92 protein-coding genes are annotated in these 108,418 nt (G+C 45.0%); 45 read left to right on the top strand and 47 right to left on the bottom strand.

The features are described from left to right. Positions 1-170: 170 nt before the first annotated feature. The 3 genes from QT998_RS15815 to QT998_RS15805 form a co-directional block, all read right to left on the bottom strand. Entirely contained in the window at positions 171-1,505 is a 1,335-nt protein-coding gene (locus tag QT998_RS15815) for a serine hydrolase (RefSeq protein WP_333090781.1), read from the bottom strand. A 204-nt stretch (positions 1,506-1,709) separates the two neighbouring features. After that, on the bottom strand, positions 1,710-2,090 hold the full coding sequence (locus QT998_RS15810) for a hypothetical protein (RefSeq protein WP_333116565.1): 381 nt from the start codon (positions 2,088-2,090) through the stop codon (positions 1,710-1,712). Between the two features lie 31 nt (positions 2,091-2,121). Beyond that, complete coding sequence (locus tag QT998_RS15805; protein WP_194008214.1) at positions 2,122-2,295, bottom strand: hypothetical protein; 174 nt, start codon at positions 2,293-2,295, stop codon at positions 2,122-2,124. Between the two features lie 361 nt (positions 2,296-2,656). On the opposite strand from QT998_RS15805, the gene QT998_RS15800 reads away from it, so the two are divergent. Beyond that, entirely contained in the window at positions 2,657-4,516 is a 1,860-nt protein-coding gene (locus QT998_RS15800; RefSeq protein ID WP_333116562.1) for an AAA-like domain-containing protein, read from the top strand. 266 nt (positions 4,517-4,782) lie between these two features. Here QT998_RS15800 and QT998_RS15795 read toward each other — a convergent pair whose 3' ends face one another. Further along, entirely contained in the window at positions 4,783-5,556 is a 774-nt protein-coding gene (locus QT998_RS15795) for a 5-formyltetrahydrofolate cyclo-ligase (RefSeq protein WP_333116560.1), read from the bottom strand. Between the two features lie 136 nt (positions 5,557-5,692). Here QT998_RS15795 and QT998_RS15790 point away from each other — a divergent pair, with 136 nt between their 5' ends. Continuing rightward, positions 5,693-8,452, top strand: a complete 2,760-nt coding sequence (locus QT998_RS15790; RefSeq protein ID WP_333116558.1) for an AAA-like domain-containing protein — start codon at positions 5,693-5,695, stop codon at positions 8,450-8,452. 508 nt (positions 8,453-8,960) lie between these two features. Here the strand turns inward: QT998_RS15790 and QT998_RS15785 are convergent. Further along, entirely contained in the window at positions 8,961-9,425 is a 465-nt protein-coding gene (locus QT998_RS15785) for a COP23 domain-containing protein (RefSeq protein ID WP_333090773.1), read from the bottom strand. 366 nt (positions 9,426-9,791) lie between these two features. Here QT998_RS15785 and QT998_RS15780 point away from each other — a divergent pair, with 366 nt between their 5' ends. The 5 genes from QT998_RS15780 to sixA all read left to right on the top strand — a co-directional run bounded on the left by QT998_RS15780 (position 9,792) and on the right by sixA (position 17,362). Beyond that, positions 9,792-10,289, top strand: a complete 498-nt coding sequence (locus tag QT998_RS15780; RefSeq protein WP_194008207.1) for an HNH endonuclease — start codon at positions 9,792-9,794, stop codon at positions 10,287-10,289. Between the two features lie 590 nt (positions 10,290-10,879). After that, the gene (locus QT998_RS15775) at positions 10,880-12,154 is read left to right on the top strand and encodes a DHH family phosphoesterase (protein WP_333090772.1); all 1,275 of its coding nucleotides are present in this window, start codon (positions 10,880-10,882) and stop codon (positions 12,152-12,154) included. Positions 12,155-12,614: 460 nt separating this feature from the next. Further along, on the top strand, positions 12,615-12,782 hold the full coding sequence (locus QT998_RS15770) for a hypothetical protein (protein ID WP_333090770.1): 168 nt from the start codon (positions 12,615-12,617) through the stop codon (positions 12,780-12,782). A 387-nt stretch (positions 12,783-13,169) separates the two neighbouring features. Next, on the top strand, positions 13,170-16,778 hold the full coding sequence (locus QT998_RS15765; RefSeq protein WP_333116555.1) for a diguanylate cyclase domain-containing protein: 3,609 nt from the start codon (positions 13,170-13,172) through the stop codon (positions 16,776-16,778). A gap of 89 nt (positions 16,779-16,867) precedes the next feature. Next, the gene (gene sixA / locus QT998_RS15760) at positions 16,868-17,362 is read left to right on the top strand and encodes a phosphohistidine phosphatase SixA (protein WP_194008204.1); all 495 of its coding nucleotides are present in this window, start codon (positions 16,868-16,870) and stop codon (positions 17,360-17,362) included. Positions 17,363-17,384: 22 nt separating this feature from the next. On the opposite strand, the gene QT998_RS15755 is transcribed toward sixA, so the two are convergent. Beyond that, on the bottom strand, positions 17,385-17,522 hold the full coding sequence (locus QT998_RS15755; protein WP_333116552.1) for a hypothetical protein: 138 nt from the start codon (positions 17,520-17,522) through the stop codon (positions 17,385-17,387). Between the two features lie 89 nt (positions 17,523-17,611). On the opposite strand from QT998_RS15755, the gene QT998_RS15750 reads away from it, so the two are divergent. After that, positions 17,612-18,784: a citrate synthase gene (locus QT998_RS15750; RefSeq protein ID WP_194008203.1), complete on the top strand. Its 1,173-nt coding sequence runs from the start codon at positions 17,612-17,614 to the stop codon at positions 18,782-18,784. 436 nt (positions 18,785-19,220) lie between these two features. Continuing rightward, on the top strand, positions 19,221-19,667 hold the full coding sequence (gene arr, locus QT998_RS15745) for an NAD(+)--rifampin ADP-ribosyltransferase (protein WP_333116548.1): 447 nt from the start codon (positions 19,221-19,223) through the stop codon (positions 19,665-19,667). A 43-nt stretch (positions 19,668-19,710) separates the two neighbouring features. On the opposite strand, the gene QT998_RS15740 is transcribed toward arr, so the two are convergent. Continuing rightward, positions 19,711-19,842 (bottom strand): hypothetical protein, encoded by a 132-nt coding sequence (locus QT998_RS15740; protein WP_333116545.1) that lies wholly within the window; start codon positions 19,840-19,842, stop codon positions 19,711-19,713. 488 nt (positions 19,843-20,330) lie between these two features. Between QT998_RS15740 and QT998_RS15735 the strand changes: the two genes are divergently transcribed. Then, the gene (locus QT998_RS15735; RefSeq protein WP_333090762.1) at positions 20,331-20,564 is read left to right on the top strand and encodes a hypothetical protein; all 234 of its coding nucleotides are present in this window, start codon (positions 20,331-20,333) and stop codon (positions 20,562-20,564) included. Here the strand turns inward: QT998_RS15735 and QT998_RS15730 are convergent, their stop codons facing one another. The 6 genes from QT998_RS15730 to QT998_RS15705 all read right to left on the bottom strand — a co-directional run bounded on the left by QT998_RS15730 (position 20,565) and on the right by QT998_RS15705 (position 23,919). Beyond that, on the bottom strand, positions 20,565-21,542 hold the full coding sequence (locus tag QT998_RS15730; protein ID WP_333116540.1) for a glycoside hydrolase family 24 protein: 978 nt from the start codon (positions 21,540-21,542) through the stop codon (positions 20,565-20,567). It abuts the gene before it with no gap. Positions 21,543-21,693: 151 nt separating this feature from the next. Further along, positions 21,694-21,831: a hypothetical protein gene (locus QT998_RS15725; RefSeq protein ID WP_333116538.1), complete on the bottom strand. Its 138-nt coding sequence runs from the start codon at positions 21,829-21,831 to the stop codon at positions 21,694-21,696. 11 nt (positions 21,832-21,842) lie between these two features. Then, positions 21,843-22,028: a hypothetical protein gene (locus tag QT998_RS15720; protein ID WP_333116536.1), complete on the bottom strand. Its 186-nt coding sequence runs from the start codon at positions 22,026-22,028 to the stop codon at positions 21,843-21,845. A gap of 15 nt (positions 22,029-22,043) precedes the next feature. Further along, positions 22,044-22,172: a hypothetical protein gene (locus QT998_RS15715; protein ID WP_255515881.1), complete on the bottom strand. Its 129-nt coding sequence runs from the start codon at positions 22,170-22,172 to the stop codon at positions 22,044-22,046. Between the two features lie 401 nt (positions 22,173-22,573). After that, positions 22,574-22,843, bottom strand: a complete 270-nt coding sequence (locus QT998_RS15710; RefSeq protein ID WP_333116533.1) for a hypothetical protein — start codon at positions 22,841-22,843, stop codon at positions 22,574-22,576. A 188-nt stretch (positions 22,844-23,031) separates the two neighbouring features. After that, entirely contained in the window at positions 23,032-23,919 is an 888-nt protein-coding gene (locus QT998_RS15705) for a YihY/virulence factor BrkB family protein (protein WP_333116531.1), read from the bottom strand. Positions 23,920-24,033: 114 nt separating this feature from the next. On the opposite strand from QT998_RS15705, the gene QT998_RS15700 reads away from it, so the two are divergent. Next, positions 24,034-25,122 carry a hypothetical protein gene (locus tag QT998_RS15700; RefSeq protein WP_194067915.1) on the top strand — a complete coding sequence of 363 codons (1,089 nt, stop codon included), beginning with the start codon at positions 24,034-24,036 and terminating at the stop codon, positions 25,120-25,122. Positions 25,123-25,353: 231 nt separating this feature from the next. After that, positions 25,354-26,247 carry a CNNM domain-containing protein gene (locus QT998_RS15695; RefSeq protein ID WP_228050037.1) on the top strand — a complete coding sequence of 298 codons (894 nt, stop codon included), beginning with the start codon at positions 25,354-25,356 and terminating at the stop codon, positions 26,245-26,247. A 146-nt stretch (positions 26,248-26,393) separates the two neighbouring features. Here QT998_RS15695 and QT998_RS15690 read toward each other — a convergent pair whose 3' ends face one another. From QT998_RS15690 to QT998_RS15680, 3 genes are all read right to left on the bottom strand, one after another. Next, entirely contained in the window at positions 26,394-33,095 is a 6,702-nt protein-coding gene (locus QT998_RS15690) for a glycosyltransferase (protein WP_333116528.1), read from the bottom strand. A gap of 151 nt (positions 33,096-33,246) precedes the next feature. Beyond that, positions 33,247-33,879, bottom strand: coding sequence for a class I SAM-dependent methyltransferase (locus QT998_RS15685; protein WP_333116525.1), 633 nt, complete (start codon positions 33,877-33,879; stop codon positions 33,247-33,249). Positions 33,880-33,913: 34 nt separating this feature from the next. Further along, positions 33,914-34,864, bottom strand: a complete 951-nt coding sequence (locus tag QT998_RS15680) for a cephalosporin hydroxylase family protein (protein ID WP_333092212.1) — start codon at positions 34,862-34,864, stop codon at positions 33,914-33,916. A 443-nt stretch (positions 34,865-35,307) separates the two neighbouring features. On the opposite strand from QT998_RS15680, the gene ftsH3 reads away from it, so the two are divergent. Beyond that, on the top strand, positions 35,308-37,146 hold the full coding sequence (gene ftsH3 / locus QT998_RS15675) for an ATP-dependent zinc metalloprotease FtsH3 (protein WP_333092211.1): 1,839 nt from the start codon (positions 35,308-35,310) through the stop codon (positions 37,144-37,146). Positions 37,147-37,320: 174 nt separating this feature from the next. Here ftsH3 and QT998_RS15670 read toward each other — a convergent pair whose 3' ends face one another. Both QT998_RS15670 and QT998_RS15665 read right to left on the bottom strand, forming a co-directional pair. Beyond that, positions 37,321-37,962 (bottom strand): hypothetical protein, encoded by a 642-nt coding sequence (locus tag QT998_RS15670; protein WP_333092210.1) that lies wholly within the window; start codon positions 37,960-37,962, stop codon positions 37,321-37,323. A gap of 179 nt (positions 37,963-38,141) precedes the next feature. Beyond that, positions 38,142-38,333, bottom strand: a complete 192-nt coding sequence (locus tag QT998_RS15665) for a hypothetical protein (RefSeq protein WP_333092209.1) — start codon at positions 38,331-38,333, stop codon at positions 38,142-38,144. A 144-nt stretch (positions 38,334-38,477) separates the two neighbouring features. On the opposite strand from QT998_RS15665, the gene QT998_RS15660 reads away from it, so the two are divergent. Then, complete coding sequence (locus QT998_RS15660; protein WP_333116522.1) at positions 38,478-39,116, top strand: bifunctional 4-hydroxy-2-oxoglutarate aldolase/2-dehydro-3-deoxy-phosphogluconate aldolase; 639 nt, start codon at positions 38,478-38,480, stop codon at positions 39,114-39,116. 101 nt (positions 39,117-39,217) lie between these two features. Beyond that, positions 39,218-39,739 carry a L,D-transpeptidase gene (locus tag QT998_RS15655; protein ID WP_333116520.1) on the top strand — a complete coding sequence of 174 codons (522 nt, stop codon included), beginning with the start codon at positions 39,218-39,220 and terminating at the stop codon, positions 39,737-39,739. A gap of 131 nt (positions 39,740-39,870) precedes the next feature. On the opposite strand, the gene QT998_RS15650 is transcribed toward QT998_RS15655, so the two are convergent. Both QT998_RS15650 and QT998_RS15645 read right to left on the bottom strand, forming a co-directional pair. Continuing rightward, entirely contained in the window at positions 39,871-40,698 is an 828-nt protein-coding gene (locus QT998_RS15650; RefSeq protein ID WP_333116518.1) for a YwqG family protein, read from the bottom strand. 129 nt (positions 40,699-40,827) lie between these two features. After that, positions 40,828-42,417: an Hsp70 family protein gene (locus QT998_RS15645; protein WP_333116568.1), complete on the bottom strand. Its 1,590-nt coding sequence runs from the start codon at positions 42,415-42,417 to the stop codon at positions 40,828-40,830. A gap of 210 nt (positions 42,418-42,627) precedes the next feature. On the opposite strand from QT998_RS15645, the gene QT998_RS15640 reads away from it, so the two are divergent. From QT998_RS15640 to QT998_RS15615, 5 genes are all read left to right on the top strand, one after another. Continuing rightward, entirely contained in the window at positions 42,628-43,314 is a 687-nt protein-coding gene (locus tag QT998_RS15640; protein ID WP_333092203.1) for a CPBP family intramembrane glutamic endopeptidase, read from the top strand. Positions 43,315-43,710: 396 nt separating this feature from the next. Further along, positions 43,711-43,995: a glycosyltransferase gene (locus QT998_RS27535; protein WP_442921571.1), complete on the top strand. Its 285-nt coding sequence runs from the start codon at positions 43,711-43,713 to the stop codon at positions 43,993-43,995. A 240-nt stretch (positions 43,996-44,235) separates the two neighbouring features. Next, entirely contained in the window at positions 44,236-45,606 is a 1,371-nt protein-coding gene (locus tag QT998_RS15625; RefSeq protein ID WP_333116514.1) for an O-antigen ligase domain-containing protein, read from the top strand. 411 nt (positions 45,607-46,017) lie between these two features. Beyond that, positions 46,018-46,776, top strand: a complete 759-nt coding sequence (locus QT998_RS15620) for a WecB/TagA/CpsF family glycosyltransferase (RefSeq protein WP_333092200.1) — start codon at positions 46,018-46,020, stop codon at positions 46,774-46,776. Positions 46,777-47,108: 332 nt separating this feature from the next. Next, on the top strand, positions 47,109-47,552 hold the full coding sequence (locus tag QT998_RS15615) for a DUF4079 domain-containing protein (RefSeq protein WP_194008195.1): 444 nt from the start codon (positions 47,109-47,111) through the stop codon (positions 47,550-47,552). Between the two features lie 57 nt (positions 47,553-47,609). Here QT998_RS15615 and QT998_RS15610 read toward each other — a convergent pair whose 3' ends face one another. Beyond that, positions 47,610-48,506, bottom strand: a complete 897-nt coding sequence (locus QT998_RS15610) for an alpha/beta fold hydrolase (RefSeq protein ID WP_333116512.1) — start codon at positions 48,504-48,506, stop codon at positions 47,610-47,612. Between the two features lie 593 nt (positions 48,507-49,099). On the opposite strand from QT998_RS15610, the gene QT998_RS15605 reads away from it, so the two are divergent. The 4 genes from QT998_RS15605 to QT998_RS15590 all read left to right on the top strand — a co-directional run bounded on the left by QT998_RS15605 (position 49,100) and on the right by QT998_RS15590 (position 52,834). Continuing rightward, entirely contained in the window at positions 49,100-49,468 is a 369-nt protein-coding gene (locus QT998_RS15605) for a FeoA family protein (RefSeq protein WP_333116509.1), read from the top strand. Positions 49,469-49,630: 162 nt separating this feature from the next. After that, positions 49,631-49,873 carry a FeoA family protein gene (locus tag QT998_RS15600; protein WP_194067931.1) on the top strand — a complete coding sequence of 81 codons (243 nt, stop codon included), beginning with the start codon at positions 49,631-49,633 and terminating at the stop codon, positions 49,871-49,873. Then, positions 49,873-52,215 (top strand): Fe(2+) transporter permease subunit FeoB, encoded by a 2,343-nt coding sequence (gene feoB, locus QT998_RS15595; RefSeq protein WP_333116506.1) that lies wholly within the window; start codon positions 49,873-49,875, stop codon positions 52,213-52,215. The genes QT998_RS15600 and feoB overlap by 1 nt, the downstream gene beginning before the upstream one ends. A 352-nt stretch (positions 52,216-52,567) precedes the next feature. Next, positions 52,568-52,834 carry a FeoC-like transcriptional regulator gene (locus QT998_RS15590; RefSeq protein WP_333116504.1) on the top strand — a complete coding sequence of 89 codons (267 nt, stop codon included), beginning with the start codon at positions 52,568-52,570 and terminating at the stop codon, positions 52,832-52,834. Between the two features lie 57 nt (positions 52,835-52,891). On the opposite strand, the gene QT998_RS15585 is transcribed toward QT998_RS15590, so the two are convergent. The 5 genes from QT998_RS15585 to ubiG all read right to left on the bottom strand — a co-directional run bounded on the left by QT998_RS15585 (position 52,892) and on the right by ubiG (position 56,607). Next, positions 52,892-53,086, bottom strand: coding sequence for a hypothetical protein (locus tag QT998_RS15585; RefSeq protein ID WP_333092195.1), 195 nt, complete (start codon positions 53,084-53,086; stop codon positions 52,892-52,894). Positions 53,087-53,409: 323 nt separating this feature from the next. Continuing rightward, positions 53,410-54,147 (bottom strand): alpha/beta fold hydrolase, encoded by a 738-nt coding sequence (locus QT998_RS15580; RefSeq protein ID WP_333116503.1) that lies wholly within the window; start codon positions 54,145-54,147, stop codon positions 53,410-53,412. A 223-nt stretch (positions 54,148-54,370) separates the two neighbouring features. Further along, on the bottom strand, positions 54,371-54,883 hold the full coding sequence (gene fldA / locus QT998_RS15575; protein ID WP_333092191.1) for a flavodoxin FldA: 513 nt from the start codon (positions 54,881-54,883) through the stop codon (positions 54,371-54,373). A 162-nt stretch (positions 54,884-55,045) separates the two neighbouring features. Further along, the gene (locus tag QT998_RS15570; RefSeq protein ID WP_194008199.1) at positions 55,046-55,372 is read right to left on the bottom strand and encodes a cupin domain-containing protein; all 327 of its coding nucleotides are present in this window, start codon (positions 55,370-55,372) and stop codon (positions 55,046-55,048) included. Positions 55,373-55,755: 383 nt separating this feature from the next. Further along, complete coding sequence (ubiG, locus tag QT998_RS15565) at positions 55,756-56,607, bottom strand: bifunctional 2-polyprenyl-6-hydroxyphenol methylase/3-demethylubiquinol 3-O-methyltransferase UbiG (RefSeq protein ID WP_333116501.1); 852 nt, start codon at positions 56,605-56,607, stop codon at positions 55,756-55,758. Between the two features lie 247 nt (positions 56,608-56,854). On the opposite strand from ubiG, the gene QT998_RS15560 reads away from it, so the two are divergent. Continuing rightward, the gene (locus tag QT998_RS15560) at positions 56,855-57,586 is read left to right on the top strand and encodes a TIGR04283 family arsenosugar biosynthesis glycosyltransferase (protein WP_194067938.1); all 732 of its coding nucleotides are present in this window, start codon (positions 56,855-56,857) and stop codon (positions 57,584-57,586) included. Between the two features lie 32 nt (positions 57,587-57,618). Here the strand turns inward: QT998_RS15560 and QT998_RS15555 are convergent, their stop codons facing one another. From QT998_RS15555 to QT998_RS15530, 6 genes are all read right to left on the bottom strand, one after another. Next, the gene (locus tag QT998_RS15555; RefSeq protein WP_333116499.1) at positions 57,619-57,939 is read right to left on the bottom strand and encodes a glutathione S-transferase family protein; all 321 of its coding nucleotides are present in this window, start codon (positions 57,937-57,939) and stop codon (positions 57,619-57,621) included. Between the two features lie 318 nt (positions 57,940-58,257). After that, a complete protein-coding gene (locus tag QT998_RS15550) occupies positions 58,258-59,040 on the bottom strand; it encodes a hypothetical protein (RefSeq protein WP_333116497.1) in 783 nt (260 codons plus the stop codon). A gap of 2 nt (positions 59,041-59,042) precedes the next feature. Next, the gene (locus QT998_RS15545) at positions 59,043-60,173 is read right to left on the bottom strand and encodes a hypothetical protein (protein ID WP_333218071.1); all 1,131 of its coding nucleotides are present in this window, start codon (positions 60,171-60,173) and stop codon (positions 59,043-59,045) included. 330 nt (positions 60,174-60,503) lie between these two features. Further along, positions 60,504-62,144: a chaperonin GroEL gene (gene groL / locus QT998_RS15540; protein ID WP_194067944.1), complete on the bottom strand. Its 1,641-nt coding sequence runs from the start codon at positions 62,142-62,144 to the stop codon at positions 60,504-60,506. Positions 62,145-62,280: 136 nt separating this feature from the next. Next, positions 62,281-62,592 (bottom strand): co-chaperone GroES, encoded by a 312-nt coding sequence (groES, locus tag QT998_RS15535; protein ID WP_194008182.1) that lies wholly within the window; start codon positions 62,590-62,592, stop codon positions 62,281-62,283. An 86-nt stretch (positions 62,593-62,678) separates the two neighbouring features. After that, positions 62,679-62,900 (bottom strand): hypothetical protein, encoded by a 222-nt coding sequence (locus QT998_RS15530; protein ID WP_333092180.1) that lies wholly within the window; start codon positions 62,898-62,900, stop codon positions 62,679-62,681. Between QT998_RS15530 and QT998_RS15525 the strand changes: the two genes are divergently transcribed. Both QT998_RS15525 and QT998_RS15520 read left to right on the top strand, forming a co-directional pair. After that, positions 62,894-63,319 carry a (2Fe-2S) ferredoxin domain-containing protein gene (locus QT998_RS15525; protein ID WP_333092179.1) on the top strand — a complete coding sequence of 142 codons (426 nt, stop codon included), beginning with the start codon at positions 62,894-62,896 and terminating at the stop codon, positions 63,317-63,319. The genes QT998_RS15530 and QT998_RS15525 overlap by 7 nt on opposite strands. A gap of 58 nt (positions 63,320-63,377) precedes the next feature. Continuing rightward, on the top strand, positions 63,378-63,617 hold the full coding sequence (locus QT998_RS15520) for a hypothetical protein (RefSeq protein WP_333116492.1): 240 nt from the start codon (positions 63,378-63,380) through the stop codon (positions 63,615-63,617). An 86-nt stretch (positions 63,618-63,703) separates the two neighbouring features. On the opposite strand, the gene QT998_RS15515 is transcribed toward QT998_RS15520, so the two are convergent. Beyond that, on the bottom strand, positions 63,704-63,910 hold the full coding sequence (locus QT998_RS15515) for a hypothetical protein (protein WP_333092177.1): 207 nt from the start codon (positions 63,908-63,910) through the stop codon (positions 63,704-63,706). Positions 63,911-64,018: 108 nt separating this feature from the next. Here QT998_RS15515 and QT998_RS15510 point away from each other — a divergent pair, with 108 nt between their 5' ends. The 6 genes from QT998_RS15510 to QT998_RS15485 all read left to right on the top strand — a co-directional run bounded on the left by QT998_RS15510 (position 64,019) and on the right by QT998_RS15485 (position 69,300). Then, a complete protein-coding gene (locus QT998_RS15510; protein ID WP_194011504.1) occupies positions 64,019-64,663 on the top strand; it encodes a response regulator transcription factor in 645 nt (214 codons plus the stop codon). A gap of 334 nt (positions 64,664-64,997) precedes the next feature. Further along, a complete protein-coding gene (locus QT998_RS15505; RefSeq protein ID WP_006633075.1) occupies positions 64,998-65,519 on the top strand; it encodes a LabA-like NYN domain-containing protein in 522 nt (173 codons plus the stop codon). A gap of 278 nt (positions 65,520-65,797) precedes the next feature. Beyond that, entirely contained in the window at positions 65,798-67,432 is a 1,635-nt protein-coding gene (locus tag QT998_RS15500; protein WP_333092176.1) for a 2-isopropylmalate synthase, read from the top strand. A 144-nt stretch (positions 67,433-67,576) separates the two neighbouring features. Then, a complete protein-coding gene (locus QT998_RS15495) occupies positions 67,577-68,377 on the top strand; it encodes a class I SAM-dependent methyltransferase (RefSeq protein WP_333116486.1) in 801 nt (266 codons plus the stop codon). 150 nt (positions 68,378-68,527) lie between these two features. Then, positions 68,528-68,824 carry an antitoxin family protein gene (locus tag QT998_RS15490; RefSeq protein ID WP_333092175.1) on the top strand — a complete coding sequence of 99 codons (297 nt, stop codon included), beginning with the start codon at positions 68,528-68,530 and terminating at the stop codon, positions 68,822-68,824. After that, entirely contained in the window at positions 68,818-69,300 is a 483-nt protein-coding gene (locus tag QT998_RS15485; RefSeq protein WP_333092174.1) for a type II toxin-antitoxin system VapC family toxin, read from the top strand. The genes QT998_RS15490 and QT998_RS15485 overlap by 7 nt, the downstream gene beginning before the upstream one ends. Before the next feature lie 71 nt (positions 69,301-69,371). On the opposite strand, the gene hisC is transcribed toward QT998_RS15485, so the two are convergent. From hisC to QT998_RS15470, 3 genes are read right to left on the bottom strand one after another with little or no spacing between them, the layout of a single operon-like run. Next, on the bottom strand, positions 69,372-70,418 hold the full coding sequence (hisC, locus tag QT998_RS15480) for a histidinol-phosphate transaminase (RefSeq protein WP_333116483.1): 1,047 nt from the start codon (positions 70,416-70,418) through the stop codon (positions 69,372-69,374). Between the two features lie 44 nt (positions 70,419-70,462). Then, a complete protein-coding gene (locus QT998_RS15475; protein ID WP_333092171.1) occupies positions 70,463-71,176 on the bottom strand; it encodes a glycerophosphodiester phosphodiesterase in 714 nt (237 codons plus the stop codon). Beyond that, positions 71,176-72,039 (bottom strand): alpha/beta fold hydrolase, encoded by an 864-nt coding sequence (locus tag QT998_RS15470; protein WP_333116480.1) that lies wholly within the window; start codon positions 72,037-72,039, stop codon positions 71,176-71,178. The genes QT998_RS15475 and QT998_RS15470 overlap by 1 nt, the downstream gene beginning before the upstream one ends. Before the next feature lie 371 nt (positions 72,040-72,410). Here QT998_RS15470 and QT998_RS15465 point away from each other — a divergent pair, with 371 nt between their 5' ends. Continuing rightward, positions 72,411-72,629: a hypothetical protein gene (locus QT998_RS15465; RefSeq protein ID WP_333092169.1), complete on the top strand. Its 219-nt coding sequence runs from the start codon at positions 72,411-72,413 to the stop codon at positions 72,627-72,629. A gap of 62 nt (positions 72,630-72,691) precedes the next feature. On the opposite strand, the gene QT998_RS15460 is transcribed toward QT998_RS15465, so the two are convergent. From QT998_RS15460 to psaK, 4 genes are all read right to left on the bottom strand, one after another. Beyond that, on the bottom strand, positions 72,692-73,501 hold the full coding sequence (locus QT998_RS15460) for a DUF928 domain-containing protein (RefSeq protein WP_333092168.1): 810 nt from the start codon (positions 73,499-73,501) through the stop codon (positions 72,692-72,694). A 38-nt stretch (positions 73,502-73,539) separates the two neighbouring features. After that, positions 73,540-75,504 (bottom strand): CHASE2 domain-containing protein, encoded by a 1,965-nt coding sequence (locus QT998_RS15455; RefSeq protein ID WP_333092166.1) that lies wholly within the window; start codon positions 75,502-75,504, stop codon positions 73,540-73,542. A gap of 180 nt (positions 75,505-75,684) precedes the next feature. Then, complete coding sequence (locus QT998_RS15450) at positions 75,685-76,881, bottom strand: site-2 protease family protein (RefSeq protein ID WP_333092164.1); 1,197 nt, start codon at positions 76,879-76,881, stop codon at positions 75,685-75,687. Positions 76,882-76,962: 81 nt separating this feature from the next. Next, a complete protein-coding gene (gene psaK, locus QT998_RS15445; protein WP_194069813.1) occupies positions 76,963-77,247 on the bottom strand; it encodes a photosystem I reaction center subunit PsaK in 285 nt (94 codons plus the stop codon). Positions 77,248-77,383: 136 nt separating this feature from the next. Here psaK and QT998_RS15440 point away from each other — a divergent pair, with 136 nt between their 5' ends. The 3 genes from QT998_RS15440 to QT998_RS15430 all read left to right on the top strand — a co-directional run bounded on the left by QT998_RS15440 (position 77,384) and on the right by QT998_RS15430 (position 80,344). Further along, positions 77,384-78,031, top strand: a complete 648-nt coding sequence (locus QT998_RS15440) for a phosphoribosylanthranilate isomerase (protein ID WP_333092162.1) — start codon at positions 77,384-77,386, stop codon at positions 78,029-78,031. Positions 78,032-78,448: 417 nt separating this feature from the next. Next, entirely contained in the window at positions 78,449-79,000 is a 552-nt protein-coding gene (locus QT998_RS15435; RefSeq protein WP_333092160.1) for a CPBP family glutamic-type intramembrane protease, read from the top strand. A gap of 45 nt (positions 79,001-79,045) precedes the next feature. Continuing rightward, on the top strand, positions 79,046-80,344 hold the full coding sequence (locus tag QT998_RS15430) for a HEAT repeat domain-containing protein (RefSeq protein ID WP_333116478.1): 1,299 nt from the start codon (positions 79,046-79,048) through the stop codon (positions 80,342-80,344). A gap of 169 nt (positions 80,345-80,513) precedes the next feature. On the opposite strand, the gene QT998_RS15425 is transcribed toward QT998_RS15430, so the two are convergent. From QT998_RS15425 to QT998_RS15415, 3 genes are all read right to left on the bottom strand, one after another. Continuing rightward, complete coding sequence (locus QT998_RS15425) at positions 80,514-82,187, bottom strand: BamA/TamA family outer membrane protein (protein WP_333116476.1); 1,674 nt, start codon at positions 82,185-82,187, stop codon at positions 80,514-80,516. 321 nt (positions 82,188-82,508) lie between these two features. Further along, complete coding sequence (locus tag QT998_RS15420; protein ID WP_194069799.1) at positions 82,509-82,709, bottom strand: hypothetical protein; 201 nt, start codon at positions 82,707-82,709, stop codon at positions 82,509-82,511. 225 nt (positions 82,710-82,934) lie between these two features. Next, the gene (locus tag QT998_RS15415) at positions 82,935-83,192 is read right to left on the bottom strand and encodes a hypothetical protein (RefSeq protein ID WP_333092155.1); all 258 of its coding nucleotides are present in this window, start codon (positions 83,190-83,192) and stop codon (positions 82,935-82,937) included. On the opposite strand from QT998_RS15415, the gene QT998_RS15410 reads away from it, so the two are divergent. From QT998_RS15410 to QT998_RS15395, 4 genes are all read left to right on the top strand, one after another. Next, the gene (locus QT998_RS15410; RefSeq protein ID WP_333092154.1) at positions 83,167-83,994 is read left to right on the top strand and encodes an alpha/beta fold hydrolase; all 828 of its coding nucleotides are present in this window, start codon (positions 83,167-83,169) and stop codon (positions 83,992-83,994) included. The genes QT998_RS15415 and QT998_RS15410 overlap by 26 nt on opposite strands. A 125-nt stretch (positions 83,995-84,119) precedes the next feature. Continuing rightward, positions 84,120-85,598, top strand: a complete 1,479-nt coding sequence (locus tag QT998_RS15405; RefSeq protein WP_333092152.1) for an ATP-binding protein — start codon at positions 84,120-84,122, stop codon at positions 85,596-85,598. A gap of 489 nt (positions 85,599-86,087) precedes the next feature. After that, positions 86,088-86,447: a VOC family protein gene (locus tag QT998_RS15400; protein ID WP_194069792.1), complete on the top strand. Its 360-nt coding sequence runs from the start codon at positions 86,088-86,090 to the stop codon at positions 86,445-86,447. Between the two features lie 3 nt (positions 86,448-86,450). Further along, positions 86,451-87,731 (top strand): recombinase family protein, encoded by a 1,281-nt coding sequence (locus QT998_RS15395; RefSeq protein WP_333092150.1) that lies wholly within the window; start codon positions 86,451-86,453, stop codon positions 87,729-87,731. Between the two features lie 605 nt (positions 87,732-88,336). Here the strand turns inward: QT998_RS15395 and QT998_RS15390 are convergent. From QT998_RS15390 to QT998_RS15380, 3 genes are all read right to left on the bottom strand, one after another. Next, complete coding sequence (locus QT998_RS15390; protein WP_333092148.1) at positions 88,337-89,470, bottom strand: adenylate/guanylate cyclase domain-containing protein; 1,134 nt, start codon at positions 89,468-89,470, stop codon at positions 88,337-88,339. 36 nt (positions 89,471-89,506) lie between these two features. Beyond that, positions 89,507-92,578 (bottom strand): ATP-binding protein, encoded by a 3,072-nt coding sequence (locus QT998_RS15385; RefSeq protein ID WP_333092146.1) that lies wholly within the window; start codon positions 92,576-92,578, stop codon positions 89,507-89,509. A 145-nt stretch (positions 92,579-92,723) separates the two neighbouring features. Then, positions 92,724-94,253, bottom strand: a complete 1,530-nt coding sequence (locus tag QT998_RS15380; RefSeq protein ID WP_333092145.1) for a sensor histidine kinase — start codon at positions 94,251-94,253, stop codon at positions 92,724-92,726. A gap of 579 nt (positions 94,254-94,832) precedes the next feature. Here QT998_RS15380 and QT998_RS15375 point away from each other — a divergent pair. The 4 genes from QT998_RS15375 to QT998_RS15355 all read left to right on the top strand — a co-directional run bounded on the left by QT998_RS15375 (position 94,833) and on the right by QT998_RS15355 (position 107,098). Next, entirely contained in the window at positions 94,833-96,155 is a 1,323-nt protein-coding gene (locus tag QT998_RS15375) for an AAA-like domain-containing protein (protein ID WP_333092144.1), read from the top strand. 200 nt (positions 96,156-96,355) lie between these two features. After that, positions 96,356-99,895, top strand: a complete 3,540-nt coding sequence (locus QT998_RS15365) for an AAA-like domain-containing protein (RefSeq protein ID WP_333116473.1) — start codon at positions 96,356-96,358, stop codon at positions 99,893-99,895. A gap of 27 nt (positions 99,896-99,922) precedes the next feature. After that, positions 99,923-103,489, top strand: a complete 3,567-nt coding sequence (locus QT998_RS15360; RefSeq protein ID WP_333116471.1) for an AAA-like domain-containing protein — start codon at positions 99,923-99,925, stop codon at positions 103,487-103,489. A 24-nt stretch (positions 103,490-103,513) separates the two neighbouring features. Further along, positions 103,514-107,098 carry an AAA-like domain-containing protein gene (locus QT998_RS15355; RefSeq protein ID WP_333116467.1) on the top strand — a complete coding sequence of 1,195 codons (3,585 nt, stop codon included), beginning with the start codon at positions 103,514-103,516 and terminating at the stop codon, positions 107,096-107,098. 123 nt (positions 107,099-107,221) lie between these two features. On the opposite strand, the gene QT998_RS15350 is transcribed toward QT998_RS15355, so the two are convergent. Next, on the bottom strand, positions 107,222-108,418 hold a 1,197-nt coding region (locus tag QT998_RS15350), incomplete at its 5' end, for a calcium-binding protein (RefSeq protein WP_333116465.1).

Genomic DNA, 108,418 nt, shown 5'->3' with positions numbered 1-108,418 from the left:
AATGGTTATTAAATGGGATCGAAAAATCAAAAATAAAGGCAATGCTATTTTATCCGGTTTAGCTGCGTAGCAGCTTACCCGGATTTGGTATTTGTGATTAAAAATCTTCTGTTAAAGTCCGCCTTCGCGGACTTTGTTTGTTTCGTAGCGATTTGCATCGCCCAATTACCCTATCGAGGCAAATTATCGGGTAATTTCGCCGCAGGCTGGTCTAAATAATTGTAGACAATCCGCGAAATTCGACGCACAAAATCTCTGACAATTGGGTCATTGTAAGGACGTTTCACAAAAATTGCTGCTAAATAACGCTTGCCATTCGGCATATCAATAATCCCCGCATCGCCCACCACAAAACCGATATCTCCAGTTTTGTCAGCAATTACTGCTCCCGCCCCCAAACCCGAAGGCAACAGCGTTCTAGTTGTAGTACGCCGCAATAATTCTAAAGCCTGTTCTCTACTCGATTCCGAAACTAATTTCTCGCGAGACAGCATTGCTAGCAACTTTACCATATCCACAGAACTTGTGGTATTTGTTCCTTGGAAATCGCCTAACCAGTTGCGAATTCTCGTATCAGTTAATCCCCAACTGCGAAAACGTTCGTTGAGTTTAGCGATTCCTCCCAAACGTTCGATAATCATGTTGGTGGCTGTATTATCGCTGATCGTAATCATTTTATCTACGGTTTCTCTGATGCTAAACCGAGTGTTATTTGGTTCGTCCTGCATGGTTCCAGAACCGCTGGCCACTAAGTCCGACTTCATAATTAATGTTTCGTCCAGGCTAACTTTGCCCGCGTCTACATCTTGATAAAATGCAATTAGAATTGGCAATTTAATTGTACTCGCCGCCGGAAATACTCGATCGCCTTTGATATCCAAATATTCTCCTGTATCTAAATCCAGAAAAAACATTCCGGCACTCAGGGATCTGTATTGGGCGATCGCACTTTCAATCTGAGGCTTAATTGCGCTCATTTCCAAACCCGTTCGCATCTCCAAATCAGCGGCATAGTTTCTCTCAATTCCTGAAGCAACAGTAGGCGAAACTTGACGTGGTTTTTGTTCTACCTGGGTAATAGCTGTTGGTGGAAAAGACTCGTTGCCGGAGATTTGCTCTGGATTCGGCAACTGAAACGACCAGCGGGTTGCAGATTCTCTAATAACTCGGACTTTTTGCGGATCTAACTGATAACCGGGAGTTAATTGTATCACTAATCTGGTAGTTTCGCTATCAAATTGCCCGATTCTAATTTGTTGAATAGCTGAGTTGTAGCTTTGAGGACTTTCGGGATATTCCAAGACAATTCCCGGTAAATCAATTACTAAACGGGTGGGATTGGCAATAAGTTGAACTTGGGGTTGAACGCCTGAATCCGTAGTTAAGTTTAGTTGATTTTGGCTGGCATCGAAGTGCCATGATGTTAGTGTATCAGCTTTGACAGGCAGGGCGATCGACAAAACACTAATTAAAGAAGGCAACAGCCATCGCAGTTTTGGAGTCATATTTAAAGAGAAAGAGTTGAACGGCTGCAACGAAACAACGGCCAGAACAGCGTTCTCAACCGCTTTCGACGCAAACCACCTAGCATCATACAGTCAACTCTTGCCCGCAACCGTAAAGTTTATTATTTTGTTTTAGAATATTCCGTTGCCCGAACTGAAGAGACATTTTGACAAAAATCGAAAACAATCGAGAAATTATCTGCGTTAAGAAAGCCTCGATCTGCGTCGATCTGCGGTTTCGGCAATTACCAAATCTAAAATCGATTGGTTTCTAGCATCTTCGATCGAGTCGATCGCAGCTTTGAGAAAAACTTTGCCTTTAGCAACCTTGCGGCGATCGCTCAAATGATCGTAAGCTTCCCAATTACCGCTAACTTCGCGATCGTGCCACAGAAACCAGCCGCGATAGATTTCCCCGCTATCTATATCATCGCACAGAACCAGCCAATCATCCCCGGTGAGAGTGCTGTCATCTAACGCTATCAATTCAATCCACGCTAAGGCCGTGCAGGCATCGATCGCCTCAGCATCAACCAAGTTAGATGGTGTAGCGGTAGGTTTTGGCGAACAAAGTGTAGACTTCATAATTTCTCCTTAATCAAATTAATGAATGTTTTTATTTGTGGAACAGAGGGGGGACAGCAAGTGGAAAAACGTTGTTTTGATGAACTTCTGGTTGGTCGAATTTACCAGCGGCGGATACTTCTGTTAAATTATTAAGTGTATTAATTGTGAAAATTGCAGCGGTTCCTAAAGCTGCCATTGCCAGTCTGTGTAAGATTTTAGTCATTTTGATGCTCCTTTTTAGCTGGTATCGATTTTGCCAGTGTAGGGTGTGTCACCGAAGATATTTGACGCGAATCAGACAGTTTGTTTCTGCGGCACCCTTGGGTTTTGATGTATCTACTCTAAAAAATGCAGTGATTCCGGGCGGGGGAGATTGGGGAGTTAAGAAAAGTTTCTGGTTTTCAAATACATTCAAAGGTTGAAGCCGTTATCAGGATGGAGTTTGAAGAATCGATCGCCCAAAAAACCTCCCGCACTAAAATTCCTTAAATTCCGGCTAGCTGACTATCTGGCTCAAAATCGGCTAAAATAGGAACTTAAGACGTTAAACTTTTTAAATTTGTTCCCTTTTCAGTGCAAGCGAAGTGCTCAAGTCAAAACGATCTCGCGGCCGCATTCTCACAGCGTCGGGCTTAAAAAAGCTTAACGAGACGCTCCAAGAATGGTCTGACCGATATAACATTAGAGGTACTCTGACAGAAATCGAGGCTGAATCTGGCGTCGGTATCGATACAGTCAGCAAAATTAAGCAGGGTAGAGAAGGTGCGGATTTAAGTAAAATTCGTCAGTTGTTCGCCGCTTTCGATCTGACTCTGGCGAATGACGACCACCGATCGGCTAAACTAGACGATGCCGAAGGTGTCGGGGAGTCGGACAATTTAGCTGCGGCGGGGGAAACCGCCAGCAGTGTTAAAGTATTTGTCAGCTATCGCAGCGCCGAACCCGATCGCGAGTTGGGAAAACAGTTGGAAACTGCCCTAAGTGCGATCGGTCATACAGTTTTCACAGCCGAAAATAACATTAGATTGGGAGATAATTGGTTCGATCGCATTAACTTCTTCCTCAAAGAATGCGATTACTTGGTGTTGCTACTGCCACCAACAGTCAGCCAAAGCGAAATACTAACATATCAAGTTCAGCAAGCAAAAGAACTGCAAGATGCCCGCCCTGACAAAAAACCGATAATTCTCCCCATCCGCGTCGGTTTCCCGCTAAACGCGCCTTTAAACCACGACTTGCGGGGCTATCTGTACCGCATCAAACAAAGGGAATGGAAAACCACCGCTGACACACCAATTATTATCGAAGAAGTGCTAAATTTGCTAGCAGAAACTCCCGCACCAGTCCCAGAAGAACCGGAAGATTTAACGCAAAACCAAGTATTAGAAATTAGCAGCGACGAAATACCTCAACCAGTCGCCGAACCGGAATTACCGGGAGGACAAGTAGATGTCGCCTCTCAATTTTATGTAGAACGCCAGCCCATCGAAGAACGCTGCTATCAAACTATTGTACAGCCCAGCGCGTTAATTAGAATCAAAGCACCCAGACAAATGGGAAAAACTTCCTTGATGGCAAAAATTTTGCATCACGGAAGCCTTCAAGGTTATTGCACTGTCCCGCTAACTTTTCAGTTAGTAGATAAAGCCGTATTCGCCGATTTAGATCAATTCTTAAAATGGTTTTGCGCCTACGTCGGGCGCGAGTTGCACTTAGCAAATCAATTAGACGATTATTGGGACGAGATTTTTGGCAGCAAAGTCAACTGCAAAGATTACTTTGAAAAATATATTTTGCCCCAAATCGACAGTCCTTTAATTTTAGGATTAGACGAGATCGATCGCGTTTTCCAATATCCAGATATTGCCGAAGACTTTTTAGGACTGTTGCGGGCGTGGCACGAAGAATCAAAACGGCGCGACATCTGGAAAAAACTGCGATTAATTGTAGTTCATTCCACCGAAGTTTACATCCCGATGAACATCAATCAATCGCCTTTCAACGTGGGACTGCCCGTAGATTTACCGGAATTCAACCACCTGCAAATCCAAGATTTAGCCGCCCGTCACAATTTAAATTGGTCGGATGCAGAAATTGAGCAACTGACAGCAATAATCGGCGGTCATCCGTATTTAGTGCGAGTTGCATTATATCACATTTCGCAATCGGATTTGACCCTTGATGAATTACAAGAAACTGCTACCAGCGATGCGGGAATTTATAGCGACCATTTGCGCCGCCAATTGTGGAATTTGGAAGAATATCCAGAGTTAGCGGAGGGAATGAGAGAGATTGCAGCGGCGGACATTCCTGTTCAATTAAAGTCGATGCAGGCGTTTAAATTGGATAGTTTGGGGTTGGTGAAGTTGCAGGGTAACGAGTGCGTGCCGAGGAATGAACTGTACCGCCAATATTTTCGATCGCACTTAAGCGCGATCGGGTAATATTAAATCTGGGTTAAAAATATCCGATCGAAATCGGCGGTTGAAACCGCTCCTTGTCAAACAAAGTCCGCCTGCGCGGACTAAAGAATAATCAGGTGAACACTGCCCGTGAACGATATTTTTTTGATAACTTCCGATAATTGGCTAGATTGGATAACCGTGTTTGGTTATCTAGCTTTTACAGCTTTCATTGCATGGCGCGTCATCACCACAAAGTAGATGTATTATGAAATTATCTTCTTCTTCTTCTTTCTTACTTCGCGTCCTTAGCGCCTTCGCGGTTCGTTTAACTTTCGCAAAATCGGAATTTGTGCCAACTGTTCCGGCCGTATACTATCCCAGTTTAACCCTGTCGGACGCGGATAACTTGTATTAGTTTCAATTACCTCCTGGGCAGTAACAATCCAATTCAGCGGCCAATCGTGAGGCTGCATTGGCAAGCGCGAATCTGCCACAATTTGCAAAGGATGCACTGTTGTTACAATTGGGGTATCGATTTGTACTAATCCGAATTCTGTCAACATCGCCAATTCTAAATCGGCAAATCCTGCACCTTTTCCGGTTCTTCCACCGCTGCGCCCCGCCGCTACACAGCCGACTATTACTAAATCAATTGGTTCCATTTCTGTAAAACTTACCAATTTGCCGCAAGCGAGTGCTTTGCGGGCGATCCTCTTCGAGGGCTTCGCTAACGCACTTTCGGCAATAGATACATTTTGTCGCTGCAAATCCGCAGCAGTCAACTCAACAAAACAGCGATCGTCTGTCAAGCGCGGTACTGCCATATACAGCAATTTTCCGTCTTGCAAAGCGCGCATTCGCACCGGAATTTGTGCCGCATCTGGATTGCACTTAATTGTTTTTGCTTGTTGCCAAATTGGTAAATTTGCCAATTTTTCTGCCGCCATGTCGGCACCAACAAAGTTGGGAATATGACCAAAGCAATCGCCAATAGATGCAGATTGCTGCTTTAGAAAAGACCAAATTTCTGTTCTTAATTGGTCTTTGTCCTGGTGATATCCAATCCAATCAGTTTTCATGCTGTATTGTGGTACAATATATTATACAAAATTAAACTTTAATACCGCCTCATTTCTTCAGTCCGCGCAGGCGGACTTCGTTTGACTAGGAGCGGTTTCAACCGCCGAATAATCGAAGCCGTAATTTTGTTATCTTATGGATTTTACCACAAAGCCCAGTTACTATCAAGTCGGCGGCAGTCTCGGCACTAATGCTCCCAATTACGTCAAGCGCCAAGCAGATGACGACTTCTACAACGGATTGAAAGCGGGGGAATTTTGCTATGTTTTGAATTCGCGACAAATGGGAAAATCTAGCTTGCAAGTGCGGACAATTCAGCGGCTGAGAGATGAAGGAATTGCTTGTGCTGCGATCGACATTTCGGAAATTGGCAACCGCAGCGTGACTCCCGAACAGTGGTATGCTGGGTTACTCCGCATTCTGGAAAATAACTTTAATCTGTCGGATGTTGTCAACGTGCGGACTTGGTGGCGCGATCGCAATTTTTTAAGTCCGGTTCAAAGATTGAGCGAATTCATCGAAACTGTACTGCTAGCCAACATTTCCAGCAATATTGTCATTTTTATTGACGAAATCGACAGCATTCTCGCCTTGGATTTTCCCGCCGATGATTTTTTGGCGTTAATTCGATCGTGCTACAACAAGCGCGCCAACAATCCAGAATTCGATCGCCTGACGTGGGCACTTTTAGGAGTAGCATCGCCAGCGGATTTGTGCCGCGACAAGAATCTCAGCAGCAGCACCCCTTTTAATATCGGTAGGGCGATCGAACTAACGGGTTTTGACGAAACAGAAGCGCAACCGCTAGCAGCGGGGTTGGCCGAGCTTACAGACCAATCTGGGGAAGTTTTGAAAGAAGTATTGTATTGGACTGGCGGGCAACCTTTCCTCACTCAAAAGCTGTGCAAACTTCTGTTTGAAAATGCCGAATTAATCCCGGATTTACCCCAGGGCAGGCACGGGGGCACCGCCCCTACATTCGGGGATCGAGAGGGAGTCAATAATCCTCAACAGTGGGTTGAGGAAGTGGTGCGCTTGAAAATCGTGGATAATTGGGAATCTCAGGATGTACCCGAACATTTGTCCACAATTCGTGATCGGCTTTTCAAAGAAAACCAACGCATTATCAGAAGACTCGGATTGTACCAACAAATTTTGCAGCAAGTTGACATTGTTCCCGATCGCAGTGCCGAACAAATGGAATTGCGCTTAACCGGATTAATCGTCAAGCGTCGGGAAAAATTAACAATTTCCAATCCAATTTATCAAGCTGTATTTAACAAAAACTTAATCGCCCAAAAGTTAGAAAAACTATCGCCTTATTCCGAAGCTATCAAAGTCTGGCTGAATTCAAACTGCGAGGATAATTCCCAACTGTTGCGCGGTGATAATTTACAGTCAGCATTAGTTTGGGCCGCCGACAAAAGCTTGAGAAACGAAGATTTTAAGTTTTTGACAGCCAGCCAAAAAATGATTTTCAGCGACCAAAATCAACTGCTGCAAGCAGCTACACTAGAAACCAAAAAAGCAGCGCGCGATGCCGAAACAGCTTTGATAGAAGCTGATGCAGCCAAGCACAAAGCGCAACAGTGGATCGGCATCGGTTCAGCGGTACTCGCAGCCTCGTTAATTGGGGCGATCGGCTTTTCAACTCTCGCTTACCAGCGTTTTAAACTCGCACAAGCAAGTATTGAAATCGAACAAAATGGCAGCGATGCTTTGCTATTAGCGGTATCTCAAAAGACAGATAACAGCCAAGCTTTATCAGAAGCGTTACTCAGGGCGATCGCCTCTGGAGAAAAATTAAAAACCCTGGTTAATAATAAACCAAATTTAGAACAATATCCAGCCACAAGGCCGCTGCTAGCATTACAAATAATTCTCGATAAAATCAGTAAAAAACAGCAAATAAAAGCATCATCACTTCCGCACTTGGTGAAGTGGCAAGCTCATGCAGGTGCAGTTACCAGCGTCAGTTTTAGCCCTGACAGACAAATTTTAGCAACCGCAGGTATAGACGATAAAGTTCGGATTTGGAACTTTTCCGGGTCTAAAATTGCTGAATGGAAAGCTTTGCAGCAGTCAGTTAATATGGTAAGCTTTAGCCCGGATGGCAAGTTTTTAGCAACGGCAGGAAAGGACGGCACAGTTGAATTTTGGAACTTATCAGGCAAAAATATTTCGAGTTTTCAAGCAATTAAAGGCTCAGTTGCCAGCATCAGTTTTAGTTCCGATTCAAAGTTTTTAGCTGCGGCAGGAATCGACAGCAATGCGGCAATTTTGCCCTTATCCAAACAGCCTAAACTAATATCATTTATTGTCAAACTTCCCGGTCATAACGGCTTAGTCAGAAGCGTAAATTTTAGCCCTAAAGGAGATTTTGTCACGACTTTAGACGGCAAATCTACAGTGCGAATTTGGAATTTATCAGGACAATTGGAAAAAATACTGCCGGTGCAGGCAATTGGTATCAGCTTCAGTCCGGCTAAACAGCAGTATCGCTTTGCTACAGTAACATTTAACGGCAAAGTCGGGCTGTGGAATTTGTCAGAAAAAGAATTAATGAATGAATTTCAAACCTTGCATTTTGATGCTAAATCAATCAGTTTTAGTCCAGACGGAGAAAGGCTGGCTACTGTGGGAATTGACAAGACGGTGCGGCTGTGGAATTTAGCGGGGCGACAGGTTGCTCAATTTGAGTTTGAGGAGAATGTTGTTAGTGTTGGTTGGAGTCGAGACGGCAAGCAAATTGCTGTAGCTGGAAGCAACGGCACTGTCTGGCTGAGACAGGTTGAAGGGTTGGCAGAATTGCTGAAGCAAAGTTGCAATTTTCTTGGTAGTAAACCGGAGTATTTCAGAAGGGTTTCAACTATCTGCAAGCAATCAAATTATTAAGAATACAGACACGGCAATATCGATATATATATAGCCTTTCTCAGAAAGATGAGGTACTATCTGGGATAGGGCATTGGGAATTGGCCAAACAGGGAATTGGCCAAACAGGGCATTGGCCAAACAGGGCATTGGGCATATCTCACTTTTTTGATAACCGCTATATCGTAATAAGTAAGGTTCGTAGTGCGGACTAAAGTGCACTCTTAATTTTCGGACTGAAGTCCGCACTACAAACCCATATTATTAAGGAGGCAGAGCCTCCGGATCTGCATTACCAGGCAGAGCCTGGTAACGAGCAAATGGCTAATGACTAATGACTAATGACTGTTAGTTGTTATTTGTTAGTTGTTAGTTGTTATTGGGAATTGAGAATTGGAAATTGGAAATTCGCCGCCAATAACCAATAACCAATAACCAATAGCCAATAACCAACAACTAATGACTAATGACTAAGGACTAATGACTAATGACTAAGGACTAATGACTAATGACTAATGACTAATGACTATCAATTTACCTTGACAGGCGAAACACTTACATTCGGATTTTTAACTCTTCTTAAAAGTTCTTGTCGGGCTTGTTCGGAATTCTGCCCTTTTGGCACTTGATATAATAATCTACAGGAACCGTCTTGAGGATTAGCTGCACAAATAATTAGTTGACCGCTAGGAGATGCACCTGCTGTGACAAGATTGTCCCAGTTTCCTTGGGGTTGCGAGTTGTTGAGAATTCCCGAGACTCTGGTGCAGCGAGTAATTGCGTCTTCTCCTGATTCATTGAAATAGTTATCGGCTACCCACAGAATAACGGGAATATTTTTGCCTTGTTGCACAGCAATTGTGGCCGGGCGCCCGCCCGCAGCGCCGCAGAAAAATGAGGGGGTTTGGGCAAATGCTGGACAGTTTCCTAACATCGGAACTGCTAGGGCAATAATTGACGTGCTAAAAGCTGACTTTAAAAGCCGAAATTTCATGGGCGGTAATAAGCTTTTTCATTTATGGTTACTAATACTCTAAAAAATTAGACTGCTTCTTGCCGGGAAGATTAGGCATTTAGGGAAAAAAATAAAAATTATTCTGTAAAGTTTGCCCGTTAGCGAAGCCCTCGGAGAGGATCGCCCATACTGGTGTCATCAGGGTCAAAATTCACCGAAAAATGCTCGCCGACAGACATCGAGGGCAGAAAAGAAGTGCAGCCACAAAGGGCGCAGGTGCGAAGCTATAGGGTAAAGGTGCGGTTTTTCAGCGTTTTTTGTTAAGCCTTGCCCCGATCGCTCTCGCCCCCCCTAATCTGCAACCTGTGTTAGCATCAGTAAAAATATTCTCTTTAATAATCAACAATGGGCAATGTTCTAGTGCTCAACGCATCCTACGAACCGCTCAACATCACCAATTGGCGAAGGGCGGTAATTTTGTTGTTGAAAGGAAAAGCAGAACAGGTAGAACATAACGGGAAATTTATTGCACCAAACTTCCCGCTACCAACTGTGATCCGACTGAGGCATTACGTCCGAGTTCCCTATAAGGAAATTCCGCTTACCCGCCGGAACATCTTGCACCGGGACGCGCACTCTTGTCAATACTGCGGTTATACCGGAGACGGTTTGACGCTGGATCATGTGATTCCTCGATCGCGCGGAGGAGGCGACAGTTGGGAAAACCTCGTCACGGCTTGTATGCGCTGCAACGTGAATAAAGGCAGTCGCACCCCGAAAGAATCGGGAATGCTGCTGCGCTATCCACCGAGGAAACCTCACAGCGGTCTTTATTTTGAAGTGACGAAACAAGTTAAGAGTGGTATGCACAAAGAATGGCAAAAATATGTAATTGGCCTTTAACACCCCTGTCAGCGAAAGCGCGGGGGTTTTTTGCAGAAGTTTTGAGTTGTAGGGATGCGCCGGTCAGCGCGCGCGCCCGATCGTTTAAAGTTAAAAGTTAAATAATAGAGAACTTACGCTTTTAAATCGGGTTTTTCATCAGAAATATTGGCTTTGATAACGAAGCACCTACAAAAAAACCAGGTTTAAGGGCTTTTGGCGCGCAAGTTCTGAGAGAATTACAGTCCGGGACGCACGCGGTGTCAAAAACTTGGTTTTTGCATCAAGTATCTCTCGGCTCGATCGACAATTTTTCTGAGAAACCGGGTTTTTTTGCTTAACTCCTATCCAAGAAACCGCGTTTTTGCCTCATCTATGGGGAGCATCTCAGTTTTGCAAAAAGTATTTTTTTTCTTATAGTGCGAGCACATCAAGAGCTCGCGAGTTGTACAATACGCGAGCGGGGACGCTCGCACTATAATGCAAAACTGAAATGCTCCCAATCTAGGGACTATAGCGCATACTTTTTTCCAACATAATTTTCTCCAAAAACCCGGTTTTTGGCCGCTCCTCCGTAAGTCCTAAATTAATTAAATGGTTAAACTTTAACAATGAAAGACCGCCCGCCTACTAATTCAGATGAAACATCTAGCAACCGCGAAGGTGAGGTTGACCCCATCGGCGAGGCTGTACGTGCAGCGAATGAACTCCAGAAACGGCGCAGCAAAGCTGAAGTTGCTTCCGAAGAAAATCGCGCCAGTCTCCGCGAGGAATTGCACGCTCGTAAAGTCGAGCAATTGCGCCAAATGTTCGATCGCAACAAAGGCAGTCGCCAGTTAATTTTGCTGCAAGATTTTCCAGACCCCGACGCGCTTTCAAGTGCTTGGACTTACAAATTAATCGCCGAAAAATACGATATCCAATGCGAGATTATCTACGCCGGCACTCTCAGCCACCAAGAAAATATTGCCTTAGTCAAATTAACAGGGTTGCCGTTGCAGCGGTGGACGTTGGAAACGGCAAAAACTAAGAATTTATCGGCTTATAAGGGGTGCGTTTTTATCGATAACCAAGGCACTACTTGTAACTTAACTGAGTTTATTTTAGGGGCGGGAATTCCGATCGCAGCAGTTATCGACCACCACAGTTTGCAGGGGGAAATGAACGCAGAATTTACGGATTTGCGCCCGGAAATCCGCGCTACAGCCACGATTTTTACGGAGTATTTGCAGGCGGGAATGTTAGCTTTTGACAGCAGTATCAGCCAGCACGTCAAGTGCGCTACGGCTTTGATGCACGGTTTGCGATCGGATACGAATGCCCTCAGACAAGCTCAGGAGGAAGAGTTTTTAGCTGCTGCTTATTTGAGCCGTTTTTATGACTCGCAGTTGTTGAATGCGGTGTTGCAGTCGTCTCGTTCTAAATGGGTGATGGATGCGATCGAGCGATCGCTCAAACACCGCATCGTCCAGAACAATTTTTCCATCGCCGGCATCGGCTACCTCCGCTATGACGATCGGGATTCTATTCCCCAAGCAGCGGACTTTTTAATGACCGAAGAGAACGTGCACACAGCCGTTGTCTATGCAATTGTTCACGATAAAGACGAAGAAATTGAAGTAGTAATTGGCTCGCTGCGAACGAATAAACTGACTCTCGATCCCGACGAATTTATTAAAGAAGCCTTCGGGAAAAATGCTGAAGGACGCTTTTTTGGCGGTGGTAGAAGTCAAGCTGGAGGCTTTGAAATTCCGGTGGGATTTCTTTCTGGCGGAAATGAAGATAGCGATTATGCAAGGATGAAATGGGAAGTATTTGATGCTCAGATCAAGCAAAATTTGCTAGATTTAGTTAGTCCTAAAGAGAATCCGATTTACGATCATTAACTTTGGAGTTTCTAGGCGCGGCCTTGATTCCAGCAATAGCCTGGGAATGCGATGCGGGGTTCGACCTCCGGTTGCTACCAGGTTTTGCCATATTTTTTCTACCGAAGCGCAAACTCTCAACTTAATCGTCAGTCCTCCCCGCATTTCAACTCTCCTCAACCGGGTTTTTTCACTCTTATTGAGGGTTGGAAATCAAATCCAGCACACCTCTGTCAGTTTGAACGAAGTAATATCGGCGTTGCTGATTTACGGTACGATCTCAATTCCGGTTGCACTCCTCATGATGTTAACTGTTAACAGTCAACAGTCAACAGTCAACAGTCAACAGTCAACAGTGAATTTACTATTCCGATGAAGACAGGATTTGATATGAGGTAATGGACGGTAGCATCGGAATAATCTATTTGGACGATCGCACTCATAATTCCGATACTACCGGATTTGAGATGAAATCCTAAATATGCCAGTCATAGAAACCAGTATCGACAAAGCTGGAGGATTTTCAACTGATTTTTTTCATACCCTGATTAAGCAACGCCATAGATTTTATCCCATTTCCCAAAAATACACACCAAACAAACCGGGTATTTTAACTATTGTCAAAGGATGCAACAAAGTATTTTCGTGAAAAACCAGGAGTTGGGAAAAATTTAGTTGGCTCTAGCTTACTAAAATTCACGATATGATTCTTCAATCATAACACTTCTACAGGGTTAACTTTTTTCAATTTGCTGATAAATTCACTAAGTTAATCATAATTCGTTATATTTGGCGCAGAAAAATTCCGCTCGGAATTAGAAAATAAACGCCGTAAAAAAGCAAAATAAATCTAGAAAAATTTAGATGATTTGCTAAGTTTAAAAAACTAAGATTTGTAGTGTTCTCGCTTTCAAAATACAAATTAAGTATTTTTTTTGATAATCCTAACAACAGATTATGAGAATTTAAAAAAATATTATATTTATTTGTTGCGGGGTAGAATAGTAATAAATAGCTAAAAAAAAGGAACACGGAGATGTCTACAAAACAGACTTTCTCTTGGTCGTTAGAGAAAATCCTAGAAAAACTTTCAGAAATTGTAATTCAAATCAACGAGTTCGGGGATCGGGAGAGCATTTTGCAATGTGCGGTAGCAGAAACTAGGGTGCTGCTGCAAACCGATCGCGTAATTATTTATCGCTTCCTACCGCATGGAGATAGTGCAGTATTGGCTGAATCCGTTGGTGGCGAGTGGCCGCCCATGCTGGGACAACTGATTGATGACCCTTGCTTTGAAACAACCTGGCTAAAGGGTTACAGCCAGGGACAAACCAGCAGCATTGCTGATATTAACAGCGGTCATATTCCAGCTTGTCATGTCGAATTGCTCGATCGCCTCCAAGTGCAGGCAAATTTAGTTGTACCAATTTTGCTAGATGGCAAACAGCAGCAATCTCCGAAGCTGTGGGGACTGTTGATTGCTCATCAATGCCGAAGTCCGCGTCAGTGGGAACCTCTCGACATTCAGATCCTGCAACACGTTGCAGTGCAGCTCAGCTTGAGGATGCGGCAACTGGAATCTCACCACCCGGTGCTGCCAAATCAACCGCCACAACTCGAAACAGCACCGGCTCAAACTGTCACCAATATAGAAAGAGTCAACCGTCAAAATAGCCTGGAACCAGACAGTGCCTGTTCCCTGAGCGGCGATATTATCCACCTCAGAGCCTTTGACTTGTTGCAAAACCCGATCTGGATATTTGATATTGAGCATTGGCAAATGCGGTGGGCAAACCAAGCATCCTTGTACCTGTGGAATGCTGCGACGCGGCAAGAACTCACGAGCCGCAACTTTAGCGATGTGTCAGAGTCTACTCGGATTCGCTTGCAGAGCTATCTGCAGCAGTTTGAGCAAGGCCAAACCTTGTCCGAGCGGTGGACGTTTAACCCCGCCGGTGAGCCTGTTTCTGTCGGCTGTCGGTGCTCTGGCATCAGGATTGACGGCGGGCGTTTGGCAATGCTGGTGCAGGGTACGATCGAAACCGTCGATCGAATTGAGCCGGAAACTCTGCGATCGATCGAAGCACTCCGCCACACCACGCTGATGGTTTCCCTGTACAGCCTAGAAGGCTTGCTGCTGCTGCAAAACCAGGCGGCCTTGCGCTGTTATGGAAACACAGACAATGCTTTTGTGAGCCGCTTTGTTGACGATCGGGTAGGAGAGCGAGCAATGGCAGTTCTCAAGTCCGGTGAGGTCTTTAGTGCTGAGGCTCAAGTGATTACTCTGGCGGGAATTCGGTGGCACGAGATGGACGTGCGATGTAGCAACGACCCGGTAACAGGCAACCCGATGTTGCTCGTAAACGAAAAGGACATTACCGACCGCCAGCAGACGGAAACAGCCCTGCAACAGAGTGAAGCCCGGTTGTCAGAAGCCCAGCGGGTTGCCCAGATCGGTAACTGGGAATGGGACGTAATTACGAGTAAAATTACCTGGTCTCCCCAACTATTCGAGATTGTGGGACGCAACAGGGCCCTGGGGGAACCTACCTATGAAGAAAACCTACAGCTTTACCATCCCGAAAGCGCCGAACAGCTACACCAGCTAGTTCTACGATCCCTCAGTCACGGAGAACCCTATCGATTGCGGCTCAGAGTCTTGGGTGTCAATGGTTCGATCCGCTATATCGAAGGCAGGGGACAAGTCCAACTAAATGCAGAGGGACAAGTCATTCGGTTGTTTGGCACATCCCAAGACATTACGGATCTGGTATTGGCCGAAACAGAACTCAGAGAAATGAGTACAGCCCTTGCTAATGCCGTGGAAGGCATCTCGCGGCTGGATCAACACGGAACGTATATCAGTGTTAATCAAGCCTATGCCAATATAGTGGGTTATCAGCCTGAAGAAATGGTTGGTATGAATTGGCAGAAAACGGTTGTTCCAGAAGATCTGGAAATGATGCTAGTGGCTTATCAAAAAATGCTAGCCGGAGGCCGAGTGGAAGTTGAGGCTAGGGGTATTAGGAAAGATGGCTCGATCTTTTACAAGCAGGTGGTCATGGTGACAGCCTGCGACGATCGCGATCGACCGATCGGGCATCACTGTTTTATGAAGGATATCACCGATCGCAAACAAGCAGAAGCAGCATTGCAACAAGAGTTCGAGCGTCAGGCTGTGGTGATTGCCACCCAACAGGAAATCGCCATCCGCAATCCCAATCTCGATGCAGTAATGGCGGTGATTGCAGAGAGGACTCAAGATTTGACCCGCGCCGATGGAGCAGTGATTGAAATCGTGGAAGGGGATGAAATGGTGTATCGGGCAGCCAGCGGTATCGCCACCAGCTATCTTGGATTACGGCTCAAAGTAGGGACAAGTTTATCGGGAAAATGTATTGCGACCGGCCAAATCATGATTTGCGAGGATTCAGAAACCGATGCACGGGTGGATCTGGCTGCCTGTCAGCGCATTGGTCTCCGGTCAATGGTGGTTGTTCCCTTGTTCTATCAGGGCGATCGGGTTGGCGTCTTAAAAGTCGTTTCAGCTATACCCTCTGCCTTTACAGAGTCAGATATCCAAACTTTACAACTAATGGCGGGGTTTATGGCCGGGAGCCTGCATCTGGCTTCGGAGTTTGATGCTAAAAACAGTCTCCTGAGTCAATTGCAGGAAAGCGAGGAACGGTATCGTTCTGTGATTACTACCATGACCGAAGGTGTCGTACTTCAGCTAGCAGACGGACAAATTACTGCCTGTAATGCTAGTGCTGAAAGGATTATGGGGCTCACAGCAGACCAAATGATGGGGCGTACATCCGTAGATTTAGACTGGCGAACCGTTGGCGAGGATGGCTCCCCGTTCCCGGGGGAACAGCATCCGGCAACGATCACCCTACGCACGGGAGAAGCGCGATCGAATGTGGTGATGGGCATTCACAAATCGGATCAAACCCTGACTTGGATTTCGATTAATTCTCAACCGCTGTTCCATCTCAATCAATCTCAACCCTATGGAGTAGTGACCACTTTCGCTGATATTACAGAACGCCAGGAGGCCGAGGAGATTCTGAAAAACCGGGCGGAACAAGAAAGATTAATGGCTATGACAGATGGGTTAACCCAAGTAGCAAACCGCCGCTGTTTTGATGAGCGATTGGAGTCGGAATGGCACCGACTGATGGAGGGCAAACAACAGTTGTCATTGATTATGTTGGATGTGGATTATTTTAAGCGATATAACGATTGCTACGGACATCAAGCTGGGGATATTTGTTTGGTGAAAGTGGCGAAAGCTGCGGCGGCTGCGGTTAAACGTTCGACGGATTTGTTTGTGCGCTATGGGGGCGAAGAATTTGCTGCTATTCTGCCAAATACGGATGCTGCAGGGGCGATCGCAGTTGCTGAGTCGATGCGAGATGCGATCGGAGATTTGGCCATCCCTCACGAGCAATCTGAGGTGAGTGCGATCGTGACTGTGAGTATGGGAATTGCTAGCATAGTTCCCTGCTGTGGCGAATCGCCGGATGAATTGATCGCCACAGCCGATCGAGCATTGTATGATGCGAAACGACAAGGGCGCGATCGCTACGCCTGTGGCGCATACCAGATGACAGTGCCAGATGTCAATCCAGTTGTAGAATAGGTAAAATATGTCGATCGCGCCAAACTTCATCCCTAAGTGCGTGTAAGCCGGGGCGTAGCCATCGCACAATTATCACAAGGACAGCCACAGTGCATCTCTACCTAGTCCGTCACGGCATCGCAGCGGAACCCGAAGAATACGATACAGACTCAGAAAGGCCCCTGACTAAACAGGGCGATCGTAAAACCCACAAAATCGCCCAGCGACTGTACGATCTCGAAATTCAGTTCGATCTGATTCTCACCAGTCCTCTACTGCGCGCCACGCAAACCGCCCAAATTCTGCTGTCAGCAGGCCTGAGTTCCCAAATAGAAGAATCCGCCGCCCTCGCACCTTCAGGAGACATCGGGGACTGGCTGAGGTGGTACAAGCAGTGGCAGGAAAGTGGCAGCCGCAGCTTAGTTTTGGTAGGCCACCAACCAGATTTGGGCAATTGGGCAGAAACTTTGCTTTGGGGGCGATCGCAAGATGCCCTGATCCTCAAAAAAGCAGGTATCATCGGCTTAATCCTCCCCGAAACAGGCTCCCCAGTCGGCCGCAGCCAAATGTTCTGGCTCACAGGGCCCAAGTTTTTGCTTTGCTAGAAACAGTGAATCGGCACCACAATCACAGGGCGCGCCAGCCCTCTTTGACCGGCATTCTCCGACTCCGCAACCGGGCGTGAGGAGATAAAATATCTAACGGTGCGATCGCAAACTCTATGGAAAAATCTCGTTTCTGAGCATCCTTGCGCCTCGGTAGCACCTAAATGATTATTTGTCAAGACGGTGACACTATCTTGCTTTCTGGTAATGTAATTTGATTAGATTCAACTCACACAATACGGTATCGCAATGGTCGTCGGCGAATTCAAACCAGGTTTAGAAGGTGTTCCCGCCACCTTGTCCAGTATTAGTTATGTAGATGGACAAAAAGGGGTGCTAGAATATCGCGGGATTAGCATTGAGGAACTAGCTCTCAAAAGTTCCTTTGTGGAAACTGCATATTTATTAATCTGGGGCGTACTTCCGACACAGGAAGAACTAGAAGCTTTCGAGCATGAAATTCGCTATCACCGCCGGATCAAATATCGCATCCGGGATATGATGAAATGCTTTCCCGAAAGAGGACATCCAATGGACGCGCTGCAAGCTTCAGCAGCGGCCTTGGGCTTATTCTACTCGCGCCGAGCTTTGGCTAACCCAGCATACATTCGAGAAGCTGTAGTGCGGCTGCTAGCCAAAATTCCCACAATGGTGGCGGCGTTCCAGCAAATGCGACGGGGTAATGACCCGCTGTTGCCGAGGGACGACTTAAACTACTCGGCTAACTTTCTTTATATGCTCAACGAGCGAGAACCAGATCCGCTGTTGGCTAATATTTTTGATGCTTGTCTGACTCTCCACGCCGAGCATACAATCAATGCTTCTACATTTTCGGCAATGGTAACAGCTTCGACACTAACAGACCCTTACGGGGTGATTGCTTCAGCAGTTGGCACTTTGGCCGGGCCGCTGCACGGAGGAGCAAATGAAGAAGTGATTGATATGTTGCACCAAATTGGTTCGATAGAAAACGTGCGGCCTTTTGTCGAGAAGTGCATTGAAAATAAGGAAAAAATCATGGGCTTCGGCCACCGAGTTTACAAGGTGAAAGATCCCAGAGCAACTATTCTTCAAGGGTTAGCCGAAAAGTTGTTTGAAAATTTTGGACATGACGATTATTACGACATTGCTATCGAGTTGGAAGCAGTGGTTGAGGAAAAAATGAGTCATAAAGGAATTTACGCAAATGTAGATTTCTATTCGGGTCTGGTTTATCGGAAAATGGAAATTCCGACCGACTTATTTACGCCTGTTTTTGCGATCGCCCGCGTTGCCGGCTGGCTGGCCCACTGGAAGGAACAGCTAGAAGCAAATCGCATTTACCGGCCTACTCAAATCTATACAGGGACTCACGGCGAACCTTATATTGCGATCGGGGACAGGCCCGCATCCTCAAGCATAGCGATCGACCCAGACCGGTAAATGGCGATCGGACTTGTTTTTCAAACTGAAGTAGTCGTAGGGTGCGTCGCCCTGCAAAAATCTGTCAATAAAAATCGACTTTTCGAGTAGCGACGCACCTTACCAAAATTTTGGTTTTTTTCCTCATCTCTGGAAAAAAACAGGTGCGTCACCATGAAATTGTCGCTGTTGATGAAGGATTGTCGATGGCGACACACCCTACGGATAAAATTTGCGCTTAAGCGATCGCCTTTAGCAAACTTGAGAAGATGATTGTTGAGGCGATCGCAAAAGTTAAGAATTAAGAAGCGATCGGGGCATAACAAATCATTGGAGCGGACAAATTATGATATTCTGGTTTTGGGCATAAGTTTTTCTGCCACTCAATTCAACCGTTAGCGGTAATTGTAATGAACAATTTCAGCAATCAAGAAAATATCAATGATAGGTTACATCAATGGAAAATAGTGAAAGCAATAAAAAATTAAACGAACCTAACCCAACACCGTTTTCTCAGACGTTCTTTCATGGAACAAAGGTTGCCCTAAAGATTGGAGATTTTATTGAAGCTGGTTTCAACTCAAATTTTGGACAAAGAAAAAAAGCTAAGTATGTCTTCGTGACAGCAACCTTAGATGCCGCTATTTGGGGGGCTGAACTTGCTTTGGGGGAAGGGTGTGAAAGAATATATTTAGTAGAATCAACAGGGCCCATTGAAGATGATCCTGATTTAACTGATAGAAAATTCCCTGGTAATCCAACAATGTCTTATCGTTCATCATATCCGTTTAAGGTTGTTGGTGAAGTTGCAATTTGGCAAGGACATTCACTAGAGCAAGTTAAAGCGATGAAAGATGGATTAGCTAGACTTAAAGAGCAAGGAATTGAGTCGTTGAATGACTAGCAAAACCTATTTTATAAAAATTTACAACTTAGGCAATCTGGTTCTATTCGAGATTGGACAAGCAAAAATAGTTGACTTTGTTGTTGAGTTCTGAGAGATTATTGGCGATCGCAAAAGTTACGAATTGAGAAGCGATCGCACCTGTGAAATTAAATAAAATTTTGGCGATCGTCAAATACTTTCCCTTGACAAAATTATGCGGTAATATATTTTCATTTATTTAGTTAAACTGCAATTGTGGGATAATTAAAACTTAGGTAAATAGGATGAGTCTCAGTAATACAGCAAAGGAAATGCTCTGGATTGGCTCCTGGAATGACCTAGACGAAATACTCAGTGCTAACAATGGTCTTATGTTAGTCGCTCCTGACTGGAGTGAAATGTCTCTCGATGATGCACAAGAAATGATCCAAGACCACGCATACGAGTCTCAGAAAGTACAGTTTGATCGCACTTACTACCGTGGAAAACCCGCACTTCGTCTCACATTCTTTGGTAGAGATTAGGTAAACAAAAATGGTTGGCTTCGTTGCTAAGTCCACAGAAATTATTGGCGATCACCCTCCAAAACAAATCAAATCATTCGAGGATGTTTGTTGTTGGGTGAAATAGCGATCGCCCCATATAAACTTGAGAAGATGATTGTTGGGGCGATCGCCCGTTGTGCAAGATCACCTAAATTTTCTCGAAGAATTAGCAGCCGAGTACAGCAACACACCGTTAAACGCAGCAGACAAAAACTGTGCAATCGAGGTAATCAGCCGCCTAGAATCTCAACAGTCATTAGAAGGCCGCACAGTTAAAAACCCAGCGATTCTTACTGCTAACATCACACTTGCTCCCGCCTGTCAAGTTCTCATCCCCGACGCACCTTGGCGCAAAGATTACATCGACTGACTAATTGCTAACAACCAATCCGGGGCGGTAAATCCCTAAATTTTGCAAATACATTTGTTCTAGTTTGGGCATCGACGATTCCACGGAACCGCCAAAACGCCGAAAAGAAGGCCAGATGTAAGCGAGTTTTCTCACTGCTGACTCCAATCTACCCGCTTCTATATCTTCTAAGGCACCTTTTTCTCGGATTAACTCTACAGCTACCAGGTCTTGATTTTGGGGACTGAAATCGGTGAGGCTAAATTTTTTGGCGAATCTGTCCCAAGTTGTGCTCAGAAACTGATACCGCCCGGCCGCGTCGGAACACAGCTTTTTGCCGTAGCGCTGGCCGCATCTCATTTCTCTGGGATGGTCGCTGAAACTGACAAATGTGGTGCCTGTGTACTGGGTGCGGTAGCCGTCGGGGCTAGCGGTACCTTCGGCGGCGGCGATGGTGTCGAGAAAGGCTTTGACTCGATCGCGCTCAATGTTATTCTCTCTTCCGTCTGGTGAGTTGATAGCCCCAACTAACGGCGTGCGTTTAGGAGGCTCCGAGATTTCTGGCGAGATAGTTTGTCCCCACAACTTCGGGGTCATCCTACCCAAAAAAAACGACAAACAGATGCACAAACTCCACGAGACTTTAAAACGGAGGCGTTTTGACGGCTTGCTGCGCTGTCGCACCGGCCACTCCTGCAGGGGAATGGTTGCGGGTAAGATTCTTGTTTGCTGGCCGAAGGCGAACAAGGATTTGAGTGCTAGTAAAGTTTGCTTGTAGAAACGGGATCCAGCTTGGCGGGCCCTGATGGCTGCAGCGAAAGTCTGGACATCTGTCAGAGTTACTTCTGCCAGCGGTTTTGCTACAAACATCCGAAAACTATTGGCCGCCTGCCAGCTAAAGCGCTTGCTGCGGCTGGATTGGCGCTCCACCCACAGGCGAATTAGCTGGATGTCGTTCATGGGTTGCAGATGGCTTCCCAGATTTTCTGGTGCGTACAAGATTACCTCCTGATATCGCTTTTAGTTGAAGGTTCCCAGTTAGAATGGTTGAAATCCACAGGGATCAATGGAAACTCGCTTCAACCATACTAAGTGATACTATTAAGCGCTCACGGGGTCAAGTTTAACGGCCGATTGTTGTTCGAGGAGTTCAGCAAACCCGACTTAGTTGGGACGGTATCGCCTCCCAACTGAAATAGGCTTGGACGCGCCTGCGGCCTGCTTGTCCGAGTTGCTGGCGCCATACTTCATTTTTTGGCGGCGCGAGCAAACCGGTTTCTCGCGGCACTACCGTATATTTCAATCCTCCCACGAGGCGACGACGGGCGTGCCGCAGGCCATCGCTTCAACGGCCACTAAATCGTCGGCGGGGAGAATCTCTCGGCTCAAGCTGCCGGGAAAACTGGTAATGTCGCTTAAGCCTAATTGTTCCACGATGCTGCCGATCGCATCGCGCTCTTGTCGCTTTCCCCACGCGCCAGCCACCGCCGACGATCAGTTTTAAATCGGCCTTGCGTAGCGCTGACGCAGGTAAACATTTTGTCCCCCCGCTTCTTCTTTGCCAATTTCCACAGCGGGCTCGCCCTGTACAAAGCTGGGGGCGATAGTTTTTTTTGCTAATGAAATCATGATTTTTACCAAAATTTAAAAAAATGCAGCAGGTGAAAAGTATAATTTTGGCGACTGCGGGGGGAATAAAGGTTAACTGCTAATTTTTATTAAAGTCAAAGCGCGCGATCGATAAATCAGCCTTCAGGGATAAATTGGCAGATAAATTTGAAATACGAGTTCCTTCTGCTGGCAGAGACCAGCCGCAGCTAAAACTCTGGATAATCTAAATGGCAATAAACGAGGGTGAAGGAAATTGCCCGGATTTGGGCTGGCATCTAACTCGAACCTGCTTTCAGCTTGTGGTTGGAGATGTTCCCCTCAGTCGGAGGCAGGATTTTTAACCCTTGCGATAAATAGGTATAAATTTGGAGAAACCAGAAGTAAATCGTCCCGAATAAATTCTGTATTCGGGACGCATCCTATTTCAAAAGCCAGATTTGTTCATCTGACTTTCTCGAAGAACAGCCACGATTTTTAAAGAAATCAGGTTTTTTTGACCTCAATCCTAAGAATGTGAAAAGGCGATCCTCTCCGAGGGCTGCGCTAACGAAAAAAGCAAAATTATTGCCTTCAAACTTTGTTATTTTTTCCGCATTTTGCCTTCTTGTTTTAACTAGAATTTTTGTATCAAAATTCGGTCTTTTAACCGCAAATTTACAGCGGATAAACACAGATAAACGCAGATCCATTCGATGGAGTCTGCGATTGAGTTCAAGAGTTCTACTAACCTCTGTTAAATTAGTTAAATCTGCTCAATTATGTACACCGCAACGGCAGCAAAACTTCCTGATTCTGTCAAACCAGGAGTTGTACCTTAACCTCAAATTTCCCGTTGGTCTAATCTTAGGAATTGTTCCGATGTTTGGGTACAAAGGATTCATTCCCCGTTTTCGATGTTGAGAATCTTGTTTCGCGAACTTCGCATTTTGGAACCGTATCGGTTAGCCCAAACTTGGGTAAACTCGGCACCCAAAAACAGAATTTGAGCGGAATAATTAATCCAAAGCAGGATAATCACGAAGGAACCTGCTGCACCGTAGGTAGAGGCAATACCGCTGCTTCCGAGGTATGCTCCAATTAGGGATTTGCCAATCGTAAACAGCAGAGAGGTAATTGCTGCACCAATCCAAACATCATTCCAGGCAAGCTCGACATCGGGCAATAGTTTGTAAATTAAGGCAAAAAGCATCGTGACTACCCCAAAGGAAAGAGCAAAATCTACAATTTGCCAAAGGCCGACTGGTAAATGCAGCAAACCGTTCAACCACGAGCTGATGGCTGCTAAAACAGCGCTAATTACTAAAGATACTAGCAAGAGAAACCCTATACCTAAAATCATCGCAAAAGACAATACGCGGTCTTGCAGAAATCCCCAAATGCCACGTCCGGGAGGCGGTGAGACATTCCAAATAGTATTGAGGGCATCTTTGAGATTAGTAAATACGTTGGAAGCGCCCCACAAAAGTGTAGCGAGACCGACTAAAGTAGCGATCATGCCTGACTTGGGTTCGGAGGCTTTGAGGATGAGTTCTTGGACGGTTTGAGCGCCATCTTTGCCGATTAAACTTTGGAGTTGGCCGACGATTTGACCTCGGGCTGCGTCTTCACCAAAGACTAAGCCGACGATCGCAATTACGATAATTAGCAGCGGGGCGAGGGAGAAGACTGTGTAATAGGCTAGGGCGGCGGCTAGGGTTGGGGCTTTATCTTTTTGCCATTGAGTAAAAGTTTCTTTGAGCAGCGATATGCCTGTTTTTAAGTTCACGGTTTTGGGTTTCCTCATACTTAGTGTTTACCAAGGGATTATAATAGATTAGGGTCTTTTTAGCGTCTCCCACAAGTTAGATCGAGCGATTAGCAAATTCGGAAAATTACTTTTATGTCAGATTCCCACACAACTGTTAACAACACTGATATCAAATCTCCCAAAAAAGCAATTTCTTGGGCAAAACTGAGCGCATTAGTAGCAGCCGTCAATTTCTTGTTGGTGATTTTCCATTTCAGTTACCCGCAGATGCGCCCTGTTTATTTGAGCTATTTTCCGGCTTTAGTTAAAATTTACGATCCGATTAAAGGCATTGATTCGAGTTTGCCAAAGGCGGAATCTTTGCAAGCCTCTGACCAGTTTTGGCGAATTGATGCGTTTTTTATAGGTTATTTTTGGGCGGAATTTTTCATAAAAAGTCTGTTCCACAGCCGTCGCAAGCCGGGGGTAAGTTGGTTGGATTTTGTGCTGAGGCGCTGGTACGAGGTGTTTCTGCTGATTCCGATTTGGCAGGGGTGGCGGATTCTGCCGGTATTGCTGCGGCTGCACAAGTCGGGTTTGGTTAATCTCGATCGCGCCGTTGCTCAAATTACCTACGAACCGGTGGCTTATTTAGCCGATACGATGTCGGAATACATGATGGTGCGGTTTATCAATCAAGCTCAAAGTTCGATCGAACAGGGCGACGCAGCGCGGGTACTGCTAGATCCGCAGCAGCCCTACCTTCACGTCAATCAGGAAAATACGATCGAACGAATTACCAAGCGGATTTTCGATCTGACAATTTACAAGGTTTTGCCGCAGGTGCAACCGGGTTTGGAAGAATTGCTGCACCACAATTTGGAAGCGACAATCAAACAGTCGGATTTTTATCAACTCCTGCAAACTTTCTCTCCGATTAATATTTTGCCTGAAGAAATGACCGAACAGCTAGCCAATTATCTGGCTCAAACTGCTGTTGATGTGGTAGCAACTACTTACGAAGACGATAAGGGGCGAAAAATTATCGATAATTTCAGCCAAGAATTTAATCAAAGTTTGCGGCGGGAGTTGCAAGACGAGAAAACTCTCGGAGAATTGCAGTCGTTGCTGTCGGATTTGTTGGAAGAAGTTAAGTTGAATTACATTCAAGGCGGGTTGAATTCCGATCCGGAGCAAACTTTTACGGAAATTCACTCGTTGCGGGGGGTAAGGGAGGGTTGATCCAGCAATTAGTTTCGGGTTTGTGAATTGGATTTTTTTAACGAACCGCGAAGGCGCTAAGGGCGCGAAGGGGGAAAAGAGAAGAGTAAGAGTTCACAAGTTCTACGGGTAAGGTGCACAGTGCGCCTCCTACAAATACGGGTAGTGCGGATATCCGATGTCAATTTATCTGAATGGCTAAGCTAAAATAAAGGCGTTAGTCAAAAACATCTATCGTATTATTTATCTATTTTGAACAACTTTACTTCCCTGGAAATAGAAGTCGCCCAAACATTGCTGAGGTTAGCAATGTTGCTGGGATTAACACTTTTAATCGCGTTTTTCGTGGCGTCAGAACTAGCATTAGTATCAGCCGATCGCCATCAAATCCGCCAACTCGCCCAGTTGCGCGATCGCCCAAACGCCAAAACCGCCGAACTCGTCCACCAAGCGCAGAACAACATACCGCATTACCTGTCGGTGACTCAAACAGGCACAACGGCAGGGAGCTTGCTGTTGGGTTGGTTGGGTGAGGGTGCGACTGTACACTGGATTGAGCCGTGGATCGACAAATTGCCGATCGGTCATTTAGCCGCCTGGGTGAGCGCTCATTCGATCGCAATTCCCGCAGCATTTATATTAGTAACTTACGTCGAAATAGTATTAGGAGAACTAATCCCCAAAGTATTAGCAACCCACGCCCCGGAACGCACCGCTTTGCTGCTGATGCCAGCCATAGAAATCTGCTCAAAAATACTGTGGCCGCTGCTAGCAATTCTCAACGGTACTGTGTGGCTGCTGACAGGTTGGATTACCAGCCAAAAGTCGGAGCCCCTGCTGTCAACTTCCGAAGCCACTATCATTCAAAAAGATGCTCATTCAGCACTGATTTCCGGCATCTGGGAAGTGACAGCAGTTAACGAAAAACTCGGCTTAAACCTGCCTGCGAACCAAGCGTACCAAACAATCGCCGGATTCGTGATTCACAATTTAGGTAAAATGCCAACTCAGGGCGATCGCTTATTGTGGGGCGAGTTAGAAATAGAAGCAGAAAATGTAGTAGATGGCAGTTTAGAAACAGTGCTACTGCGCCAAGTAACACGCCCCTTATTTGAGACTCAACATCCACAACTCGTATTGAATTGAACTACTACAAGTAGGAACAATGATTTCTCAACTCTCGATCTTTCCTTCCATTTTCTTCCTTAGCGTACTTTGCGTCTTCGCGGTTCGTTTCAATCCTGAGATTTGAGACTAACAAATAATCCCAAATCTCAAAAACTGCACCTTTCTCACCCAACAGCAAGCTCGATCGCACCCCCAACCAACTGCTCGTAATCCTCCAACAACCAAGAAGGCAAACAACTATTCGCATCCTGAACTTGCAACTGCCCAGGGCGACAAAACAGCATCGCCGCCAACAAATTATTCACAGCTTCAGGCGCTCCAAAACCTTTACTCAACTCAGCAACCAACGAATTGAAAAATGCGCGATCGCTCTCATTCAAAGGATCATTCACAAACCCGCAGCCCAGCAGAGCCTTGTAACCCTTCCCGAAATCGCTCCGGTACAAAAGTTCTAATTGTTCGCCAGAAACCCTCAGCCACAAATCAGCAATTTGCCTGCGAATTGACCGCAAATCTGCTATTACCAATTCCGCCGTCGGGTCAATTTCATAAAGATTGACCGCAGCAGTTAATTGATTGAGCAACTGCGGCAAATAATCTTGTTTCACAATTGTTTGTTCCGATGCCAACAATGCGCTTTCAAACACATTTTCGTAATCCTCAATCAGCCACTTGGGCAAGCGGGTGCGAGGGTCGGGAACCCGCATTTTTCCCGGCACAAAATACAGCATCGCACCAAGCAAAGCATTGATAGCTTGAGGATTCACTAACCCTTTACTAATTTCAGTTAATTGCTGCAAAAACTTCTGTTCTGCTTCCGTCATTGACTCGGATTGCAACCCGCAGCTAAGTATTGCTTGATATCCCTTACGAACTTCGCCTCGGTAAACTGTTTCCAGTTGTTCTGAAGGAACAATCAGCCAAAAATCAGCCAGTTGTTTGCGGATTTGGCGTAGTTCTAAAACTACCGATACGTCAGAAGGATCTATGCGATAAAGATTGACGCATCCTAACAGTTGATTGGCAAATTGCGGAGATTGAATGTATTGCAATAACAAGTCAGAACTTGACTCGGACTTGACGGCAGCTTCTGTCTCAAAAACTTGTTCGTAATCTCCAATTAACCAGTGCGGTAAACGGTTACGAGCGTCGGGAATCCGCATAGTTTCTGGTGGAAAATATAGCATTCCCGCCAGCAAGGCATTGACAGCTTTAGGATGGACTAATCCTTTGCTAAGCTGAGTTAGTTGCTGCAAAAATATTTGTTCGCTTTCTATCATTGGTTGACGTTGAAAGCCGCTTTTGAGCAGGATTTGATAGCTATTACCGGGGGCGCTTTGGTAAGCTGTTTCGAGATTTTCGGCGGGAAGGTTCAGCCAATAATCAGCGATTTGTTTGCGAATTTGACGCAGTTCGGATATTAGTGAAATGTTTGATGAGTTTCTCTGGTAAAGCTGGACGGCATTCGAGAGTTTTTCACCCAAGTCGGCTGGTTTGGGAATGCTATCCTGCAAGCTGCGGGCTGCTTCTAGGTGGCTGCTTTGCCAGTTGCTAAAGAGTTTTTGGAATAATTTCGCGATCGCCCCTGAATATGCCACACTATCAAAACAGGCGGGATTGCCCTGCATTCTTTCCTTAATTTCCTGCCGTTTTTGCTGCCGCAACTGCGGGTTAGTGCCGAGATTAACAGCTAGCTGAATATAAGATGCTTCGTCACGCGCAATTAAATCGGGCATTTGCAATTCCCGCAACATCGCCGCACCTTGGCGGAAGCGCAAAGCATTTCCCTCCACAACCACCGCCGGCAATCCTACTTGCAAAGGATCGATTAACGATGTAGCCCCAGCGTAGGGATAGGAATCGAGATAAACATCTGCTAGCTGCAAAAACTCTTTGACATCCGCGCGGCTGGGCAGTTGTTTCACGAACCGCAAGCGGTTGTTATCCACGCCGTATTTAGCGCAGATAGCGTTCATATTGTTAACAAAAGGTGTCACTGGATAGGTACGAGTCCATGCCGGCCCGAAGGGATATAAAATCAAGATTGAATTCGGTACAGCAGCTAGAATTTTTACCCAGGTTTCTCTCAATTCCGGCAGAATTTTGTAGAAGTTAGCGCCGGAAACAAAAACAGTTGTGTTGTGGGAAATGCCGAGACTTTGGCGCGTAGGTTTGACTGTAGCAACTTCCGATTCTGTGGCGTATTTGAAACAAAAACCGCTGCCTTCGAGTACAGCCAACTGTTCGCGATATTGTGCTTGATAACTAGCATCAGGCGCGGTAAATTTGCCTGCAATGTAGTAATCCATGTGCCGGATGCCGGTGGTTGTTGGGGAACAGAAAGAGGTTGTTTGTACCCTAGCTAAACGGTGCATTGCTAGGGAACCAACGGGTTTGTTGATAGCTGTTAAATTCGTACCAAAAAACAGGATATCTAAGTCGTCGGCGCGGATGGTTTGGACTTGCGATGCAAAGTCTTTCGGGAGTGCAACCAGCTTGTCGGCGCGACTTTGACAGTATTGTTCTAATTGGTGGCCGCTGGTGTTGAGGGCGTACAGGTAAATCTCGAACTGGTTGCGGTTTAAATGCTCGAAAACCGGGATGGTGGCGAAGGTTTCGGTTTGCGGCGCGAAATGGTCGCTGATGATGCCGAGGCGGATTTTTGTGCGGTTGGGCGATCGCGCCGGGAAGATACAATCAATAGAACAACCGCGATTTTTCAGCGCAAACTCGATAATCTCTGCCCGTTTGGTATAAATATCGCGCAGGTTTTCCGTCGTAAAGTACAGCGGAATAAAGTTAGCAATTTGCGCGAACAACAAAGCAATATTCTGCCACAGAGGCGACTCGGAATTCTTGAACAAATTCCTATGTACGTAATCAATCCATCCTCGAATAAATTGATAGTAACTCTCTGCTTCTCCTTTTGTTTGAAAAAGGTTAGGACAGGTGAACATGAATTTGAGATATTCGTTGGCGAACCAGTTAGGAATTGTCGCGCGATCGTAGTCGATCGGCAATTGGTCGGCGCGACGGTACAGCATCGCTGCTAGCAGGTAATTGATAGCTTTCGGGTCGTTAAATCCTTTCGCCACATTGGCGGCTAATTCCCTCGCAAAAGTCTCTTCTGCATCGGTTAGCGGTTCATCTCTAATCTCGCTGGCAAGCAGGGCTTGGTGCTGTTTTCCTGTATCCCCCGCAAAGGCACTTGCCACTTGTTCGGCTGATAAATTCAGCCAAATATCAGCAATTTGTTTGCGGGTAGTTCGAGTGTTTACCGCAGCAGATGTGTTGCTTGACTCTTGCGATTGCCGAGCGGTAGAGCTGGAAAATCCGGTGGAAGGTTGATGAGATTCACCAAGTAATAATAGTGAAACTAATGCCTCTTTTAATTGGGCCGATTGACTGCATTTGAGTCCTTCTCGAATTTGAGCGATCGCCGCCTCAGATTCTCCATCTGTCAGGAGTTTTTTAGCTGTCTCCAAAGCATAGAAAGCATAGTGTTCTCGGGCTTGATTCGATAACTTATCGGCGATCGCCCTTGGCAAATATGATTGAGAAATGTCGATCGATCTTCGCACATCAGCAATTAGCCCGCCCGACTTCAGCAAGCGAGTATTGTCTGACGAAGTATGCTGGCGATACCAAGCCAGCGGTTCCGGTTCGTACCAAATCGGATAATGCACTGCAACTCGCTTCCACATCTCCCAATCAGAAGCAGCACCAGCTTGAGGGCAAAAACCTCCCAAACTTTCGTAAACACTGCGTTTAACTGCGATGGGAGAAGCTTGCAAGCGACACATCACAATAATCTGTTCCAACCAATCAGTCAGTACCCCTGGAGTTTCTCTTTCTAACCAAGATACCCAACGCTGATTTCCCGCTTCGTCTGTATAAATGTGGCGGCAAAAAGCTGCACCCACACTCGGTTCTTTTTCTATACCTTCTCGCAAGCGGCTGTAAAATCCCGGCAATACAACATCGTCGTCGTGCAAAATGTGCACCCACTCACCGCGCGATCGCTGAATGCAGAGATTAAAGATAGCAGTTTGACCGATATCTTGCTCTGGATGTCGGTAAAAATTAACTCGTCCACCGCCTACAGCATTAACAATAGCCTCCATTTCATCTTGGATAGATTGGTTCGAGCAATCGTTAACAACTTCTATTTGCATTTCCTCAGCATTAGGAGCCTGTTGCAGCACACTTTTTAACGCTTGCTCCAAATATTTTACCCGGTTGTAAGTAGGAATCATTACAGACCAAAAAGGTCGGTGAATATTAGAAGCAACAGGAGAAATTTGCGCCACTTCTAAAGCCGCAGCCGGAACAACAGGAACAGCAGTAACATTTACCTGCTGTTTTTTTCCTCCAGCTAACAGTTGCATCCAGTCTGCCGCTTGATTAGCATCACTCATCCGATTTTTAACTTCAGAGTTCAATAAATTAAAGTACGAACTGTGTAAAATTTTCTGGTGCAATCTTTGGACATCTTGCACTATTTCTCCCTTCAGCAAGTTTTCTCTTGTCAGTTGATTGAGGTGAACGCGCCAGTTGGATAAACTTTTGTTGACAAAACCAATTTTGTAGTGGCTCATAATTCTGAACCACATTTCAACATCAACTAATTGCTGCAATTCTACATCAAAAAATCCGACGCGATCGAAAACATCCCTTCTAATCAAAACTGTACTCGGTTCTCCAATTTTATTAATCGGATTGTTCAACAGATTAGGATCTGCCAGCAGTGTTTTGCCATCTTGTACTCGCTGCAAGTTTGACCAGTTTTGAGATATTTCTAAAGCACCTCTACCGATTGCTTGACAAGCCGCATCGGAGTTAGCGTCTCCTGCTAGCAAAACTCCCCGCCGCGAAAACACCAAACCTATTTGCTCGTCTTGTTCTGCTAAATTTACCAGTTCGGCAATACAATCCGGTTCTAGCAAATCATCTTGACATAACAGCTTAATATATTTCCCTTTTGCCTGAGAAATACAGTGATTCCAATTTTTAACTAATCCAAATTTCTCGTGCACAGAAAATTTGAACTCGCCGGGAAACTTGTCAGTGAGTGACTTAGCAATGGCCATTGTGCGATCGGTCGAACCGTCATCTGAAATAATAATTTCTAGATGGGGATAAGTCTGAGCCATAGCGCTAAAAAGTGCCTCGCTCAGATATTTCTCGCCGTTATAAGTAGGAATACAAATGCTAACTAAAGGCTGCATTCTTTCGATCGGGTTTAACTGTTCGTGCAGCTTTTTCACTAAATACTGGCTGAAGCAAGGATCGCGATCTATTAAATTTTTCCATCTTGATACCATTAATTTAGACGCTGCTGCTTCAATCTTTAACTGTTCTTCATCACTCAGTTCAAACGCCCAACCTTTTAATTCTTGATGCCAGACTTTGGTGTGACTTATATATATATTGTGATAGCCCTGAGCCATCATTTTTAAACATAAGTCAATATCGCTGAATACAATGGGTAAATTTTCATCAAAACCGCCGCTGCTGGTAAATACTTCCCGGCGACACATCAAGCACGATCCGGTAACAGCGGAGACATTATTAGTAAATCCTATGTGTACTATGTCCTCATACTCTAATACCTTCTTAACTCCCTTGTAGGCATGACTGGCAATCCCGTTCACACCTAAGATAAATCCTGTATTTTGGATAGAATTATCAGGATATAGCAACAGCCCTCCCACAGCGCCAATTGACTGTCTTTGAGCTTGCTCGACCATACCATTGAGCCAGTCTCCCTCCCTGATTTCGGTATCGTTATTTAAAAAGAGTAAGTAATCTCCTTGGGCTTTTTGTACGCCAAAGTTATTAAGGCGAGAATAATTGAATGGAATGTCTGATCGGTAGCATTTAAACTTATTTGGCTGTAAAGTTAGCCACTTGTTGATAAAATTATTGGTTTCAACTTCTACACTGCCATTGTCTATTACCACCACTTCGTAATTAGGATACGAAGTTAGGGCAAAAATTGATTGTAAACATTTATTTAAAATACTCCCAAAATCCCTGGTAGGAATGATAATACTAACCAGTTTGTAACTCTCGATTGCGTACCGAACAGTATAGTGACCGGGGTAATTTTGATGCGCTATAACTTGTCCGGCTTCCCCTCTTCTGTGAATTGTATCTGTGATGGCTCTCGCTGCTGCTTCGTAGGCATAAGGTTTAGCATCCCTAGAAGCAGAGGCAGATTCGGGGTGAAATCTCCAGTGGTAAAGGATTTTAGGTATGTGGAATATTTTGTTAGTTTTTTCTGTAAGCCTCAAAACCAGATCGTAATCTTGACTGCCATCATAATCTGCTCTAAATCCACCGATTTCGTTAATTAGCGATCGCCGGTAAGTACCCAGATGGCAAGTATACATCCGAGACAAAAATGAATCGGGACACCAATCTGGCTTGTAACAGGGAAGACAAAAATTGTTGCGCTCGTCTACCTTATCTTCATCGGAATAAATCATGTCTGCATCGGGATGCTGGTTCAGCAGCATTACCACTTCCTGCAAAGCATCTGCTGTGAGCAAATCGTCGTGATCTAGCAGCGATATAAACTCACCAGTTGCTAATTGCAGTGCCGAATTTGACGCGCGAGATATGTGACCGTTTTTACTTCTAAGAATTCCCTTAATTCTTGCATCTTTTGCCGCATATTCTTCTAAAATTAGCTTGACATGAGGCTGTGTAGAAGCATCATCAGCAATGCACAATTCCCAGTGAGTGTAGGTTTGATTTAAAACAGATTGAATTGCTTCTCTCAAAAACTGCTCTGGTGTATTGTAAACTGGCATCACAATACTGATAAGCGGCTGATATTTCAACTGATTTGTAGAATTCATTTCTGGGAAACCTCTGTGTTAAATAATTAATTTTGAGCTTACTTGTCTTGAAAAATGCTGCTGTTAGCAGCCAATTAGCTCAGGTACGAGGGGAGCATCTCAGTTTTGATTTTATAGCGTGCGAGCTTAATATCTCACACAGTAAATTTTTTCAAAAAGGAGATGCTCCCACTCGGTAAGCCAGCCAAAACCCGTTTCCTACCTTGCTGTCGGGATCTTCGGTACCTAGCAGTTGCCAATTCACAGCCGGAATGCCGTCATTAGCTGTTTTGAGATTCTCAAAGAATTTTCTTAGAGTTGTTGAGGTAAATTTCCAGTAGTGCCCGCCTTTACCACCATATAAATTCTCCGCTGGAGCAGTCTCGATCGTCCATTTTTCTCGGTGTGCTTTAATTAATTGCCCGTAGGTAGATAGGGGGCGATTGTCTCCGGCGAGAGCATCCGGCTGGGGGACAATCATCACCACATATCCCCCAGGCTTGAGAACTCTTTGCCATTCTAATAAAGCAGATATGGGATCGGGAATGTGTTCAAATACGTGACTGGATAAAACAAAATCCTGGCTGTTGTCTTTGACAGGAATGTTGTCTGCTTCGCCGTACATATCGATCTTTGTCGGTTGCTCTCCCATGTTAACTTGGTTGTCTTGAAACAAATCTTCGTCAAATTTTGGAGCAACATTAATTGCATTCACTCCGTAGGGATTGTGCGAGGCTGCTCCCAGTTCGACTCCTGAGAGTCCTGTCAATAACTGGAGGGTTGGTTGGTGCAGTGGAAATTTCATGGCAATCTTTGAGTTGCAGTACAATTTTAAATATTTAGCGTCGAATCAAGAATCCAGCAGTTGCAAAAGTAAAGCCAAATTTCTGTTCGCGCAAATCATCTCTTTGATAATCATCAGGGTAAATGGCAAAATATTCTTCCATTGCTTCGTATGGCCCTTCTCCCCATCCGGGCAAAACTGGGTGTCCGTTTATATTGCTATCTTCAACTACGACGTAATCGCCTGTTTGCAGTAGCGGTCGCAGCAGTTGCATCTCGCCCAAAACGTGCTGCTTTTCATGGTTGCTGTCCAGGATAGCAAATATCGGCCCGGGAAATTCTCTGCGTAATTCGACTATTCTTTGAGAAACTTGAGGGGCGGTTGAGGATGACAGCATTAACTCGATGCGGGGATGATTTCTCACTTGGGGATTGAGAGATGTATGGTCAATATCTACCGAAAACACTTGAGATTTATTATTGATTTTTTCAAGGAGCGAGGCAAAAAATAAAGTACCTCCACCATAGAAACTGCCAAATTCTACGATCAAACTAGGTTTCAAATCCCAGATGATTTCTTGGTAACTCCACATATCGCTGGGAGATTTTAGTGCTTTGACTCCTGCCCATGTGGTGGTATTCCAAATTTGGTTGTTGTAGTACCACAAATGATAGCGCAGGCTTGCGTCTGTTGTCGAAGCGAGCTGATTTTTTGAGAGTTGATATTTGATTTTTCCCAACAAACACAAAGCATCTGAATTGTCTGGCTGACTGTCAAGAATTTTGGTACAAATTAACTCTGCCTGAAAGTGGTCGCCACAATTATATAAATTAGTTGCCACTATAATATTATCTGCGAGGTTGTGCATATCAGTTAAAAAGCCAGTTATTTCAATTTTCCTATGCGGCGTTTTTTCTGTGCCGAAGATGGCGATCGCCTCATGTATATTTTTTCTCAATACCCCAGCGCTCAAACTGCTGTCAGCTTGGTAGAGTACATCAGCCAACCGCATCCGCACTCAGAAAATCTGAACTGTTGCCGCGCTGAGTCAGGTAGTTGCCGGGGCTTCACTACCGCTATACATTTGTTCTGCCTCAAAAACAGCAAGAGATTGCACCCATATTACCTCTAACTCAAGCATCGATCGCGATGCGCGCTTGATTGAGACGACGATCGTCCATCTCCCTCTTGGCCTCAACTCGTTACCCACTCAATCGGCACATTGACAAAAATCACTCGATCGTGTAAGCAAAAATTTACCTTTTGCGAGGAAAGCATTTCATCACCTGACGCAGTGAAGCCACGTTCGGTTTCCACCACCATGCAAGCAAGATCGCCCTAACGGGGATTCTTGCAGGCCGCAAACAAGTTACAATTACGTTAAGATTGATGAACATAAATAAAAAATCCCAAACTGTAGGGACTAAATAATTAGGAGGATCGACCTCGGTGAATAAACGGTGGAGAAACGCTGGACTGTACGCACTGCTGGCTATTGTAGTCATTGCCCTAGCCACGGCATTTTTTGACAAACAGCCCCCAAGCCGGGAAGTTTGGAAGTACAGCCAATTCATTCAGGAAGTAGAAGGCAAGAGAGTAGACAAAATAAATATCAGTTCCGATCGCAGCAAAGCCCTCGTAACGGCTCAAGATGGCAACAAGGTACTCGTCAACCTGCCGAACGACCCCGAACTGATCAACATCCTGACCAAAAACAACGTAGACATTTCAGTTCTGCCCCAAAGCGACGAAGGTTTCTGGGTAAAAGCCCTCAGCAGCCTGTTCTTCCCGATCCTGCTGTTAGTGGGACTGTTTTTCTTGGTGCGGCGCGCCCAAAACGGGCCCGGCAACCAAGCCATGAACTTCGGCAAATCCAAAGCTAGAGTTCAAATGGAACCTCAAACTCAGGTGACATTCGGCGACGTAGCCGGCATCGAACAAGCCAAGCTAGAACTCGCAGAAGTCGTGGACTTCCTGAAAAATGCCGATCGCTTCACCGCAGTCGGAGCAAAAATCCCCAAAGGCGTGCTTCTGGTAGGCCCTCCCGGAACAGGCAAAACCTTGCTCGCCAAAGCAGTTGCTGGCGAAGCAGGCGTTCCCTTCTTCTCGATTTCCGGTTCAGAATTTGTGGAAATGTTCGTAGGTGTGGGTGCTTCCCGCGTCCGCGACTTGTTTGAACAAGCTAAAACCAACGCTCCTTGTATCGTATTTATCGATGAAATTGACGCGGTAGGCCGCCAGCGGGGAGCTGGTTTGGGCGGCGGTAACGACGAACGGGAACAAACCCTGAACCAGTTGCTGACCGAAATGGACGGTTTTGAAGGCAATACAGGCATCATTTTGATTGCTGCTACGAACCGCCCCGACGTGCTGGATGCTGCGCTGCTGCGTCCGGGCCGTTTCGATCGCCAAGTTGTGGTCGATCGCCCCGACTTCGGAGGCCGCCTCGAAATTCTCAACGTTCACGCCCGCGGCAAAACCTTGTCGAAAGATGTGGACTTGGAAAAAATCGCCCGCCGCACTCCCGGTTTCACCGGTGCCGATTTGGCTAACCTGCTGAATGAATCGGCAATTTTGGCAGCCCGCCGCAACTTGACCGAAGTCTCGATGGATGAAGTCAACGATGCGATCGACCGCGTGCTCGCCGGCCCGGAAAAGAAAGACCGCGTGATGAGCGAAAAGCGCAAAACCTTAGTAGCCTACCACGAAGCCGGTCACGCTTTAGTCGGTGCCCTGATGCCTGACTACGATCCAGTGCAGAAAATTAGCATTATCCCCCGCGGCCGCGCTGGCGGTTTGACTTGGTTCACACCGAGCGAAGATCGGATGGATTCTGGCTTGTATTCTCGCTCTTACTTGCAAAATCAAATGGCGGTAGCTTTGGGCGGCCGCATTGCTGAAGAGATTGTCTTCGGGGAGGAAGAAGTCACGACTGGCGCTTCCAATGACTTGCAGCAAGTGGCAAGAGTAGCGCGGCAAATGGTAACTCGCTTCGGAATGAGCGATCGGTTAGGCCCTGTAGCTCTCGGTCGCCAACAAGGGAATATGTTCATGGGTCGCGATATCATGGCCGAACGGGACTTTTCTGAAGAAACCGCTGCCACGATCGACGATGAAGTCCGCTTGTTGGTAGAGCAAGCTTACCTGCGCGCTAAAGACGTGCTGGTTGGCAACCGCCACGTCCTAAACTCCTTGGCAGATATGCTAATAGAAAAGGAAACTGTGGATGCTGATGAATTGCAAAATTTGCTAGCCAACAGCGATGTCAAGATGGCAACAATTGCCTAATTGATTTGGGATTTAAGATTTAAAATTTTGGATGGAATCTAAAGTTTGAAATCAATAATTGGGGTGATTCTGGGATTGTCTGGAATCGCCCCAATTTTTTATAGTAGGGTGCGTCGCTGCGACAATTCTCGCTATTTGCAGTTATCCCAGAGGGACGCACCCTACCCCTACCTACTAAACCTTGATTGTCCTGCCTGATTTTGGCTGACGAGCTTTGGCAACAACGGCACTGCTCATACTTTTTACCATTAGCAATAACATGACCGACAAACCCAGGCCTACTACATCATTAAGCAAGAACAACCATAAAGGCTCTATTTCTGGACTCTGCCTCTGCATTCTTGAAAATTCACGGTTCAACATATTTGAGGCAATAGTTAAAGCATAAAACCCTCCGATCAGGGGATTTATATACTCGGCAAACTTTGCTAATTCTCCCCCTTCCTGATTAAATCTGTTGGCAAATGTTGAGAGTGCATTCCAAATTCCCCATATACTGTATATCGGTATGAGAAATCTTGCCATCGCTCCTCCTGGGGTGATAGGATAATCATTGAAAAGAACCTTGAGATCGACGTGCAAGCGATATAGCCAGACTAGAAAAAGCACGAACAAAATCAAGGCGACAAGAATTGTAACAATCAACAAAATCTGCTGCAAACCTTGAAGTGGCGCCTCAATCGTTGGTGCAATTGCTTTCACCGAAGTTAAAAGCAGGGAAACGACGTTTAACGAGACGTTAGCCCAAGCGAACTGCATTAATAATCGACTAACTCCGTGGGACTTGAGAGGAGTAGCTGCATCAGAATTCTTCATTAGGTCTCCCAGAAAATTTGCCGCAGGAGGCTGCACCCACAGCAGACACGACTATATTAGTTTACATTTTTTTGTAGAGAGCAGCAACGGGTAACTTCTTCCCAAGGAACTCTTGGTTCATCTTTTCTAGATTCAATAGTCAGACAGTCGTAAACATCCTCCCAAAGTTCGCCGTGCTTCTAGAAGTCAAGTAGCACCGCAATTTTTTCGCCTTGAGAATCAACTAAAAACTGAAAGTCTGTCGGTTCGCCACATTCGGCCAGCACGTCGGCCCAAAATGCACTGTGTTCTTTGAGGTCAACAATTGCAGCGGTTTTGTTGCCTAGATTGTCTGTTAAAAATTGCACGCCGCGCATATTGTAGTTTGGCATATATCGGAGTTAGTAATGTGTACTAAAATTATATGGGAGTCAGAATGATATGAGTGTCAAATTTAAGCTCGTTCCCAATTTAAAATCCTTCGACTGAGCGATCGCACCGAAGTCTAAAATCTAAAATCTAAAATCTAAAATTGTATGAATCGTCAATCTTGGTTGGCACAACTCAAAAAACACCGCGCCATCGCCGTGATCCGTTCCTCCGAAAAGGAACTCGCTTGGCAGATGGCATCAGCGGTAGCAGTAGGCGGATTTTTGTTTATTGAAATTACTTGGAACACTCACAAAGCTGCTGAATTAATTGCCGAACTCCGCTCGGAATTTCCTACTTTTAGTATTGGTACTGGCACTTTATTAAACTTAGAACAGTTGCAGGAAGCCATAGATTGCGGCGCTCAATTTTTGTTTACTCCGCACACAGATGTAGCTATGATTAAAACAGCAGTTGATGCCGGAGTGCCGATCGTCCCCGGTGCTTTTTCTCCCACGGAAATTGTGACAGCGTGGCAAGCAGGCGCTACCTGCGTTAAAGTGTTTCCGATATCGGCTTTGGGAGGCGCAGCTTACCTGAAAAGCCTGCAAGGCCCTCTGGGACACATTCCTTTGATTCCCACTGGCGGGGTGACAGTGGAAAATGCGAAGGTATTTATTGACGCTGGGGCGATCGCCGTTGGTTTGGCGGGAGACTTATTTCCCAAACACTTAGTGGAAAATGGAGATTGGCGGGCGATCGGTCAAATTGCCCGAACTCTTACCAAAAAGTTAACAACTTGTTAAGCCCTCTTTCCCAATCTAAAATCTATAATCTACAATCTAAAGTAGTACAAGCTAATCTAAAATCTACAATTTCAAGTCTAAAATCGTTTTGGGTGTGAGGAATGAACAGCATTATCAACTCAACTTACTTTCGCCGCGCCGGCATTTTCTGTGCCGGCTGCGCCCTCACAGTTGCTGCATTTTGTGGCGGGCAAAATCCTGCAATTGCCGGCTCGCAGCACAACAAAATTGCCAATAGAATTATGCAGTTGCAGCAGTCCAGTCAGCGCTGGATTGAAATTGATTTGTCAAGACAAAGATTAACAGCTTGGGAAGGAAGCAAACCTGTTTATGCGGTGACTATTTCCAGCGGCAAATCATCGACTCCCACCCGCACGGGAACCTTTGCCGTTCAAACCAAATACCGCGTTGCCAGAATGACAGGGCCGGACTACGATGTGCCCGACGTTCCCTATACAATGTATTACGACGGAGGAATGGCAATTCACGGCGCTTACTGGCACAATTTGTTTGGCAATCCCGTCACTCACGGCTGCACGAATGTAGCTGTAAATCACGCTAAATGGCTGTTCAATTGGGCCTCGGTGGGGACACCCGTGGTTGTGCACAAATCTGAAATTTAGACCCTTGGGCATTGGGCATTGGGCATTGGGCATAGTCAAACACTATTCAATCTGTTAGAACCCCTACTTCTTAAAGAAGTCGGGGTTCTGGGTACTATGTTTTTTTAGGTGTGCTTACTTAACTGCTGCTTTTAACAACAATCCCAATTGTATAAAACCTTACTAAAATCTAATTCTCTGAGTGCTGATTCATTAATAAAAAAGTTACCGACACCACTGTCTCCCCACATGATATCTACTGTCTCATTGGCATCGGTATCCATTTGGAATAGAAGAATATCTAGCTTTTGTTTTTGCTCAGATGTATTACTATATTTTCTTGCGTCGTCTTGTGTAAAATAAGGATAACCACCTATTTTATGACCAAAGGAATGCGATATTTCTCGGTACTCATCCTCAATTTCAGGGTTCATAAATAACTCTTCAATTTCCGCTCCTAAAATTTGTGTAAATTGGTAGTCACTGGTACTAATCGGCGCATATTTTTTAGTAAATTGCAAGCCGTAACAGCTCTGAACAGGAAAATATTCTGGTTCCGGCAAAAAATCATAATTGGTAATGATGTTTTCAACTTTGAAGTCGGGCTGAGGAAAATAGATTATTTTGAATTGGTCTTCGATTGTATGATTATCTGCATTGGCAGAATTGTCCAAATTTAAACCATATAGGTCATCGTCAGCTATATAAAACTGCAAAATTCCGCGATCGGGAAAACCATCTAAAGGCAGTATTTCATCAAAGTTGAGTTGTGCTAGCAAGAATAAATATTTACCGTCAGGAGTTTTTGGATACTCAAAGCCTTTAGGTAAATAGGGCAATCCCCCAAATTTACTCTGCCACAAATTAACCCGAGCATTATTCTGGATTTTAATTTCAATGTAAGGTTTAATGGTAGCTTCGATTCGGTCGCGATACTTTTCTAGTTCGGGAGAGAGTGGAAATTCTAGTTTGTAGTTCATCTGCTTTTAATAATTTTAGTCATGGACACACTCCATCAAAGAAACCGGGTTTTTCACTTAATCTGCGGGCTGCAACGAAGGATTTTCGTAAAAAACCCGGTTTCTGAGATCCCATGCGTTCAGGAATGCTTAACTTAGCTGCACCATGGGTTTATCCTCCAACAAAGTTTGATTTGTCAGCAAATCTTCCACGGTAATGCGTAAAAAGCGCTGTTCGTCAACGCGAAACAAAATTTTGACGCGATCGCCCCCCGGATACCCCGGCGGTGTCAATTGCGCGATACTGCGAGCTCCATCTTTGTCATTTAGCGGCTGTACCGAGGTTTGGCCCGCGATTTGGCGAGTAATAAGCCTGTCGCCGTCAAAATATATCTCCGTGCCGCCAGTTTCCGCTCCCAATTCACCGATAATTAATTCAATACTCGGCTGATTTTCTAAAGAAGCTCCCAAGACTAATTCTACCGGTTCGCTCATCGGATAAGACTGGCCGGATTTGATTAAACTGTGCCAACTGTGGCAATTTTCGCGGCGGTTCCAGTAGCGAATTCCGTAACTGTGATAGAGAAAATCTTTGATTTCTATGCCTTGACTCAGTTGCAGAGCACCTTGGGCGATCGCCTCAAAGGGTTTGTCGCACCGAATCTTTGCCGGCTCGAAATATTGCTCCACCCAACGCTTTACGGCGGGAATTTGAACAGTACCGCCAACGAGCAAAACTGCATCAATGTCGTCAATTTCTAAGCCTTGGCGGCGCGCTTGCTGCAATACTTGATTCATGCACTCGTCGAGGTTGTCAAAAAACTGATGTTCGGCGAGGATAGATTCAAAGCGCGATCGGTCTAATTCTAATTCGTAACTCTCAAAATTTTCATCATCAAAATAAACTTCAACCGCCTGATTTACCAAAGATAACTGAATCTTTAACCGTTCTGCCAATCTCGTTGTAATCGGAGATTTGGCCAGCCCTTTTGTTTTGACAAAATAGTCAACCAGCCAATTATCAATATCCGAACCGCCCAAATTTTGTCCGGCTTTAGCCAAAACCCGAGCAACTTTTGCCTTTTGTGCGGAAGATTCAGCTAATAATTTTTCGCCCCATTTGAGCAGAAAACCCAGGGGCTTTTGGCCAGCAGAAATGTCGAGGCGCACTAAAGAAAGGTCGAGAGTTCCGCCGCCGAAATCAATGACTAAGAGAATTTCGCGATCGGCTAAACCATAGCCCAAAGCAGCCGCCGTCGGTTCGTCCAACATCCGCACCTGTTCTACTTGCAGAGATTCAGACACTTTACCCAACCAATGGCGGTAAGCTTCAAAACTATCTACAGGCACTGTAAAAATCAAAGAATCTACCGGCAAGGGCAGTTCGCGAATTGAGCTGACAATTTTGCTCAAATACCACTCACCTACTCGTACAAAATCCACAATTTGCCCGTCTAGTTCCGGCACAAAACCCTGAACCGAAGTGCCAATTCCTCGCTTGAAATTGCGGAAAAACCGAGAATCTCCACTCAGATCGAGACCTCTGTCGCGGACTTGTTGACCGAGTATTATTTTATTTTGAGCAGCGTCCTCAACGTAGAGCAAACTGGGAATTAGGGGCGGGTTTTGAGCTGAGATTGCCGACAATCCCGGTAATTTCAAAGTTTCTGGCTGCTGGATGGCCTGATTCCAGCGAGCGACGACGGTGTTGCTAGTTCCAAAGTCAATGGCGATCGTCATTGGGCCAAAATACACAGCTATTAGGGATTAGATTATATTATGGTATTTTGAGCCGCAAATGCAAAGAGGCGATCGAATTGTTCTTACATGAACATTTTGTTGCAACTGAAAAGGCACGCCACTTTGATAAGCGGCACAAAACTCCCCTGTCTGCAGCAGCCAAGCTTTTACCTTCGATCTCAATACAATTTTTCAAATGTAGCGTAAAAAATGCTGGATAATGGCGATCGCAAAACAGCACTCTTAGCTATCACATTGCTTGTCCCTGCCGCCAGTATTGGTGCAGTAACAGCATTGTATATTGGCGGAAGCTGGGGACAAACACTGTCAGTTTTGTGTCAAGTTTGGTTGCTGGTTTTTCCGATCGCGTGGTCTGTTTTTGTCGATTGCATTAACCTGCGTTTCTCCCTCCCCAAGCGCCGAGAATTGCTGGCTGGAGCTGTTTGGGGAATATTCATGTTTGCGGTGATTGTGGGTATCTACAGCCTTTTCGGTCAGCACTGGATCGATCCTGTAACTGCTAAAGAAAAAGCGCAGCAATTGGGTATTAGCAGCCCTAATATTTACTTGATAATTGAAGCATATTTTGTGCTAGTTAATTCACTGATTGAAGAATTTACTTGGCGGTGGTTTGTCTGCAACAAATGCCAGATTTTGATACCTGGAAAAAAAGCAATATTTCTCAGTGCATTATTTTTCACCCTCCACCACATTTTTGTAATCGCAGCCTACAGCGATTGGCACGGTGTGATTTTAGGCTCATTAGCTGTCTTCGCCGCCGGAATAATTTGGTCGCAGTGTTATCTGACTTATCGTTCGCTTTGGTCTAGTTATATCAGCCACGCGATCGCCGATTTAGCGCTAGCAATTATTGCTTGGCAAATTCTTTTTAAATAGCTAATTTTTTAGCGATAATCGCTGGTAATTATACAGTGAAATTTTACATTTTATCCAACTAGCTCTCCCGACTAATATCTCCCGCAATGATCAGACATAATTTATTTGCGAATAAGCGTTTAAAGTTCCAAATTCGTACTGCCCTACCGCAGACTTGTCCGCAGGAGTATCTGTGTTTTCCAAAAAGCATTTTTTTTATTATAGAACCCATTTGACATCTTTTGTAAAATCCTTACAGAGCAACTATTCTAGCCTAAATCTAGGATTTTACTGATTCGGCCCAAACCTAGTTGTGGTAATAAGTCTGGAATAGATGTCAAATGGGTTCTATAGTTATGAAAATTACTTTTGTCCTTTCTACCCTCGGTCTTACGGGTGGGATGAGGGGAATATCCTGTGGCGTATTTGCCGCTGCCACCTGTTACTGGGTATAATAAAGAACCTAGACAAGACCAACTCAAAGAATTTTACAGAAAATGCGATGCTTGGCTGTTTTCCAGCAGCTCCGAAGGCTTCGGTTTGGCAATTTTAGAAGGGATGGCTTGCGGTAGGTACTCCAGTCATCGGTACGACCGTTGGTGCAGCTCCAGAATTGCTGGCTGGCGGGGGCGGAATCCTGGTCAAGCCAGAAGACCCAGAGGATATGGCAAAGGCGATCGAGTAAATTTGTCAGTTATCTGATGCCGAATGGCGGGTAATGTCCGAGACTGCTTTGGAAACGGTGATCAATTATACTTGGAAGGATGCGACCGACCTATTCTAGGCTGCACTGGACACGGCTCTGGAAGGTCAGCCACAATTAACGAAGAATGCGTAAAATTGAGGTGGATTTAAAAGCTCGGGGTTGGGCGATCGTTTAATCGAGAACTTCGATCGGGCAAATTGAGTTCTCTTTCTGCAATTTTACTGCAAAAAAAAACTATGGTTGCATTAATCCCAATTGCTCTGTTCGGCTGGCTTCCGATCGTTTTTTATCTGTTTGTGAGATTTCCGCCTCACCGGGCGGTAATTATCAGTTTTATTGTAGCGTGGCTATTTTTGCCACAAGCTTCTTATCCCATCCCCCTGTTGCCGCCTTATGACAAAGTTTCGGCATCTTGCTACGCAATTTTGCTTGCTACTATTGTCTACGATACTTCGCGCCTCACCACTTTTAAGCCCGGTTGGCTAGACGTGCCAATGGTAATTTGGTGTTTGTGTCCCATTCTTTCACAAGTTACTAATGGCGGCAGCCCGATTTCTCCGACTTTCACCCAAATCGTTACTTGGGGTCTACCTTATTTTGTAGGACGCTTGTATTTCGGTAGTTTAGACGGGCTGCGACAACTAGCGATCGGCATGTTTGCCGGTGGGTTGGTCTACATTCCTTTTACTTTAATTGAAGGAGTTAAAGGCCCAATTCTGCACCAAATGGTTTACGGTGTCAATGCCTTTGAGGACTGGGGTCAAGCAAGGCGTATGGGGGGGTGGAGACCGGTAGTATTTATGCAGCACGGTTTGATGGTGGGCGTGTGGATGATGACAGCCGCCTTAATCGGAGTTTGGCTTTGGCAAACTGGGACGCTGAAAAAGTTTCAGGGCCGCAACATCAAGACTCTAGTAATTGTATTAACTATTGCTTTTTTCTTGTGCCGTTCTACTGGCGCTTACAGTTTATTTGCGTTCGCATTAATCGTATTATTTTCAGCGAAATTCTTTCGCACCTCTTTGCCCCTGTTATTCATAATTGGATATATAGCATTTTATCTTTACATAGCAGCATCGGGTCAATTTTCTAGTCACGACGTGATTGACTTCATCACTCAAATATTTGGCGAAGAACGAGCATCCTCTCTGAAGTATAGATTTGACATGGAAGAAATATTGGGGGCAAAAGCACGGCAAGCATTTATTTTTGGTTGGGGAGATTCGGGTGGAAACCGCGTGTACAACGAGTACGGTAAAGATATCTCGGTGACCGACAGTTTATGGATTCTTGCATTTGGGGTCCACGGTGTAGTCGGTTTAGCTAGTTTATTTTCTTCATTGTTGCTTCCTGTTGTCGTCTTTTGCCTGTCCAAGTATCCCGCCAGAACCTGGGCTCATCCCAAAGTAGCGCCCGCTGCGGTCTTGGCAGTGTCCTTAACTATGTACGTGTTTGACTGTGTTTTGAACGCTATGGTTAACCCGATTTTTGCGGTCATTGCTGGAGGACTATCGAGTTTGCTTTTAAAAGCTCCAGAAAGTCTTAAAACCAAGAAAACCATGTCCCCGTCCAGAAGAAAGTCGTTGGTTCACCAAAAATCAGGATGATTTTGAGGAAGGCGAGCCGATCGCACTCACAGCTTAAATATATCTGGCATTCGCTGCATACACAAACTAAAAAACCTACCTTTTTTGCCCCAAACCTAGTTCGGGAGTTGCGCTCTCTTTCTCAATTGCTCAACATTAATTTACAATCTTTTAACTATTCGCACGAAATAGTCTTGTTTAGAAAATTGTGCTGCGAATTGTAAACAAAAAAAATGGCTTGATACACTTTTTGCTAAAACTAGGTGATTCTTTACACAATCTTTAAAATTCATTACTAGACAGGTAGGGTATACGGGCATATACTGAATAAAGTATATTCACCCCCCGCGCCCAAAAAATGAAAATACGAGGTTGCCGTGTGGGTTAGAGTTTGACTTGCCGTTTAATATAAAGGGTGAAAGGAAATAACAAATGAAAACCGTTAATTTATTGAATGTCTCCATAGATAACCTGTCAATAACAGAATTGTTTGAAAAACTCGATAGCGAAGGCGGTGTTGTATTTACGCCCAATGTAGACCACTTGATTAAGTTGCAGTATGACCGGGACTTCTATGAAGCTTACAATCAATCTAGTTATCGAGTATGCGACAGTCAAATATTGATGTATGCCTCAAAATTCTTGGGTACCCCAATTCAAGAAAAAATTTCAGGTTCGGACTTGTTTCCTGCATTTTATATGTATCACAAGGATCGCGAGAACATGAAAATATTTTTGCTCGGAGCGGCTGAAGGTATTGCGAAGAAAGCCCAGGAAAAAATTAATCAAAAAATTGGCAGACAAATAGTCGTTGAAGCACTTTCTCCTTCTTTTGGATTTGAAAAAAATGAGGAAGAATGCGAAAAAATAATTGACGCTATCAATAAATCAGGAGCTACAGTTCTGGCCATAGGAGTGGGATCTCCAAAGCAAGAGAAGTGGTTGATTAAATACCAGAGCAAATTTACACATATCAAAATTTTCTTAGCCGTAGGTGCAACCATTGATTTTGAAGCTGGTTGCAAAGCAAGATCGCCCAAATGGATGAGCGAAGTTGGCATTGAATGGGCGTACCGACTGTTAAGCGAACCGAGAAGGTTGTGGAAAAGATATTTGATAGACGGCCTGCCTTTTTTTCGATTAATAGTCGAACAAAAATTAGGGTTTTATAAAATGCCTTTCTTTCATTGACAGCAAAAACACGAAGCTAGAATGGTAAGGATGCTCCTCAAAACTGGATTGACAAATCATACCATTTTAGATTTTAGATTGAAGAATTGGGAATGATTTACTGAAGATTAGTTTGGAGTTTGCCTGTAGTTGCATTTTTGGGAAAATTGGTATCAATAACGTCAATAAAGCTGAGTATGAGCTTTAGCGTTTGACTTCGGGTTTGTAAGAAAGATGCAAGCTGTGGATAGCCCGATCGCCCTTTCTGCCAAAAATCTGCATTTTTTGCTGGACAATGCCAGTAAAATCGGAAGGAAACCTTTTTTGGAAATCCCTAATTAGGGATGCAACGGATGAATCTGCCTTCTTTCTTGTGGTTGTGGAAAATAGCGGCTTGGTCAATGGGTATTTCCCTCTTAGCTTACCTGTTGCTGGCCGTTACTGGAACATGGATGTTTGCCGCCCGCAGTACCAAACAGCAGCGCCCAAAATGGCTGCGTCCCTTTCATTTGGCGACTGGTACGGGAATGGCGACTTTGGTAATTTTACTGCTGGGAATTGGCGTAGTCGGTACGCTGGGATACTACGGAAATTTGGGTCACTCAGGTCATTTACCGGCCGGGTTAGCTGTGGTGGCTTTGGTGTTGGTTTCTGTTGGGAGTGGTTTGCAAATTGGCCCTAAACATCCTTGGGCGCGCCCCATCCACATTGGCACTAATATATTTTTAGGTGCTGGATTTGTGACTGTGTTGCTCACGGGATGGACGATCGTACAAAAATACTTACCGAAAGTTTAATGTTAGTAGTAAGGACTTCAGTCCTGTGATAACAGATGCGGACTGAAGTTCTCATTACTAACCTGCTGCTTTAGCTGTGAAATCTAAGATATGTTGAGCGGTAATTTGCGGTTTTTCTAGGTGAGGAACGTGTCCGCAATCCGGTATCCAAATTAATTGAGAATTGCCGATCGCACTTTCAAGCTTTTCCGCATCCGCCGTCCCCAAAATTCGGTCTTGTTTTCCCCACAAAATCAGCGTTTGCTGCTGAATTTGCGAGATTTTCCCCCCAAAACCTCCGTAACCGCCGCTTTTGGTAAAAGCAATTAAAGCTTGATTCCAGTTAGGCGTTTCTAAGTGCAAAGCAGCGCAAGTTTGAGCATCCCTCGTAGCAAAAGTTCGATCGAAATAAGCATTGACGCTAATTTTTTGGCGGATTTTAGGGTTTCGCAAAAATGAAGTTGCCAAATATCCTAAAGGAGGAATGAGAAATTTTCCCTTGTTAGAAGTGACGGCAAAACCTGCACTGTCGATCAGCACTAATTTTTTGACAGCTTCGGGATAATTGAGGGTAAAATCAATTGCGGCAGCACCTCCCATCGATGCGCCAACTAAGATTACAGGCTGCGAAATTAGCGATTTCCAAAAATAGTAAAGATGAGTGCCAATTGCCATTGCGCTAAATGCCAAATCCGCCCCTCTTTCTGTAAAGCCAAAACCCAATAAATCGATCGCCCAAGTTTCATTTTTTTCAGCAAGCAACGGCAGCAGGCGGCGAAATTCAAATACGGAACTGTCGAAGCCGTGAATTAGCAAAATCGGCGTGTTGCCGCTCCCCTGACGCACGTAAGTGGTGGCTATTGGCTGCGAGCTCAGCGGGGTTGTAATTGCTGACTGTTGAATGCTTTGGGCTAAGGCGATTGAGGTAGATTCTGTGAGTTGTGCGATCGACTTTGGCAGAAAACTTGCTGGCATAATTCTTGATAAATTGTTAATTCCTAGCGGCGGTGTTCCCGCGATCGCCCGAACACTTAAGTATAGCCTTTCTCAAAAAGGTAACAAGTCAGTCGATTTTAGATTTTAGATTGGGGGATTGGGGAGATTGGGGGATTTAGCGGTCAATACCTCATTTTTCGCTCGAATTGGTATATATATGCTCGATCGGCTTCTAGGACTTGGGTCGATCGCCCTGTAGTCTCACTCCGTCCGGCTAAGGCTGAGTTTGTTAAGCAAATGCTAAAATATTTGACAATTGTTGCTAATAATTTCTTTTTCGTTTACTATGCTTAAGGACAACAGGTATTGGTTGCTAGTGATTGCAGCGCACATGAGTATCTAACGCGCATCTAACGCAAGAGACATAAAACTAGGGGCCCGCGAAAAATCTGCCTAATTATTAGGCCTGGAGAATAGTATTTTCCGAACTATTCAACGGGAAATAGTTCGCTAGAACCGGGAATTTAGCCCTGTCTGCGATCGCGAGCCGAGCGTATTGAGAATATATCTCAAGTTGCTGGACAAGCCAGTCCAAGCAAGAAGTTACTAAAGTCGATCGACTTCCAAAACAGATGAAACAACAATACAGCCAACAAAACCAAGAGTCAAACCCCGGACATTTCAAGGGTTTTACCTTTTATGGAGAAACAGCAGAAGCCTCAGAAACCGAAAACAGCACAGAAGCTCAGATAGAAGTTCAACCAGACTCAGCCAAGAGTAAATCATTCCCCCTAGCAATGGCAAGCGTCGGCGAAAAGCTGCGAATAGTCACACTCAGGGGTTCAGAAGGCTATGTGCGTCGCCTCATCGGCATGGGATTTGTCTCCGGTACCGAACTTCAAATTATCAGCCACTCCGGCGGTTCGGTGATTGTGGCAATTGGCGAAAACCGCATCGGTTTGGGCGCAGGTATGGCACAAAAAATTATGTGTACGAATTAGGAAAAGTGCCATAAATCTACAGCAATCCTATTTGATTTGCGAACATTTTTTGAAACTGCCGGGGCATCAGAAAAAATCGAGATATTCACAAATGCTGAGAGGGTTGCTGCCTTCAACAAGTTGATTTAATTTGTACAAATTTAGGCTAAATCAAAACAACAAATGAACGACAAAATACAATTGGGAGATTTAGCTGTTGGTAGCACAGGCAAAGTGGTTGGCTATGAAAAAACAGCCCGCGGCTACAAAGGCAAATTGTTAGCAATGGGATTGACACCGGGAACCGAATTTACTGTCACTCGCCACGCACCTCTAGGAGATCCCGTAGAAATCCTAGTGCGGGGTTTCAAGCTCAGTTTGCGGAAAGATGAAGCCAAAACCCTATTTGTAGAGGAGATGAAATAATGGCCAAGCAAATTATTGGATTGGTGGGCAATCCCAACTGTGGAAAAACTACCTTATTTAACGCTTTGACAGGTGCTAACCAGCGAGTGGGAAACTGGCCGGGAGTAACCGTCGAACGCAAAGAGGGAAAATATACTCATGATGGTTTACCAATTACGATTGTTGACTTGCCGGGAGTTTATTCTATAGATGCCGAAGATGGAGATACGGGCCTTGATGAATTGGTAGCGCGAGATTATTTGCTATCTGGCGAAGCAGATGTGATTGTTAATATTATTGACGCTTCCAACTTAGAGCGCAATTTGTATCTCACCACCCAAGTCTTAGAGATGCGCGTGCCGATGATTGTAGCGCTAAATATGATGGATGTTGCCAAAGAACGGGACATCCGAATTGATGTTAACAAACTTGCAGAACGATTGGGCTGTATGGTTGTGCCGATGAGTGCTTCGTCAAATGACGGAGTGTCTCTGTTGCGGGATGCTGTGAATAAAGCGCTACAAAAGCCGATCGCACCATCTGCCTATGTCGCTTATCCGGCTGTCATCGAAGATGCGATCGCCCAACTCATCCCGCATATTGAACAACACAGCCCCAATCGTCAAGTAGATGCCCGCTGGACAGCCCTGAAACTATTAGAATATCAGGATGAAGTCGCCCCAGAACTCGCAAACAAAGACTTAGAACAAATAGTCGTCCCCCACCGCCGCAGAGTCCACGAAACCCTCGATGACGACTTAGATATTATCATCGCCGACAGCCGCTACACCTACATCCGCACCCTCACCCAAGGCATAGTAGAATCTTCCAGAGAAGTCAAAACCAACATTTCCGATAAAATCGACCAAATTGTGCTCAATCGCTGGTTAGGCATCCCCGTATTCTTGATGGTGATGTACTTAATGTTCACCATTTCGATTAACGTTGGTGCAGTGTTTATCGACTTTTTTGACATCTTGTTAGGAACAATCTTTGTAGATGGTTTTGCTCAGGTTTTAGAAAGCCTCAATTCCCCTGGATGGTTAATCGGAGTGCTGGCAAAAGGTGCTGGTGGCGGCATTCAAACTACATCGACTTTTATTCCTCAAATTGGGATGATGTTCCTGTGTTTGTCAGTGTTGGAAGACTCTGGCTACATGGCGCGGGCAGCCTTCGTCATGGACAGATTAATGCGATTTGTCGGACTTCCCGGCAAATCCTTTGTACCGATGATGGTAGGTTTTGGCTGCAATATTCCCGGAATCATGGCGACGCGGACATTGGAAAATAAGCGCGATCGCATGATGACGATTATGATGAATCCATTCATGTCTTGTAGCGCCAGATTAGCAGTTTACGCCTTATTTTGCGGCGCATTCTTCCAAGTCGGCGGGCAGAACATGGTATTAGGGCTTTATTTATTAGGAATTTTAGCAGCAGTCTTCACCGGATTAATCTTAAAAAACACCATCCTGCAAGGAGAAGCTGCACCCTTTGTTATGGAACTGCCACCCTACCACATTCCCAAACTCAAAGGCGTACTGCTGCGGACTTGGGACAGACTGAAGGCTTTTATCAAAAAGGCCGGAATTGCGATCGTCCTCATGGTAATTGTACTCGGATTCATGAGCTCCGTCGGCACAGATGGTTCCTTCGGCAAAGAAGATAGCAAAGATTCAATTTTGAGCGCAGTTGCCCGCTCAGCAACACCAATATTTACTCCGATGGGAATTACCAAAGAAAACTGGCCGGCCACCGTCGGATTACTAACAGGAGTATTTGCCAAAGAAGTAATGGTTGGCACCTTAGACTCTCTCTACACCCAACTATCCGACGAAGAAAAAGCAGCAAGTGCAGAACCAGAAAAACCAGAGGAACCCTTCAGTTTTTGGGGTGGCGTTAGCAAAGCATATCTCAGCATTCCAGAGAATATCGCAAAACTTCCCGGTCAACTTTTTGACCCATTGGGCTTAAGTTCCGCCAATATTACAGACCAAAAACAGGCAGAAGAAGATCAAGGTATTTCTAGTAGCACCTACGGACAAATGTCGCAAAGATTTGGTTCCAATCACGCAGCCTTTGCTTACTTATTGTTTGTATTGCTGTACTTTCCTTGTGTTTCGGCAACGGCTGCATTGTACCGCGAAACTAATTTAGGTTGGACAATATTCGCCTGTGCTTGGACTACTGGTTTAGCTTATTGGGCGGCGGTGCTCTATTATCAGGTTGTGACCTACGCAGAGCATCCAGAATCTTCAATTATTTGGTTAGTGACACTAGCAATAGCTATGGCCCTGACACTGGCAGGATTAAAAATGGCTGGTGCAATGCGTCCCAAACGGCGCGAAGCAATAAGTCAGTAGTTAGTATTCATTAATTGTAGGGTGCGGAGCCATCAAAAATCCCTAAATCAAGATCGCAATCTCACATATCCGCACCTTACAAAATAGATTGATTCGGACAAGCAAAATTCTAGCTGAGATTGTCTTTTGGGTGGGGCGGGTTTACAAGATTATTTATTTTTGCTATAAATTGCCTGTGAACCAGCCCCTACAAACCATAAAATTATTAACCAATCAATTCAGAAAAACAACATCCCAAAATTCTGTTGGGTGGGGTTCACCAACTACCTACAAAAAAAGACCAAAAATCTCATAAACCCGCCCCAAACTAATATTCGCATCAACATTTTACGAAAAAGAAAGGATAAAGACCATGATTTTAAGCGATATCCAACAGTTTATTGCTGACAACAAAAGAGCTTCTCTTGCCGATTTAAAACTCCATTTCCGCATGGATGGCGATGCTTTGCGTGGAATGCTCAACCGCCTCATCCGTAAAGGCCGCATCAGTAAAATGGCAGAGGCGAAAAAGTGCGGCGGATGTCACAGTTGCAACGAGGATGCTACCGAGATTTATGTGTGGGTAAGTCCCGATCAATCAGCACCTGTAGAGGAACCAGTTTCTGCAAATTGCCATTAATTTAATTAATTAATTAGAGATTTTAGAAAGAACTATGATCATGGGAGCATCTCAGTTTTACAAAAAGCATTTTTTTTTATTATAGTGCGATCGCTTCAAGAACTCGCGTATTGTACAACTCGCGATCGGGGAGGCTCGCACTATATTCGATCGACTTTTGAAGTCTCGCACTGCAAAAGCTGCTTGATTTTCAACTTCCTTACGCACTCCTGTTTCGAGGCTGTTGGCAAATCCGATTTTTACTGTGTGCATCACTAATAGCAATAAGCTGACGGAAAAACCTCAGAACGTTACAATAATTTTCAGGCTCAAAAGTTCTTGGAAGTAGGGTTGCAGCTTTCTTGGGCTTTTTTTGCGTCCGCCCGCAGGTTGTTTTTTATTTATATAGTTATTGCATATAATACTCATTAAGTTGTGATGATACATTCCCCGGTAATTGTCATGCTTGGAAGTGCGATCGCACCTGTAGTGCTTTCAAGCAATCGGTACCTCGTTAAATTGGGGAAATTAGGCAAGTAGATTGCTTTTCAGGCCAAAATCTGTTAATAACTTTGATTGATGGTAGCGATACACCCTTAATATCTAAAATCTAAAACCGCTTGGCGACTGTGTAGAGATAGCCAAAAGTTCAATATTTCTTCCCCGACTTGTTCTGGATAGAAGTGATGGAAAAAATGCCGCCCGTCTGGACATTCCCAAAAGCGATCGCCTTTTTTAAGAAATTTTGACCAGCGGCGCATCACAATAGGAGATACCACAAAATCAGTTTTGCTGCTGCATATCAACAAAGGTACTTCTACACCCTCATCGCGGGAATTATTCATCCTAAATAAGGAGTGAGGACAAGGAGAACAGGCTAAGTCATCCTCAAAATATGGTATAAATTTTTGACTAATACTTTGATTTTGACATCCCAGCATATCGTCTACCATTTGAGTCAAAACTTGTTTGCTACTCCACGGAAAAGCTGCAAGATGCGTATAGTAATGTGCTTGCCAATTAACAGAAGATGGCAAACCGACAGCTAAAAGTCCTAAAGAACTAACTTTGTGAGGATAGCGGCGCGCATACATTAAACCGACTAATCCGCTGGTACTGTGGCCGATGAGATGAATTGGGCGATCGCGCATTGTTAAAAAATCGTGCAACAGTTCAACAGCCATATCCAAAGAGCAACCTTCGTCTTCAGTTTGCTGGTATTCCCATATTTGCACGGGTACAGAATCATTTAAATAAGAAAGCAGCGAGCCATCGAAGCATAACAAACTCGGACTTACACTTAACCAAAGCACATCATCTGAACTAAATTTCATCTATTTTCAGTTGGAGATAGAGTTATTTATCACTTAAGCATAACGTTTAAATGTAGGGTGCGTCCGCGCACCTTACTTCAACTGCTAGGGCGTATTTTATTGCGTCCTTTATCTCCCCGACTCAAAAAAAAAGGGGCGAAAATCCCCTCAAAGTGGTTCTCCTTAAGGGGGATTTAGGGGGATCAGGAGCGAAAAAATTAGTTTTAAAATACACCCTAACAGTCTACAAGCTAAATTCTTTCTTGAGTTGAGATACCCAAGATTTAATTCGCGCTTCCGTCAGATCCGATTGATTATCTTCATCAATAGCAAGACCCAAAAACTTGCCATTGACTACAGCTTTAGATTCATTAAAATCATAACCGTCTGTGGGCCATTTACCGACTGTTTCGCCGCCTTGTTCCGATATTTTTTCAGCCAAAATCCCCATTGCATCCATAAAATTATCCGGGTAGCCTTCTTGGTCGCCAGTTCCCAAATAAGCTACTTGTTTGCCGCTAAAATCAATATCATCCAGTTCGGGGAAAAAACCTTCCCAGTCGCTTTGCAGTTCGCCGATATTCCAAGTCGGACAAGCGATAATCAGACATTCGTACTCGGCAAAATCATCATTGTCAATGCTACCGATTTCGTGAAGAGTCACGATATCGCCGCCAAATTCATCTCGGATCATTTCAGCGATCGACTCAGTTTTACCAGTAGTAGTTCCGTAGAACAGACCAATTGCTTTTGACATTTTTACTCCGAATGTGAAATTTGATAGTGCTTGATATTTCTGGTTTTCGATTCACAAATTGGCATTTCTTGCCTGCAATTGAGACAAAACCAGTAGGTGCGATTGTGGCGAACCTGAGAAATAAGAGAGTCAAGGCAGCAAGGGCAATGTTTTTTCATTTGGTTAAAGTTGAAAATTCATTAACCAAGCTGATTCGCTCAGATCTGGGTCTGGTTCGCAGTCAATTAGTAACAAGTTCAGCATTGTTTGTACTTTGAGAGTGCGCGGGATCTCGGCGGGTACAAACACAAATACTCCGGGCTTTAAAGTGACTGTTCGATCGCCCACCGTGAGAGTTCCCACTCCTTCTAAAACCGCTAGGGTGATATCTTTGGAGCGATCGAGGTCGGGTATTTCAGAATTTTTACCCAAACTCATCAGTTTCTGGCTATCGGCTGGTTGTCCGTCGCTGATTCGCGACGCTGACGCGGAAACTATTGCTGCTGTCACGGTGATTGACCTCCAGGTACTGTTAAATTCCGGCAGTTATTGCAATTAATATTCAATAAGCTACCATGCAATTTAGATAATTTGTCAATTAATTTATGTTAAGATTTGTTACAAAGATTGGATGCTCTAGATGCACGAGCAGCGATTCCAGCCTAAAGTTCAGATATGGCGGTGTTTTTGGGCGATCGGACTGCGAGGGGCGATCGCACTTCATTCGCCAAATACTTGGCAATAATTTGCAGTTAATTATGAAAAATCATCAGTTATCACTAGCAGCTAACTCATAACTGATGACTGATAACTGATGACTGCTAAGCTAAGAGGGCCCGCACGCACCCTCCACCGCCCCTACCGACTGACAACTGATGACTAATGACTGATGACTAATTATTCTTCGCCCCTACGCCAACATACATAATCGACGTATCCTCATTAATTTTGATTTTAAACAACCCAGACTTTTTGTAATCAACATAGTTAGCGAGATTAGAAAGTAGCACTTGAGAAACCTGTTGAAAACTCGCCAGGGAAGGAAATAGTTGTTTTCCCCCCGTCAGATTTTCCCAAAAACCGTGCATTTCGGTTAAAACAGAACCCATTTCTCCAAACATATCAAAACCTTTAATTTCAATATTCCCAAAACCAGTATTTCGCATTACTGCAGACAGTTCCTCCGGGGTAATAAACTTTTCCCAATCGTGAACGCCGCGCCTAATTTCTTGCAAAATATTTTCCATCAGCCCAATCATCACAACTTGCGAAGAAAAAGTTCGGTTGATGGTATCAAAAAAGAAAAGTCCTCCGGGTTTGAGAATTCGGTGAACCTCTGACACAACCTTTTTGTAATCAGCAACGTGTTCTAAAACATCTACGCAGATGACGACATCGAAGGTATTGTCCGCGTAGGGCATATTTTCGGCAAAACCTTGCCTGTAGTCAATCTCAAAACCGCTTGTAACTGCATGATTTTGAGCTGCTACGATGCACTTGTCCGATCGATCTATTCCAGAAACCACAGCGCCCCTCTCGGCCATAAACTCGCAGGAAAAACCGCCGCCACACCCGACATCCAAGGTTTTGAGCCCTTGCCAATTAGTCGCGTGTCTGTCAAAAAACTCAAATCTGGGTTTATTTAGATGGTAGAGAGCATAGATTTTAGCATTTTCGTCCCACCAATTATCAGCATTTTCGTCGTAAAATTCTAGATCGTTTTTTACTTCTATTTTAGTTGGCACGATTTTTTTAGTCCTAATTAGTGGAAGATGAAGATATAGATGCAGACAGCGGTTGAAACCAGGTTGACAAAAACTTTCGTTTGCGTCTGCAGACTGAACAAGACAACGTAATTTTAACCGCCCGGTATTCAACCCACTATGCTAGGGTTTGGTTCCTATAGACCTGGTTTTAACTGCCTGGTCTTCTGTTTTGTTGCGAATCGTCACAATGTTTTAGTATAATACTGTTGGCATGAATTTCAACCAGATGAATCGCGTTTCTATTATCATTCCCGCCCTCAACGAAGCGACTTGTCTGGAACGCACTTTGCGCCAACTCAGCATTCTCAATCCTCCGGCTTGGGAGGTGTTAGTGGTAGATGGCGGCAGTCAAGACGATACAGTGGCGATCGCACTTTCGGCCATCACTAGAGTTATTTCTAGCAGTATAGCCGGACGTTCCGCGCAAATGAACCTAGGTGCAGAAACCGCCACCGGTGAAATTCTGTGCTTTCTCCACGCCGATACTTTAGTTCCTGACGACATTGTAGCAGTCATCCAGAAAACATTGTCCGATGCTAAAATTGTCGGAGGCGGGTTTATCTCGCTGATGGCTGGTTCGCAGCAAACAAGATGGGGTTTTTCGCTGCACAATTATCTAAAAACTTACTACGCGCCGCTGTTATTTCGACCTCATTTATTTTTTAAAGGATTGCGCTTGTTGTTTGGCGATCAGGTTATTTTTTGCCGCCGTACTGTTTTTTGGGAAGGCGCGGGTTTCGATGCGGCGCTGCCAATTATGGAGGAAGCGGATTTGTGTTTGAAGTTAGCGCGTCGGGGGAGACTTAAGTTAGTAAATCGGGTGGTGGAAAGTAGCGATCGGCGGGTGGCGCATTGGGGCGAACTTAAAGCAACTGCCATCTATCTGGCGATCGGTTTTTTGTGGGGTTTTGGGGTTTCAGCGAGGTATCTCAAACTGTTTTATGAAGACATTCGCTGACAGGTAATTGTGCAGGGCTAGAAAAATGCGCGTTAGCGAAGCCCTCGAAGAGGATCGTCCCACAAACCTTCAAAGAATTTCAACACAGTATCGACTTTTTCCTTAGCCTTTGCGATTTCCTGCGCTTGGGGAGTTCCCCATCCCATTATTTCACTACTGAGGGGATCAAGTCCCGGCATAAGTTCGTTAACCGTGGCCAATTCTACCATCTTCACACCCGCCAAATCTTTCGGTTCTTTCGGCCGCATTGCCGGTTCGAGATACTTTGTTTCTAGATAGTCAAGAATTGCCATAGACTCGACGACGGTGAAGTCATCATCGACCAAAACAGGGATGCGGTGAAAAGGATTCATTGCCACAAATTCGGGCTCTAAGCGATCGCCGTCTAAGTGATTTCTACCAATTCAAAGTTGAGGTTTTTTTATATGATGGCGATCCACAAGCGGCGGGAGTTGGGGGAAATGGGACTATGGTAAAGTTTCATAAAAGTAAAATTTTCGATAGTGAGTGAACTTAACCCTTGCATTTTGCCTCAGTTAAAACTCTAGCTTAGAAGCCAACTAAAACACATTTAATTGTCTTAATAAATATTAATTTAATTTTTGTGGTATTCGATTTGATCGCCTGCCACAATCAGCAATTACTGAAACTTGAATTCCATAAGTAAAATGTCAAACTAGCAGTTCCATTGAAATATTTTTCTCCGTGTATACAATTCCTTTGGGCAGAAGCGTACAAAATCCCTTCTCGTAATGTATGATATCTTCACTATCTAACTTAGACAGAATAGTTCGCTTAAATACGGATGAATTTGAATACTTTGTCCATTCTATTAGTTTTGTATCTCTCACCTTTTCAGGATTTTTGTAGTACAAGATAGCCAGCGTTTTGCTTCTAGTATCTAATTTCGTATTTTGCACGCGAACAAAACCGTTAATGTCAGCTATGATTGGCAGACGGACTTCATTAATGGTGGCAACAATTTTCCTGGCACTATCGATAGAACAACTATAATAAATCCGAATAATTTCCGTCAAAATCCAGTCCGCATTTTGAGATACAAACAAAGAATCAGAGTAATTAGGACTAACATCACCTCCAACATGAGCAACATCCCTACGATTGCGTACATCAAGCATAATTCTTACAAGACGAGGAATAAACAACCGGATAGAGTCATGCAATGAAGTATTCGACTCAACACGCCTTATAGTATTATCGCTATTTCCTAAAGTCGTTCCGAACGGTGTATAGGGTGAGGCTGGATTGTCCAAATACTGTATAAGGCGCAGCACACACTCAGCAAACCTTCCACCATTAAGTTCACTAGGTCGAAACTTGCGAAGGGCAAAATGCTGCTTAATGTCTTGATACTCATCAAGAAGGTGTGTCACAATTTCGTTCGGCAGCGGTGGTGATAATGCTGCAATGACTTGATTTTTAGCTATACTCATCGCTAGTTACCTGTTTCGTCTTCTGTTTCATTACCTAATTCAAGGGGCTTGCCATTTACCCAACTTTCAACTGTTTGCTTTCCTTCTGACGTGAGGTAGTATTGATCGCCACTTGACCGAAAATATTTCATATTTTTGGGACTTTTCATAGCACGACTGAATACCTGTGCTGATACTGATATTGTCTCAAATTTTTGTTTGAAGAAGTAGTATGCGTCATTGCACCGTACAGCTTTAGCGTTCTCCAATTGGTCAATAATAATCCACAAAGAAACCATCGCATAGTCGCGTGCCTTCGTAATGTCACCTACTTTAAGTTTGCCAATTTGGACATCTTGTAGCACCCATTCGTTCAACTTATCCTTATCGTCATTGCTAAATCGTTGTCTTTTCGTACCTGAATTCGCATTTCGTCCCCAATATTCATAGCCTCCCTCAACGTTCTCATCTTCCATAAGAGCGATAATGCGCTTAACCTCTTTGTCTCCATCATGGTTGAGTTTGTAGCCACCTCCTGTCTCACTTAAATAATTTCGCGTAAGTTCATTTAGATACTTGGAGAAGTTGATAGGGTCAAGAACACTTGCTTTTTTAGCAGCCGTCTTAAAGTGATCTTTCGACAGAACAGGTTTCGTAAAATAATGATAGTAAGCAGCGACATAGAGCAAAATAAAATATCTTTGCTGGTCAGCCCATGTCTTACCTTTGAAGTCTTTAACCCTCGCTATGAGAAACTCACCATCAACTTCAAAGTAACCTGAGAGAGCGTTATCATTTGTAGTTTGAGTCTCTTTAATCCCATCATAAGCATTGGCTGATAGTTGCGGCAGCTCTTGGGTTTCAGTAAATATCTCATTAGGAAATACCGTTTTTCGTGGAGGAATAGTAGAACTTTTTTGGCTCGGTGCGTGGTACAGTTTCTGCGAGGGTCGTGGCATCATTTCTGCTCCAATAAATGGAGCGAGTTCACTCACAGCATGATCGGTTACACTCAATTCGATGTGTTCTTCGTAGTTTTTACCATTCTGCTTGACATCACGAACATACTTATTTAGTTGTGTTGAAGACTCATTAGTTGTAACAGCAAGGGCCTGACCACAGACAAAACATTTTGCTTTACCAGGAACTAACATTTGGTTACACTTCGGGTCAATACACTTTATCTGCCGATCGCAAGCAGTACAAAAGTTGTATTCTGATGATGTTCCTGCACTACAATAAGGACAAGTAACTGTAGATGACATAACTTATTTTTTTTAAACTTGTAATACAATGTAGCATATATTACTTTTGGATACAATATTAAATATAAATTTAATTTGAAATTTTCAATTTAATTTTTTTATTAGGTATATTGACAATAATGAAAAATTAGGAGCAACTATGGCTCCTGTAGAATTAGGGAATTACAGTTTGTACGGGGCGGGCCCTAAAGCCCGCCCCATCAAACGATCGACTAGCGATTAATAATCGAAGTCGCCGCCGCCCATGCCGCCGCCAGCGCCAGCAGCAGCGCCATCCTTCGGTTCAGGCTTGTCAACAACGATGCACTCGGTTGTCAACACCATGCCAGCAATAGATGCTGCATTTTGCAGAGCAGAACGAGTTACCTTCGCAGGGTCAACGATACCAGCTTCAAACATATCGACAAACTCATTTGTCGCTGCGTTGAAACCAACGTTGAATGGCTTTTCTTTGACGCGCTCAGCGATGACAGCGCCGTTCAAACCAGCATTTTCAGCAATCCGCTTCAGAGGAGCAGCCAGAGCCCGTGCCACAATCAAAGCACCGGTCAATTCTTCGCCCTTGAGAGTGCTATTAGCCCACTCTTCCAATTGAGGAGTCAGGTGAGCCAAAGTTGTACCGCCACCAGGAACAATGCCTTCTTCGACAGCAGCTTTGGTTGCGTTGATCGCATCTTCAAGACGCAGTTTGCGATCCTTCATTTCGGTTTCGGTAGCCGCGCCGACTTTGATGACTGCAACGCCGCCAGCCAATTTGGCCAAACGTTCTTGCAGCTTTTCTTTGTCGTAGGAAGATTCGGTTTCGTCCATTTGACGGCGAATTTGTTCGCAGCGGGACTTGACGGCGACTTCGTTACCTTCGGCAACAATTGTGGTGTTGTCTTTGGTGATGGTGATGCGGCGGGATTTGCCCAGCATATCCAGCTTGGTGTTTTCCAGTTTCAAACCAGCATCTTCGGTGATTAGTTGACCGCCGGTCAATACGGCGATATCTTCTAACATGGCTTTGCGTCGATCGCCAAAACCAGGTGCTTTGACAGCAGTCACGTTCAACACGCCGCGCAGTTTGTTGACAACCAGAGTAGCTAAAGCTTCTTTCTCGATGTCTTCTGCAATAATCACCAGCGGGCGGCCGGAACGGGCTACTTGTTCGAGTACGGGTACTAAGTCTTGTACCAAGCCGATTTTTTTGTCTGTCAGGAGGATGAAGGGTTCTTCTAGAATCGCTTCCATCCGTTCGGTGTCGGTGACAAAGTAGGGAGAAATGTAGCCTTTGTCGAAGCGCATCCCTTCGGTGATTTCGAGCTCGGTGGTCATAGACTTCCCTTCTTCTAGGGAAATTACGCCTTCCTTGCCCACTTTGTCCATTGCGTTGGCAATCATTTGGCCGACTTCATCGTCGTTACCGGCAGAGATTGAGCCTACTTGGGCGATGGATTTGGAATCTTCTACTTGTTTGGCGTGTTCGGCAATTTTTTCGACCAAAAAGCTGGTTGCTTTGTCAACACCGCGTTTGAGGGCGATCGCATTTGCGCCGGCTGCGACGTTCCGCAGGCCTTCTTTAACCATTGCGTGAGCTAGAACGGTAGCTGTTGTGGTGCCGTCGCCTGCTGCGTCGTTGGTTTTGGAGGCGGCTTGACGGATCAAGGCAACGCCTGTATTTTCTACGTGGTCTTCTAGTTCGATTTCTTTGGCGATGGTAACGCCGTCATTGACGATTTGAGGAGCTCCGAATTTCTTTTCGAGAACTACGTTACGACCTTTGGGCCCGAGGGTGACGGCCACTGCTTCGGCCAAAATGTCCATGCCGCGTTCGAGGGCGCGACGTGCATTTTCGTTGTAGATTATACGCTTAGCCATAGTTTTTGGGGATGAAAAGGTTTGAGATTTTTGATTGGGGAGGGATTTTAGTCATTTGTCCTGTGTCATTAGTTGTTTTGCGGCCTTGGCTTTAAACTGATGGCTGATGACGGCAGGACTGATGACTGATGATTAATTAGTTAACGATCGCCAGAATGTCTTTTTCGGCTAGCAAGACGTATTCGTCGGTGCCGAGTTTGATGTCGGTGCCTGCGTACTTCGAGTAGAGAACTTTGTCGCCAACTTTGACTTCCATTTCAACGCGCTTGCCGTCGTCATTGCGCTTGCCGGGGCCCACGGCCGCGACTTCGCCTACTTGGGGCTTTTCCTTTGCTGTGTCGGGCAGAAGGATGCCGCCGGCGGTTTTTTCTTCGCTAGCGCTTACTTTCACGAACACGCGCTCGCCTAAAGGTTTAACGGTAGAAACACTCAGTGATACTGCTGCCATAAATAAATCTCCAGATTACAGATCCTAGTCAGTTAGCCGGCCGGGGTCGCTATGAAAGCAACTGCCGACTGCTTGCTACTGACATATTAGCACTCTCGACTCCTGAGTGCTAATTTAGCTTTAGTTAGGGGCGATCGCAACTTATCTGTCTGTACGGGTTCCCGAACCGAAAATGAGGGGGAGAATGGGGTGATGGCTGTAACGGCTTGCGGGCGAGGGTAAAGATGGGGGGATATGGGAGATTGGGTGATGGGGTGATGGCTTTCGATCGCCGAAAAATTAGTGTTGACAAATGAATATAATGACAAAAAATCAGGATGAATCTTGCAGCCAAGGCTTGAGGGCTTGTGTCAAAAGCCTGGGAATCGATCGAATCGACCGACATATTTTTATCTGTGCCGACCAAACGGTGCCTAAGTGCTGCGATCGAGAAACCAGTCTGGTAGCGTGGAATTACTTAAAAAAACGCTTGCAAGAATTGGGCCTGGACAAACCGAGTGCCGATCGGCCAAGCTGCATTTTTCGGACTAAAGCCAACTGCCTGCGAGTGTGCGCGTCGGGTCCGATTATGGTGGTCTATCCAGACGGAGTATGGTATCGCGACGTTACGCCCCCCGTCATCGAGAGAATTATTCAGGAACATCTGATCGGGCAGGAGGTCGTGGAAGAATACGCTTTTTTAACTCATCCTTTGCCACAGCCCGATCGCGGAAAACCAGCCATTTAAATTTATGTAGGGGTCTCAAAAAGCAGAGCGTTATAAATAAGGTGCTAAGTTTAAGGCTTTGAAGCTCAGATTCTCCGGCGCAAAAGGCGATCGCGATCGAACAACTGTACTTTCGGGTCAGTCTCTGGTAATCTTGCCGGTCGCTTTAATTTTTTTGAGGAGGGTGACGGGAAGAAGTTCGATCGGGCGACAATTTGCCCAAAAGTTTTTCAACAGCAGACATCAGGCAGTTTGCCAAACTACACTAGAAATAGTTAAATACGTAAGTAAGGAGTCTTTAAATTTTTCTAAATTATAAAGTAACAATTAAAATTGGGGCATCAACATACAATTGAACGTATCCAGATTAAATATCTTACGCTAAGCGCTTCGAGCGGGTCGATCCTATAAATCAAGGCCCGACCACATCATCGATGACTGTTGGCGAGGAAGATAATTTTTGTTAACTTCAGCCGGATCGTCATGATTAATCGGGCGATCGTCAGTCATAGGTTTTGGCTTTGTTCCTAGCGGTAAGGCATTTACAAACAAAGTCCGGTTGGGAAAGAAAGCGGTAACACCCGCCCCGCTTTCCCCTGAGCGCAATAGCATCACTCGCTTTCGCCGTCCGCCGTCAAGGGGGCGGCGGTGTCAGCGGGGGACAAAAATAAACAAGTGTGAAAACGAGAAATTGTGCGGGGTACTGTAGCGGGAACAAACATGAAGGATAACTCAGGAGACCAAAAAAGGCTGATGCTGGTTGACGACGACCCAAACTTGATCTTGCTAGTCAAGGATTACTTAGAATTTCGGGGTTATAACGTCATCACAGCAGAAAACGGCAGACACGCCCTAGAAAAACTCGAAGAAGAAATCCCCGACTTGATCATCTGCGATGTGATGATGCCAGAAATGGACGGGTACACTTTAGTCAGACAAATCAGAGAAGACCCGCGCACGAACTGGATTCCAGTTCTTTTCTTGTCAGCAAAAGGTCAAAGTTCCGATCGAGTAAAAGGCTTGAGCACTGGGGCTGACGTTTATATAGTTAAACCTTTTGAACCCGAAGAACTGGTAGCTCAAGTAGAGTCTTCCCTGAAAGCAGCATCTCGTTTAATTCGCCACTCTACTCCAGGTATTGAGAGCGGCCCAAGAATTAAAGCCCGTCGCCATGTCGAATTGACTCCAACTGAGTTAAAGGTGGTACAGTTGCTAGCGCAGGGTATGGCAAACCGCCAAATTGCAGACATCATGAATGTTAGCCAGCGGACTATAGAGAGCCACGTCAGCAATATGCTAGGCAAAACAGGTCTGCACAACCGAACAGAATTAGCTCGCTGGGCCCTGGAAAGCAAAAAGGCTTGAGCACTTCTACCCTCAGCTATCAAATTAGGGGAGTATAAGGTAAAGTAATGCGCTGGGTGCAAGCCTGCTTGGCGGTAGTTTCAACCCCAATTAACTTTGACCCAGCAGCCGACAACGACTGAACATGAGTTATCGGGAATCTGGTTCGATCGACCTTGCTCGGTCGATCGAATGCAAGCAGCTTTAAAATCACCCTCTGGCGGTAGAGCCGAAAATATGAAATACTGGAGGGATGGAGTTTTCTGAAGTTTAATCTATTGCCTCAGTTAGCTCCATATTGCTAAAATGTGATATTTAGATTAACTTCTTTCTACAATTATTAGGTCTAAGTTCTATGACAAACTTAATGAACCGCCTTTCTATTTTTGTTGACGGGAACAATATGTTCTACGCTCAACAAAAGAACGGTTGGTTTTTTGATCCTCGCAGGGTGCTCGAATATTTCAAAACTTCGCAGCCAAATGTCATCTTGATCAATGCTTTCTGGTATACGGGTTTGAAAGACCCGCAAGATCAAAGGGGATTTCGAGATGCTTTAATTAGTCTGGGTTACACGGTTCGTACTAAGATTCTTAAGGAATATTACGATGATGCTTCGGGCAGATATTCTCAAAAAGCTAATTTAGACATAGAAATTGTGGTTGATATGTTTAATACGGTAGATCAATACGACCAAGTTGTACTGTTTAGCGGGGATGGAGATTTTGAGCGGGCGATCGAGCTACTGCGGTCAAAAAATACTCATATTACTGTGGTATCCACCGAAGGAATGATTGCTAGAGAGTTACGAAATGCTACAGATAGGTATATAGACTTAAATGAAATTCGGGAACATATCGAAAAAATGGATTATTAGTCAGTAGTCAGTAGTCAGTAGTCATTAGTCATTAGTCATTAGTTGTTGGGAATTGGGAATTGGTTATTAGTTATTGGTTATTAGTTATTGGTTACTTGCTACGAATTCCCACTTTCCAATTCTCAATTCCCAATAACAACTAACAGTCAACAGTCAACAGTCATCAGTTATGGGTTATTAAATATTCGTTATTGGCGGGAGACATGGGACTGGTGACTGAAGGCTAAAAATCCAGAAACACAAACAAGTAGAAATCAGGAAAACACTTTTTTAGAGCTATGAAAACTCAACCAAGTCAAGACCGGATTATTATTTTCGATACGACTTTGCGGGACGGAGAACAATCTCCGGGCGCATCTCTGAATGTGGATGAAAAGCTGACGATCGCTCGCCAGTTAGCTAGATTGGGCGTGGATGTGATAGAAGCGGGTTTCCCTTTCACCAGCACGGGAGATTTTGAGGCCGTCCAAAAAATAGCGCGATCGGTCGGCACGGAAAATGGGCCGACAATTTGCGGTTTGGCAAGGGCGAGAAAGCCGGATATCAAAACAGCAGCCGAAGCTCTGAAACCAGCGGTAAATTCGCGAATTCATACGTTTCTGGCTACGTCTGACATTCACTTGGAATATAAGCTGAAAAAGACGCGGGCTGAGGTTCTGGAAATTGTGCCGGAAATGGTGGCCTATGCTAAGTCTTTTGTGGAAGATGTGGAGTTTTCGCCGGAAGATGCTTGTCGTTCGGAACCAGAGTTTTTGTATCAGGTTCTGGAACGGGCGATCGCCGCCGGTGCAACTACTGTGAATATTCCCGATACTGTCGGCTACACGACTCCGAACGAGTTTGGGGCTTTGATTCGGGGAATTAAAGAAAATGTGCCGAATATCGATCGGGCAATTATTTCAGTTCACGGTCACAATGACTTAGGATTGGCTGTTGCTAACTTTTTGGAAGCGGTAAAAAATGGTGCCAGACAGTTAGAATGCACGATTAACGGGATTGGCGAACGGGCGGGAAATGCGGCTTTGGAAGAGTTGGTAATGGCGCTTTACGTGCGGCGACAATATTTCAATCCGTTCTTGGGCCGGCCAGCCGATTCTGAAGAACCGCTGACGAATATTGATTCGCGCCAAATTTACAAAACTTCCCGCTTGGTTTCCAATTTAACGGGGATGTTGGTACAGCCAAATAAGGCGATTGTCGGCGCAAATGCTTTCGCCCACGAGTCGGGAATTCACCAAGATGGGGTGCTGAAAAATAAGCTGACATACGAGATTATGGACGCTGAGTCGATCGGCTTAACGGAAAATCAAATCGTACTGGGCAAATTATCCGGCCGCCACGCTTTTCACACTCGCTTAAAAGAGTTGGGTTTTGAAATGGCTGACGATGAGCTAAATAAGGCTTTTGTCAAGTTTAAGGATTTAGCGGACAAGAAAAAAGAGATTACCGATTGGGATTTGGAGGCGATCGCCAACAACGAAGCCCACCAAGCACCGGAACTGTTCCGGTTAGAATTGGTGCAGGTTTCCTGCGGCGACAAATCTCGCCCGACAGCAACCGTTACGGTGCGGAATCCATCGGGAGAAGAATTGACGGATGCTGCGATCGGCACTGGGCCTGTGGATGCGATTTACAGGGCAATCAACCGCGTGGTAAACGTACCGAATGAGTTGATCGAGTTTTCTGTACAATCGGTGACAGCCGGCATAGATGCGATCGGCGAAGTAACAATTCGTCTGCGCCACGAAGGGAAAGTATTTTCCGGTCACTCAGCAAACACCGACATCATAGTCGCCTCCGCAGAAGCATACATCAGCGCCTTAAATCGACTGTACGTGTCATTGCAGCCTGAAAAATCCTCCGAACAGCCAACTGCGATCGCCAATCAAGTTGTTGCACAAGCACAGCGCTGATCAATTTGCAGTCAACCATCTTGCTTAAACCAAACCGCAGACGAACCCAGATCGAAGCAGAGCAAACTCAATTAATCTGCCTTAATCCGCGTTCATCTGCGGTTAAAAAATTAACTTAATTACCTAAAAATAATCATGTAAAAAATGCAAGAAGAAACCTTAAACAAAGAGCGAGAATTCCACGATGCCTGGGCATCAACAATAGATATTGACGGCATTCGAGTCAATGATTACTTTGAAGCTTGTACTGCCCCAGAAAATAGATTTATCCTCAAACAAATCGGCGATATTACCGGGAAACGCCTCTTAGATTTAGGCTGTGGTGCCGGAGAAAATAGCGTTTATTTTGCCAAAAAAGGCGCGCAATGCGTAGCTGCAGACTATTCTCAGGGCATGGTAGATGTGGCCATGAAATTGGCAGAAAAAAATGGCGTTATCATAGAAGGTTGCACTGTCAATGCAATGGCGCTAGATTTTCCAGATAACAGTTTTGATATTGTTTACGCTTCTAACTTGCTGCACCATTTACCGGAACCAGAAAAAGCAATTCGCGAAATGCAGCGCGTGCTGAAACCAGGGGGAAAAGCTTGTTTTTGGGACCCGATGAAGCACAATCCGGTGATTAATGTTTACCGCAGAATGGCGACTGAGGTGCGAACTGAGGATGAAAGTCCTTTGGATATTAATATTGTGAATTTTGTCGAGTCTTTGTTTTCAAAGACGGCTTACGATACATTTTGGCTGGCGGCGCTGTGGATTTTTTTACGCTTTTATTTGATCGAGAAAATACATCCCAATGAGGAGCGTTACTGGAAAAAAATTATTATTGAACAAGAGAGATTGAAACCGGAATATTCTCGATTGGAAGGGTTGGATGGGTTTTTAAAGAAGTTGCCTTTGATGAAGCGGTTGGCTTGGAATTTGGCTGTAGTAGCAACGAAGTAGTTACAATTTCATAAAGTAGCGCTAGATATTACCCCCCCAACCCCCCCGCGATTTCGGGGGGGCTAAGACTTCATCTATAGTACATCTTTAGAAAAATGGTATAATTAAAAGAAGTACAATAAGTCAAAGCATTTAATTAAGAGGCTAAGTATGCCCGAAACTATTACTGCTGTGTACGAAAACGGGGTTTTTCGTCCCCTGACTCCTTTGTCGTTGAATGATGGGGAAACTGTGCAGATTCAACTCTGGCTTGACGATTCAAAAAAGCAGGCAGAATTGGCAATCCAGTTGTTAGTCGATCGAGGATTGGTGACTCCACTACCTAACACTCCCCAGAATGTCGAGGCTCTAACCGACGAAGATGTGTATGAATTGGCTAAAAAGTTAGGGGGAAAACCGGGGAAGCCTCTATCAGAAATGATTATCGAGGATCGCGGCCCGTGGTAAACATTTATTTTTTGGATAGCAGCGCTCTCATCAAAAGATATGTGGTTGAAATTGGCAGCCCTTGGATCAAGACTCTCACGGATTCCCAGACTGGTAACTCGCTGCTTCTCATCCGCATTACCTGGGTGGAAGTTCTTAGTGCCTTTGCACGAAGACAGCGTGAAGGCGGTATAAATGCTGCAGAAGTTGCTGCACTTATTCAAAATTTTCGCTCTGAATTCAATAGTCGGTATAGAGTTATTGAAGTTGATGAGGCACTGGTTGAAAGGGCGGGTGAACTGATTGTTCAATATCCGCTGCGGGCTTATGATGCTGTGCAATTGGCGGCTGCTTTGCGCGTTCAATCTGTTTTAAGATCAATGCCAGAAACTCAACTAATTTTTGTTTCGGCGGACAACCGATTGCTGGATATTGCTCAGTCGGCCGGGCTGGCGATCGACAATCCTAATAATTATCCCTCATCAAACGGTTCGTAGTGCGGACTTTAGTCCGCAATATAGAGCGGACTGAAGTCCGCACTACGAACCTATATTAGTGCGATCGTTATTTAGAGAATTTCCTTCAAGGTTTTAAGTAATATTTGATTCTGTTCTTCCGTACCTACACTAATTCGCAATTTGTCTTCTAATCGCGGCTGATTGAAGTATCGAATCAGTATTCCCCGTTGTTTCAGTGTTTGATAAATTCTTTCTGCATCGCCGCCCAGCGGCCTAACTAACAAAAAGTTGGTTTGCGATGGCCAAACTTCAAAGCCTAATTCTTTGAAAATGACGGCTAGTTTTGCTCTGGAAGCCTTGACTTTTTCGGCGTTGGCTGTTTTGTGCTCTGAATCTGCGATCGCACTCGCCGCCACTGCATAGGCTACAGCATCAACATTGTAGCTGTCTTTGATTTTATTTAATTCAGCCAGCAGCAGCGGATTTGCTATAGCAAAACCCAACCTCAATCCTGCTAGAGAATAACCTTTTGAAAGAGTTCTCAAAACTATAACATTACTGTACTTTTTTGTCAACTCCAAAGCATTGTCTTCGGCGAAATCTACATAAGCTTCATCAATGACAAGAATACCCGATAACTCTTGAGCCAATTTCTCCAAATCTGCCACAGAAATAGCTGTTCCCGAGGGACTGTTGGGCGAGGCTACAAATGTCACAGCACCTTTAGCAGCTATTAGCAAATCGACTGGTAACTGGTAGTCGTCTGGATAGGGAACTTCGACAAATTCTGCATCTTGAATTTGTGCCAAAGTGCGGTACAATACATAGGTTGGCGCGGGACAAACAATCTGTTTTCCCGGTTCGCCCACAGCACGAACTATCAAGTTCAATAAATCATCGCTGCCGTTACCTACAGCAATCCAATCGTCAGGAACTCCCAAAACTTGACTAGCAGCGATGCGGAATTTTTTACCCGTTGGATCTGGATAGCGCCGCAGCATTTCTCCGTCTATTTCGTGAAGCACTTTTAAGGCTTTTGGAGAAGGCGGATAGGGATTTTCATTAGAATTTAATTTAATAATTTTTGTGCCTAGCGGTGGCTGTTCTCCCGGCACGTAACCCGACATTTCCTGGATGCTTTGGCGAAAATAATTCATCTATTATCTGGCGTTAATCTGCGTTAATCTGCGGTTAAAAAAGATCATATCAAACAATTAGTGACAATCCGAGTTATACCCAAATCAATTAATTTTTGCCTATCTTCTGGATCGTCCACCGTCCACACCACAATGTCAACTCCCTGACTCCGGCTTTCTTGAATCAGTGCGGGATTTTCCAGCAAAATGCGATACTGGCTGCTAATCAAGCGATCGCCATGCGCCACAGCTTGAGATAATTGAGTTTTGTATGCTTCTAGATTAGCAACGATATGTCCGATCGCCAAATCGCCAGACAGCCGCCGCACTTGTGCCAAAAATCCATCACTAAACGAGGTAATAACGCATTTTTCTTTGATTCCTGCACCATTCAAAGTATTGACAAAATCCGCAACTTCTGCATCCGACCATTCGCAATGGGGCTTGACATCAAAATAGAGAAATTTGTCAACTTTTTTCAGGATAACTAATGCTTCTGCGAAAGTAGGGATTTTTTGTCCTGAAAATTCATCGCTAAACCATTTTCCCGCATCAAGTTTCTGCAATTGAGACAGAGTTTGTTCCCTGACTTTACCAGAAAATCCAGTGATTCTATCTAGTGTTGTGTCGTGAAAAATCACCGGTACGCTGTCGGCGGATAGTTGGATGTCAAATTCGATCGAATCGGCTCCACGGGCGATCGCCAGTTCAAAAGCTGCTAAAGTATTCTCGGGGGCGATCGCCGAAAAACCCCGATGTGCGATAATTTCTACATTCACTATCTCGCCCCCTCTAAAAAATTGGCCACAGTTTGATTAAAAGTTTCCGGTTGAGTCAAAAAACACCAATGATTCCCCGGTACTTTGGTAGCGGTAAGATTTTTCAAGTATTTCTTGTAGGGCTGCATTTGCCAATCCATGCGATTTACGCCTTTTTCCGGCTGTACGAACAAAGTTGGAATTTCAATATTTTCAGTCAAACCGGCAACTTTCATCACTTCTGCAAATATCTGATTTCTGGCGGGAATCGTAAATTTACTACCCCAACTTCCGTCTAATTTTTGTTCGACTTGGTGTTGGAATATCATTTGCTGCGCGTCACTCCAACCAGCGTATTCTCCCGATTGTTTGGCTGCGGCTTCTGCTTGGGATAAACTCGCAAACGGGCCCATACATTTGAGACAGTCTAATTTTCGGTAAACAATTGGGAGGGTGAGTTTCATCGCTGCGGGCAGTTTGGTGATGAAGATCGGGTCTACTAAAATCATACTGCAAAAGCGATCGGGGTTTTGTCTCGCCCAAATCGGTGCTAGTTTTCCCGTCCAAGAATGTCCTAAAATGTGGCAGGAAGACCAGTTGAGATGTGCCATCAAAGCTTCTAAATCTGCGATCGCACTTGCAAAAGTATAGCCTGTTTCCGGTTTGCTGCTCTCTCCGTGGCCGCGCATATCCGGCGCTACAATATGATAGCGGTTCGCCAAGTAATTGCCGAGGCTAGTCCAGACAACAGCACTATCTGCTAAACCGTGCAACAGCAACAAGCGCGGAACTTTTTCTGCTTCTTTTTTGCTCTCGGTTGCTGAGTTCCATTCTAGGTAAGAAAGTTCAATTTCTGGTAATTGCAACCTGTTGCGTGCCGGCATAATTAGCGGTAGTTTTTAGCGGTTGTTAGCAAAAAAGGGTGGATTTTGTACCTAGATTGTGTGTTAGATGATTCGGCGGTTGAAACCGCATCTACACAAACAATGTCGGCCTGCGCCGACTAAAAAATAAAGGGGGTGGCTAACCCGGAGTTGGTAAGTAGTAAGACACAATTAATTACACAAAACTCTGGGCTACAAGCCTTGTCTAGTAAAGAATCAGCAAAAAATCAGTTTGTAATTAATTCTGTCCAATTACTTATTATACCAATTCCGGTTGCACTCCTCATGATGTTAACAGTTAACTGTTAACAGTTAACTGTTAACAGTGAATTTACTCTTCTGATGAAGAGAGGATTTGATATTACTCGTCTATGGCGCGATCGCCAGCCAAAGCCTACAATTATCGCAATATCCGCACTTTACGAATAGTAGAAACCGGGTTTCTAGGATTTTTGCTCAATCGTAGACTTCTGGCAAAAGTTGTTTTTTCGGATGTTGCTTTGAGCAACGCTTTATACCAAATCCGGGTTTTGGAGATTCTTTACGAACCAGTCGGAGCCGGCCGACTTTGTTTTTGTAGACGCGGTTGAAACCGCCGCTTTGTCTGGGTTATTTGGAATTTTTTGATAAAATTTGCTCGTCTTCAACTACTTTATGGTTGTGGTTCAGATACTTCAGTTTGGACGATCGGCTCTTTGGCAATTTTGCTCAATTTCACTGAATCCAACAAGCTTTCCCAATCAGCCTTGAGGGTTGGATCGTCAGGCTGAGCCCGTCTTGCTGCAGCTAGGGTGCTGATGGCATCTTGCCAAATCCCATTTTCAGCATAAATAAAGCTTTTCTGGCGCGGATCTGCCTTTTCTAATTGACTGCGGATATCTGGACTGAGTTCAACTCGCCGCACAGTACCCATTTGGAACAGATCGCCGGATCTATCTTGAGGATTGTCGCAAATCACTGTCAAACTCCAACGGTAATTTTTTCCTACTTCCAATGGCGGCACATTTTTATTAGCGGGGATACGAACCTCGACAGTCCCTGATAAATTGCTAATTTGGAGAGTCTGTTTATAAATCTCCTTGTCGTTTGGATCTAGCAGACTAAATTCGGCTAATTTCGCTCTTATTGGAGGCCAGTTGAAAAAGAATGTTGGATAGTCGGAAACAGTCCGTGCGAAGTTATTTGGAGGAACTAAGGGTATGAGATATATTGGATTTGGGTTGGAGTCGAGCGCGCAGCCGCCGCGCGTAATTCGTGGTGTTACTGGTGGCTTGAACTGCATATCTATATCTTCACGGGGCTGAACGAAGCGCGGCCCTCCCGATTGAGTCGGCGGTTTGCCTGGGTCTTCCCTCGGCTCTAGCTGTGCCAGACTTGCCAATTGGCAAGTATTAAATGTTGCTATCAATAATATGCAACCAAAGGCGATCGAGTTGAGCCGAAAATTACTAATTTTTTTCATCACCGTTGCCAATGTTTTTTAATGTATATTGTCTCTGTTTACTGTACCCATTTTTTTTCTCCCAACACGCGGTATACATTAACTTTTTGTTCCCTGCCTTTTAAAGGTAAAGATCCCCAAGATTCTACTTCAAATTTTCCTTCTAGATGTACTAAAGTTTCTTCGCCAATCAAGATCCGGCAGGTGTCTTCTTGCCGATGTTTTTCGCAGCTTTCGAGGCGAGAAGCGATATTTACACTGTCGCCGATTACTCCATATTCTAAACGGGTTTTGCCTCCCAAGCTGCCCACGACGATCGGCCCTGTAAAAATTCCGACTCGCATTTTTGCCGCTGGTAAACCGCGATCGCTCCAATTTTGATTCATGGTTGGTAAGCGCGAACTTATAGCTAGAGCGCAAGATACCGCAAGGCGAGCATCTTCGGCAATTGCTTCGGGAGTTGTGCGGGGAATTGGCACCCCAAATACTGCCAGCATTCCATCTCCGGTAAATTTATTAATTACGCCTTGATGTTTTTGCACTTCCTCGGCCATTGCTGATAAATACTCATTTAACCAAGGCATTACTATTTCTGGGGGTAGTTTTTCAGAAATTGTGCTAAAACCTTGCAAGTCAGTGAGCAGCATTGTAGCAGTTACTTTTTGCCCTGGCAATAGCCCGGACTGGAGGAGATGGACGCGCTCTTTCCACAAAGCATTGGCGATCGCCGGTGAAGTTTGTTGTCCTAACAGTTTCATAACAATTTCTTGCTGCTGTCTTGACTGATGGTACTTGTAGGTGATGACGGCTACAGGGGCGATCGCCAAGGCCAGAGTCGGCGCTGTCACAGGTATCCACCCTTGTTGAGTGAATAGAAAAAATGTGAATCCCCATAAGATGCCGCCAAGTGCGATCGCGCTAACGGTGAAACTGAGCGTATTTTCTAGCCGCCAAGCCAAACAGCCGCCAACTCCTCCCCAAACAGCAATCCAAAGCATTTCTTGCCATTCATCCCAAAACCAAAATAGCCCTTTACCATCTAAAACGGCGCTGATAATTTGGCTAGTTGTTGTTGCGTGAATCAATACTCCAGGCATCAGGCGGTTTTCGCTGACAGTAGCGCTGTAAGGAGTAGAAAAGATATCTCTTACAGTTGGGGCTGTAACGCCGATTAGCACTATTTTATCCTTGACCAATTTGGGGTCAACTTTTCGCTCCAAAACTTGACTTAGTGTCACCGTATTTGCGACATTTGTAAGAGAGCGGTAATTCAGCATGATTTGATAGCCTTGACTATTAATTATCTGATACCCTCCTGAATCCGGCTTCAGTCGCCGAAACACTGTTTTTCCTATTTGGATTTCGTTATTTGCTGTAATTATTGTTTCTATTTTCTTGGTGTCAAAATAGTTATAAGCCAACCGCATTCCCAATGAATTAAGCGTCGAATTTTCATAAAAAGTAAACAGAAAATTGCGGCGAATTATGCCGTCTGGATCGACGATTAAATCGCTAAATCCTATCTGTTTTTTGGGTAGTTTCGGAGGGGGTCCAGCTCGCTCGCGCTCGGAGTTGCCGAGGGAGGTAATCGCGATGATTTTGGGGTTTTTGAATTGAGCGGCCAATTCTGCATTTCCCGGTTCGTAGGGGATATCGCGAATAATATCCATACCAATAACTGCGGGTTCGAGACGGGATAATTCGGCGAGCATTTTTGCTAAAACGCGATCGGAAATTGGCCATTTCTTAAAAGCACGAATATCCTGTTCTGTGATTTTTACTACGAGTAATCTAGGGTCAGCGCCCGGATCGGGACGCAACTGTACCATCAGGTCAAAAGCTTTTAATTCCAATGGCTGCAACCAACCTAAATGTCGCACTCCTAAGAGAGTTCCCGTCACGACAATCCAGGTAATCGCCAGAGGTTGCAAGTCAGCGAAGGGGAAGGAATTAGTTAAGTTTTTCCAACTCCAACGTTTCTCTCCCAATTGATGATGGAATCTCTTAAAGAATTTGGGCATCATAATTCTTTTTTTTCAAATTTATTGGACAAAGTGCGATCGGAGGCGGTCATAATTAAAAGAATAATGCGATCGCCCTGAAGTTCCTTACAGTAAGGAAATTAGCTTTTCAGGTTTAAGGTTTATTTATGCACGCCTGCTGGCATCTTAATGTCAATAATGCCAATGATTGATGCCCAATTTTTAATTTTCCTGTGCTGTTTTGGCGATCGCATTTAACTGTAATCCCTGGGGATAAATGTTTTCTTCTTTGCTGCGCTTGATGTCGGCTTCGGAAATCTGGGGTTTGAGGTATTTCGCCAAAACTTTCACGATGTCGCCCCGATCGATCGTCCCTACGACTGAACCAATAGGCGAGAGGACGATGATTCGGGGGAGTTGACGGGCTTCCATGCTGTTAATGACTTCGGCGATGGATGCTTTTTGTGAGACTGTGGGGGTTTTTCCTAGGGGTTGCAAAATGTTGTGCAAAGTCTGAATTTGCCACTGACTGCGTTCTGTCAAGCGGATATCGTCGATCGACACTAAGCCCAAATCTCGCCCGTTGGTCGCAGCAATGTAAAATGGAAACGGGTTGACTTCTAACAAATAGCGATCGGCAAATTCTCGCAAACTCAAATCTGCATCTACAACTCGAAATTCGCGGCTCATCGCATCAGCCGCTTTAGTTGTGAGCAAAGCTTCTTGCAGAGCAGCAAAGTCTCTGTAGGCTGTGGCATTCCGAATCGCAAACCAGCCGATTAGCGCAATCCACAAGCCGCCGTACTGGCGCGCTAACAAACATACACTTACACCAAAAACAACCGCCAACCAACCCAAAACTTGTCCTGTTTTTGCCGCCCAGCGAATGCCGACAAATCGAGAGCCGGTAATTTTCCAAATAGCTGATTTTAAGACTTGTCCTCCGTCCAAAGGCAAGCCGGGAATTAAGTTAAACAATCCCAAAACTAAATTTATTTCTGCTACCCTATCTGTTACAATAGCAATCAAACTTGTTTGAGGGAGAACTTGAGAACCCAAACCGAGGATTAAAAACAGCGCGAAGCTGATCAGAGGGCCGGCGATGGCTACTTGAAATGCTTGACCGGGAGTTTTTGATTCCGAGTCGATCGATGCAACACCACCAAATAAGAATAGAGTAATAGAATTAACTTTAATCCCTTGCGATATGGCAGCCAAGCTGTGTCCTAGTTCGTGCAACAGCACGGAAGCAAACAGCAGCAGAGCTATGGCTAACCCAGCACTCCAGGAGAGCGCAGGCCCCCACAAGCGGTAACTGCTAGCATATTCGCGGGTTGCGAGGGCTAAAATTATAAACCACGAATAATCTATCAGTAGGGGGATGCCAAATAAAGACCCGATTCGCCAACCTGTCTGCATGAAATTTTCCTGGGAAAGGAGAGCAAGAAAGAGTTTCTATTATATCTGTTCTTCTCCTTGCCTTTCCCGTTGCCGCGGTTTCTACAGAACTCCGGCGTTACCCAAGCCCAAGATTACTCCAGCCCCCAACAAGTGGCCGAGGCTGGTTGTTGCCAGCAATTCCGGGATGCCGAAGCCTTTGAACATTCCGGGGACTGCAACGGGTAAAGCAGGGCCTTTGCCTCGGTTTTGCTTGTTGATGCCGTAGTAGCCGATCGCGATCGCCAGCAAATTGCATAAAATCATTGTCAGGCCTACCATTGGCGACCACTCCGGCGTTGAGGGAGTGGTAGACTGTATGGCTAACAGTAAAGATGAGTTAATCATGTTGTTATTTCCTGATTTCACAGATAATATCGAGCGCTACAAAATTATAAAAAGCATTCTGCATTAAACTAAAATTTGTTTTATTAATTAACAATTTGTTTATATTTTGATACAAATTCATCGCGGAGGAAAAAAAGTGCGGGTTAAAATTTGCGGAATCACGAAACTCGATCAGGGAATGGCGATCGCCCGTTTGGGAGCTGATGCTTTGGGGTTTATCTGCGTGCCCGCTTCCCCGCGCTATGTCAGCCCCCAAACTATTCGCCCGATCGCGATCGAGTTGCCGGAAAATGTCGATTGCATCGGCGTTTTTGCTAACACCACAATAGAAAACATCTGTCAAGTAGCGATCGAGTCAAATTTAAGCGGGGTGCAGTTGCACGGAGATGAAACAGCAGAATATTGCGCGAGACTGCGGGAGTTTTTGCCGGGAATTGAAATTATCAAAGCCCTGAGAGTTAAGACTCCAGAAACTTTAGCGACCGCTGCTATTTATGCCCTTCACGTCGATACTTTACTGCTGGATGCTTACCATCCCGCTCAACTCGGCGGTACTGGCAAAACAATAGACTGGGTGATGTTGGCAGAGTTTAAACCGCCTTGTCCTTGGCTGCTCGCGGGCGGTTTAACACCGGAGAATGTTTTAAATGCAATTGATAGCGCCAAGGGCAGTAATTTCAGCGGTGTTGACCTTTCTAGCGGCGTAGAAATAGCGCCGGGGAATAAAGATTTGACCAAAGTTGCTCAGTTGTTTGCTAACTTAACTCAAATTGCTAATCATTGATAATTGGTAATTGAGAAAAAGCTAATTTGTAACACATACTTTGTGCTTTTGATTCTGATGTACTAGACTTGAGTTGCAGAAGTCGGATCTCGATCTTTTAACCGCAGATATCGGGCAGATGTAACCAACGATTGACGCAAATAATTTCAGGGTGTTTGCCGATTTTGGGAATTGCTCGTCTGCTCAGTTCCCTCGCGCACCGCAATTCAAAAACTCGGTTTCTCCATCGCCCGTCTCTCGAAAAGCAGGCGCAACCTTCAAAGAAACCGAGTTTCTGCGATAATTTACGCATCCTCACCAAGAGCGAGGAAGAAACCCGGTTTCTGATTCCTCGCACACATCCCAGAAACCGGGTAATGACAAGGCCTTATTCCGACTACTAATATAGCCTTAAAACTTTTAATGTTAAATTTGATTATGTTAAATTTTAGTGCGATCGGGCTGCTGGACTTACTGGCGCGCCGCCTCACCCTGGCTTTTTCAACTATTCCCGATTTCACCGACTGGCTGGTTGCAGCTATGCTGGTGCTAGCTTACACTGCGATCGCGCTTCCCGTCGGTTTTTGGTCGGGATTTCTGAAAATAGACGTGCAAACCTCTTGGCCTACCATTACCGGAGTGCTGATAGGCTGTTTGTTAAGTCCGGGGCTTAGCGAGGAAGTATTTTTCCGCGTGTTAATGCTGCCGCACCTTCGGGAGAATGTTCCTGGGTTAATGCTGTGGTTTTGGGGATGGGCGAGTTTGGTGCTGTTTGTAGTTTACCACCCGCTGAACGCGCTGACTTTTTATCCGATCGGTCGATCGACCTTTATGAATCCAGTGTTTTTGCTGCTAGCGGCAATTTTGGGAGTAGCGTGCTCCATCGCATACCTGCAAAGCGGTTCCATCTGGCCGGCGGTAGCGGTTCACTGGCTGGCTGTGACAGCTTGGCTGCTGCTATTAGGCGGTTACAGGAGGCTGTATGGTTAAATGTACAAAGTCCAGCATCACTATATTGTCAGGAGGAACTCCATCGTGGGTATCATAGGAGCGATCGTAGGTTTTTTGGCAGGGGTAGCAGTTGCTTACTCATTAGTGGAAAAACGATTAAAAAAGCAAAAACAAGAATACTTGCAGCAAACCCGAAGAATAGCTCAGGATATAGAACTAGCTCAGATATCTCGGATGCAGCCCACTGCCGATTCCCAGCCAGGAGAACAGGAAGATAAGCTTAGACAAGCCACTGTCGAACACGAAAATTTACTCAGACAAGTTACAACTCAATACGAAAGTCAACTCCAACAAATTGCCGCTCAATACGAAAATCAACTCCAACAAGTTCGAGCAGAACGCGATCAACTCCAACAAGTTGCTGGCGCACAGGAAAATCAACTCAAACAAGCCAGCGAGGAATTAGAGGCAGCTCAGAATGCTAAATTGCAAGAAAACCTGCAATCTTTGCAATCAGAACACGAAAATCATTTACTCAGAGTTGCTGACGAATTGCATCACAATTATCAAGCTCAAATCGAGGAACATTTGCAATCTTTGCAATCAGAACACGAAATTCGATTGAGACAGACTGCCGAGGAATATCAGAACCGCGAGGTTGAGATGCAGTTACGTATGGAAGCTTTGCAAGAGGAATACGAGAGTCGGTTGCAAGCAGCTCACGAGCAGTTACAAGCTCACGAAACTCAGATGCAGACTACTATCGGGTCTTTGCAACAGCAGTACGAGAATAATGTCCAACAACAAGAAGTTCCCGATCGACAGTTTGGTCAGTTAAATCAAACAGAAGTTGGAGAATATTTACCCGAACCAGAAGTAGGACAGGAACAGTCAAGCGAGTTAAGCCAAACAGAAGCTCAACAAGAGTTAAATGATACAGGTTTTTCGGAGCCACAATCAATTGATTCATATCAACAAACTGAAGTCGAACAACAGCCTGAAATAGCCAGACAATTAGCAACCTATTCGGTGGAGCAATTGATGGGATGCGTTCAAAGTCCAGACTCAGAAACGCGCAAGTTTGCAGCGTCTGCTTTAGGTAACTTGGCTGCTGCAAATGCTCTGACAGACGACAGCCATCGAGTAATAGAAACCTTGGGCCAATTACTTCGAGATTTGCAGCCGGAGGTGCGCGAAGCTGCTGTGGAAGCACTAGGATCGATCGAGTCGGAACAAGTAATTCCGCTGTTGGAACAAGCTTTGCTAGATACAGATAGGGCTGTGGCTGTGGCGGCTAGTGCTGCGCTCAATAGGTTGAAGTTTGATCCGCAGACTCCGGCGGTGCAACCGACAATTGTTGATATTGAGGAAGCAAATAGTTAAGCGGTTACGTAGGGAGCATCTCATTTTTGAAAAAAGCATTTTTTACAAAGCACGCGAACTCTTGCGAGATCGCACTTATCAAATCAAAACTGAGATTCTCCCGACGACTTTCGCGATCGAAAAAAAGTTTTTACCCTAGGGGGCTATAACTTTAATGAGATTGCGGACTTTAAAATCGCTGCTTTGTACCGAGCACAAATTTAGTTTCGCCGGAGTCGCCAATACCCACGTCTAAGCGAATTAATCCAATGGGCGATCGCACCCTTAAACCCAACCCAACAGCCGCCCCAGTCCCCGGTTTATCCCTCACCGAAGCCGGTTTTCCCAACACGCTGTCACCGGTTCCCAAATCCGAAGCAAAATCAACAAATATCACGCCGCCGACATCGCTACCGACGGGAAACCGATACTCGCCGGAAGCCAAAAAATAACTCCGCCCGCTACCAATATCCCCGCTATCGTAACCCCGCACGGAATTGCGCCCGCCGAGGCGAAACGCTTCTGTTGGGGGCAAATCTCCGATGACAGTCCCCCCTTGCAAGTTAAAAGCCAGCATTTCTGGCAGGTTTTCGGACTCGCTGATGCCGAGCAAAGTGACGGGGATATATTGTATATAGTTTGCCAAGAGGCGGTTGCTCACAATGTTCCCGCGTCCCAGAGGTATGGACTGCTCGGTGCTGAGGGTGAGAATCGAGCCGCTGGTGGGGTTAAAGGGATTGTTTCGCCGATCGCGCGTCGCGCCAAAAGAAACAGTGTATAACTCATCCACGCCGGAACCGCTGAAAGTGAGAGGATTGCCCCGTTCGTCGCGGCGAGCAATATTTAAGTTGCGATCGCGCGTGCTGATATTGGTATAATTCAATCCTAAAGTTCCCCGCCAATCGCCCAAAGGTCGCGTAACTGCGAGATTTCCCCCGATCCGAATTTCCCGAACTCGATCGCCGTTGGGCAAATCGATATCCTTGTTGAAAATTTCGGAGATTTTGCGATCGCCAAAAGCTCTCACACTGTATCCCAAACGGTCTTCGGCAGCAATGTAAGGGCTGACAAACTCGACATCGTATTGGATACCTCGGAGGCTGGGTTCAAGTTCCACCGATAGCTGCTGTGCGTTGGTGCCGAAAGTGCGATCGACATAGGAAAGAGGAATAGCAACACCAACATCATCGCTAATGCTAGCACTCACGCCAAAAGAACGAGCCGATCGCTGTTGGACATTGTAAATTACATTAATATCCGTCCCAACTTCTTCAGTAGAAACCGTCACCTTGTCAAACAATCTCAACTGCTGCAACTGCTGCAAGTCAGATCGTACAACTTGCTCGGTGTAATTATCCCCCGCCTTTAGTTTGAGCTCGCCCCGAATAAAATCTTCCGAAATTCTGCCAACAATCGGATTGCCTTTTTTATCAACTGCTTCGCCTCTGGAATTGACAAAGCGAATTTTCACCTCAGCCACATAAACGCCTTCAGCATTTCCCGCTTGACTGATTTGTCGAGTACCGTCTAGCTGTCGGGCGTTGCTGTTTACCGGTTCGGTTTCGGGTTTGGTGGCGATCGTCCCCGGAGTTTGTAACACAGATGTAAAATCTTTATGGCGATTCGACTTGAGAGAAGGCGATTTAACTTCTCCAGTAACCGCGAGCTCATCAGATGCCGGCAAATCCCGCACAATTGGACTCACCTCATCCTCATCCCTCTGCGCCCTCTGCGCCTCTGCGGTTGCTTCTCTAACCTCCACTTGACGCGGTGCATCTGTCAGATCGAGAGCCCGCGCCGACAACTCTCCACCAGCCACCTGCGCCAGAGTCAAAAATGCAATAATCGGAATTCGCATCAGCATAAAATTTAAGCATACTCAACGCATATTACCGAAAATCGGTAGCGATGCCCAATATCAAATCGGGATTTAAACCGCGTTTACTCTAGCGATTCCCAGTATCCCCTCGCGCCGAGGCGGACGAAAGTTCGTACAGGCGCGGTTTCAACCGCCAGATAGCATCGCGCCTGCGGACACGATCAAACGAGTACAACTCACAAATTCACTACAATTAGGCGAAAAGAAACCCGGTATCTTCAAAAATACCGGGTTTCTGTGATGCGCTGAAAATTTGCCAAAGGTCGATCGCGGGCGATCGTAAAATTGGGGAAACCAAAAATTTATTTATAGAAATTGTCTAGAAACACGTTTCTCAAAATGAGCCTGAGTCTGCTGCAACAATTGTTCGCGACTGTCCTTAGCGGTAGTAATGCTAGGGAGCAAATTGCGAGCTTGTAAAGTCATGTGAAGCTGTAGGTGTGCGACGTACTCACTGACGTCTTCGCGCACGGAGCAAGCTGGGTAACGTTTTAAAGTAGAGTTCAAAGTGTTCTCCTGCTTTGAGTTTGCAGTAGTTTCAATAACATTAGAGAGTATCACGGTCTACGTCTAATTGCCTACTCCGCAATGAAGTTTAACCTTTGGGAGGCTTTTTTGTTACAAGTGTTTACATACAATATTGCTTAAATAAATAAATCTACCCGATCAAAGGTAAAATACCGATCGCTAAAAAGCCCGCTGTGTATGTCTTCTTCCTTCTGTCCTAGATAACTAAAGCCCTCTCCCCTCTTCCTGATGACGTTGTACCGAAAGCTCGGAGGCGACACACTGATGACTAATGACTAATGACTTCTTCCCTCTTCCCTCTTCCTGATGACGTTGTACCGAAAGCTCAGAGGCAACACACTGATGACTAAGGACTAATGGCTTCTTCCTTCTTCCTTCTTCCTTCTTCCTTCTTCCTTCTTCCTTCTTCCCTCTACTTATAAGGAGTCGATCGCCCGTGCAGTCAATAGCAATAGCACACAAACACACACTAACCACATTTGTCAATAGCAGCAGCCAAACAGCCGCCTACCTCGACATCGGCAGCGGCCCACCGTTATTGCTGCTGCACGGTTTCTTCGGAGAAAAGACTTGCTGGCTGCCATTAATTGAAATATTGCAATCTCAGTTTCGGTGCATCAGTTTAGATATGTTAGGTTTTGGAGAATCCAGCAAACCACAAATCCAGTACGACGTAGCCGTAGAAGTTGCCTTTGTGCGACAAGTTATAGAACAACTAAACATCGAACCCTGCAGCATCATCGGGCATTCTTTTGGCGGTTGGGTAGCCTCTGCATATGCCCTCAAATATCCTAATTCCGTCAGCAGTTTAATATTAGCAGCACCAGCAGGAATTCGGGACGACAGTTTTTGCGGTCAATACGATGCTTTGCGGCCGCTGCTGTGGCAAACCCCAGTAGTTGATTGGGCCTTGCAGTTGGCCAAACCTGTGGCTCGTCTTGCAGGAAAAAGTGACAAATTGCAGGAAATTTCCGGGTGGCGGCGCGAGTTAATGTCTCAACCAGTAGCCCGGTCATTTTTAATGAGCCGGATGCGGCCGGAAGACGCAGTTGATACAGTCGAAAAAGAAATTCACAAATTACAAATTCCTACCTTAGTCATCGCAGCCGATAGCGACGAAACAATTCCTCTGTGGCACTGTGAAACCTACGCCAAGGAGATACCGGGGGCAGAATTAGTAATTATTCCCAACGCCACCCACGGGTTGCCACAAACTCAACCTCAATTCATCGCGAAGTTGATTTGTAATTTTTTGGATAATTAAGAAAACCTTTGCCAAAAGCCGAATTCTAAAAATTGTGATAGACAACTAATGAAAAATAATTGTATTTTAGGATACTACTTCAACAGAAAATACATAATATATTGGTAGTATTGTAATTTTTTTTTATGTCTATCACACCTTGTGTCAGCACGAAATACAGACATTTAGTAGATTCTGAGGTATTACGAATGGCAGTGCGGAGCAACTACTTTAATCTGGAAGAAATTACCACAGCCAGAAAAGTTAGTGCTGCAGTAATCAACATCAGTGGCCGCCAGCGAATGCTTTCCCAGCGATCGGCTTTTTTTTGCATGAGGTTAGTTTGCTCTCAGAATGCCGCAGAAAGAGCCAAACTGCGGGGGAACTTGTTAGAGGCGATCGCGCTTATGGCAAAATCGCACCGCGACTTAATTAATACTCACAGCAGCAACTTATTGAGTCCCCCTTCATCCACCGTCAAAGCAATGTATTTTGAGGCGCCGCTGTACCTAGACAAGCAAGTGCGCGAATATATCGATCGAATAAAAGCATTAATGCAAGTTCCCGATGCCGAACTCAGCCTTGAAAATCCCGATCTAAAGTATATTATCGCAGCAGCGGGCGACGAATTGCTAGCAGCTTTCGATGCTGTCGTGAGTCAGTACCAGCAAGAAAGCGAAATCGAACAATTTGAAATCGACTTCAAACAGATTGAACTGTATCAAGAAAGCTGTGCTGCTACCTCGAAAGCCGAAGCTCAAGCCGCCGAGATCGATCGCGCACTTCGCGAGCTCAAACAAACTCAAGCCCAACTGATGCACAGCGAAAAAATGTCTTCGATAGGAGCATTAATGGCCAGCATCGTCCACGAAATTAACAACCCAGTTAGTTTTATTCACGGCAACTCGATCCATGCCAAAACTTATACTGAAGATTTGCTGCACCTGCTATGTCTCTATCAAGAATACAATCCTAATCCCTGTGCCGAAATTAAAAAGACAATCGCAGAAATAGACCTCGAATTTCTAGTTGAAGACTTGCCTAAAGTTATGTCTTCCATGCAAATTGGTGCCGAACGAATTCGCGAAATTGTCAAATCTATGGGCAGCTTTTCGCGAACAGATAACAGTAAAATGACGCAGTGCGACTTGCACGACAGCATCGACAGTACCATCTTAATTTTGCGAAACCGTCTCAATGCTAAAACAGACCGTCCCGACATTCAAATAATTAAGAATTATGAAAATATTCCTGGTGTTGAGTGTTATGCCGGACAGATAAATCAAGTGTTTATGAATCTAATTAGCAACGCGATCGATGCTTTAGAGGAGACAGCACAAAATCAGCCCAATGCTGCGTTAAAAATTTATATCCGCACAGAAGTAGCAGGGAGCGATCGCGTGAGAGTGCGGATTACTGACACGGGAGGGGGAATGACAGCAGAGGTAAAAGAACGAATGTTCGAGCAATTTTTTACCACAAAGGCGATCGGTAAAGGTACAGGCTTAGGATTGTCTATTGTCTACAAAATCCTAGTAGAAAATCACCGAGGAACGCTCAGGTGCGAATCAGAAGCGGGGAAGGGAACAGAGTTTATTATTGAACTGCCGGTGGAGCAAATTTAAGCAATTTATCAAACTCAAAATTTATCCAATTTATCCGTAACATTTGCCTAGATTCGATTTTTCGCAGTGAAAAATTACACATATCCTAATTTAGTTGTTTCTAGTTTCCAAATAAAATACCTCGTAATAATTGCCACTCACTTCATCGGCAAGTTACCTAACTTCGGCAATTTTTTAATTGTGAATAGCTGCGAATTCAGCAGATTGAGGTGGAGTAAAGTGCTTTATTTTGGGAATGATATCGAGTTCGGAACTCGCGTAAAATTTTTCGGTTTCAGCCGCTAGGTGAGAGCAGCATTTTTTTGATTGCCAGTGCAAAATTCAGCATTAACTTATATAAATAATATTGCTTAAATTGTGGTAATCAGTATTAAAAGTGACAGCTAGTGTTATCATGTCAAAAATTAACAAACATCAACCAATCTGCGTTGATCGGCGCTCATCAGCCAGCATCAGCGGTCAAAAAATTAATATTCAACAAAAATAAAAATGCAAATTACTCAACCCCTCCACTGTGCTATCCTAGTTTCCCAACTAGAAACATCTGAACACTTTTACAGCAATGTATTAGGACTGCAAAAAATCGATCGAGAATTAAAATTTCTCGGAATCTGGTATCAAATCGGCAACTTCCAGCTTCACCTAATTTTAGCAGCAACAATTATACCAGATGCCATAGATTCCCAAAAATTGGGACGCAACCGACATCTAGCATTTTCTGTGGCAAACTTAGAGGAGGCAAAACAACAATTAATAGCCAGCAATTGTCCGGTACAAATGAGTGCGTCAGGTCGATCGGCATTATTTACCCAAGATCCCGACGGTAACATCATTGAACTCAGCGAGTAACAGATGAAAATCATCGCCTACTCTTACAGCGAACCGCTACTAGAAGCTGCGCCAGCGCCCGAAATTTGGGGCCAAGAGGTCGATCGCATCTATCAAGACTTAGGAGGGCGACAGCAACTGCAACAACTCCTAAAAGATTGCCAAGCAGAACCAGTCAAATACCTATTAATTCAGCGCTTTGAAGAACTGGGCGACACAGTACAGCAAGTGTGCGCGCACCTAGAAAAACTCGAAAACCTCGGCATCGAACTCATTGTCACAGACGAAAAACAAACCGAAAATAGAGCAAACTTACTCAAACTCCTCGCAGAAGTCCAGCGCAGCCAACACAGCCGCAGCATTCGCAAAGGACACGCCCGCAACCGCATCAAATCCCTTCCCCCACCAGGAAAAGCCCCCTACGGCTACCGGCGCGGCAAAGACAAATATACGATCGACAAAACCGCTTCCCCCGCCGTCAAAGACTTTTTTGATCACTTTCTCATCTACGGTTCCCTGCGCGGTTCCGTGCGCCATTTAGCAAAGAAATACAACAAAAAAATCTCCGTCAGCACAGGCCGCCGCTGGCTGACAAATCCCGCCTACCGAGGCGATTTAGAATATCAAAAGGGCCAAGTCATTTCTAACACCCACGTCCCGATTATTTCCAGAGAAGAAGCCGCCCAAATAGACCGATTGTTGCGCCGCAACCGCCACCTTTCTCCCCGCAGCGCCAGCGCCCCGCGTTCCCTCGCAGGTTTAGCAATTTGTGCGGAATGTCGATCGCCCATGACAGTCGCAAAAGTCACCTCCTACCGCAAAGATCGAGAATACCTTTATTTGCGACCGATTAACTGTCTGTCCCAGCCCAAATGCAGCGGTATTTCCTACGAAGAAGTATTGCAATTAACTATAGCAGGAATTTGTCGGGATTTGCCCGATGCCGTCGCCCAGTTGCAAATGCCGCAGATGAACGCAATTAAAGCAGGAATTGCCGGATCTATCTGCTCGAAACAAGAAATCATAGAGCAATTACCAGCCCTGATTGAAAGTGGCATTTTTGACAAAGAAACCGCCGAACTGAGAGCCTACAAAGTCCGCACGGAAATAGCCGAAATGCAAAGCAGGCTCGCACAATTGCCCCCAGTCAACTTGCGAGAAACCGCGCAAACAGTTTCTCTTCCCCAGTTTTGGCTGGATTTGTCGGAATCGGAACGCAGGTTTTATTTTCGTGAGTTTATCGAGCGTATTGAGATAGTCCGGGAAAATTCCCTATTGAAACTGCAAATTATTTTCATTTTTTAACAGTCGTAAATCAGCCCGGACTTGCTATAGCCCAATACGGTTTACTTAAGACGATCTCCCTGGCACACCCCTTAAAAAGGGGGGAACAAGAATCCCCTCAAAGTCCCCCTTCTTAAGGGGGATGCGAGGGGGATCTCCGGGGCATAAATATGTTAAGTGAACCGTATTGTGCTATAGCCTTTCTCAAAAAGGTGATATCATTTCCGGTCGATTACCATAGAAAATACTGTTTGTGCGTGTCCACAAAAGTACCAAATATTGAGCGTATGCAAGCCCGCACTACGAACCTTACTTATTGTGGTAAATCGATCCGACACGATCTGAGAATTCAGTCGATTTTAGATTGAATAATTTTAGTCAACGTAGGGTGCGTCGCCAAGAACAACTCTCGCTATCAACTACAATTAAACGAGTGACGCACCCTACAACTGATAACTTAAGTAAACCGTATTGTACTATAACGGTTCTCAAGCGTGGTGAGGTATGCCCTGTTTGGCCTGCGCGGGCCTGTTTGGCCAATGCCCTGCGCGGGCCAATGCCCTATCCCGGATAGTACCTCCTATTAGAGCTCTAAAGACTATATAACTTAGCAATGAGTTTTAACTCTATTTTTTAGCCTTTAGCCAATAAACAATTAACTCTCCTTTACCTTTAACCGCGATCGCGCCTCTTTCCTCCAATACATACCGCTCTTTTAACTGCTCGCAAACAGCCGAAGTCACTTGAATATATCCCGGTAATCCTTGACATTCCATGCGAGAAGCAACATTAACAGTATCTCCCCACAAGTCATAAATAAATTTTTTAGTGCCAATCACCCCAGCAACTACTGGGCCTGTATTAATGCCAATCCGAATTTGAAAGGGTTCGCCCGTGTCGGTTTTAAAATCTGCGATCGCATCCTGCATATCCAACGCCATATTTGCGATCGCCCCTACATGATCTGCCATCGGCACAGGTAAACCCCCCGCCACCATATAAGCATCCCCAATTGTTTTAATTTTTTCCAAACCGTGTTTTTCAGTTAGTTCGTCAAACTTTGAAAAAATTTTATTGAGAAACCTTACCAATTCTAGCGGTGAAATTCTGGCAGCAAGAGACGTAAAATCGACAATATCTGCAAAAAGAACTGTTGCTGACTCAAACCTTTCAGCAGCAGAACCCTCGCCTTTTTTTAAATTTTCAACAATCGCAGCCGGTAAAATATTCAGCAATAAATGATCCGATTTGTTTTGAGCCAGCCGTAAAGCTAGCTCAACTTTCTGCCGATCTTTAATTTCCTTTTGCAATCGATCGACAAACTCTTCTAGTTGCTTAGTTTGATGTTGAAGCAGTCGTTGCTGATTTTGAATTATTAACTGATTTGCCACTCGTGCTAATACTTCTTTACCTTGAAAAGGTTTAGTAATATAATCAACCGCTCCCACATCAAAGGCTTTCACCTTATCTGAAGCGTCATCTAAGGCGCTTAAAAAAATCACTGGAATCGAACTGGTTTTTGGTGAAGCTTTCAAGTTTGCACACACCTCATATCCATTCATTTCTGGCATCATCACATCCAGCAGAACTAGAGTCGGCGGAAACTCCTGCACCGTCGCCAGAGCTCTTTTTCCGTTCAACGCTTTGCGAACCTGATAGCCTTGTTCAGTTAGGATTGTAGATAAAAGCCGCACGTTATCTGGTTTATCATCAACTACTAAAATGGTGGCTGGAATTGTAGGAGACTGATTGCTGTTCATGCGATCGCTAACCGTATTTTTTCAAAATCCAATATATTAAGAGTCACAGGCCTTAATGGCAGACTTCGCTAACTCAATAATATCATCAAACAGGAAATCACGTGCTAAATCAGTTAAAACCTGTGCAGAGACAGCAAACTCTACAGGCATCTCCTCAATCAACCGAAGAATCTTATCATCGTAGCATTCATGAGCAGCATCATGGATATTATCCAGCCACTCACTAGGCATTTGAGCGAGTTGTAATCCTACGGATTCATTGCTGCTAACCCCACTCAATTCGCTTTCGTTTTCAAGATTATTATCAACAGATTCATCGTAAACATAGCTAAGTCCTAAGTATTTCTCTATGATAGCAAACAAGATTTTAGCCTCAAACGGTTTACGCATAAAATCGTCGCAGCCTGCTGCTAAAATAGTTTTTCTTTCCTCTTCAAAAGCGCTAGCTGTGAGGGCGACAATCACCGTTTCTTTTCCGAGAGGATGAGATTTAATTTGTCTGGTTGCTTCATAACCATTCATTACAGGCATCTGCATATCCATCCAAATCAGGTGCGGTTGCCAATCTTTCCATACATTAATAGCTTCTTGACCATTTTTAGCTTCTCGCACGAGGAAGCCTAGCGGTGACAATAATCTATCTATGACTAGACAATTATCGGCACGATCGTCAACCACCAAAATCCGGTACTCTGGTTGATCTGGTGCTAAACCAATGACTTTTTTATGCGGTTTAAGCATTTGAATTTCGGTGGCATCGGCCAGACCCAGTTGAATATCAAATGAAAACGTACTTCCAAAATCAGGTGTACTGCTGACAACAATATCCCCTCCCATCATTTGGACAAATTTGCGACTAATTGGTAAGCCTAGTCCGCTTCCCTGTTCGGATTTATAACCTGCTTTTGTTTGCTCGAATGGTATAAATAACTTATTCATTTCTTCTGCAGCAATGCCGGGGCCAGTATCTTGAATTTCAAACTGAAGGTGTAAAGATACCGGGCGAATAGAATTCGAGTCTGCACAATCAAAATTCGCAGGCGCGGACTTTTCATATCCCCTGTCGGCGGTTTTTGTTTGCGTGCCTTTCAACTCTACATTTTCAGTCGCCAAATTTTCTTCTACCTTATTTTTCATTCGCAAGGTAACGCTACCCGTCTCTGTAAACTTAATGGCATTTCCGACAAGATTAATCAAAATCTGGCGCAATTTACCCTCATCTCCATTAACAAAGTACGGTACATTTTGGGCTATTTCAAATTTTAGCTGCAATCTCTTAGATTTAGCTTTCAGTCGAAACATTTCTTCTAGGGTTTCTAGCAGGCGAATTAAATTAAAACTGCTTTCATTAAGTTGAATTCTGCCTGCTTCAATTTTGGACATTTCCAAAATATCATTAATTAGCGAAAGCAAATGTTCTCCGGCGCGATTAATAATTCCTAAGTGTTGTTGGTGTTCGTTGTTTAGGGATGAATCGCGCACCATCACCTGACTAAATCCCAGAATTGCATTCAGGGGAGTACGCAATTCGTGACTCATAGAAGAAAGAAATTCACTTTTGGCGACGTTGGCGGCATCAGCCACCCTGACAGATTTTTGCAGCGCTGCTTCTGCCAACTTGCGATCGGCAATTTCTGTTTTCGCTTGTTCAAATAGCGTACATTGCTGGATGGCAATTGCTAGCTGTACAGAAATTTGCTTGAGAGATTCTATCTCAGAAGAGTTCCACTGTTTTTGACTGCGGCAGTGATGAGCAATTAGTAAGCCCCATAAATTTTCCCCTTGCAAAATAGGAACCACGAGGTTAGCTTTAATTTGAAACTGGCTGAGTAAATTAATGTGGCACTCTGAAATACCAGCCGTATAAATATTATCGATCGCCCGAACGCGCCCCTGCTGGTAAACAGAAATATAGCCTTCGCGAAAACAAGGGTCATTAATGTCAATTCCTTGAATCTGCATCACACCCCTTGCTACCGATTCGACAGCTATAAATCCGCTCCAATCTCGGTTGAAACGGTAAATAACAGTCCTGTCTGTTGACAAGAACTCGCGAACTTCTTCAACAGCCATTGTCAGAACTTCTTCTAGGTTAAGAGAAGAGCGAATCCGCTCTTGAATGGAATTCACCAGTCGCTCTCTTTTTAGTTGCTGTTGCAAAGCTGCTTCTGCCTGTTTGCGAGCAGTAATATCTACTCCATAACCAACACACTCCACAGGTATGCCAGCAGCATCTTTGACCAACTTAACCTCATCGTAAATCCAGCGATAATTACCGTCTTTGTGCCGTTCGCGGTATTCGTAGGAAATCGATTCTTTTTCCAATATTTTAGCGAAGGCCGTATCTACAATTTCTCGATCTTCCGGGTGAACGAGGCTGTGCCAATCAAGGGAACCTTCAAAAAAATCTTGCGCTTCGTAGCCAATCAGTGAAATAATGTTCTCGCTGACAAAGGTTACGTCATAATTTCCCCCCACTTGGCAGCTAAAAATAACTGCGGGAGTAGTAGCCAACAAATATTGCAAGCGTTCGGTAACAGAGCGCAATTTTAACTCGGCTTGCTGGCGATCGCGAGCTTCAGTTTCTAAGGAAGTGTTAGTTTCTGTCAACTGTAGGGTACGCTCTTGCACTTTAATTTCTAAATCTTCATAGGCGCAGCGCAGAGCTAATTCTGCATTTTCACGCACGGCGATTTCCCCCTGTAATTTGATATTAATTTCTTCTAATTCTTGAGGGCTTTTTAATGATAAAAACTGCGGAATTAGCCCGAACAGCGTTCCGGCAGTGTAGCAGGAAACGAGACCAGTCACTCCTTTTTCAATCCCGGACAGCCAATAAGCGGAATGCCATAGCGTCCAAATATCTATCAAGTGACCCGTACCGCAAAGAACAATAAATGTACTAAATAAAGCAAATATTCCTGAGAACGGAACGTCGCGTCGCTTCAAAATAAAATAAATCAGCATCGCCGGAATTGAATAGTAGGCGATCGCGATTAAAAAGTCGCCGGTTACGTGCAGCCACACCAAAGGCGTTTGCCACAGATAGCAGTGACCGTGCGGCATATACTGAGTTGGAGAAAAGATATTTTTGACTATTTCCCACATGATTTTTACAGGCAAATTATATTAAGTGCAACACTCTTCTGGTTCTTGTGAGGTGGGTTTTTATAGCCAGCCCTGTCTCAAGGTTAGGGCTGGTTATAATCAACCGCCCTACAAGTTGATTTACCAAAACGGCATGAATCAACATTTACAGCTTTACCAAAACTTTTTCAGCAAAAGTTGCTCGCTGAGGTTGGGATTTTAAGGGAATTTTAATAATAAACTCAGTACCCATCCCAACCTCGGAAGTGCAGCGCAAATAACCTTCATGGCTTTGAATAATTTGATAAGAAATTGCCAAACCCAGACCTGTACCATAACCGATAGGTTTAGTCGTATAAAATGGATCGTAAATTTTAGCGATCGCCTCAGCATCTATGCCACTGCCATTATCAGCAATGTGAATCTGCACCCACTCGCCGTCAACCATAAGCGTGCTGATACGAATTGTTAGCCGTTGGCAATGGGCATATTGCAAGCGATCGGGTAAATTTTTCCCCCAACAGTCTTTTTTGACCGAATGCTTCTGCACCGCCATCTGTTCTAAAGCATCAATCGCATTAGAACAAATATTCATAAATACTTGGTTGAGCTGTCCGGCGTAGCATTCCAAATCTGGCAAATTTCCATAGTCTTTAATCACTTGGATAGCCGGACGGTATGGCTGTTCTTTCAGGCGGTGCTGCAAAAGCATTAAAGTGCTGTCGATACCTTCATGAATATTTACCTTTTTCATATCGGCTTCGTCTAAGCGGGAGAAGGTGCGTAAAGATTTAACAATATCTTTGATGCGCTCGGCTCCAATTTTAATCGAACTAAAAATTTTTTGCAAGTCTTCTAAAATAAAGTCGAGTTCGATGCTGTTAATCTTGTCAGCAATTTCCGGTGGAGGAGTAGGGTAATAAACTTGATAAAATTTAATCAATCCCAAGATCTCTTGAATGTATTCCCGGGCCGGAATCAGATTGCCATAGATGAAGTTAACGGGGTTATTGATTTCGTGAGCGACTCCAGCTACCATTTGCCCCAAAGAAGACATTTTTTCAGTTTGCACGAGTTGGGTTTGGGCACTTGTGAGTTGTTGTAGAGTATTTTCGAGCTGCTGAGTTTGTTTTAACAGTTTAGCTTCAGAATGTCGCAATGAATTTTCAGCCAAGGAGCGATCGCGATTTTCCTGTTGCAAAAGCTCGTTAGCAACCTTTAAAGCTTGCGTCCTTTCAATAACTCGCTTTTCCAACTCCAGCATTAATTGAGAGAGTGCTTCCTGAGCTTGCTTGCGATCGCCCACCTCATTTTGTAAAGCCAAATTTGCCGCCGCCAATCGAGCGGGACTGGGGATAGCCAAGATTTTTGGGATTAGTTCCACCAGCACTGCTGCTGTGGATAGCGAAACTAGCGCCGTAATCGCTTTCAGAAAACCTGAAAACCAATAATTAGGATGCCACAGCGTCCATATTTCCATAATGTGGGTAATGCCACAGCAGACAATAAAAGAGCCAAACAACATGAAAACCCAGTCAAACGGCAGGTCTTTCCGCTTCTTGACAATATAAATCAGCGTGATGGGTATCGCAAAATAAGCGCAAGCAATCAAAGCATCAGACAAAATGTGCAGCCCCACTAATCCAGGCTTCCACAAATAGCAATGACCGTGAGGAATAAAATAGTTAGAAAACATTTTATGAACCATTTGTGTGAAATAAACTAGGTTATTTGCTAGCCAAGTTTAGGAAAAGGATATTGCCGGACGATTTCCCAACCATCCTGCAACCAAAAGTAAAATTAGACTTTTGGACTGAACACTTGTGATGAGTCGATGCAGCGATTTGAAACTACTTTTAATTAAATTAACATCAATCGATTAATATAGAGCGATGTCAACTGTCACATTCTTACTTTTAGCTTCACGACGAACTGTGACACCTACATGACATTTTGGCCAATTGCTTTGGAAAAACTCAGCGCTGCTACCTGAAAGCTAACCCCGCCAGCGTCTCTTGAAATTGGGTTGTGGCACTCAGCGACCACTCAGGCAACCGGGCAAATACCAGATTTAAGGGATGTCACGGATTTAACTCGCCGAAGAGAACCCTTCTCAAAAACCTGTAGATTCGGGTTGACTCTTCATTGGTGTCACATTTAGCCGCCAGGGACTTAAGTCCCTGCGGAAGGTTTAACTTTAGATTGACACCAACTCAGCTTTAAATTACATCACAAGTGATAATATCAACTATAAACTTACCGGCAATTGCCAATTATGACCATAGATGAGGTACTACAGCTAACTCGTGCGCAATCGCAAAAAGATTTACATCCCGTACAAGAAATCCTGCTCCGCCAAGTCTGGGAAGGAAAGACTTATACAAGCATCGCATCTGCCTCTCATTACGGAGAGCATTACCTGAGAAACATCGCCTCTGGCTTGTGGCAATCTCTCTCTGAAATCTTGCATATACCTATTAGTAAATCTAATTTTCGCTCCTCTCTAGAATCGCGTTCCTTAACCGCAGAGGAAGCAGAATTAATTGAAAAATTTACCTGCAGCCAATGCCTAGCAACACCTTTAGAATATCCCGGCTCTCCCGTACCCCTCGGTTCGCCATTTTATATCAATCACCCGCTAATTGAAGAACTAGCCTATCAAGAAATTGCCAAACCAGGGAGTGTTCTGCGGATAAAAGCTCCCAGGAAGATGGGTAAAAGTTCACTTTTGCTGCGAATTTTAGACCGCGCTAATTCTCTTGGCTACCGAACTGTAAGTTTGGATTTTCAGCAAGCTGAGGAAGCTGTTTTAGACAACCTCGATAAATTTTTACGGTGGTTTTGTGCCAACATCAGCAGGCATCTAGATTTTCCACCTTTATTAGATGATTTTTGGGATGAAGATATGGGCAGCAAAGTAAGCTGTACCATTTATTTGCAGCAATATATATTAACCAAAATAAATCGCCCTTTAGTCTTAGCTTTAAATGAAGTCAATAGAATTTTTGAGTATCCCAAAATTGCCCGAGAATTTTTGCCGCTGCTGCGAAGCTGGCATGAAGAAGCAAAGCGGAATAAAACCTTGGGAAAACTGCGGTTAATCGTCCTTCATTCCACAGAAATTTATATTCCTTTAAAGCTAACTGAATCGCCTTTTAATGTCGGTTTGCCGCTGCAATTGCCCTATTTTACAGAAGAGCAGATACTTGCTTTAGCACAGCGTTACCGACTCGATTGGACAGATAGCCCCGATGCCGAGCGACTGATGGCAATGGTGGGGGGACATCCTTATCTAGTGCGGCTCGCTTTTTACCATCTCTATCAAAAGGCTGTAACGCTAGATATGCTTTTGCAAGAAGCTCCCACCATAGGAGGAATTTATAAAGATTACTTGCGGAATTTTTGGGTGACATTGCAAGCAGATACTGAACTCGCAATTGCCCTTAAACAAGTGGTAAAATCTGAGCGCGGTCTGGAATTAGAGCCGATAGTAGCTTGTAAATTAGTGAGTATGGGGCTAATTCATATCGATAACAACCGCTGTACGCTAAGCTGCGAGTTGTACCGCCTGTATTTTGGTTCGCCAAACTTTATTTAGTGATTGCCTACCGTAAAAATCTGTGCTGCTGTTAAGTTTAAGTCTGGGAAGGCGAGGGATCGCACCACATTATCACCTCTAAATTGATTAACTACATACTCACCGTTGGATTATAATTCAGTAGGGATGGTGACAAAAATAACGCTCAGACTGCCTCTTTTTATACTCAACTTTCACTTTTAAACCAACCCGTAAACGGCATGACCGAGGTAACATACCAAATTGGTGGCAGTCTTGCCAGTGATGCCCCTACATACGTAGTGCGAAAAGCAGATGACCAACTCTATCAAGCCTTAAAAAACGGCGAGTTTTGTTACGTCCTCAACTCGCGGCAAATGGGCAAATCTTCGCTACTGGTACGCACCTTCCATCGATTGCAAGCAGAAGGATTTCAATGCAGTACGATCGACATGACCCGCATCGGCAGCGAAAATATCACTCCCTTACAATGGTATAAAGGAATTGTTGGGGATTTGTGGCGCAGTTTCAATCTGGTAGGAAAAGTTAATTTAAAAACTTGGTGGAAAGAAGAAGAAGTTTCCTTTTTGCAAAAATTGAGCTATTTTATTGAAGACATTTTGTTGACTCAATTTTCTGAAGACAAAATTTTTATATTGGTCGATGAAATTGATAGCATTCTGGGGTTAGATTTTGCGGTAGATGATTTTTTTGCTTTGCTTAGGTATTGTTACAATCAGCGAGCGATTAATCCAGAGTATAACCGCATTACTTTTGCAATTTTTGGAGTAGCCACGCCAAGCGATTTAATTGCAGACAAAAAGCGAACTCCTTTTAATATCGGTCGTGCTATAGATTTGCAGGGTTTTGAACTGCACGAAGCCCAACTATTAGTTAAGGGATTAGAGAGTGCCGTCAGTAATCCTCATACCGTTCTCAAACAAATATTAGCTTGGACTTCAGGACAGCCATTTCTCACCCATAAAATTTGCTATTTGGCGTATAGATCCAGCCTAGAAACGGCGGGAGGATTAGTAAATATTCCCCCTGGAGCCGAGGCATTTTGGGTGGATAGTTTAGTACGATCGCAAATCATCGATAAATGGGAATCGCAAGACGAGCCGGAGCATTTAAAAACGATAGGCGATCGCATCCTGAGAAACGAACAACGCGCCGGAAGATTACTCGGCATTTACCAGCAAATCTTACAAGACGTGGAAGTGCCAACCGATGACAGCCGAGAACAAATCGAACTATTGCTATCGGGTTTAGTGGTAAAGAATGCAGGCTATTTGCAGGTAAAAAATAGAATTTATCAAGAAGTATTTAATATAGAATGGGTAGAGAAACAATTAGGGCAACTGCGTTCTTACTCCCAATCTTTCGATGCTTGGGTCGCTGCCAAACAAACAGATGATTCGCGCCTTTTGAGGAGACAAGCCTTAAAAGATGCTCAAATCTGGATGCAGGGAAAAAGTTTGAGCGATTTAGACTATCAGTTTTTAGCAGCTAGCGCCGAACTCGACAAGCAAGAAATGCAACTAACCTTAGAAGCAGAAAGGTTAAAAGAAGTCGAAAAAAATGCCAGACGGCAAAAGTGGTTTATTGCTGCACTCTCTTTGGCATTAGCGATCGCCCTCTTTCTCGGAACAACTGCTTTTTGGCAATATCGTCGAGCTACATTGAGTGAGGTAGAAGCGATCGCCACCTCTTCCGAAGCCCTCTTCACCTTAGAGCAAAAATTAGACAGCCTCATCGCCGCCATCAAAGCCAAGCGCAAACTGCAACAACTCGGCAGCGCAAATCCCGAACTAGAAAAGCGCGTGCAATTATTACTAGAGCAGGCAGTTTATGGAGCTTCCGAGTTCAACCGCTTATCAGGACATCAGGCGACACTGTATAGATTAGCAATCAGTCCCGACGCTGGGACAATTGCCTCTGCAAGTACAGATAACGAGGTCAAACTCTGGCAGCGAGATGGAACCCTGATTGCGACTCTTCCCCACAACGGTATAGTGTGGAGGATGGCTTTTAGCCCCGACAGCAAACTCCTCGCTTGCGCCAGTGGAGATGGCACACTTAAAGTTTGGCAGCAACAGGGAACGTCTTGGTCGGGTCCCAAACTCCTACACACCCTTGAGGGACACAGTAAGGAGTTTAACGGTGTGGCGTTCAGTCCAGATGGCGAGACTTTAGCTGCATCCGGTGAGAATAACACCGTTAAACTCTGGGACAAAAACGGCAATTTATTAACCATTCTCGATCGCACCGATGCGGTGAGGAGTCTTAGCTTTAGCCCCGACGGGGAAATGCTCGTTAGCGCAAGTGCCGAGGGTACGATCCGATTGTGGAAAAAAGACGGCTTATTCTGGGCCTCCGTAAAGTTACTGCGAGCGTTTCAAGGGCATAGCGCTGCGATATGGGAGGTCGAGTTCAGTCCTGACAGCAAGATATTTGCCTCCGCCAGCATGGATAAAACTGTTAAACTTTGGCCCTCCCATGCCCCGTCAGACGAAGAGTTACAGCCCCTGCGAACCCTTAAAGGTCACGCATCTGGCGTTGAAAGTCTAGATTTCAGTCCTGACGGTGAGATTATCGCCACAGCCAGCGGCGATCGCACAATCAAATTTTGGAGCAAAGACGGCAAAGATCTGAGAACTTTTGCAGGACATCGGGGTGCAGTATGGAATATCGATTTCAGTCCTGACGGCAAATCAATTGCTTCGCTGGCTATAGGAAATACTGTCAAACTTTGGCAGCCGAAAAACATTTTTTTCTTGCCCCTGCTAGGTCACGACGCTGCTGTTTATAGAGCTGCTTTCGCTGCTGACGGTAAAATCGTCGCCACAGCCAGTACAGACGGCACGGTGAAACTTTGGCGCGTCGATGGCACGTTGCTGAAGACGCTTCAGGAGGGTACAGGGGGGCTTTGGGATGTGGCATTCAGTCCTGACGGTAAACTCATTGCTTCAGGGGGTGAAAAAACAGTTAAACTCTGGCACAAGGATGGCAGATTTCTCTCAGAAATCAACGCCCACAAAGGTGTAGTTTACGGAATTACTTGGAGTCCGGACGGTAAAATTATTGCCTCCGCAAGCTCAGACGGCACGGTGAAACTCTGGCAGCCAGACGGCGTGTTAGTGCGAACTCTGAAGCTAGATGGCAGCGCCTTCTGGAGTGTGGCCTTTAGCCCTGATGGAAAAGCTTTAGCTGCCGTCGGTAGCAGCGGTACTCTCGCTATCTGGAAGCCCGATGGCACTTTGTTGCAGGCGATTGATGCCCATCAGGCTATGAGTATGGGGGTCAGTTTCAGTCCCGATGGCAAGACTCTAGCCTCAGCCAGTACAGATGGCACCGCCAAACTCTGGAAATTAGATGCCTTATCGACTCTTATTGACACCTCAGTTCCTCACTCTTCACAGCTTCTGCGAACGCTTAAAGGTCACGCACAGGGAGTGCAGGGAGTTTCCTTTAGCCCGGATGGTGAAATCGTCGCTACGGCAAGTCTGGATAACACGGTGAAACTCTGGAATAAAAATGGCATCTTGCTGAGGACGCTCACGGGACATAGAGGTTTGGTGACAAAAGTTTCCTTCAGTCCCGACGGCACTTTCCTTGTCTCCGCCAGCCATGACCAAACGGCGATTTTGTGGGATGTGAAGCGAATTCTCAATACAGACCCCCTGGCTTATGGTTGCGACTGGGTGCGGGATTATCTGCGGACAAATGCCGATGTGAAGGAGGAGGACAGACATCTGTGCGATCGAGTGGGCGATCGTTAAATTCTCCGAAACAATTAACTATAAATTATGAAAGATTACTCTTACCAAATTGGTGGCAGTCTCACCACTGATGCGCCTACATACGTCGAACGACAAGCAGATATCGAACTTTATCAAGCCTTAAAAAAGGGCGAGTTTTGCTACGTCCTCAACTCCCGACAGATGGGCAAATCTTCCCTTCTCGTTCGCACCTTCCATCGATTGCAAGCCGAAGGATTTCAATGCAGCGCGATCGACATGACCCGCATCGGCAGCGAAAACATTACTCCTTTACAGTGGTATAAAGGAATCGTTGGGGATTTGTGGCGCAGTTTCCATCTTGTAGGAAAAGTTAATTTAAAAACCTGGTGGCAAGAACAAGAAGAAGTTTCTCTCCTGCAAAGATTGAGTCAATTTATTGAAGATATTTTATTAGTAAAATTTCCGAGTGAGCGAATTTTTATATTTGTCGATGAGATTGATAGTATTTTAAGCTTAGATTTTCCAGTAGATGACTTTTTCGCATTGATTCGTTATTGTTACAACCAACGAGCTATTAATTCAGAATACAACCGGATTACCTTCGCGATTTTCGGAGTAGCTACACCCAGCGATTTAATCGCCGATAAAAATCGGACACCTTTTAATATCGGACAAGCGATCGATTTGTCAGGATTTAGCTTAGAAGAAGCGCAACCATTAGCGAAAGGGTTAGAAAATGTCATAGCCAATCCGCAGGCAGTTCTCAAAGAAATCTTAGATTGGACGGGAGGACAGCCATTTTTAACGCAAAAAATATGTGAATTAGTAGTAAAAATGGCGGGGTCAGCCCACAGCGGTGATTTAAAAATACCACCGGGAACGGAGGGTTTCTTTGTGGAATCATTGGTGAGAGAAAACATCATCAATAAATGGGAATCGCAAGATGAGCCAGAGCATTTAAAGACAATCCGCGATCGCATTATTGGCAACGAACAACTCACTGCACGTAGCTTAGGTATCTATCAAAACCTCTTACAATGTGGTGAAATTGAAGCGGATGATAGTCGAGAGCAGATCGAACTGCTGCTATCAGGTTTGGTAGTAAAACAACAAGGTTGTTTAGAGGTAAATAACCCGATTTATCAAGCAGTTTTTCACCTACAATGGGTAGAAAAACAGTTAGAGAAACTGCGTCCTTATTCGCAAGCTTTTAACGCTTGGATCGCTTCAAAACAAACCGATGAATCACGATTGTTGCGCGGACAATCGCTAAAAGACGCTTCCTACTGGGCCCAGGGAAAAAGTTTGAGCGATTTGGATTATCACTTTTTAGCGGCTTCTGGTGAATTAGACAGGCTGGAAGTGCAGCAAGCACTGGAAGCAGCGAGGCTTAGAGAAGTTGAAGCCAGACTCACAGAAGAACGCAAGCGGTTAGTTTTAGAGCGAGAGACAGCGAAGCGGCAGCGAAGATTTCTTGGGGCGCTCAGCGGAGCGCTAATAGTTGCGATCGCCTTTGGCATTCTTGCTCTCTGGCAATATCATTACGCCATCACCAGTGAGCAGCAAGCCCGCATCAGCGAAATTCAAGCCCTCACCTCCTCATCGGCAGGGCAATTCGCATCCCAACAGCGATTAGATGCCCTCGTGAGCGCCATCAAAGCCAGACGCAGGATCGACAGCCTAGCTAATTCCAGTCCCCAGTTGCCATCTCAAGTTCAACAAGTGCTGCAACAAGCCATCTACGGAACGGCAGAATTCAATCGCCTGTTGGGGCATTCCAGCCCGGTTCTGGCAGTTGATGTCAGCCCAGACGGTCAACTCATCGCCACCGGAGGCGGCGACCAAACAGCCAAAATCTGGCAACGGGATGGCACCTTGCTGCACACTCTCCAGCACACGATCAGCAGCGTCTACGCCCTTCGTTTTAGTCCCGACAGCCAGCGCCTGGTAACATCCAGCGTGGACGGCAACATTTATCTGTGGAGTCGGGAAGGCAAACTGCTCAAAACCTTTCAGGGACACAAGGCTGCCATATGGGCGATCGCCGTGAGTCCAGACGGTGAGCGCATCGCCTCCGCCAGTGAAGACAGCACCATTCGCCTGTGGAGTGCCGATGGCAAACCGCTCAAAACCCTCAGCGGACATCAAGGTGCAGTTTGGGGTGTTGCCTTTAGCCCGGATGGAAACCTGCTCGCCTCTAGCAGCACTGATAATACTGTCAAGGTTTGGACTCTAGATGGCGAACTGGTGAGCACTCTGGAAGGTCACAGCACCACCGTTTGGGACGTTGAGTTCGCTTTACTTGCAGACAATAGCGGCGTAAAACGTCCCGCCATTATCTCTGCCAGCGCTGACAACACTGTCAAACTCTGGCAACCCGATGGAACCCTGCTACGAACTCTTAGCGGTCACAGTTCGGAAGTGTTTGAAGTCGCCGTCAGCACAGCAGGTGATATGATTGCTTCCGCCAGCGCCGACCAAACTATCAACCTCTGGAAGCCGGACGGGACAATTTTGAAAGTCCTTAAAGGGCATCAATCGGGAATTCGAGGCGTTACCTTTATTCCCAACAGTCAAATGGTTGTCTCTGCTAGCGACGACAATACCGCTCGACTCTGGAATCCGACAAACCCCTTCTCGAAAGTCCTTTACGGACATGGCGGCACGATTTGGGATGTGGATTTCTCCCCCGAAGGTCAGATGCTAGCTTCCGCCTGTTCCGATGGCAGTTTCAAACTCTGGGCGCGAGACGGCACGTTGCTGAAGTCTTTTGCCACAGATAAGGCTGCCGTTCGCTCTGTTGCTTTCCTCTCTGGTGCTAGCTTTGCCAATCCTGCGATCGCACCTTTCCTTGCTACCGCTAGTGAAGATAAAACAATTAAATTCTGGCAGTTCGACGGGACATTACTGAAAACCATAACAGGTCATGAAGCTGGAGTTTGGGATATCTCCCCAAGTCCAGATGGCCGGCTACTGGCTTCTGCTAGCAACGATAAAACTGTGAAACTGTGGAACAAGGACGGCACTTTGCTGAAAACTTTCACAGGGCATCGGGCCAGGGTTTACGATGTGGACTTTACCCCTGACGGACAGAGGCTGCTTTCAGCCAGTAGCGACAGCACTGCTCGGTTGTGGAGTGTTGACGGTAGGTTTTTCAAGACTCTAGAGGGTCATCGCAGCCCTGTTTGGGAAGTTGCCATCAGTCCAAACGGTCGCACTTTGGCAACTGCCAGCAGGGATGACACGATTAAACTCTGGACGATCGATGGCACGTTGCTCAAAACCCTCCAGGGAAATACTAGAGGCATGATGGCAGTTGATTTCAGTCCTAATGGTCAAATGCTGGTGGGGGGAGGCTCAACTGGCGCACTCAAACTTTGGAAGGCAGACGGGACAGAAATAACGACGCTAACCGGACATGAAGGGAACGTTTGGGGAGTTGCGTTTAGTCCTGATGGCAAACAAATTGCCTCAGCCGGGGACGATCGCACTGTGATTTTATGGGATCTAGAGCGTATTCTCAAACTCGATGAACTGGGTTATGCGTGCGATCGCGTCCGGGATTATTTGCGAACAAATGCCGATGTGAAGGAGGAGGATAGACATTTGTGCGATGCCGTGGGCGATCGCTAAATAATCATCAACTATTAACTCAAAATGATTAACGATTATCAATACCAAATCGGCGGTAGCCTCGCCAATGATGCACCGACCTATGTAGTGCGACAAGCAGATGCCGAACTCTATGAAGCCTTAAAAACAGGGGAATTTTGTTACGTCCTCAACTCGCGACAAATGGGCAAATCTTCTCTCTTAGTCCGCACCCTGCACCGACTACAATCAGAAGGTTTTCAATGCAGCACCATCGACATGACTCACATCGGCAGTGAAAATATCACCCCTTTACAGTGGTATAAAGGAATGGTCGCCGATTTGTGGCGCGGCTTCAATCTTTTAGGACAAGTTAATTTAAAAACATGGTGGCGCGATGAAGAAGATGTTTCGTTTTTACAAAGATTGAGTCATTTTATTGAAGATATTCTGCTGGTTAAATTTCCCGACACTAAAATTATTATATTTGTTGATGAAATTGACAGCATTCTTAGCTTAGATTTTCCGGTTGATGATTTTTTTGCCCTAATTAGATTTTGCTACAATCAACGAGCAATTAATTCAGAGTATAATCGAATTAATTTTGCAATTTTTGGTGTGGCGACACCAAGCGATTTAATTGCAGATAAAAAACGAACTCCTTTTAATATTGGTCGAGCGATAAATTTGCGCGGTTTTGAACTGCACGAAGCCCAACCATTGGCGGCGGCTTTGGCAAGTGCAGTTACTAATTATCAACCTATTTTGAAACAGATATTAGCTTGGACTTCTGGACAGCCATTTCTAACTCAAAAGCTTTGCTATTTGGCGTATATGGCAACTAAATCTACAACCAAAACAGTGACTTTCCCAGCGGGAACGGAGAAGTTCTGGGTAGATTGTTTAGTGAAAGAACATATTATAGATAAATGGGAATCGCAGGATGAACCAGAGCATTTAAAAACCATAAAAAATCGGGTTGTTAGCAACGAACAACGGGCAGGGAGATTGCTCGGCATTTATCAGCAAATATTACAATCAAGATTACCCATAATTTTGGATTGTGAAGGGGGTAAATTTGATTGTCAGACAGCTTTTGGGAATCACTCAAAATCACCTTTTTTAATAGGAACAACGGGAATATCTGCCGATAATTCTCCCGAACAAATAGAACTATTATTGTCGGGCTTAATTGTTAAAGTCAATGGTTTTTTGCAGGTAAGAAACAGAATTTATGCTGAAATTTTTAACCTGCGATGGGTAGATAAACAGTTAGGACAATTGCGCCCGTATTCCCAAACTTTCGATGCTTGGATTGCTTCACACCAAACAGATTATTCCCGACTTTTGCGGGGACAAGCCTTAAAAGACGGTCAAATATGGGCCCAGGAAAAAAGTTTGAGCAACCTAGACTATCAGTTTTTAGCTGCTAGTGCCGAACTAGACAGGCGAGAAGTTCAGCAAGCATTAGAAGCAGAACGAATCAAGGAAGTTGAAGCACGACTAGCACAAGAAAAAAAGACTGCAAAACAGCAAAATTTATTGCTATTTTTAGTGAGTATTGCACTGATGATTGCTAGTGTTTTAGGAGTAACAAGTTATTCTCTGTATTGCCGGGCCACTATTCGGGAACGCGAAGCTCGGATTAGTGAAATTGCAGCGTTGGTTTCTTCTTCTGAGGGATTGTTTGCGTCCGATCGCCGATTGGATGCACTAATAGCAGCGATTAAAGCTAAGCGCAGACTGCAAAAGTTAAGGAACACAGAGACACAGATTGAAAATAAAGTTATTGATGTATTGCGACAAGGGGTTTATGAAATAGATGAATACAACCGTTTATCGGGACATAAAGCGGCAGTGATGACCGTGGATATTAGTCCTGACAGCCAGTTAATTGCTTCTGGAAGTGTGGATAAAACCATTAAACTGTGGCGGCGATATGGTACAGAAGTGGCAACGCTCAAGGGTCATCAGGCGATCGTCCGATCGGTCAAATTTAGCCCGGACGGTCAGTTTATTGCTTCTGGAGGTGATGATGGGACTGTGAAAATTTGGCAGCGAAACGGCACTTTGTTGAAAACTTTTCAGGGTCATACTGCTAGTATCTGGACAGTGGCGTTTAGTCCCGACGGTCAAACAATTGCCTCTGCCAGCATGGACAAAACGGTGAAAATCTGGAACAAAAACGGCAAACTGTTAAGAACTCTCCAGGGTCATACTGCTGGGATACCCTCAGTGGCTTTTAGTCCAGACGGTAAGACTGTTGCTACCGCAAGTGGAGACAAAACGGTGAAACTCTGGAACTCTGACGGCAAAGTGTTAAGAACTCTCCGGGGTCATACTTCTGTGGTATCCGCAGTGGCGTTTAGTTTAGATGGTCAGATTGTTGTTTCGGGAAGTGGAGACAAAACGGTGAAACTCTGGAACAAAGACGGTACTTTGCTGAGAACGCTTGAAGGTCATTCTGCTGTAGTATCCGCAGTTGTTTTCAGTCCAGACGGTCAGACTGTTGCTACGGCAAGTCGGGATGGGACTGTAAAACTATGGAATATTGATGGCACAGAACTGACGACTTTTAGAGGTCACACTGCTGGGATTTGGGGGATGGCTTGGAGTCCTGACGGCAGTTTTATTGCTTCGGCGGGTGCAGAAAATACGGTGAGGCTGTGGCAGAGTCACAACCCTTTGCGGACGATTATTAGTGCACATAAAGCTGGGATTTGGGCGATTGCACTGAGTGCGGATAGTTCTACAATTGCCACAGGCAGCGAGGATGGCACGACTAAACTTTGGAGTCGGCAAGGCAAATTGTTGAAGACTTTCACTGGACAAAATACTGCGATTTATGCTGTTGCACTGAGTCGCGATGGCAAGTTAATTGCTTCTGGCACAAACGATAATCAGGTGAATATCTGGACTCGAAACGGAAATGCGATCGCAAATTTGGTAGGTCATAACGCTACGATTTTTGGATTGGCTTTCAGTCCTGACGGTCAAATTATTGCTTCTAGCAGTCAAGATAATACTATTAAACTTTGGCGGCCCAATGGTACTTTATTGCATACTATGACAGGAGATCGTGCTCCTGTTTGGCAGGTGGTATTTAGCCCGGACGGTCAGCTAATTGCCTCGGCTGGGGGCGATGGTACTGTTAAGTTGTGGAAGCTTGACGGTACTTTGGTAAGAACTTTTCGAGGTCATACTGCTGCGGTGTGGAGGGTGGCGTTTAGCCCTGACGGTAAATTTCTGGCTTCTGGCAGTGGGGACAATACTGTTAAGATTTGGACTGTGGATGGTAAGTTAGTGAGAACTCTTGAAGGTCACGCGGCGGCGGTTTGGGGAGTGGCATTTAGCCCGGATGGTAAGATTATTGCTTCTGGTAGTGTGGATAATACGGTGAAGTTGTGGAACTCTGACGGTACGGAATTAACGACGCTCAGAGGTAACTCTGGGGCGATTCGGGGGGTGGCGTACAGTTCTGATGGGACGTTTGTGGCTTCGGTGAGCGAGGATAACAGGCTGATTTTGTGGAATGTACAGCAAGTTTTGAATCTGGATTTATTGGGTTATGGTTGCGATCGCCTGCGGGATTATTTGCGGACAAATGCGATGGTGGAAAAGGGCGATCGCTTGTTGTGTTCGCCCCTTTGAATGATTTAACCGCGAAGACGCAAAGAACGCGAAGAGAAGAGGAAACAGTAACATACTCCCCTTGACGATTCGGCGGTATGAGGCCGAATCGTCAAGAATCTCCAAAACGCGGATTTGGTATCACTACTGACTAATAAAATCGCTAGCGGTCAGAGTACCGGGCGCTATACCGTTCAGTTTTGCTAACAATTGATTGCTACTGGTGACGCTAATCAAAGTTTGATTGTTGCTCCCAGTAATAGTTAGTTGATTGAAACTCAAACCGGAATTTAACCCAATTAAATCCTCGCCTTGGCGGAAATCCGTAATGATATCACTGCCTAAACTTTGAGTTAGCAGAAATACATCATTCCCCGAACCGCCAGTCAAAGTATCATCTCCCACATCACCGCTAAGGAAATCGTTACCAGCATTGCCGAAGAGGCTATCATTGCCTTTGCCGCCGTACAGAGTATCGTTGCCTGTATAACCTTCGAGCAAATCGTTTTCGTTGTTACCGAATAGTAAATCGTCACCATCGCCACCGCCGAGACTGTCATTGTCTTTGCCGCCGTAAAGCGTGTCATTTCCAGCCTTACCAAAAATTAAATCTGCACCTTCATTTCCAAACACAATATCGTTGCCATTTCCAGCATTAATTGTGTCATTTCCTAAGTTGCCTAACAGATAGTCGTCGCCATCTTCCCCCAGCAAAATATCGTCATCTTTGCCACCAAAAATGCTGTCGTTGCCAAAGCCACCGGCAACAGTATCTTGGCCTAAATCTCCTCTCAAAAAGTCGTCGCCTTCTCCGCCAACCACAGTGTCGTTATCTTTGCCGGCGTAGATTGTATCGTTGCCGGTGCCGCCGAAGATTAAGTCATTGTCGGTATTGCCGAAGATGGAATCGTTACCGCTGCCGCCGTCGATGTTGTCGCTGCCGCCCATTCCGTAGAGGGTGTCATTGTCGCCAAGTCCGTTAATTGACTCGTTGATGCCATCGCCTATGATGAAATCGGTGCTGTCACCGCCGTTGAGAGTTTGTTGGGCGGAATTTTGAGTAATACTGCCGGGGTCGATTTCTGGGGCTGGTAGGGGTTCGACGATCGCATTATCCGTTGTCGGTGTTGGCGTGGGTGTCGGTGTGGGAATTGGTATCGGTGTGGGAGTTGGTGTGGGAGTTGGTGTGGGAACTGGTATCGGTGTGGGAGTTGGTGTGGGAGTTGGTGTGGGAACTGGTATCGGTGTGGGTGTTGGTGTGGGAGTTGGTGTGGGAGTTGGTGTGGGAGTTGGTGTGGGAGTTGGTGTGGGAGTTGGTGTGGGAGTTGGTGTGGGAGTTGG

This window comes from Microcoleus sp. S1D4, assembly GCF_036700765.1.
In the GTDB taxonomy this organism is placed as follows: Bacteria; Cyanobacteriota; Cyanobacteriia; order Cyanobacteriales; family Microcoleaceae; genus Microcoleus.
The sequence above is the reverse complement of the archived record's forward strand: the minus strand, read 5'-3'. Positions and strand labels throughout refer to the sequence as shown.

Coding starts and splice junctions, on each gene's coding strand:
- QT998_RS15815 (WP_333090781.1), bottom strand. CDS start 1,505: ATGACTCCAAAACTGCGATGGCTGTTGCCTTCTTTAATTAGTGTTTTG.
- QT998_RS15810 (WP_333116565.1), bottom strand. CDS start 2,090: ATGAAGTCTACACTTTGTTCGCCAAAACCTACCGCTACACCATCTAAC.
- QT998_RS15805 (WP_194008214.1), bottom strand. CDS start 2,295: ATGACTAAAATCTTACACAGACTGGCAATGGCAGCTTTAGGAACCGCT.
- QT998_RS15795 (WP_333116560.1), bottom strand. CDS start 5,556: ATGAAAACTGATTGGATTGGATATCACCAGGACAAAGACCAATTAAGA.
- QT998_RS15790 (WP_333116558.1), top strand. CDS start 5,693: ATGGATTTTACCACAAAGCCCAGTTACTATCAAGTCGGCGGCAGTCTC.
- QT998_RS15785 (WP_333090773.1), bottom strand. CDS start 9,425: ATGAAATTTCGGCTTTTAAAGTCAGCTTTTAGCACGTCAATTATTGCC.
- QT998_RS15780 (WP_194008207.1), top strand. CDS start 9,792: ATGGGCAATGTTCTAGTGCTCAACGCATCCTACGAACCGCTCAACATC.
- QT998_RS15775 (WP_333090772.1), top strand. CDS start 10,880: ATGAAAGACCGCCCGCCTACTAATTCAGATGAAACATCTAGCAACCGC.
- QT998_RS15770 (WP_333090770.1), top strand. CDS start 12,615: ATGCCAGTCATAGAAACCAGTATCGACAAAGCTGGAGGATTTTCAACT.
- QT998_RS15765 (WP_333116555.1), top strand. CDS start 13,170: ATGTCTACAAAACAGACTTTCTCTTGGTCGTTAGAGAAAATCCTAGAA.
- QT998_RS15750 (WP_194008203.1), top strand. CDS start 17,612: ATGGTCGTCGGCGAATTCAAACCAGGTTTAGAAGGTGTTCCCGCCACC.
- arr (WP_333116548.1), top strand. CDS start 19,221: ATGGAAAATAGTGAAAGCAATAAAAAATTAAACGAACCTAACCCAACA.
- QT998_RS15715 (WP_255515881.1), bottom strand. CDS start 22,172: ATGATTTCATTAGCAAAAAAAACTATCGCCCCCAGCTTTGTACAGGGC.
- QT998_RS15710 (WP_333116533.1), bottom strand. CDS start 22,843: ATGGATCTGCGTTTATCTGTGTTTATCCGCTGTAAATTTGCGGTTAAA.
- QT998_RS15700 (WP_194067915.1), top strand. CDS start 24,034: ATGTCAGATTCCCACACAACTGTTAACAACACTGATATCAAATCTCCC.
- QT998_RS15690 (WP_333116528.1), bottom strand. CDS start 33,095: ATGAATTCTACAAATCAGTTGAAATATCAGCCGCTTATCAGTATTGTG.
- QT998_RS15685 (WP_333116525.1), bottom strand. CDS start 33,879: ATGAAATTTCCACTGCACCAACCAACCCTCCAGTTATTGACAGGACTC.
- QT998_RS15670 (WP_333092210.1), bottom strand. CDS start 37,962: ATGAAGAATTCTGATGCAGCTACTCCTCTCAAGTCCCACGGAGTTAGT.
- QT998_RS15665 (WP_333092209.1), bottom strand. CDS start 38,333: ATGCCAAACTACAATATGCGCGGCGTGCAATTTTTAACAGACAATCTA.
- QT998_RS15660 (WP_333116522.1), top strand. CDS start 38,478: ATGAATCGTCAATCTTGGTTGGCACAACTCAAAAAACACCGCGCCATC.
- QT998_RS15655 (WP_333116520.1), top strand. CDS start 39,218: ATGAACAGCATTATCAACTCAACTTACTTTCGCCGCGCCGGCATTTTC.
- QT998_RS15650 (WP_333116518.1), bottom strand. CDS start 40,698: ATGAACTACAAACTAGAATTTCCACTCTCTCCCGAACTAGAAAAGTAT.
- QT998_RS15645 (WP_333116568.1), bottom strand. CDS start 42,417: ATGACGATCGCCATTGACTTTGGAACTAGCAACACCGTCGTCGCTCGC.
- QT998_RS15640 (WP_333092203.1), top strand. CDS start 42,628: ATGCTGGATAATGGCGATCGCAAAACAGCACTCTTAGCTATCACATTG.
- QT998_RS15625 (WP_333116514.1), top strand. CDS start 44,236: ATGGTTGCATTAATCCCAATTGCTCTGTTCGGCTGGCTTCCGATCGTT.
- QT998_RS15620 (WP_333092200.1), top strand. CDS start 46,018: ATGAAAACCGTTAATTTATTGAATGTCTCCATAGATAACCTGTCAATA.
- QT998_RS15615 (WP_194008195.1), top strand. CDS start 47,109: ATGAATCTGCCTTCTTTCTTGTGGTTGTGGAAAATAGCGGCTTGGTCA.
- QT998_RS15610 (WP_333116512.1), bottom strand. CDS start 48,506: ATGCCAGCAAGTTTTCTGCCAAAGTCGATCGCACAACTCACAGAATCT.
- QT998_RS15605 (WP_333116509.1), top strand. CDS start 49,100: ATGAAACAACAATACAGCCAACAAAACCAAGAGTCAAACCCCGGACAT.
- QT998_RS15600 (WP_194067931.1), top strand. CDS start 49,631: ATGAACGACAAAATACAATTGGGAGATTTAGCTGTTGGTAGCACAGGC.
- feoB (WP_333116506.1), top strand. CDS start 49,873: ATGGCCAAGCAAATTATTGGATTGGTGGGCAATCCCAACTGTGGAAAA.
- QT998_RS15590 (WP_333116504.1), top strand. CDS start 52,568: ATGATTTTAAGCGATATCCAACAGTTTATTGCTGACAACAAAAGAGCT.
- QT998_RS15585 (WP_333092195.1), bottom strand. CDS start 53,086: ATGCACACAGTAAAAATCGGATTTGCCAACAGCCTCGAAACAGGAGTG.
- QT998_RS15580 (WP_333116503.1), bottom strand. CDS start 54,147: ATGAAATTTAGTTCAGATGATGTGCTTTGGTTAAGTGTAAGTCCGAGT.
- fldA (WP_333092191.1), bottom strand. CDS start 54,883: ATGTCAAAAGCAATTGGTCTGTTCTACGGAACTACTACTGGTAAAACT.
- QT998_RS15560 (WP_194067938.1), top strand. CDS start 56,855: ATGAATCGCGTTTCTATTATCATTCCCGCCCTCAACGAAGCGACTTGT.
- QT998_RS15555 (WP_333116499.1), bottom strand. CDS start 57,939: ATGAATCCTTTTCACCGCATCCCTGTTTTGGTCGATGATGACTTCACC.
- QT998_RS15550 (WP_333116497.1), bottom strand. CDS start 59,040: ATGAGTATAGCTAAAAATCAAGTCATTGCAGCATTATCACCACCGCTG.
- QT998_RS15545 (WP_333218071.1), bottom strand. CDS start 60,173: ATGTTAGTTCCTGGTAAAGCAAAATGTTTTGTCTGTGGTCAGGCCCTT.
- groL (WP_194067944.1), bottom strand. CDS start 62,144: ATGGCTAAGCGTATAATCTACAACGAAAATGCACGTCGCGCCCTCGAA.
- groES (WP_194008182.1), bottom strand. CDS start 62,592: ATGGCAGCAGTATCACTGAGTGTTTCTACCGTTAAACCTTTAGGCGAG.
- QT998_RS15525 (WP_333092179.1), top strand. CDS start 62,894: ATGACAAAAAATCAGGATGAATCTTGCAGCCAAGGCTTGAGGGCTTGT.
- QT998_RS15515 (WP_333092177.1), bottom strand. CDS start 63,910: ATGCTATTGCGCTCAGGGGAAAGCGGGGCGGGTGTTACCGCTTTCTTT.
- QT998_RS15510 (WP_194011504.1), top strand. CDS start 64,019: ATGAAGGATAACTCAGGAGACCAAAAAAGGCTGATGCTGGTTGACGAC.
- QT998_RS15505 (WP_006633075.1), top strand. CDS start 64,998: ATGACAAACTTAATGAACCGCCTTTCTATTTTTGTTGACGGGAACAAT.
- QT998_RS15500 (WP_333092176.1), top strand. CDS start 65,798: ATGAAAACTCAACCAAGTCAAGACCGGATTATTATTTTCGATACGACT.
- QT998_RS15495 (WP_333116486.1), top strand. CDS start 67,577: ATGCAAGAAGAAACCTTAAACAAAGAGCGAGAATTCCACGATGCCTGG.
- QT998_RS15490 (WP_333092175.1), top strand. CDS start 68,528: ATGCCCGAAACTATTACTGCTGTGTACGAAAACGGGGTTTTTCGTCCC.
- hisC (WP_333116483.1), bottom strand. CDS start 70,418: ATGAATTATTTTCGCCAAAGCATCCAGGAAATGTCGGGTTACGTGCCG.
- QT998_RS15470 (WP_333116480.1), bottom strand. CDS start 72,039: ATGCCGGCACGCAACAGGTTGCAATTACCAGAAATTGAACTTTCTTAC.
- QT998_RS15465 (WP_333092169.1), top strand. CDS start 72,411: ATGGCGCGATCGCCAGCCAAAGCCTACAATTATCGCAATATCCGCACT.
- QT998_RS15460 (WP_333092168.1), bottom strand. CDS start 73,501: ATGAAAAAAATTAGTAATTTTCGGCTCAACTCGATCGCCTTTGGTTGC.
- QT998_RS15455 (WP_333092166.1), bottom strand. CDS start 75,504: ATGATGCCCAAATTCTTTAAGAGATTCCATCATCAATTGGGAGAGAAA.
- QT998_RS15450 (WP_333092164.1), bottom strand. CDS start 76,881: ATGCAGACAGGTTGGCGAATCGGGTCTTTATTTGGCATCCCCCTACTG.
- psaK (WP_194069813.1), bottom strand. CDS start 77,247: ATGATTAACTCATCTTTACTGTTAGCCATACAGTCTACCACTCCCTCA.
- QT998_RS15435 (WP_333092160.1), top strand. CDS start 78,449: ATGTTAAATTTTAGTGCGATCGGGCTGCTGGACTTACTGGCGCGCCGC.
- QT998_RS15425 (WP_333116476.1), bottom strand. CDS start 82,187: ATGCTGATGCGAATTCCGATTATTGCATTTTTGACTCTGGCGCAGGTG.
- QT998_RS15405 (WP_333092152.1), top strand. CDS start 84,120: ATGTCTATCACACCTTGTGTCAGCACGAAATACAGACATTTAGTAGAT.
- QT998_RS15400 (WP_194069792.1), top strand. CDS start 86,088: ATGCAAATTACTCAACCCCTCCACTGTGCTATCCTAGTTTCCCAACTA.
- QT998_RS15395 (WP_333092150.1), top strand. CDS start 86,451: ATGAAAATCATCGCCTACTCTTACAGCGAACCGCTACTAGAAGCTGCG.
- QT998_RS15390 (WP_333092148.1), bottom strand. CDS start 89,470: ATGAACAGCAATCAGTCTCCTACAATTCCAGCCACCATTTTAGTAGTT.
- QT998_RS15385 (WP_333092146.1), bottom strand. CDS start 92,578: ATGTGGGAAATAGTCAAAAATATCTTTTCTCCAACTCAGTATATGCCG.
- QT998_RS15380 (WP_333092145.1), bottom strand. CDS start 94,253: ATGTTTTCTAACTATTTTATTCCTCACGGTCATTGCTATTTGTGGAAG.
- QT998_RS15375 (WP_333092144.1), top strand. CDS start 94,833: ATGACCATAGATGAGGTACTACAGCTAACTCGTGCGCAATCGCAAAAA.
- QT998_RS15365 (WP_333116473.1), top strand. CDS start 96,356: ATGACCGAGGTAACATACCAAATTGGTGGCAGTCTTGCCAGTGATGCC.
- QT998_RS15360 (WP_333116471.1), top strand. CDS start 99,923: ATGAAAGATTACTCTTACCAAATTGGTGGCAGTCTCACCACTGATGCG.
- QT998_RS15355 (WP_333116467.1), top strand. CDS start 103,514: ATGATTAACGATTATCAATACCAAATCGGCGGTAGCCTCGCCAATGAT.